The 114,234-nt window shown below is 73.2% G+C and carries 95 protein-coding genes, 3 tRNA genes and 1 pseudogene (1 of these 99 only partly in view); 48 read left to right on the top strand and 51 right to left on the bottom strand.

Going from position 1 to position 114,234, the window contains the following annotated elements; all coding sequences use genetic code 11:
• Window positions 1–1,043: the 3' portion of an alpha/beta hydrolase gene (locus tag G6R13_RS08440; protein ID WP_036383691.1), read on the top strand. The gene continues 46 nt to the left of window position 1, outside the view; only the last 1,043 of its 1,089 coding nucleotides appear in the window; its start codon lies beyond the left edge, outside the window; its stop codon occupies window positions 1,041–1,043.
• A gap of 66 nt (window positions 1,044–1,109) precedes the next feature.
• Here the strand turns inward: G6R13_RS08440 and G6R13_RS08435 are convergent.
• A tRNA-Ser gene (locus tag G6R13_RS08435) sits at window positions 1,110–1,200 on the bottom strand.
• A 74-nt stretch (window positions 1,201–1,274) separates the two neighbouring features.
• Window positions 1,275–1,781 (bottom strand): nucleoside deaminase, encoded by a 507-nt coding sequence (locus G6R13_RS08430; RefSeq protein WP_145032445.1) that lies wholly within the window; start codon window positions 1,779–1,781, stop codon window positions 1,275–1,277.
• An 83-nt stretch (window positions 1,782–1,864) separates the two neighbouring features.
• Between G6R13_RS08430 and upp the strand changes: the two genes are divergently transcribed.
• The 3 genes from upp (at window position 1,865) to G6R13_RS08415 (ending at window position 4,357) form a co-directional block, all read left to right on the top strand.
• Window positions 1,865–2,500, top strand: coding sequence for a uracil phosphoribosyltransferase (gene upp, locus G6R13_RS08425; protein WP_010079486.1), 636 nt, complete (start codon window positions 1,865–1,867; stop codon window positions 2,498–2,500).
• Between the two features lie 473 nt (window positions 2,501–2,973).
• Window positions 2,974–3,762 (top strand): winged helix-turn-helix domain-containing protein, encoded by a 789-nt coding sequence (locus G6R13_RS08420; protein WP_002854132.1) that lies wholly within the window; start codon window positions 2,974–2,976, stop codon window positions 3,760–3,762.
• A gap of 70 nt (window positions 3,763–3,832) precedes the next feature.
• Window positions 3,833–4,357, top strand: a complete 525-nt coding sequence (locus tag G6R13_RS08415) for a histidine phosphatase family protein (RefSeq protein ID WP_049160846.1) — start codon at window positions 3,833–3,835, stop codon at window positions 4,355–4,357.
• Window positions 4,358–4,438: 81 nt separating this feature from the next.
• Here G6R13_RS08415 and G6R13_RS08410 read toward each other — a convergent pair.
• Window positions 4,439–4,512: transfer RNA gene (locus G6R13_RS08410), tRNA-Arg, on the bottom strand.
• Window positions 4,513–4,746: 234 nt separating this feature from the next.
• Here G6R13_RS08410 and G6R13_RS08405 point away from each other — a divergent pair.
• A complete protein-coding gene (locus G6R13_RS08405) occupies window positions 4,747–6,591 on the top strand; it encodes a phosphoenolpyruvate carboxykinase (GTP) (RefSeq protein WP_163721410.1) in 1,845 nt (614 codons plus the stop codon).
• 68 nt (window positions 6,592–6,659) lie between these two features.
• Here the strand turns inward: G6R13_RS08405 and G6R13_RS08400 are convergent, their stop codons facing one another.
• Window positions 6,660–7,850 carry a globin domain-containing protein gene (locus G6R13_RS08400; RefSeq protein WP_163721408.1) on the bottom strand — a complete coding sequence of 397 codons (1,191 nt, stop codon included), beginning with the start codon at window positions 7,848–7,850 and terminating at the stop codon, window positions 6,660–6,662.
• 94 nt (window positions 7,851–7,944) lie between these two features.
• Window positions 7,945–8,403: an Rrf2 family transcriptional regulator gene (locus tag G6R13_RS08395; RefSeq protein WP_002858036.1), complete on the bottom strand. Its 459-nt coding sequence runs from the start codon at window positions 8,401–8,403 to the stop codon at window positions 7,945–7,947.
• Window positions 8,404–8,474: 71 nt separating this feature from the next.
• On the opposite strand from G6R13_RS08395, the gene G6R13_RS08390 reads away from it, so the two are divergent.
• A complete protein-coding gene (locus G6R13_RS08390; protein ID WP_163721406.1) occupies window positions 8,475–10,670 on the top strand; it encodes a RecQ family ATP-dependent DNA helicase in 2,196 nt (731 codons plus the stop codon).
• Window positions 10,671–10,680: 10 nt separating this feature from the next.
• Here the strand turns inward: G6R13_RS08390 and G6R13_RS08385 are convergent, their stop codons facing one another.
• Complete coding sequence (locus G6R13_RS08385; protein WP_163721405.1) at window positions 10,681–12,156, bottom strand: phosphomannomutase/phosphoglucomutase; 1,476 nt, start codon at window positions 12,154–12,156, stop codon at window positions 10,681–10,683.
• Window positions 12,157–12,297: 141 nt separating this feature from the next.
• On the opposite strand from G6R13_RS08385, the gene G6R13_RS08380 reads away from it, so the two are divergent.
• Entirely contained in the window at window positions 12,298–13,449 is a 1,152-nt protein-coding gene (locus G6R13_RS08380; RefSeq protein ID WP_275898400.1) for an MFS transporter, read from the top strand.
• Between the two features lie 45 nt (window positions 13,450–13,494).
• On the opposite strand, the gene G6R13_RS08375 is transcribed toward G6R13_RS08380, so the two are convergent.
• Window positions 13,495–14,850 (bottom strand): hypothetical protein, encoded by a 1,356-nt coding sequence (locus tag G6R13_RS08375; protein WP_163721402.1) that lies wholly within the window; start codon window positions 14,848–14,850, stop codon window positions 13,495–13,497.
• Between the two features lie 196 nt (window positions 14,851–15,046).
• On the opposite strand from G6R13_RS08375, the gene G6R13_RS08370 reads away from it, so the two are divergent.
• From G6R13_RS08370 to G6R13_RS12450, 3 genes are all read left to right on the top strand, one after another.
• Complete coding sequence (locus G6R13_RS08370; RefSeq protein ID WP_163721400.1) at window positions 15,047–15,898, top strand: hypothetical protein; 852 nt, start codon at window positions 15,047–15,049, stop codon at window positions 15,896–15,898.
• Window positions 15,899–16,011: 113 nt separating this feature from the next.
• The gene (locus G6R13_RS08365; protein WP_101967259.1) at window positions 16,012–17,019 is read left to right on the top strand and encodes an IS481 family transposase; all 1,008 of its coding nucleotides are present in this window, start codon (window positions 16,012–16,014) and stop codon (window positions 17,017–17,019) included.
• A gap of 228 nt (window positions 17,020–17,247) precedes the next feature.
• A complete protein-coding gene (locus tag G6R13_RS12450) occupies window positions 17,248–17,376 on the top strand; it encodes a hypothetical protein (RefSeq protein ID WP_275898399.1) in 129 nt (42 codons plus the stop codon).
• A 570-nt stretch (window positions 17,377–17,946) separates the two neighbouring features.
• Here the strand turns inward: G6R13_RS12450 and G6R13_RS08360 are convergent.
• The 4 genes from G6R13_RS08360 to G6R13_RS08340 all read right to left on the bottom strand — a co-directional run bounded on the left by G6R13_RS08360 (window position 17,947) and on the right by G6R13_RS08340 (window position 21,750).
• On the bottom strand, window positions 17,947–18,972 hold the full coding sequence (locus tag G6R13_RS08360) for a hypothetical protein (RefSeq protein ID WP_163721398.1): 1,026 nt from the start codon (window positions 18,970–18,972) through the stop codon (window positions 17,947–17,949).
• A gap of 738 nt (window positions 18,973–19,710) precedes the next feature.
• Window positions 19,711–20,022 (bottom strand): hypothetical protein, encoded by a 312-nt coding sequence (locus G6R13_RS08350; RefSeq protein WP_163721394.1) that lies wholly within the window; start codon window positions 20,020–20,022, stop codon window positions 19,711–19,713.
• A 59-nt stretch (window positions 20,023–20,081) separates the two neighbouring features.
• Window positions 20,082–20,492, bottom strand: a complete 411-nt coding sequence (locus G6R13_RS12230) for a hypothetical protein (RefSeq protein WP_205521348.1) — start codon at window positions 20,490–20,492, stop codon at window positions 20,082–20,084.
• A gap of 526 nt (window positions 20,493–21,018) precedes the next feature.
• Window positions 21,019–21,750 carry a hypothetical protein gene (locus tag G6R13_RS08340; protein ID WP_163721390.1) on the bottom strand — a complete coding sequence of 244 codons (732 nt, stop codon included), beginning with the start codon at window positions 21,748–21,750 and terminating at the stop codon, window positions 21,019–21,021.
• A 177-nt stretch (window positions 21,751–21,927) separates the two neighbouring features.
• On the opposite strand from G6R13_RS08340, the gene G6R13_RS08335 reads away from it, so the two are divergent.
• On the top strand, window positions 21,928–23,175 hold the full coding sequence (locus G6R13_RS08335) for an IS256 family transposase (RefSeq protein WP_020397262.1): 1,248 nt from the start codon (window positions 21,928–21,930) through the stop codon (window positions 23,173–23,175).
• A gap of 45 nt (window positions 23,176–23,220) precedes the next feature.
• A pseudogene (locus tag G6R13_RS08330) lies at window positions 23,221–23,985 on the top strand (IS481 family transposase); the annotation flags it as partial.
• Here G6R13_RS08330 and G6R13_RS08325 read toward each other — a convergent pair.
• The 3 genes from G6R13_RS08325 to ychF all read right to left on the bottom strand — a co-directional run bounded on the left by G6R13_RS08325 (window position 23,966) and on the right by ychF (window position 28,009).
• On the bottom strand, window positions 23,966–24,901 hold the full coding sequence (locus G6R13_RS08325; RefSeq protein WP_205521347.1) for a DEAD/DEAH box helicase family protein: 936 nt from the start codon (window positions 24,899–24,901) through the stop codon (window positions 23,966–23,968). The pseudogene G6R13_RS08330 and the gene G6R13_RS08325 overlap by 20 nt on opposite strands.
• Before the next feature lie 3 nt (window positions 24,902–24,904).
• Window positions 24,905–26,854 carry a site-specific DNA-methyltransferase gene (locus tag G6R13_RS08320; RefSeq protein WP_163721388.1) on the bottom strand — a complete coding sequence of 650 codons (1,950 nt, stop codon included), beginning with the start codon at window positions 26,852–26,854 and terminating at the stop codon, window positions 24,905–24,907.
• Window positions 26,855–26,923: 69 nt separating this feature from the next.
• Entirely contained in the window at window positions 26,924–28,009 is a 1,086-nt protein-coding gene (gene ychF, locus G6R13_RS08315; protein ID WP_205521346.1) for a redox-regulated ATPase YchF, read from the bottom strand.
• 429 nt (window positions 28,010–28,438) lie between these two features.
• Here ychF and betT point away from each other — a divergent pair, with 429 nt between their 5' ends.
• The 3 genes from betT to G6R13_RS08300 all read left to right on the top strand — a co-directional run bounded on the left by betT (window position 28,439) and on the right by G6R13_RS08300 (window position 33,716).
• Window positions 28,439–30,550: a choline BCCT transporter BetT gene (betT, locus tag G6R13_RS08310; RefSeq protein ID WP_163721386.1), complete on the top strand. Its 2,112-nt coding sequence runs from the start codon at window positions 28,439–28,441 to the stop codon at window positions 30,548–30,550.
• Between the two features lie 14 nt (window positions 30,551–30,564).
• Window positions 30,565–32,052 carry an aldehyde dehydrogenase family protein gene (locus tag G6R13_RS08305; RefSeq protein WP_163721384.1) on the top strand — a complete coding sequence of 496 codons (1,488 nt, stop codon included), beginning with the start codon at window positions 30,565–30,567 and terminating at the stop codon, window positions 32,050–32,052.
• A 68-nt stretch (window positions 32,053–32,120) separates the two neighbouring features.
• A complete protein-coding gene (locus G6R13_RS08300; RefSeq protein ID WP_163721382.1) occupies window positions 32,121–33,716 on the top strand; it encodes a GMC family oxidoreductase N-terminal domain-containing protein in 1,596 nt (531 codons plus the stop codon).
• A gap of 104 nt (window positions 33,717–33,820) precedes the next feature.
• On the opposite strand, the gene G6R13_RS08295 is transcribed toward G6R13_RS08300, so the two are convergent.
• Window positions 33,821–34,303: an Hsp20/alpha crystallin family protein gene (locus G6R13_RS08295; protein WP_049148004.1), complete on the bottom strand. Its 483-nt coding sequence runs from the start codon at window positions 34,301–34,303 to the stop codon at window positions 33,821–33,823.
• 227 nt (window positions 34,304–34,530) lie between these two features.
• On the opposite strand from G6R13_RS08295, the gene G6R13_RS08290 reads away from it, so the two are divergent.
• From G6R13_RS08290 to G6R13_RS08275, 4 genes are read left to right on the top strand one after another with little or no spacing between them, the layout of a single operon-like run.
• Window positions 34,531–35,502, top strand: a complete 972-nt coding sequence (locus G6R13_RS08290; RefSeq protein ID WP_163721380.1) for an ABC transporter ATP-binding protein — start codon at window positions 34,531–34,533, stop codon at window positions 35,500–35,502.
• Window positions 35,499–36,290, top strand: a complete 792-nt coding sequence (locus G6R13_RS08285; RefSeq protein WP_163721378.1) for an ABC transporter permease — start codon at window positions 35,499–35,501, stop codon at window positions 36,288–36,290. Before G6R13_RS08290 ends, G6R13_RS08285 begins: the two co-directional genes overlap by 4 nt.
• Window positions 36,287–37,513 carry a histidine kinase gene (locus tag G6R13_RS08280; RefSeq protein WP_163721376.1) on the top strand — a complete coding sequence of 409 codons (1,227 nt, stop codon included), beginning with the start codon at window positions 36,287–36,289 and terminating at the stop codon, window positions 37,511–37,513. The genes G6R13_RS08285 and G6R13_RS08280 overlap by 4 nt, the downstream gene beginning before the upstream one ends.
• A complete protein-coding gene (locus G6R13_RS08275; RefSeq protein WP_163721374.1) occupies window positions 37,510–38,184 on the top strand; it encodes a response regulator transcription factor in 675 nt (224 codons plus the stop codon). The genes G6R13_RS08280 and G6R13_RS08275 overlap by 4 nt, the downstream gene beginning before the upstream one ends.
• A 20-nt stretch (window positions 38,185–38,204) precedes the next feature.
• On the opposite strand, the gene G6R13_RS08270 is transcribed toward G6R13_RS08275, so the two are convergent.
• The gene (locus G6R13_RS08270; RefSeq protein ID WP_163721372.1) at window positions 38,205–38,732 is read right to left on the bottom strand and encodes an O-acetyl-ADP-ribose deacetylase; all 528 of its coding nucleotides are present in this window, start codon (window positions 38,730–38,732) and stop codon (window positions 38,205–38,207) included.
• Between the two features lie 56 nt (window positions 38,733–38,788).
• On the opposite strand from G6R13_RS08270, the gene G6R13_RS08265 reads away from it, so the two are divergent.
• The 3 genes from G6R13_RS08265 (at window position 38,789) to G6R13_RS08255 (ending at window position 42,391) form a co-directional block, all read left to right on the top strand.
• Window positions 38,789–39,226, top strand: a complete 438-nt coding sequence (locus G6R13_RS08265; RefSeq protein WP_063190131.1) for a hypothetical protein — start codon at window positions 38,789–38,791, stop codon at window positions 39,224–39,226.
• Between the two features lie 65 nt (window positions 39,227–39,291).
• Window positions 39,292–40,551 (top strand): DNA recombination protein RmuC, encoded by a 1,260-nt coding sequence (locus G6R13_RS08260; RefSeq protein WP_041104349.1) that lies wholly within the window; start codon window positions 39,292–39,294, stop codon window positions 40,549–40,551.
• Window positions 40,552–40,690: 139 nt separating this feature from the next.
• Entirely contained in the window at window positions 40,691–42,391 is a 1,701-nt protein-coding gene (locus tag G6R13_RS08255; RefSeq protein WP_163721370.1) for a DASS family sodium-coupled anion symporter, read from the top strand.
• A gap of 125 nt (window positions 42,392–42,516) precedes the next feature.
• On the opposite strand, the gene G6R13_RS08250 is transcribed toward G6R13_RS08255, so the two are convergent.
• Complete coding sequence (locus G6R13_RS08250; RefSeq protein ID WP_163721368.1) at window positions 42,517–43,623, bottom strand: 4-hydroxy-3-methylbut-2-enyl diphosphate reductase; 1,107 nt, start codon at window positions 43,621–43,623, stop codon at window positions 42,517–42,519.
• 53 nt (window positions 43,624–43,676) lie between these two features.
• Window positions 43,677–44,765 carry a hypothetical protein gene (locus tag G6R13_RS08245; RefSeq protein WP_163721366.1) on the bottom strand — a complete coding sequence of 363 codons (1,089 nt, stop codon included), beginning with the start codon at window positions 44,763–44,765 and terminating at the stop codon, window positions 43,677–43,679.
• 188 nt (window positions 44,766–44,953) lie between these two features.
• Between G6R13_RS08245 and xseA the strand changes: the two genes are divergently transcribed.
• Window positions 44,954–46,267 carry an exodeoxyribonuclease VII large subunit gene (gene xseA, locus G6R13_RS08240; RefSeq protein WP_163721364.1) on the top strand — a complete coding sequence of 438 codons (1,314 nt, stop codon included), beginning with the start codon at window positions 44,954–44,956 and terminating at the stop codon, window positions 46,265–46,267.
• Complete coding sequence (locus G6R13_RS08235; protein WP_036316619.1) at window positions 46,264–46,551, top strand: exodeoxyribonuclease VII small subunit; 288 nt, start codon at window positions 46,264–46,266, stop codon at window positions 46,549–46,551. The genes xseA and G6R13_RS08235 overlap by 4 nt, the downstream gene beginning before the upstream one ends.
• Window positions 46,552–46,696: 145 nt before the next feature.
• Here G6R13_RS08235 and G6R13_RS08230 read toward each other — a convergent pair whose 3' ends face one another.
• The 5 genes from G6R13_RS08230 to G6R13_RS08210 all read right to left on the bottom strand — a co-directional run bounded on the left by G6R13_RS08230 (window position 46,697) and on the right by G6R13_RS08210 (window position 51,260).
• Complete coding sequence (locus G6R13_RS08230) at window positions 46,697–47,281, bottom strand: type 1 glutamine amidotransferase domain-containing protein (RefSeq protein WP_036383850.1); 585 nt, start codon at window positions 47,279–47,281, stop codon at window positions 46,697–46,699.
• A 128-nt stretch (window positions 47,282–47,409) separates the two neighbouring features.
• Window positions 47,410–48,330 (bottom strand): phosphate--nucleotide phosphotransferase, encoded by a 921-nt coding sequence (locus tag G6R13_RS08225; RefSeq protein ID WP_049145656.1) that lies wholly within the window; start codon window positions 48,328–48,330, stop codon window positions 47,410–47,412.
• A complete protein-coding gene (locus G6R13_RS08220; protein WP_159833379.1) occupies window positions 48,323–49,561 on the bottom strand; it encodes a pyridoxal phosphate-dependent aminotransferase in 1,239 nt (412 codons plus the stop codon). The genes G6R13_RS08225 and G6R13_RS08220 overlap by 8 nt, the downstream gene beginning before the upstream one ends.
• An 83-nt stretch (window positions 49,562–49,644) precedes the next feature.
• Window positions 49,645–50,787: a glycine betaine ABC transporter substrate-binding protein gene (locus G6R13_RS08215; RefSeq protein WP_163721362.1), complete on the bottom strand. Its 1,143-nt coding sequence runs from the start codon at window positions 50,785–50,787 to the stop codon at window positions 49,645–49,647.
• On the bottom strand, window positions 50,784–51,260 hold the full coding sequence (locus tag G6R13_RS08210) for an NUDIX domain-containing protein (RefSeq protein ID WP_044658994.1): 477 nt from the start codon (window positions 51,258–51,260) through the stop codon (window positions 50,784–50,786). The genes G6R13_RS08215 and G6R13_RS08210 overlap by 4 nt, the downstream gene beginning before the upstream one ends.
• A 159-nt stretch (window positions 51,261–51,419) precedes the next feature.
• Here G6R13_RS08210 and G6R13_RS08205 point away from each other — a divergent pair, with 159 nt between their 5' ends.
• Window positions 51,420–53,255, top strand: coding sequence for a hypothetical protein (locus G6R13_RS08205; protein WP_095354157.1), 1,836 nt, complete (start codon window positions 51,420–51,422; stop codon window positions 53,253–53,255).
• A gap of 32 nt (window positions 53,256–53,287) precedes the next feature.
• Here G6R13_RS08205 and G6R13_RS08200 read toward each other — a convergent pair whose 3' ends face one another.
• The 3 genes from G6R13_RS08200 to G6R13_RS08190 form a co-directional block, all read right to left on the bottom strand.
• The gene (locus G6R13_RS08200; RefSeq protein WP_163721361.1) at window positions 53,288–54,523 is read right to left on the bottom strand and encodes a phosphotransferase; all 1,236 of its coding nucleotides are present in this window, start codon (window positions 54,521–54,523) and stop codon (window positions 53,288–53,290) included.
• A 22-nt stretch (window positions 54,524–54,545) separates the two neighbouring features.
• Window positions 54,546–55,457 (bottom strand): hypothetical protein, encoded by a 912-nt coding sequence (locus G6R13_RS08195; protein WP_095353598.1) that lies wholly within the window; start codon window positions 55,455–55,457, stop codon window positions 54,546–54,548.
• Window positions 55,458–55,534: 77 nt separating this feature from the next.
• Window positions 55,535–56,161, bottom strand: coding sequence for a GNAT family protein (locus tag G6R13_RS08190; RefSeq protein WP_041104377.1), 627 nt, complete (start codon window positions 56,159–56,161; stop codon window positions 55,535–55,537).
• A gap of 57 nt (window positions 56,162–56,218) precedes the next feature.
• Here G6R13_RS08190 and G6R13_RS08185 point away from each other — a divergent pair, with 57 nt between their 5' ends.
• Complete coding sequence (locus tag G6R13_RS08185; RefSeq protein WP_233569955.1) at window positions 56,219–56,884, top strand: 5-formyltetrahydrofolate cyclo-ligase; 666 nt, start codon at window positions 56,219–56,221, stop codon at window positions 56,882–56,884.
• An 88-nt stretch (window positions 56,885–56,972) separates the two neighbouring features.
• Window positions 56,973–57,251, top strand: coding sequence for an FmdB family zinc ribbon protein (locus G6R13_RS08180; RefSeq protein ID WP_049147734.1), 279 nt, complete (start codon window positions 56,973–56,975; stop codon window positions 57,249–57,251).
• Between the two features lie 20 nt (window positions 57,252–57,271).
• Here G6R13_RS08180 and G6R13_RS08175 read toward each other — a convergent pair whose 3' ends face one another.
• The 7 genes from G6R13_RS08175 to guaB all read right to left on the bottom strand — a co-directional run bounded on the left by G6R13_RS08175 (window position 57,272) and on the right by guaB (window position 67,332).
• Complete coding sequence (locus G6R13_RS08175; protein ID WP_141843782.1) at window positions 57,272–57,511, bottom strand: hypothetical protein; 240 nt, start codon at window positions 57,509–57,511, stop codon at window positions 57,272–57,274.
• The gene (locus G6R13_RS08170) at window positions 57,501–61,259 is read right to left on the bottom strand and encodes a DUF4011 domain-containing protein (RefSeq protein WP_163721359.1); all 3,759 of its coding nucleotides are present in this window, start codon (window positions 61,257–61,259) and stop codon (window positions 57,501–57,503) included. The genes G6R13_RS08175 and G6R13_RS08170 overlap by 11 nt, the downstream gene beginning before the upstream one ends.
• A gap of 98 nt (window positions 61,260–61,357) precedes the next feature.
• Window positions 61,358–62,977, bottom strand: a complete 1,620-nt coding sequence (guaA, locus tag G6R13_RS08165) for a glutamine-hydrolyzing GMP synthase (protein WP_153043222.1) — start codon at window positions 62,975–62,977, stop codon at window positions 61,358–61,360.
• Between the two features lie 22 nt (window positions 62,978–62,999).
• On the bottom strand, window positions 63,000–63,548 hold the full coding sequence (locus tag G6R13_RS08160; RefSeq protein WP_036340922.1) for a DUF3817 domain-containing protein: 549 nt from the start codon (window positions 63,546–63,548) through the stop codon (window positions 63,000–63,002).
• Window positions 63,545–64,510 (bottom strand): SURF1 family protein, encoded by a 966-nt coding sequence (locus G6R13_RS08155; RefSeq protein WP_163721357.1) that lies wholly within the window; start codon window positions 64,508–64,510, stop codon window positions 63,545–63,547. The genes G6R13_RS08160 and G6R13_RS08155 overlap by 4 nt, the downstream gene beginning before the upstream one ends.
• 47 nt (window positions 64,511–64,557) lie before the next feature.
• Window positions 64,558–65,694 (bottom strand): GuaB3 family IMP dehydrogenase-related protein, encoded by a 1,137-nt coding sequence (locus tag G6R13_RS08150; protein WP_036317609.1) that lies wholly within the window; start codon window positions 65,692–65,694, stop codon window positions 64,558–64,560.
• Between the two features lie 93 nt (window positions 65,695–65,787).
• The gene (gene guaB, locus G6R13_RS08145) at window positions 65,788–67,332 is read right to left on the bottom strand and encodes an IMP dehydrogenase (RefSeq protein ID WP_036384655.1); all 1,545 of its coding nucleotides are present in this window, start codon (window positions 67,330–67,332) and stop codon (window positions 65,788–65,790) included.
• Window positions 67,333–67,517: 185 nt separating this feature from the next.
• Between guaB and G6R13_RS08140 the strand changes: the two genes are divergently transcribed.
• Entirely contained in the window at window positions 67,518–68,951 is a 1,434-nt protein-coding gene (locus tag G6R13_RS08140; protein WP_163721354.1) for a dicarboxylate/amino acid:cation symporter, read from the top strand.
• Between the two features lies 1 nt (window position 68,952).
• Here the strand turns inward: G6R13_RS08140 and G6R13_RS08135 are convergent, their stop codons facing one another.
• The 4 genes from G6R13_RS08135 to G6R13_RS08120 form a co-directional block, all read right to left on the bottom strand.
• Complete coding sequence (locus G6R13_RS08135) at window positions 68,953–70,908, bottom strand: BCCT family transporter (protein WP_205521344.1); 1,956 nt, start codon at window positions 70,906–70,908, stop codon at window positions 68,953–68,955.
• A gap of 9 nt (window positions 70,909–70,917) precedes the next feature.
• Window positions 70,918–71,925: an IS481 family transposase gene (locus G6R13_RS08130; protein WP_163721111.1), complete on the bottom strand. Its 1,008-nt coding sequence runs from the start codon at window positions 71,923–71,925 to the stop codon at window positions 70,918–70,920.
• Window positions 71,926–72,094: 169 nt separating this feature from the next.
• Window positions 72,095–74,218: a PIG-L family deacetylase gene (locus tag G6R13_RS08125; RefSeq protein ID WP_061867220.1), complete on the bottom strand. Its 2,124-nt coding sequence runs from the start codon at window positions 74,216–74,218 to the stop codon at window positions 72,095–72,097.
• A complete protein-coding gene (locus G6R13_RS08120) occupies window positions 74,215–75,333 on the bottom strand; it encodes a hypothetical protein (RefSeq protein ID WP_061867218.1) in 1,119 nt (372 codons plus the stop codon). The genes G6R13_RS08125 and G6R13_RS08120 overlap by 4 nt, the downstream gene beginning before the upstream one ends.
• A gap of 161 nt (window positions 75,334–75,494) precedes the next feature.
• On the opposite strand from G6R13_RS08120, the gene G6R13_RS08115 reads away from it, so the two are divergent.
• From G6R13_RS08115 to G6R13_RS08105, 3 genes are all read left to right on the top strand, one after another.
• On the top strand, window positions 75,495–75,923 hold the full coding sequence (locus tag G6R13_RS08115; protein WP_061867217.1) for a Fur family transcriptional regulator: 429 nt from the start codon (window positions 75,495–75,497) through the stop codon (window positions 75,921–75,923).
• A 67-nt stretch (window positions 75,924–75,990) separates the two neighbouring features.
• Window positions 75,991–77,709, top strand: a complete 1,719-nt coding sequence (pgm, locus tag G6R13_RS08110) for a phosphoglucomutase (alpha-D-glucose-1,6-bisphosphate-dependent) (protein WP_061867216.1) — start codon at window positions 75,991–75,993, stop codon at window positions 77,707–77,709.
• A gap of 207 nt (window positions 77,710–77,916) precedes the next feature.
• The gene (locus G6R13_RS08105) at window positions 77,917–79,422 is read left to right on the top strand and encodes an aldehyde dehydrogenase family protein (protein ID WP_061867219.1); all 1,506 of its coding nucleotides are present in this window, start codon (window positions 77,917–77,919) and stop codon (window positions 79,420–79,422) included.
• 11 nt (window positions 79,423–79,433) lie between these two features.
• Here the strand turns inward: G6R13_RS08105 and G6R13_RS08100 are convergent, their stop codons facing one another.
• Complete coding sequence (locus G6R13_RS08100; protein ID WP_163721352.1) at window positions 79,434–80,273, bottom strand: glycerophosphodiester phosphodiesterase; 840 nt, start codon at window positions 80,271–80,273, stop codon at window positions 79,434–79,436.
• Between the two features lie 131 nt (window positions 80,274–80,404).
• On the bottom strand, window positions 80,405–80,863 hold the full coding sequence (locus tag G6R13_RS08095; RefSeq protein ID WP_036316550.1) for an Lrp/AsnC family transcriptional regulator: 459 nt from the start codon (window positions 80,861–80,863) through the stop codon (window positions 80,405–80,407).
• Window positions 80,864–80,986: 123 nt separating this feature from the next.
• On the opposite strand from G6R13_RS08095, the gene G6R13_RS08090 reads away from it, so the two are divergent.
• The 6 genes from G6R13_RS08090 to G6R13_RS08065 all read left to right on the top strand — a co-directional run bounded on the left by G6R13_RS08090 (window position 80,987) and on the right by G6R13_RS08065 (window position 87,472).
• On the top strand, window positions 80,987–82,417 hold the full coding sequence (locus G6R13_RS08090) for a DUF6421 family protein (protein WP_041103501.1): 1,431 nt from the start codon (window positions 80,987–80,989) through the stop codon (window positions 82,415–82,417).
• 3 nt (window positions 82,418–82,420) lie between these two features.
• On the top strand, window positions 82,421–83,098 hold the full coding sequence (locus G6R13_RS08085; protein ID WP_036316546.1) for an SDR family oxidoreductase: 678 nt from the start codon (window positions 82,421–82,423) through the stop codon (window positions 83,096–83,098).
• 1 nt (window position 83,099) lies between these two features.
• Complete coding sequence (locus G6R13_RS08080) at window positions 83,100–84,173, top strand: low specificity L-threonine aldolase (protein WP_041103500.1); 1,074 nt, start codon at window positions 83,100–83,102, stop codon at window positions 84,171–84,173.
• A 100-nt stretch (window positions 84,174–84,273) separates the two neighbouring features.
• Window positions 84,274–85,776, top strand: a complete 1,503-nt coding sequence (locus G6R13_RS08075; RefSeq protein WP_036316542.1) for an amino acid permease — start codon at window positions 84,274–84,276, stop codon at window positions 85,774–85,776.
• Between the two features lie 22 nt (window positions 85,777–85,798).
• A complete protein-coding gene (locus tag G6R13_RS08070) occupies window positions 85,799–86,890 on the top strand; it encodes a hypothetical protein (protein ID WP_041103499.1) in 1,092 nt (363 codons plus the stop codon).
• A gap of 33 nt (window positions 86,891–86,923) precedes the next feature.
• Window positions 86,924–87,472 carry an NYN domain-containing protein gene (locus tag G6R13_RS08065; RefSeq protein ID WP_036316538.1) on the top strand — a complete coding sequence of 183 codons (549 nt, stop codon included), beginning with the start codon at window positions 86,924–86,926 and terminating at the stop codon, window positions 87,470–87,472.
• A 22-nt stretch (window positions 87,473–87,494) separates the two neighbouring features.
• On the opposite strand, the gene G6R13_RS08060 is transcribed toward G6R13_RS08065, so the two are convergent.
• On the bottom strand, window positions 87,495–88,343 hold the full coding sequence (locus tag G6R13_RS08060) for an HAD family hydrolase (protein WP_041103498.1): 849 nt from the start codon (window positions 88,341–88,343) through the stop codon (window positions 87,495–87,497).
• Between the two features lie 73 nt (window positions 88,344–88,416).
• Between G6R13_RS08060 and G6R13_RS08055 the strand changes: the two genes are divergently transcribed.
• Window positions 88,417–89,493, top strand: coding sequence for a malate dehydrogenase (locus G6R13_RS08055; protein WP_041103497.1), 1,077 nt, complete (start codon window positions 88,417–88,419; stop codon window positions 89,491–89,493).
• Window positions 89,494–89,596: 103 nt separating this feature from the next.
• Here G6R13_RS08055 and G6R13_RS08050 read toward each other — a convergent pair whose 3' ends face one another.
• Window positions 89,597–90,517: a carbohydrate kinase gene (locus tag G6R13_RS08050; protein ID WP_010079702.1), complete on the bottom strand. Its 921-nt coding sequence runs from the start codon at window positions 90,515–90,517 to the stop codon at window positions 89,597–89,599.
• 126 nt (window positions 90,518–90,643) lie between these two features.
• On the opposite strand from G6R13_RS08050, the gene G6R13_RS08045 reads away from it, so the two are divergent.
• Entirely contained in the window at window positions 90,644–91,981 is a 1,338-nt protein-coding gene (locus G6R13_RS08045) for a solute carrier family 23 protein (protein WP_163721350.1), read from the top strand.
• 168 nt (window positions 91,982–92,149) lie between these two features.
• Here the strand turns inward: G6R13_RS08045 and G6R13_RS08040 are convergent, their stop codons facing one another.
• The 5 genes from G6R13_RS08040 to G6R13_RS08020 all read right to left on the bottom strand — a co-directional run bounded on the left by G6R13_RS08040 (window position 92,150) and on the right by G6R13_RS08020 (window position 97,511).
• Window positions 92,150–93,541, bottom strand: a complete 1,392-nt coding sequence (locus G6R13_RS08040) for an aspartate aminotransferase family protein (protein WP_163721348.1) — start codon at window positions 93,539–93,541, stop codon at window positions 92,150–92,152.
• A gap of 51 nt (window positions 93,542–93,592) precedes the next feature.
• On the bottom strand, window positions 93,593–94,498 hold the full coding sequence (locus G6R13_RS08035; RefSeq protein ID WP_061867204.1) for a hypothetical protein: 906 nt from the start codon (window positions 94,496–94,498) through the stop codon (window positions 93,593–93,595).
• Between the two features lie 86 nt (window positions 94,499–94,584).
• Window positions 94,585–95,310: a dienelactone hydrolase family protein gene (locus G6R13_RS08030; RefSeq protein ID WP_061867203.1), complete on the bottom strand. Its 726-nt coding sequence runs from the start codon at window positions 95,308–95,310 to the stop codon at window positions 94,585–94,587.
• A gap of 72 nt (window positions 95,311–95,382) precedes the next feature.
• On the bottom strand, window positions 95,383–95,934 hold the full coding sequence (locus G6R13_RS08025; protein ID WP_044659846.1) for a YceI family protein: 552 nt from the start codon (window positions 95,932–95,934) through the stop codon (window positions 95,383–95,385).
• 296 nt (window positions 95,935–96,230) lie between these two features.
• Complete coding sequence (locus G6R13_RS08020) at window positions 96,231–97,511, bottom strand: Glu/Leu/Phe/Val dehydrogenase (RefSeq protein ID WP_044659845.1); 1,281 nt, start codon at window positions 97,509–97,511, stop codon at window positions 96,231–96,233.
• A 344-nt stretch (window positions 97,512–97,855) separates the two neighbouring features.
• On the opposite strand from G6R13_RS08020, the gene G6R13_RS08015 reads away from it, so the two are divergent.
• Window positions 97,856–98,821, top strand: coding sequence for a CoA ester lyase (locus tag G6R13_RS08015; RefSeq protein ID WP_044659844.1), 966 nt, complete (start codon window positions 97,856–97,858; stop codon window positions 98,819–98,821).
• A 110-nt stretch (window positions 98,822–98,931) separates the two neighbouring features.
• On the opposite strand, the gene tctA is transcribed toward G6R13_RS08015, so the two are convergent.
• The 3 genes from tctA to G6R13_RS08000 are packed head-to-tail and all read right to left on the bottom strand — an operon-like array spanning window position 98,932 to window position 102,003.
• Window positions 98,932–100,437, bottom strand: coding sequence for a tripartite tricarboxylate transporter permease TctA (tctA, locus tag G6R13_RS08010; RefSeq protein WP_002858211.1), 1,506 nt, complete (start codon window positions 100,435–100,437; stop codon window positions 98,932–98,934).
• A gap of 1 nt (window position 100,438) precedes the next feature.
• Window positions 100,439–100,999, bottom strand: coding sequence for a tripartite tricarboxylate transporter TctB family protein (locus G6R13_RS08005; protein WP_010079710.1), 561 nt, complete (start codon window positions 100,997–100,999; stop codon window positions 100,439–100,441).
• Entirely contained in the window at window positions 100,996–102,003 is a 1,008-nt protein-coding gene (locus G6R13_RS08000; protein WP_136939876.1) for a tripartite tricarboxylate transporter substrate-binding protein, read from the bottom strand. Before G6R13_RS08000 ends, G6R13_RS08005 begins: the two co-directional genes overlap by 4 nt.
• A gap of 176 nt (window positions 102,004–102,179) precedes the next feature.
• Here G6R13_RS08000 and G6R13_RS07995 point away from each other — a divergent pair, with 176 nt between their 5' ends.
• Window positions 102,180–102,530: a universal stress protein gene (locus G6R13_RS07995; RefSeq protein ID WP_098093919.1), complete on the top strand. Its 351-nt coding sequence runs from the start codon at window positions 102,180–102,182 to the stop codon at window positions 102,528–102,530.
• Between the two features lie 92 nt (window positions 102,531–102,622).
• Here the strand turns inward: G6R13_RS07995 and G6R13_RS07990 are convergent.
• Window positions 102,623–102,706: transfer RNA gene (locus tag G6R13_RS07990), tRNA-Leu, on the bottom strand.
• A 249-nt stretch (window positions 102,707–102,955) separates the two neighbouring features.
• Here G6R13_RS07990 and G6R13_RS07985 point away from each other — a divergent pair.
• From G6R13_RS07985 to pknB, 7 genes are read left to right on the top strand one after another with little or no spacing between them, the layout of a single operon-like run.
• Window positions 102,956–103,873 carry a DUF3662 and FHA domain-containing protein gene (locus G6R13_RS07985; protein WP_061873127.1) on the top strand — a complete coding sequence of 306 codons (918 nt, stop codon included), beginning with the start codon at window positions 102,956–102,958 and terminating at the stop codon, window positions 103,871–103,873.
• Entirely contained in the window at window positions 103,870–104,430 is a 561-nt protein-coding gene (locus tag G6R13_RS07980) for an FHA domain-containing protein (RefSeq protein ID WP_044659734.1), read from the top strand. The genes G6R13_RS07985 and G6R13_RS07980 overlap by 4 nt, the downstream gene beginning before the upstream one ends.
• Before the next feature lie 3 nt (window positions 104,431–104,433).
• A complete protein-coding gene (locus G6R13_RS07975) occupies window positions 104,434–106,149 on the top strand; it encodes a PP2C family serine/threonine-protein phosphatase (RefSeq protein ID WP_136939875.1) in 1,716 nt (571 codons plus the stop codon).
• A complete protein-coding gene (locus G6R13_RS07970) occupies window positions 106,146–107,570 on the top strand; it encodes an FtsW/RodA/SpoVE family cell cycle protein (RefSeq protein ID WP_036314455.1) in 1,425 nt (474 codons plus the stop codon). The genes G6R13_RS07975 and G6R13_RS07970 overlap by 4 nt, the downstream gene beginning before the upstream one ends.
• On the top strand, window positions 107,567–109,012 hold the full coding sequence (locus tag G6R13_RS07965; RefSeq protein ID WP_036314452.1) for a penicillin-binding transpeptidase domain-containing protein: 1,446 nt from the start codon (window positions 107,567–107,569) through the stop codon (window positions 109,010–109,012). The genes G6R13_RS07970 and G6R13_RS07965 overlap by 4 nt, the downstream gene beginning before the upstream one ends.
• Window positions 109,009–111,075, top strand: coding sequence for a protein kinase (locus G6R13_RS07960; protein WP_036314450.1), 2,067 nt, complete (start codon window positions 109,009–109,011; stop codon window positions 111,073–111,075). The genes G6R13_RS07965 and G6R13_RS07960 overlap by 4 nt, the downstream gene beginning before the upstream one ends.
• A gap of 32 nt (window positions 111,076–111,107) precedes the next feature.
• A complete protein-coding gene (gene pknB / locus G6R13_RS07955; RefSeq protein WP_163721346.1) occupies window positions 111,108–113,384 on the top strand; it encodes a Stk1 family PASTA domain-containing Ser/Thr kinase in 2,277 nt (758 codons plus the stop codon).
• Between the two features lie 45 nt (window positions 113,385–113,429).
• On the opposite strand, the gene G6R13_RS07950 is transcribed toward pknB, so the two are convergent.
• A complete protein-coding gene (locus G6R13_RS07950; RefSeq protein ID WP_036314446.1) occupies window positions 113,430–114,083 on the bottom strand; it encodes an aminodeoxychorismate/anthranilate synthase component II in 654 nt (217 codons plus the stop codon).
• Window positions 114,084–114,234 lie beyond the last annotated feature (151 nt).

The following is a 114,234-nucleotide window of genomic DNA, read 5'->3' as shown; positions in this document are numbered from 1 at the left end:
TCGGCCTCGGGGTCGGCGCCCTCGCGGTGGGCGGGGTGGCCGTCGTCACCGACCTGGCCGGCGCGCCCGCCGGGCCGCTGGGCGCCAACGCGACGGCCCTGTACGGCATGCGCAGCTCCACCGGCCATACGTACGCGGCCCTGCCCGGGCGCGCCGGACGCATCGACGTGTACCGGCCGCCGGGCCAGGGCCCGTTCCCGGTCCTCGTGTGGAACGCGGGCTCCGGCTGGCGCAGCGATCGCGGCTACAGCGACGGTGTCGACGTCGCCCGCGGCCTGGTCCCGCACGGCTACGCCGTCGCCGCGTTCTCGGTGCGCAGCTCCAAGCAGGGCACGTTCCCCGCCCAGGTGGAGGACGCGACGGCGGCGGTCCGCTGGGTGCGGCGCAACGCCCCGGGCCTGCAGCTGGACGCGGGGCGGGTGGCCGTGGCCGGCTCGTCGTCGGGCGGTTGGAACGCCCTCATGGCCGGCCTCACGGGCGGACAGGACCTGGACCGGGAGCAGGTGACGCCGCCCGGCCGGGAGGTGCCCGACGGCGGCCACGCGATCCCGGAGGAGGACCGCGTCCAGGCGATCGTGGACTTCTTCGGCCCCACGGACTTCCTGACGATGAACCGCCAGATGCTCCCGGGCGCGTGCGCGGACTACAACCGCGCGAACCGGCTGAAGCACTGCCACCTCGACGACCGCAGCACCAAGTCGGACATGCTGGGGGTGCCGGTCCTGGCCTCGGGCGGCCTGACCCGGCTGGCCTCCCCGATCGCGCACCTGCGCCCGGACTCGCCGCCCCTGCTGGTCGTCCACGGGCGCAAGGACGTCACGGTGCCGTGGGGGCAGAGCCTCGAGCTGTACCGGGCCGCCGAGGCCGCCGGGCTGCGCACGGCGTTCTACTCGGTGGCCGAGGGCGGCCACGACCTGGGCATGATGACCGCGAAGACCCGCAGCGCGGAGGTGCTCCGCAGCGGTGTGCCGGCCAGCGCCGTGCACGCCACCATCTCGTGGTCCGCGGTGGCCTCGTTCCTGGACGCCGTCCTGCCGCGCTGAGGCGGCGGCCGGACCTGCCCCGGCATGGCGAAAGCCCGGGAGCACGAGGCTCCCGGGCTGCACATCTGGCGGTGACGGTGGGATTTGAACCCACGGTACGGGGTTACCGTACACAGCATTTCGAGTGCTGCACCTTCGGCCGCTCGGACACGTCACCAGACCAGGACACCCTACCCGAGCCGTGGCGGCGCGCCCAAACCGGTCGCCCGCCGTCGTCGGGCACGGGCGCGTTCAGTCGCGCTGTGCCGCGAAGAACCCCCGCAGCAGCGCCGCGCTCTCCTCGGCGCGGACGCCGGCGCGGACCTGCACCCGGTGGTTGAAGCGGGGGTCGCGGACCACATCCAGCACCGAGCCGCACGCGCCCGCCTTCGGGTCCCACGCCCCGAACACGACGCGCGGGATGCGGGCCAGCAGCAGCGCGCCGGCGCACATGGGGCAGGGTTCGAGGGTCACCACGAGGGTGCAGTCCGTCAGGCGCCAGCCGTCGCCTGCCCCGGAGGCGGCCCGCAGCTCCGCCCCGCGGCGCAGCGCGAGGACCTCGGCGTGGGCGGTGGGGTCGTGGTGCTGTTCGCGCTCGTTCCCGACGACGGCCAGGACGGTCCCGTCGCCGGCCACGAGCGCGGCGCCGATCGGCACGTCGCCGGCCGCTCCGGCCGCGCGGGCGGCCCGGAGTGCCAGGCCCATCCACGCGTGCTCCTGCTCGGCCGTGGGCGCGGGGGAGGGGACGGGGGCGGACACGCGGCCAGCCTAGCGGCGGTGTCGGCGCCCCCGCGGGCGCGGGGACGGGCGGAGGGGCGCGCGTGGGCGGTACCGTGGGCGCCATGCGCGTCCACATCGTCGACCACCCGCTCGTGGCCCACAAGCTCAGCGTCCTGCGGGACAAGAAGACCCCGTCCATGATCTTCCGGCAGCTCACGGAGGAGCTCGTGATGCTGCTCGCCTATGAGGCGACGCGCGACGTGGCCATGGAGGAGGTGCGGATCGAGACCCCGGTGACCGAGACCACCGGCTTCCGGCTGGCCCGCCCGCGTCCGTTGGTCGTGCCGATCCTGCGCGCGGGGCTCGGGATGCTGGAGGGGATGACCAAGATGGCGCCGTCCGCCGAGGTCGGGTTCCTCGGCATGGCCCGCAATGAGGAGACGCTGGACATCGTCACCTACGCGGAGCGGCTGCCGGCCGACCTGTCCGGGCGTCACGTGTTCGTCCTGGACCCCATGCTGGCCACGGGCGGCACGCTGATCGAGGCCATCCGCTTCCTCTACCAGCGCGGCGCGGCGCGGGTCACGTGCCTCTGCCTGCTCGGAGCGCCCGAGGGCATCGAGCGGTTGGAGGCGTCGCTGGGCGACGTCGAGGTGGACCTGTACCTGGCCGCCGTCGACGAGCGCCTGGACGAGCGGTCCTACATCGTCCCCGGCCTCGGCGACGCCGGCGACCGCCTCTACGGTCTGGCGGAATGACCTGAACGGACCTCCGCGTCCGCCACGAGACGGCCACGGCCCCCCCCCCACCCGGCGGGGGCCGTGGCCGTCTCGTGGGAGCGTCTCCGGCGGGGACGTCAAGCGGAGCCGCGAATGTGTCGTCCATCTAGTGGACGTCGAGGCCCGCTGTGACCCGTCATCACGGCGTCACATGGCAAACCTGGAAGTCGCCTGCATAAATATTCCGCATACGCACTGGTCCTGTGGCACACCCTGCCCTGTCGAACAATGAAAGAGTTATGCGGGCGAGCCGAGCGGCCGCGCAACGCTATTCCGATCCGCGAATAGTGATGTTGAGCACATTCAGGACTCGTTCTCTCAAATAGTGAGACAAAACCGCGAACGTTACTTGCCAGTCCCCTCGGTGACGTCACATTCTTGTCATGTGACGCCTCGTCCGCCGCACCGACCGAGCGGTGGAGGGGCCATGAGCCGAAAGAGGAGTGGTGGCCATGGGTCAGTCCGCCGGATACGTGCACATCTCCGTCCGCAATGCGCAGCGCCGGGCCGACGGCATGTCCCGCCGAGGCCAGGCCCGTGCAGGCCTGCGCCTGGCCGGTGGCACCGACGCCCCCGACTCCCAGACGGCGCCGACGCCGGTCCTGGCGCCGAACGGCATTCCGGGCCCCCAGGCGGTGGCCCGGGAGAACGAGGCGCGTGGGTTCGTCATCTACGTGGGCATGGACGAGCTGGCCGCCTCGGCCGCCGGCACCTCCCTCACGCGGCTGGCCAACGAGCTGCGCCACTACGTGGAGTCCCTCGTCCCCGGCGCGGAGTCGCACGCCGCCGTCGCCCTGGCCCCCGCCGGCGCGGAGGGCCGCGACCTCGAGGTCGTGCGCCAGGTGCTCGGCGATCCGACCGTGCAGGGCAGCACCCGTCCCGACCTGGCACAGGCGCCGGCCCCCGTGTCCACGCGCCAGCCCGGTGTGCTGATCGACCTCTCCCGGCGCGAGGTGCAGCTGGACGGCGAGTCGCTGAACCTCACCTTCAAGGAGTTCGAGCTCCTGAACTACCTCGTGGAGAACGGCGAGCGCACCGTCGGCCGCGAGGAGTTGCTCGACGCCCTGTGGCGCAACGCCGACGAGGTGCCCAACGAACGCACCATCGACGTGCACATCCGCCGACTGCGCGCCAAGCTCGGGCGTCTCGCGAACACCGTGCGCACCGTGCGCGGCCAGGGCTACCGCTTCTACCGCCACCCCGAGGTGGTCGTGTGGGCGGCACCGGAGTACAGCATCTGACCCGCGCCCGCCCGTGTCCGACGACGGCCCCCGCTCACCCGAGCGGGGGCCGTCGCCGTAGCCTGGCCGCATGAGCACCGCCGACGCGAAGACCCTGATCGTCCTCCGGCACGCCAAGGCCGGCTGGCCCGACGCGGCCGACGACCACGCCCGCCCGCTCGCCGAGCGGGGCCACGCCCAGGCGCCCGCCGCCGGCGACTGGCTCCGCGAGCACGACCTGGTCCCGGACGCCGTCGTGTGCTCCGATGCGCTGCGCACCCGTCAGACGTGCGTGTGGGTGTGCGAGCGCCTGGGCGAGCTGGCACCCACGCCCTACCTGGACCCGCGGCTGTACGGCGCCGACGCGGCGCGGGCCCTGGCCGTCGTCAACGAGACGGAGGAGGCCACGCGACGGCTGCTGGTGGTGGGCCACATGCCGTGGGTGCAGGAGCTGGGCATGCGGCTGATGAGCCTGGACTCGGACCAGGACGCGGCGCTGCGCATGAGCGAGCACTACCCGACGCTCGGGATGCAGGTGTTCCGGGTGGAGAAGCCGTGGGCCGAGCTCGACGGCCGCGACGCCGCCCTGACGCACTTCGTGGTGCCGGGGCGCTGACCTCCGCGGCAGGGCGCATGGCGGAGGAGCGCGCCGACATGACGAAGGCCCCGCTCCTGCAGGAGCGGGGCCTTCCGATCGTGCGCCCAAAGGGATTCGAACCCCTGACCTTCTGTTCCGTAGACAGACGCTCTATCCAGCTGAGCTATGGGCGCATCATCCGATCCGCCGGAGTGGCTCGAACTCGTAGAACACTACAGGACCTCGCTGACGAAGTGCAAATCGGCGGTCTGCGGCGGGGGTGTGGCGGAGGCGCGGTCATGATAGCCGCGCTCGGGTAGCATGGCAGGACCGTGCGGCCACAACGATGTGGTGCGCGCTTCGGCGGTGCACGCATCGGAGTGGACGGGACGGAACGGCCCCGGACCCCAATGGGAGGACTCTCGACCATGGCTGACAACGCCACCACCTCGTTCGCGGATCGCGCCCTGGCGGACGCGCCCACGGACTACGCCCAGCTGCGCGAGTGGGTCGCCCAGATCGCAGAGCTGACGCAGCCGGACTCCGTTCAGTGGGTCGACGGCTCCGAGGAGGAGCGCGACCGCCTCGCGGACGAGCTCGTGGCGGCGGGCACCCTGACCCGCCTGGCCGAGGACAAGTTCCCCCACTCCTTCGCCGCGTTCTCCGATCCCGCCGACGTCGCCCGCGTGGAGGACCGCACCTTCATCTGCTCCGAGAAGGAGGAGGACGCCGGCTTCACCAACAACTGGATGGACCCGGCGAAGATGCACGGCATCCTCGACGACGCGTTCACCGGCGCCATGCGCGGCCGCACCATGTACGTGATCCCGTTCGTGATGGGCCACCTCGACGCCGAGGACCCGAAGTACGGCGTGGAGATCACCGACTCCGCCTACGTGGTCCTGTCGATGCGCATCATGGCCCGCATCGGCCAGGACGTGCTGGACAAGATGTCCCGCGAGCAGGCCTTCTACGTGCCGGCCGTGCACTCCGTGGGCGCCCCGCTGGAGCCGGGCCAGGAGGACGTGCCGTGGCCGTGCAACGAGACCAAGTGGATCGTGCACTTCCCCGAGGAGCGCTCCATCTGGTCCTTCGGCTCCGGCTACGGCGGCAACGCCCTGCTCGGCAAGAAGTGCTACGCGCTGCGCATCGCCTCCGTGATGGCCCGGGACGAGGCCTGGCTCGCCGAGCACATGCTGATCCTCAAGCTGACCAACCCCGAGGGCCGGTCCTACCACATCACCGGCGCCTTCCCGTCGGCCTGCGGGAAGACCAACCTCGCCCTCATCGACCCCACGATCGAGGGCTGGAAGGCCGAGACCCTGGGCGACGACATCACCTGGATCCGCGCCGGCAAGGACGGCGAGTTCCGCGTGATCAACCCGGAGACCGGCTACTTCGGCGTCGCCCCCGGCACCGGGTGGTCCACCAACCCGAACGCCATGCGCGCGATCTCCAAGGGCAACTCCATCTTCACCAACGTCGCCCTCACCGACGACGGCGGCGTGTGGTGGGAGGGCATGACGGACGAGGTCCCCGAGCACCTCACCGACTGGCGCGGCAACGACTGGACGCCCGAGTCCGGCACCCCGGCCGCCCACCCGAACTCCCGGTTCTGCACGCCCATCGAGCAGACGGACATGCTGGCCGACGAGTACCGCGACCCGCGGGGCGTGAAGCTGGACGCCATCCTGTTCGGCGGCCGCCGCAAGACCACCGTTCCGCTGGTGACCGAGGCCTTCGACTGGGAGGACGGCATCCTCAAGGGCGCCACCCTCTCCTCGGAGACCACCGCGGCCGCCGCCGGTGCCGTGGGCGTCGTGCGTCGCGACCCGATGGCCATGCTGCCGTTCCTCGGCTACGACGCCGGCGACTACCTGGCCCACTGGGTCAGGGAGTCCGGCAAGGCCGATCCGGAGAAGCTGCCGCGCATCTACCTGGTCAACTGGTTCCGCCGCAACCGCGACGGCGGCTTCGCCTGGCCCGGCTTCGGCGAGAACTCGCGCGTCCTGAAGTGGGTCGTGGAGCGCCTCGAGGGCAAGGCCGAGGCCGAGGAGACCCCGATCGGTCTCGTGCCGGCCGCGGGCTCGCTCGACCTGTCCGGCATCGAGGTGTCGGCCGAGGACCTCGAGGACGCCCTCAAGGTCGACGCCGCGGAGTGGGCCGAGGAGAACGAGCTCATCGAGCAGTGGCTCGGCCGGTTCGGCGAGTCGCTGCCCGCCGTCGTGCGCGAGCGCTTCGAGGCGCAGAAGGCCCGGTTCGCCCAGGCCTGAGCCCCGCCGCACGCGGAACGGCCCGCACCCCGTGAGGGGTGCGGGCCGTTCCGCGTTCCGGGGCCGGATCAGGCGGCGAGCCAGAGGTCCGGGCCGAAGATCTCGTAGCGGATGGACGTCGCGGGCACGCCGGCGTCGATCAGCTTCGAGCGGGTGGACTGCATGAACGCGAGCGGGCCGCACAGGATGTAGTGCCCGTCGCGGGGCAGTTCGACGTCGTCGAAGTGCATCACACCCTCGACGGTCGTGACGCCCTCGGGGTCCTGTTCGGGCCGCACCCCGAGGAAGAGGCGGGCGTTACCGTGCGGCAGCGCCGCCAGGGACTCCGTCACCTGTTCGCGCAGGGCCACCGCCTCCCAGGACGCGTCGCCGTGGAAGAAGAGGACCTGGCGGTCCGAGCCCTGCTGGGCGAGGGTGTCCAGGATCGCCGCGGCCGGGGTGATGCCGATGCCGGCGGTCGCCAGGACCAGGGGAGCGGTGGAGTCCTCGTCCTCGAGGGTGATGTCGCCGTAGGGGTTGGACAGCTCGATGACGTCGCCGACCTCCACGCTCTGGATGAGCGTGGGCGAGACCTCGCCGCCCTCGTCCAGCTTCACGGTGATGACGCGCTCGGTGGCGGACCCGGCCTTCTCGGAGAGGGAGTACTGGCGGCACTGGCGCAGGCCGTCCTCGACCTTCAGTCGTACGGACACGTAGCCGCCGGCCTTGCCGCGGGTCTGCGGGGTGTCGTCGGCCGGCTCGAAGCGGAAGGTGACGGCCGCGTTGCCGGTGGGCTCCTTCGCGACGACCTTCCAGTCCGTCCACATCCTGTCGTTGGCCTGCTGGGCGTAGAGGCCCTTCTCGATCTTGATGAGGGCGTCGGCCATGAGCCAGTAGACCTCGGTCCAGGCGTCGGCCACCGCGGGGGTGACGGCGTCGCCGAGCACCTCGCCGATGGCCCAGAAGAGGTTCTCGTAGACGATCGGGTACTGCTCCTCGACGATGCCGAGGGCGGTGTGCTTGTGGGCGATGCGGGACAGGACGGCCTCGGGCAGGGTGCCCGGGTTCTCGAGCAGGTGCACCGCGAACTTCACGATGGATCCGGCGAGGGCCTGGGCTTGCTCGCCGTTGCGCTGGTTGGCGCGGGAGAAGACGCCGTCGAGGAGCTCGGGGTGGGCCTCGAACATGTGGGCGTAGAACAGGGGCGTGATCTCCGGCATGTGCTCGGCGACGACGGCGGCGGTGGCCTCGATGACGGGGCGGGACTTCTCGGACAGCACGGGGGTCTCCGTCTCCTCGGTGGGGAATCTTGCGCTGATTTTGCCAGATTACACCCGGCCGTCGCCGTCGGGAACTCGCCCCCGGCCCGTTCCGTCAGTGCGCCACGGGGATCTCCGGCAGGCCCAGCAGCACGGGCCCGCCGACAGGCCCAGCGCTCACCAGATCCCGGATCCGCACGGTGTCGAGCTCGGCGAGGAAGGCCTCGCGTGCGCGGTGCAGGGCGCCGCGCAGGCGGCAGTCGCCGGCGTAGGGGCACGCCACCCCGGAGTCGCGCCCGGCGCAGTCGATCACCTCGTCGCGGCTGCTCAGCGAGCGCACGAGCTCGCCCACACGCTGGTCCAGACCGGCCGCGGCGATCATGGCCCCGCCGTGCCGACCGCGCAGCACCTCGATGGTCCCGCGGCGGCGCAGCTCGGCGACCGCCTTGATCACGTGGTTGTAGGGCACCTGGATCCGGTCCGCGATCTGCTGGCTGGTGAGCCGTTCCCCCTCGGCGGCCGCGAGCGTCATCAGCACACGCAGGCAGACGTCGGTGTAGGCGCTCAGCTTCATTCCTCCATCATCCCACCGGTGCACGGCGCCGCCGCGCCTGCGGTGTCCGGGCCGGTTGGCATACTGACGCCATGGACGCCACCTCGCACCCCGACGCCGGCCCCCGCCTCCCCGAGACCTCCGCACCGGGGGGCGACGCCGCGCTGCACGAGGAGGCCCTGGCCGTCCTGCGTCGGCTCGTGGACCGGCCGGACGCGCGATTCAAGGACGGGCAGTTCGAGGCGATCGAGGCGCTCGTGGCCCACCGCCGCCGCGCCCTGGTGGTGGAGCGCACCGGCTGGGGCAAGTCCGCCGTGTACTTCGTGGCCTCCCTGCTGCTGCGCGCCCGCGGCGCGGGGCCCACGCTGATCGTCTCCCCGCTGCTCGCGCTCATGCGGGACCAGGTCGCGGCCGCGGCCCGGGCGGGCGTGCGCGCGGTGTCCGTGAGCTCGGCGAACGCCACGGAGTGGGACGAGGTCCGGGCCCGGCTCGCGGCGGACGAGGTGGACGTGCTGCTGATCTCGCCCGAGCGCCTCACGAACCCCCGGTTCCGGGACGAGCAGCTGCCGGACCTCGTGGCGCGCATGGGCCTGCTCGTGGTGGACGAGGCCCACTGCATCTCCGACTGGGGCCACGACTTCCGGCCGGACTACCGCCGCATCCGGGACCTGATCGGGCTGCTTCCCGCCGAGGGGCCGCGCGCGGTGCCCGTGCTGGCCACCACCGCCACGGCCAACGCCCGTGTGGTGGCGGATGTGGTGGAGCAGCTCGGCGTCGCCTCCGAGCAGGATGTGTTCGTGCTCCGCGGCCCCCTGGCCCGCGCCTCGCTGCGCCTGGGCGTGCTGCGCCTGCCCAGCCCGGCCGCGCGCCTGGCCTGGCTCCTCGACCACCTCGGGGACCTGCCGGGCTCCGGGATCGTCTACGCCCTCACCGTCTCCGCCGCCGAGGACACGGCGCGCGCCCTGCGCGAGGCGGGGCACGAGGTGGTCGCCTACACGGGCCGCACGGACCCGGAGCGGCGCGCCGAGATCGAGGAGGACCTCAAGGCCAACCGGGTGAAGGCCGTCGTGGCCACCTCGGCGCTCGGCATGGGCTTCGACAAGCCGGACCTGACGTTCGTGGTGCACTTCGGCGCGCCGGGCTCACCCGTGGCGTACTACCAGCAGGTCGGCCGCGCCGGCCGCGGGACGGACCACGCGGACGTGCTCCTGCTGCCCGGGCCCGAGGACCGTCGCATCTGGGAGTACTTCGCCACCGCCTCCATGCCGGACGAGGAGCAGGCGCGCGCCGTGCTGGGGGCGCTCGCGGACCACGGCGGGGCCCTCTCCGTGGCGGCGCTCGAGCCGGCCGTGCGGATCAAGCGCACCACCCTGGAGCTGCTGCTCAAGGTCCTCGCCGTGGACGGGGCGGTCGAGCGGGTGGGCGGCGGCTGGCGCGCCACCGGGCGGGAGTGGACGTACGACGCCGAGCGGTACGCCCGCGTGGCCGAGGCGCGCCGGGCCGAGGAGCGGCTCATGCTCGACTACCAGACCACGGACCGGTGCCGCATGGAGTTCCTGGCCCGCACCCTGGACGACCCCACCGCCGCGCCGTGCGGCCGCTGCGACGTCTGCGCCGGCCCCTGGTACCCGACGGGGTCGGACGGGGCGGCGCGGGAGCGCGCGGAGGCCGCCCTGCGCCGCACCGGTGTGCCGATCGAGCCCCGTCGCATGTGGCCCTCGGGCATGGACCGGTTGGGCGTGCCCGTCAAGGGGCGCATCGCGCCCGAGTCACAGGCCGAGGAGGGTCGCGCGCTCGCCCGCCTGACGGACCTCGGGTGGGGCACCGTCCTGCGGGACCTGCTGGACCGGGAGGACGCCCCGGTGCCGGAGGAGGTCCTGCGGGGCGCCGTCGACGTCCTGGCCGGCTGGGGGTGGCGGACGCGGCCGATCGCCGTCGTCGCGATGCCCTCGCGCACCCGCCCGCAGCTGGTGGGGTCGTTCGCCGAGGGGATCGCCCGGATCGGCCGGCTGCCGTTCCTCGGCTCGCTCGAGCACGCGCGCGGCGGCCCCACGGCCGGGCCGGGCGGCAACAGCGCCTACCGGCTCGGGTCCGTGTACGGCCGGTTCGCCGTCCCCGAGGCGATGGCGCAGATGCTGCGCACCGCCCCGGACGCCGGCCGCCACGGCCCCGTGCTGCTGGTCGACGACCTCGTCGACTCGCGGTGGTCGCTCGCCGAGGCTGCGCGGGTGCTGCGCGAGGCCGGCGCGCAGGGGGTGCTGCCGCTCGTCCTCGCCCAGACCGGATGAGCCGCCGAGGTCAGCGCTCCGCGCGGACGATCGCCAGCACGGCGTCGCGGAGCGCCTCCATGGTGGCGGCCGTGCGGGCCTCGCCGTTGTAGCGCAGGAACGGCTCCGTGTTGGACGGGCGGAGGTTGAACCACCACGTGCCGTCCTGGGCGGCGATCGTGGTGCCGTCCATGCGGGTCACCGTGGTGGCCACCCCGGCGAAGTCCTCGTGCACGGCCCGGCCCTCGCCGACGCCCTCGCCCACGGCGGGGGCGAACTGCGCCACCACCGCGGCCACGGCGGCGTCCTTGTCCTCGACCTGCGAGTTGATCTCGCCGGAGGCCACGTACGGCTCGTACTCCTCGGCCAGCTCGGACAGCGGCTGCTCCTGGCCGCCCAGGGCTGCCAGCACGTGCATGGCCGCGAGCATGCCGGTGTCCGCGTTGAAGAAGTCGCGGAAGTAGTAGTGCGCGGAGTGCTCGCCGCCGAACACGGCGGACTCGGCGGCCATGACCGCCTTGATGAAGGAGTGGCCCACACGGGTCTCCACGGCCCGGCCCCCGTCGGCCGCCACGAGCTCGGGGACGGCGCGGGAGGTGATCAGGTTGTGGATGACCACGGGGGTCTGCTCGCCGTCGGCCTGCGCACGGGCGATCTCGCGGCGGGCCACGAGGGCGGTGATCGCGGAGGGGGAGACCGGGGCGCCCTGCTCGTCGATCACGAAGCAGCGGTCGGCGTCGCCGTCGAAGGCCAGGCCGATGTCCGCGCCGTGCTCCACGACGGCGGCCTGCAGGTCCCGGAGGTTCTCCGGCTCCAGCGGATTGGCCGGGTGGTTCGGGAAGGTGCCGTCCAGCTCGAAGTAGAGCGGCTCGATCTCCAGCGGCAGGGCGGCCAGCTCGGCGTCGCCGAGGACGGCCGGGGTGGTCTTGCCCGCCATGCCGTTGCCCGCGTCCACCACGACCTTCAGGCGGCGCACCCCCGTCAGGTCCACGAGCGAGCGCAGGTACGCGGCGTAGCCGGGGAGGATGTCCTCCTCCGTCACGGTGCCGGTGGTCTCGGCCGCGGGGATCTCACCGGCGTCGAGGTACGCCTGGGCCGCGTCGCGGATCTCGAACAGCCCGGTGTCCGAGGAGACCGGCACGGCGCCGGCCTGGGCCATCTTCATGCCGTTGTACTCGGCCGGGTTGTGCGAGGCGGTGAACACCACGCCCGCGGCCTGCTTCACGCCCGCCGCGTAGTAGAGCATGTCCGTGGAGATCAGCCCCAGGGTGACGACGTCGGCGCCGCGGCGCGTGGCACCCTCGGCGAAGGCCGTCATGAACGCGGGCGAGGAGGGGCGCATGTCCCCGCCGACCAGCACGGTCTGACCGGCCAGGCCCAGCACGTCCACGAAGGCCGCGCCCACCGCGCGGACGCTCTCCGCCGTGATGGATTCGCCCACGATGCCGCGGACGTCGTACGCCTTGAAGGAGTCGTGCAGGTCGAGGGAGGGGGTCGAGGTAGTCACCCGACCGATCGTAGTGGACAGCCTGGATACAGTGAGGGCGTGCCCCCGACCACTCCGCCCCCGAGCGCGGGGCCCCCGGCCGTCCCGTCGTCGGGACCCGCGCCGGCCGCTCCCGGGGAGCCCGCGTACCGCAGGCTGCTGATCGGGCTGTTCCTGGCGGGGGTGGCCACGTTCGCCCAGCTCTACTCCCCGCAGGGCCTGCTGCCGCTCGTCAGCGACGACCTGGGCGTCCCCGCGGACCGTGCCGCCCTGCTCGTCTCCGCCAGCACACTCGGCCTCGCCGTGTCGGTGGTGCCGTGGTCCGTGGCCGGGGACCGGTGGGGCCGCCGACGCGCCATGGTGGTCTCGATGGTCTCCGCCAGTGTGTGCGCGCTCACGGGCGTCCTCGCACCCACGTTCGAGGCCATGCTGGGCCTGCGCCTGCTCGAGGGCATGGCGCATGGGGGCGTCGCGGGACTCGCCGTGGCGCTGCTGGCGGAGGAGGTGGTCCCGCACGCGGTCGCGGCTGCCGCCGGCACCTACATCGCCGGCACCACCCTCGGCGGGCTCTCCGGCCGGCTCCTCGCCCTGCCCGTCGCGGAGGCGTCCTCGTGGCGCGGCGGGATGCTGACCGTCACCGTGGTCGGGGTGCTGTGCACGGTCGGCTTCCTGGCGATCACGCCGCGCGCCCGGCGTTTCACGCCGTCGCCCACCTCCCCGGCGACGCTCGTGCGCATCGTGCGCGGTCACCTGCGCTCGCCGGAGCTCGTCGCCGTCTACCTGCAGGGGGCGCTGCTGATGGGCGGGTTCGTGGCGCTGTACAACTTCGTGGGGTACCGCCTGCTCGACCCGCCGTTCTCCTGGACGCCGACGGCGGCCGGCCTCGTCTTCCTCGCCTATCTCGCGGGCACGTGGTCGTCGCCGCGCGCGGGTCGGCTGGCCGCGCGGGTGGGACGGCTGCCCGTCCTGGCCGGCGCGACGGCGGCCATGGCGGCGGGCGTCGCCCTCACGTCGGTGCCGCATCCGGCGGTGCTGGTGCCCGCCCTCGTGCTCGTGACGGGCGCGTTCTTCGCCGCCCACGCCGTCGCCTCCGCGTGGTCCGGGACGGCCGCCCCCACGGGCCGCGCCCAGTCGACCTCCCTGTACAACTTCGCGTACTACGCCGGCTCGAGTCTCTTCGGCTGGCTGGGCGGCGTGTTCCACGAGTCCCACGGGTGGCCGGGGACGGTGCTGATGGTCCTGGCCCTGGTGCTGACCGCCCTGGCGAGCGCCGTCGTCGTGCTGCGCGGACGCGAGACGGCCCCGGCGCGCTGAGCCGGGGCCGTCATGGGGGCGGGTGTCAGCGGGCCGACCCGCGGGTCACCAGCCGAGGGCCTCGGCATCCGTGCCGGTGGCGGACCGGGCCTGGTCGCGCCAGGCGGCGAGGACCTCCGGGTCCTGCAGCTCGAGCCACGCGATCATCTGCTGGTAGGTCACGCAGTAGGTGTCCTCCTCGACGCAGACCTCGCGCATGACCTTCTCCACAGCCGGGTTGAACGCGTTGAGACCCCAGTCGTTGAAGTGGTTGCCGAAGACCAGCGGGGCGCGGTTGCCCGCGAACGCCGAGTCGTACATGTAGCGGTAGGTGCGGTACTGGAAGTCGGTGAGTCGGGCGACGTCCTCCGGGATGTCCTTGCCGCCGTTGCCGGAGATCCAGAAGTTGTAGTCCATCGCCATCACGAACGGGCTGGCCGCGTCCTTCTCGGCGAGCACGGGGGACCAGGTCATCGGCATCTCGAACTCCCAGATCCCGTCCTCCTGGTAGGGCCAGGCGACGCCGGAGGCGGCCGCGGCACGCGACGTGTCGTACTCGAGTCCGTTGTCCTTCCACATCGGGACGAGCTGGTCCCACTCCCCGTCGAGGCAGGGCAGACGTCCGCCCTTGACGTCGTCGGGGGTGACCTCCAGCGCCGGCAGGGAGCTGCCCGGGTTGTAGGCGCCGGGGTCGGAGAGGATGTCCGTGAACGAGCCGTACTCCTGCTTCCATTCGGCCGTGGACCACTGGTCTGCGCCGTACCTCGTGGGCGCGCACAGGTGACCCGCGTAGTGGGTGCCGATCTCGTGGCCGGCGGCGTGTGCCGTGTTGATGTTCTCGATGCGCTGCGCCACCTCGGCCTCGTCGCCGCCGAACTCCGTGCCCACGTAGCCGGGCTCGTTGCCGGGCGCCGTGTAGTTCTCCCGGTTGGCGGTCTCGATGAGGTTGATCGCGGACTGGAACACCGTGAACTTCGCGTCGGAGTCCGCGGCCGCGTCCAGGAAGGTCTTCCAGCGCGCATCCTGACGGCCGCCGTCGAAGGAGAAGAGGACGAACTGCGGCGGGCGCTCCTCCGCCGTGAAGGCCCGCATCGGCACGCCCTCATGGGAGCGGGCGGCCAGGGGGAGCGCGGGGTCCGCGGCGGCCGACGGTGAGCCCTCGCCGGACGACTCCGCAGCCGGCGAGGAGGCCGCATCCGAGGACCGTCCCTGCGACAACGAGGCGGTCGAGCCGTCCGCAGATGCGGGCGACGAGGCGGCAGCGTCCGTGGAGCCCGAGGACCCGGCCGCCGTCCCCTCGTCCCCCTGCGGGGCGGCGCGGCCGGCCAGCACGAGGGCGAGCGCCACCGACGTCCCCCACCAGCGGCGTCGCCGGGGCGAGGGGGTGTCGACGGTGCGGGCGGACGGGCGGGGGAAGGACATGCGGTCTCCTGGCTCGGTCGAGTGGCGGGCGGAGTGTCTCCTCCATGGCCGCCGTGGCCAGACACGGAGGACTCCACGTTCCACCGTAGGGGAGGCCCCTCGGTGGCTCTGGAGCCCTGGCAGAACTGTGACCAGGTTGTGATGTGGCGCCGCGGCTGCCGGCATGGCCCTTGTGGGCCACACCTAGACTGGTGGCATGGAATATCTCGTCCCTGTCCTCGCGGTGGTCGTCATCGGCGCCCTCGCGTTCGCCGCCGCCCGGTGGATGTCGGCCGGTCGAGCGCGTCAGGCGGCGGACCAGCGCACGTCGTCCGGTCGCGGGCTGGACATCGGACCGGAGCGGGCGCGTCTGGCGGCGGGGCTGCTGGACGAGGACGCCCATCGGCGCGTGTACGGGCACATCGCCCAGAGCCGCGTGATGGAGGCCGTGCGCGACTACCGCGCCCACACGGGACGCGGCCTGAAGGACGCCGTCATGGACGTGCAGTCCCTCGCCGTGCATCCGCAGGTCTACTCCGAGCCGGTGCAGGAACCGGACGCCACGTCCGCCGGAGTCGCGGGGCCCGTTCCCGGCGGCCATGGGGAGCCCCATCGGGACGACGCGGCCCCGGCCGACACCCCCGGGCCGAAGCGGCCCGGACAGGATTCGAGCGGGCGGGGGGAGCCGGACGCCCAGACGCCCGATCGCGAGACCTCTGACGCCGTGGCCGAGGACGACGCCCGGCAGGACAGCGACCACGCCTCGGCCGCGCCGCGTCCGACGGCGCCGTCCGCCGACGAGTTGACGACCCTGACCGTCCCGGCCGAGTGGACCGCCGCCCCCGCTGAGGAGGAGCTCCCCTTCGAGGTCGAGGTGATGCGGGGGACGGAGTCCGTCCGGCTCTCCTCGCGGGACCTGCCGCCGTGGCTGCGCGACCAGCTCGCCGCCATGGTGCGGGACGGCAACCTCGAGTCCGCCGCCGTCCAGCTGTCCAGCCACTCGGAGCTCTCCGTGCCGGAGGCGTACGAGCTGCTGCGCCGCATGCGCGAGCGTCGCGGGGAGGGCTAGTTGTTGCGGGTCATGAGGTTCTTGGCACGAGGGCCGGACTGAGATGAGACGAGTGGGCCTCTCCCGCAGGATGGAAGTTCCTACACCACCCATCCGCGCAAAGAGACCCACTCATGACTCACGCTAATGCACCCCTGACTCCCACCGGCCGTCTCAGGATGGTCCACCGCCACCTGCACGACGGCATCCCGCAAGCCCATGTCGCCGCCGAGTTCCGGGTGAGCCGGCCCACGGTGGCCACCTGGGTGGCCCGCTACCGCGCCCAGGGAGAAGCCGGCCTTCAGGACCTGCCCAGCCGGCCGCACCGTTCACCTGCCCAGCTCGATCCCGAGGTGGTGGCTCAGATCCAGACCCTGCGTCGCAGGGAGAAGTGGTCGGCCCGCCGGATCCATCACCACCTCGTCTCCGAGGGCCACCGGGTGTGTCTTCGTACCGTGGGACGGTGGCTGCACCGGGCCGGGCTCTCCCGGTTACGGGACCTGACCCCGGCCGGGGAAGACCTGCGCCAACGACCCCAGAAGATCACCGCGAGAGGGCCGGGGCACATGGTGCACCTGGATGTGAAGAAGATCGGGAAGATCCCAGACGGGGGCGGCTGGCGCACCCACGGACGTGAAAGTGAAGCAGGCCGTGCTTCCAAGCGTGGTGCCGGCCGGCGGGTCGGGTACACCTACCTGCACTCGGCGATCGACGGGTACACCCGCCTGGCGTACACCGAAGCGTTGGAGGATGAGAAGGCGGTGACCACGATCGGGTTCTTCTGCCGGGCGAGGGCGTTCTTCGCCGCCCACGGCATCACCGTGGACCGGGTGGTCACGGACAACGGGAACAACTACCGGGCCGTGGACTTCACCGCCAAGGTGGTCTCGCTCGGGGGCCGGCACCACCGGATCCGCCCCTACACCCCGCGCCATAACGGGAAGGTCGAACGGTACAACCGGCTGATGGTCGATGAGGTCCTCTACGCCCGCCCGTATACCTCAGAGACAGCTCGGCGTGAGGCGCTGGCCGTGTGGGTGAACCACTACAACTACCATCGGCCTCATACCTCCTGCGGGGACGCCCCTCCGGCCTCGTTGGCCCCGGCCCGAGTCAACAACGTCATGCCCTCTTACAACTAGTCACCAGCCGGTCGGTATGTCAGGTCCCCGCGTACAGACGCGAAGAGGGCCGGAATCGCGTGGATTCCGGCCCTCTCTGGCGGAGACGGGGGGAATATCCTCCGACCCGCATGATCTAGCGGATTTTGGAGGGGTCGGCGCACGGCCTGACTACTTGGTGACAGAAAGGCCCCGGCGCGGCTGCAACCGCCCGGGGCATGGACACCACGTAAGCAAGGACGTGACGCCGTGAACCAGCGTACCCGCACCCTCCCCCAGCTTCTCCAGCCCGTCGCCCGCGCCGCCACATCGGTGGCGCTCACGGTGGCGGGCTTTGTCGTGCTGTCTCTGCCGTCCCTCTGGACCGGCCCCATGTGATCCACCGGCCCCCGCACGCGGGGCCGCGTCCTGTCCACCATCCCCGCGACGGTGGGCGGCACGAGGTCACAGCGTGAACCTCCAGCGTCTACAGCCCTCTGTGCTGCCAATCATGAGGGCGCGGTGACACCCCTCCCGAATCGTCCGAACCGCCGGGCGAGGGACCGCCAGTCGACGGCGCATCCCAGGGCCATAGCAACAGACGCCCCGAAACACGGGGGGTCCAGTTGTCGTGGGCAAATGTCGCAGAGCTGGGGCGGAGGGCGGCGGGTCGACTGGAGTGAGGGACCGGGATACCTGGGCCCGCAGGGCTCCGCTTCTGCCTTGAAGGTGAGTGCGTACCCCGTCCAGCCCTGGAAGTAGACCACCACCCCCGGAAACACGAAAAGGCTCCGACCATCCCGCACGGGACGGCCGGAGCCATTGTTTCTGTTCACGCTGTGGACAACTCACGCCCACGCCGTCAGGCTGCGCTAGGTTGTCCTCAGCGCCGCCCGCCGCATTCCCCCTCCGCTGGCCCGGCGGCGTTAGGTGCCCCCGGCCAATCCCGTTTCAACGCCGGGGGCACCGTCACGCCCGGGCGGCGGCGCGGACGATCCGCTCCACATTCCCCGCCTCGGACAGCGGGAAAGTCACCTGATTGACGATGCCCCCCGAGTCCAGGCTGTATCGCTCGCGCAGCCGGGCCGCGATCCGTTCACCCGCCGGGGTCGCACTGGAGAATCGGACGAACGCACCACCCTCACGAATGGTCCGTGAATGATTCACATCGCCCGCCGGATTGTCCCGCAGCAACAAGTATGCATTCAGGTCCAGCTCCCGCAGGGCGGGGCCGAAATCCTCGCACGACTCCGACGTATTCACATCTGCCGCCGCGAACGCGGCCACCACCGGGGCTACACCGGCGTCAATGTCCACCGTGGTCCCGTCCTTCAACGTGACAGGTTTCGTCGCGTGGATCGTGTGATGGCGGGCGCAGAACTTGCAATCACACGCGGCCAGCTGGGGATTCATGATCTCAATCAGGTTGCGCATATTTACGCTCAGATCACGGCCGACACTCCATTCCCAGCCGTTCAGATCCACGAGGTCAGCAGGGTCGAGCACGTCGTCCACGTCCTCAGCAGGCCACCTGAACGGGACAGGGGCGCTCTCCGGGTCCAGCAGCAGGCGCAGGAACCGCCCCGCCTGGCGCTTCTGCAAGCCGGTCGGATTCTCGCGGATGTAGGCCGCGTGGTCCGGGTAGGTGAGCATCTTCTCCACCTCCCGCCGGACCATCGCCAGCTGCCCGGCGCACTGGCGATGCCCGTCGCCCTTGAACATGCGCGGCTCTTTCCATCCGCGCTCGTTCAGGGACTCGTCATGGTGGTAATAGCCCGGTGTGGTGATGTGACAACGACAGGTCGCGCCCTCAGTCGTCAGACGCTTCCAATGCTCTGTCAGGCTCTCGCGGCTGAACGTCGCATCGTCCCGGTTCGCGTCCAGCTTGTCCAGATTGGACGCCCGCCACGGGCATTCAGCGCACGCCTTCAAGGCCCCAGCGGCCAGGGGGACGGACTGGAGCGGGCGGGAGTAGTCGGGAGAATCGTAGGTCATCGTGTCTCATTTCGTGAATCAGTGGGAGTGATCTCTCAGGCGGAGTAGCCGAACGTGCTTCGAGTGGCGACCACATGCCCGCCCTGGGGGTAGACATGCCACGTCGCCCACGCGCACCGGCCACCGTGGGCAGTCGCACTCAACGCCGTGAGCGCATGAGGATCACCAGGGAACGTGACGGATAGCCCGTCATGTGCGGCGACGTGCCGGGCTATCGCGGCCACAGCAGCGGGCAAATCATCCGGTCGATAGACCGCAGACGTAAACGCATATCCGGGGCGCGCGGCATGTCGCGGTAGGTGCGGACTCAGCCCCGGCAGACATGCCAGCGTCTCAATGAGGCCCCCCACCTTCACTTGATGGGAGGCCCCCAGCACGCGCAGCTCCAGGGGGCCACACTGTTTGACCGCTAACGCCTCTTGAATCGGTGTGGCAGTGCTGAACGTCAGATCGGATGGGGACGTGTCCACGAATGGCACGTCGGCCTGTGAGTGCGTCATAGCCGTTCCGTTCGGTAGGGGGAAACAATCGCCCCCGCCCGGCGTCGTGCCAGGCGGGGGCGGTAGTGCCGTCAAGGCCAGCCAGGGTGGTGGCATGTCACTTCCTTTCGTGGAAGCGGCCCATTTCAGACGGCAGGCGCTGGGCGGTCTCAGCGGTCGGGGGACCGCTCGCACCCATCGGCCGGCACGGGACTGTCCCGCCCGCCGGTGACGTTGACGCCATATTCAGGGGCACCGCTTACGCGCCGCCGTAGTTCGTGGCCCAGCGGGACAGACCGCCCTTGCGTTGGGCATTCAGTGCCGGGGCGGTGCTCTCGTCGTCGGGAAGATTGAGTGCAGTCCACAGAGCCTTCTTGGTCGCCCTGTGCTGGCGAATCTCCGACACAAGCGGATTGATGACGGACTGTCCCTGTGATCCCGTCACGAGGTATGTGGAGCCTCTCAGCTCAGCCTCTAGGGCGTCGATCAGGTCCATCTCGCGGCACGCGTCTTCGAGTAGGTCTAGCTCATCGGCGCGCAGCTTATAGTCGGCGGTGATGGTCTTCCACATGCGCCGCGAACGCGGCTTTAGGCCCGTAGGAGTCTTTGTGTCCTCCATCGGTCCTCCATTCATAGATCAGGGTGCAGGGCGGTTGAGAGGTCGCCGTGCCGGTATGTGTTGCCCGTGACCGTCATGTAGCGGCCACGGGTATAGAACTCGAAAGTGAGGCCGTCAGCGGTTCGCTTCGGCCCCTTGCCTGGCGCGGACTGCGCAGTGCCCCAGATGTGCAGTCCGTCGCCGGACGGGGAGACCTCCACCCATGCGCCAGGAAACATATCTAGGACGCGCTGGGCGGCGGCGGTCGGCTTCCCCTCCGTGAGGCAGTGATCCAGGTCAATGCACGCCAGACCATCCCCGTTGAGGACGAAGCCCAGGCCGTCACCTGTGGAAGATGCTGCGGCGTCCGCGTACGTCGTCCAGGTGCACGGATCAGTCGAGCTGGCAGCCCGACCGGCCACGGTAAGGGGCATCTTTGCCACGCCAGATGCCCGCCTACGCGCCTCCCAGCGCACCCAACGGTCAAGGGCGCGGAGTTCGGCAGGGAGGGCCTCACAGAGGCTTCTACGGGCGGTCTCGGCCCGCTCAGCGGCCCTTTTGGCCGCTCTGTGGACGCGAACACGGCACTTTGTGGAGCACGTTCGGGCATCCGAGCGCGCCAGATTGAGCCGTTGTCCGCATCCCTCGCACTCTCGATTCGCCATGCCACCATCCTACCGCATGTAACGCATAATCCGCATGGTCTCACGTATCTCGCGGGGGTGCGATGGAGTGCAAAACGCACACCGGAAAATCGCCCGCGAACCGACCAAACGGCAGGAAAATGTTCGGCGAAACGGGCAGATCGCCGGACAAAAGCCAGAGTGCGACCTAGCACAACCGGAATTGCTATCCGGCGGTGCGGGCCGCCTGCGAGGGGGAGTCCCCCCCAGGGGTCTAGCCGTGCTCAACTCCGGGTGAGGGAGGAGCGGGACGGGTGATGCCGTCCCGCTCATCCTACTCACACGATCACTTCACTGCACGGAACGTCTCGTGCAGTCGGCGCTGTTCGTCCATGAGCATGTTCCGATGCTGGGGCAGGTTCATGTTCACGATGCCCGCGTCTGCCATGTGCTGCTCGGCCTCAGCCTGGGTGTAGATGCCCGGCTCGTGTCCACGTCGGGACAGGTAGGTCCAGGCGGTGAAGTTGCGCGGCAGGCTGCCCCGTTCGGTGGCATCCCCGGCGTACTCGTACAGGTCCTGACGCTCCATTGTGGACGGGATGATGCGCACCCTGCGCAGCTCCTGCGCCATGTCATAGATGCTCGTCAGGTTGTGCCATGCCTCAGCAACGTGCGGCTGTGCGGCCAACGGTGCCAGCTCCTGCATCTGCCCCTTGCGGTCGATGGCGAACTCTTCGATGTCTGCGGCGCGCAGGGTCTGCACGAGGGCCGTCACCACGGGGCGCATGGTCTCCGTGATCCAGGCTTCCCCGTGGCCACGCATCACGTCCCGGAGGTTGGAGTCGATCTGCCGGCGGGCGTCGTTGAATACCTTGTCCTGCATACGGACGACGGCGCTCATGTCCTTGGTGGTCATGGTCTGAACCATCAGGGCGCGCTCCACGTCCTTGACCGTGCCCTTCCCGGCGGCGAGCTTCTGGGAGATCTCGGCCACCACGCGGGTGTTGTCGTACAGGTCGGCTTCGGTGGAGTCGATGTGCTCGCGTGCCTGATGGGCGTGCTTCCACGCATCGGCCACAGCGGGGGGCAGGGTGCATCCGGCGTTGGTGAGGCGGTCGAGAATGCGGTTGAGAGTTGAGTCCCTGATAGTGGTGTAACCCTCCCCGGTCGCCAACACCGTCCCCTTCACGGACGCGGTCACCGTGGGAGCCTTCGAGCGAACCTTCCACAGCACTCTCGAAAGGACATCACCACGATGACCGCTCCACACATTGTCGACCCTGAACGCCTGCTGCGCGAAGCTCTCGGGGAGGCCTCCCCAGACCTGTTGCGCCACCTGCTGCAGACCGTGATCAACGCACTGCTCTCCGCCGACGCGGACGCGGTCTGCGGCGCCGAGTACGGCCAGGCCTCCCAGAGCCGTACCGCACAGCGCAACGGCTACCGGCACCGACCCCTGGACACCCGCGCCGGCACGATCGATGTGGCCATCCCCAAACTCCGGGCCGGCACGTACTTCCCCGAATGGCTCCTCGAGCGCCGCAAACGGGCCGAGTCCGCACTGATCACCGTGGTCGCGGACTGCTACCTGGCCGGGGTCTCGACCCGGCGCATGGACAAGCTCGTACGTCAGCTCGGCATCGACTCGCTCTCGAAGTCCCAGGTCAGCCGGATGGCACAGGAGTTGGACGAGCACATCGAGGCTTTCCGTCACCGGCCGCTGGGCGAGGCCGGCCCGTTCGTGTTCCTCGCCGCCGACGCCCTGACCATGAAGGTGCGTGAGGGCGGGCGTGTGGTCAACGCGGTGGCCATGGTCGCCACCGGGGTCAACGCGGACGGGCGCCGCGAGGTCCTCGGGCTGAGGGTGGCCACCACGGAGTCCGGGGCGGGGTGGAACGAGTTCTTCGCGGACCTGGTGGCCCGGGGGCTGGCCGGGGTGGCACTGGTGACCTCGGACTCCCATCGCGGCCTCGTGGAAGCAGTGGCGGCGAACCTGCCCGGGGCCGTGTGGCAACGCTGCCGCACCCATTACGCGGCGAATCTGATGGCCGTGACCCCGAAGAGCATGTGGCCGGCGGTGAAGGCCATGCTGCACAGCGTGTATGACCAGCCCGACGGGCCGGCCGTGCACGCCCAGTTCGAGCGCCTGTTGGACTACGTGCAGGACAGGTTGCCCGCGGTGGCCGCCCACTTAGACGCCGCTCGACAGGACATCCTCGCGTTCACCTCGTTCCCGAGGGACGTGTGGTGCCAGATCTGGTCGAACAACCCCGCCGAGCGGCTGAACCGGGAGATCCGGCGACGCACGGACGCGGTAGGGATCTTCCCGAACCGGGATGCCGTGGTGCGCCTGGTCGGGGCCGTGCTGGCCGAGCAGACAGATGAATGGGCCGAAGGCCGCCGGTATCTCGGCCTGGAACTGCTCGCCCGGTGCCGTGAGCCCCTGACCACGGAGCAAGAGACCGTGATGAGCACGGAGGTGATGCCGACCCTGCAGACCTGACAGGTACAAGCCCCCTACAACCTCGAAGACGGTTACACCACTTCCAGGGACTTGACCAAGTGGTCCGCACGGCGCATCCATCACCACCTCGTCTCCGAGGGCCACCGGGTGTGCCTCCGAACGGTGGGCAGGTGGCTGCACCGGCTGGGCATCTCCCGGTTGCCAGACCTCGCGCCCACGGGTGAGGACCTGCGCCAACGACCGCAGAAGATCACCGCCCGCGGCCCGGGGCACATGGTGCACCTGGACGTGAAGAAGATCGGGAAGATCCCAGACGGGGGCGGCTGGCGCACCCACGGACGTGAAAGTGAAGCAGGCCGTGCTTCCAAGCGCGGGCCTGGCCGGCGGGTCGGCTACACCTACCTGCACTCGGCGATCGACGGGTACACCCGCCTGGCCTACACCGAAGCGTTGGAGGACGAGCGGGCGGCCACGACCGTGAGCTTCTACTGCCGGGCGCGGGCGTTCTTCGCCGCCCACGGCATCACCGTGGACCGGGTGATCACGGACAACGGAAACAACTACCGGGCCGTGGACTTCACCGCGAAGGTGGTCTCGCTCGGGGGCCGGCACCACCGGATCCGCCCCTACACCCCGCGCCATAACGGGAAGGTGGAGAGGTACAACCGGCTGATGGTCGATGAGGTCCTCTACGCCCGCCCGTACTCCTCAGAGCAAGCTCGGCGTGAGGCCCTGCAGGTGTGGGTGAACCACTACAACTACCATCGGCCTCATACCTCCTGCGGGAACGCTCCTCCGGCCTCACTGGCACCGACCCGAGTCAACAACGTCATGCCCTCCTACAACTAGTGAGCTTCAGGCGCGTCGTATCACTGCTGCTGTCCTGCGGGTACTGGATCTGGACGCCCTTGACCAGCTGCTCGTTGAACGACTCGACGGCACCGAGGTTGAAGACCAGGTTGTTGTAGTCGGTCTTGCCGGTCTTCCCGAGATCAGGGAACGTCGCACCGAACCGGAAGACCGCCAGCGGCCGGATCTCATCGACGAGTGTCTGGTACGCCTTGTTATCCCGGCGGAAGCGATGCGGCTCATCCATGATCACGATGGGACGAGTCTCACGAAGCGCCTCGTATGGGACACTGGTCGTGCCGAGCACCGTCTGGTCGTAGTCGAACGCCATCGTCTTCTTCGACTGCAGCATTCCGTCGGTCATGAGAAGAGCGGACATGCGACCAGGCGACAGGCGGGAGCCATGCGCAAAGTTGACGACCGAGTTCGGCATCATCTTCCGCCCCTTCGACCGCTTCTGCGGGTCGAGGACGTCGAGGCGCAGCTCCAACTGCGGGCCGTACGCATCGGCGAAGTACTTGCGTGCGTAGTCCGACCGGATGAACGACTTCGCACCCTCCTTGATCGGTGTCGAGGGCACGAGAAGGATGAACTTCGTGAAGCCGTAGAGCCGGTTCAGTTCATACATGAGCTGCGTGTAGACCAGCGTCTTACCGGTGCCGGTCTCCATCTTGGCGTCGACCCCGAGAACACCATCGTCTACGTGTCCCCGCCACGGACGAGGAATCGCAGCGATCCCGTCCACGACACCGGACTGGATCGCGTTGATGTTCTCGCGAATCTGAGGATCAGCCGGGTCGAACGCGAGGTTCGCCTCGGGCGGCGTACTGGCGTCGAGCTTCACGTCCTTGAAGACGCGAGTCAATGCATTCAGCGCACGCTGTTGGTGCTCCAGTGTTTGAAGTCGGATCCGCATGGATCAATACCGCTCGATCACGGAGACCGACTGGCCCGAACGGAGCGACTTAAGGTTCTGCCTCAATTCATGCATGACCGAGAACTGCACCGAGTACCCGAAAACGACAAGACGCCTCAGATCGAGCTCACTAGCTTCGAGCTTCGTCACTAGAGACATCGCATCCGCACTAGTGAGGCCCGGGTTGATGACGTACCCAGTGTCCTCGCACACCTGGAGCTCATACTCGTCGAGCACCACCGCTGTGACCTCAGCGTTCAGACCGAAGCCATCTTCGATCAGCCAAGTCGCAAGAGCGACCTTGTCGCCGGAAGTGCCGTCGAACGCGAACTTCGACACGAAGTCGTCGAGGAGCAGGGTCTCATCGTTCGGATCGAACGACTGCATCTCGTCGAGAGTCTTAACACTGGGTTCCTTCAAACGGAAGAGCTTGAAGCCAGCGTCGACGGCAGCACCGGTCTTGTTCTTGACCTTGATCGCAGCCTGCGCAATTCTTGCTCGTCCGATTTCATCTATGGTGCGATAACCAGCGGCATAAGCCGCAGTATCACTGTCAATCATGTCAGGGATCTGTACCATGATGAACTTCCGCGAACCGCCATCGAAGGCGTTCGTGCGCATGACCGCCTCGGCGGTTGTACCTGACCCCGAAAAGAAGTCCATGACTATGTCCTGGGGCCCCGCCCCGAGCTGCACGACCTCTTCAAGAAGTGGCGTGGGCTTCGGATAGCTTGCAATATCGCCCGCAAGAAGTTCCTTGACCTCCTGGGTCCCTACCTGTTGATTGAAGCCCTTATCATCCCAAATAGTGAAAGACTTCTTTGTTCGCTCAACCAGGCCGTCCCGATTGAGGTAGTCCTTCACCGATATGTCATACTCGCCGCGTCGAGCAATGAACTTGGCGACGAGACGATCTGTCTCAGCGAAACATTTGGCCTTCCCCCACATCCAGCGACCATCCCGGCCATCGGACTTACGGGGTAGCACTTCATGCCACCCCGCCTGTTCGACCAACGAGATCTCCTCAGATTCAGGATTCACGTAAATCGGAAAAAACATGTCCGGACGATCCTCACGCAACGAAGCTACGCCGCGTTGGCGAAGACCTAGGAGACGATACTTCCCGTTCTCGTCCTCGAACTTGTACTCATCGCGTTGCGCCTGGGTGAGCCGCTTTCCCCCGATTCCTGCAGTTGCAGCAGCCTTTGAATAGACCAGGATATAGTCATGCACAGGAGCAATCGATGTATTTGACTGACGGCCACGCGGGTTATTCTTGACAGCCACTGTTGCAACGAACCCCTGCTCGCCGAAGATCTCGTCGCACAATGCCTTGAGGTTGGCCTGCTCATTGTCATCAATACTGACAAAGATGACTCCGTCGTCGGTGAGTAGTTCCTTCGCAAGTTCGAGTCGCGGGTACATGAAGGTAAGCCACGCCGAGTGCGACGACTTGCCCTGAAGTGCCATCACCCGCTCTGCCTCGTCCTCGTCAAGACCCACCTTTTCGACCAGGTCCTTCGCCGTGAAGCCGAAGTCGTCGACGTAGACGAACCCATCGGAACCCGTGTTGTACGGCGGATCGATGTAGATGCACTTGACCTGGCCCGCGTATGACCCCAGGAGGTGCTTGAGCGCATCGAGGTTGTCTCCGACGATGTACAGATTCTCCGAGTCAGCGTTCGTCGGCTCGCCGTTGTGCTCGAGATCGGGAACCACCACCGTCTCGGTCCGCGTCGACGTCAGGTACTTGGCATACGACTTCCCCAAAAACTTGAGCTCATAGCCTTCCCGCGTCATCGACACGTCCGCGGAACTCAGCGTCTCCTGAAGGCGATCGAGCATGAAGTCGCCATTCTTGCCGAAGTACTCTGGCAAGGCCGCCCGGAGGCGCGCCAGCTCGAAGTCGGCTGGTGTGGCTGTTGCGTTGGCCTCGCGGGCGTCTCTGATCATGATCGTCTTTCGTTCAGGCAGCGGGAATCGGGCAGGTCCTGCTGCTGGCCTATTACTTCCCTCTAGTGGTCACACATTGAACCGGAACTCCACCACGTCGCCGTCCTTCATCACGTAGTCCTTGCCCTCCATGCGCACCTTGCCGGCGGCCTTGGCGTCGGCCATGGAGCCGGCGGCCACGAGGTCCTCGAAGCTCACAATCTCGGCCTTGATGAAGCCGCGCTGGAAGTCGGTGTGGATCACGCCGGCGGCCTCGGGCGCCGTCGCGCCGACGGGGATGGTCCACGCGCGCGTCTCCTTCGGTCCCGCCGTCAGGTACGTCTGCAGGCCGAGGGTGGAGAAGCCCACGCGGGCCAGCTGGTCCAGCCCGGACTCATCCTGCCCGGCCATCTCCAGCATCTCGGCAGCCTCCTCCTCGGAGAGCTCCACGAGGTCGGACTCGAGCTTGGCGTCCAGGAACACGGCGTCGGCGGGGGCCACCAGATCGCGCAGCTCCTGCTGCCTGGCCTCGTCCCCCAGCACACCCTCGTCCGAGTTGAACACGTAGATGAACGGCTTGGCGGTGAGCAGGCTCAGCTCTCGCAGCCGGTCCATGTCCAGCTTGTCCTTGTCCTTCGCGGCGAAGATCGTCTCGCCCCGCTCCAGCACCGCGAGCGCGGCCTTGAGCGCCTCGAGGTCGGCGGGCTCCTTCTTCTTGCCCTTGACCTCCTTCTCGACGCGCGGGATCGCCTTCTCCACGGTCTGCATGTCCGCGATGATCAGCTCGGTGTTGATGGTCTCCATGTCCGAGGCCGGGTCCACCTTGCCGTCCACGTGGACGACGTCGCCGTCGTCGAACGCGCGCACCACCTGGGCGATCGCGTGGGCCTCACGGATGTTCGCCAGGAACTGATTGCCCAGGCCCTCCCCCTCGGAGGCGCCCTTGACGATGCCGGCGATGTCCACGAAGGACACCGTGGCCGGCAGGATGCGCTCGGAGCCGAAGATCTCGGCCAGCTGGGGCAGCCGCTCGTCCGGCAGGTTCACCACGCCCACGTTCGGCTCGATCGTCGCGAACGGGTAGTTCGCCGCGAGCACGGTCTGGCGCGTCAGCGCGTTGAACAGGGTCGACTTGCCCACGTTGGGCAGTCCCACGAATCCGATAGTCAAAGCCACAGTCCGGCAGTCTACCGGCGGGCCCACCGCGGCGGAGGCGTCCCGCACCGGCCCCGTTCCGTGGGCAGAACCGGCAGCCCCACCCGCTCCGTGGGCAGAAAGCGCGCTCTCCCCTGTTCCGGGGGCAGAACCGGCAGGGTTTTCGCTTCTGGGGGCAGAAACCTTCGCTCTTCTGCCCACGGAACCCAGAGACCCGGCGGCCACGGGGCCCGGCAGCCCCAGCCCCGCGTGCCCACGGAACCCAGAGACCCGCACCGCCCAGCACGCATCCCCGCCCAGATGACCGATCTGTAGGGTGGGCGGGCAGCCCTGACCCCGACGAGAGGACGCACACCTGTGTCTGCCGACCAGAGGACGACAGCCGAGACCGCAGGGCCACCGGGTCCCCCCGACGCCGGAGGAGCCCCCCACTCCCCCGCGAACTGGCCGGTGTTCGCCGGCACCGCGGGCATCGTCGTCGGCTTCGCCCTCTGGGCCATGCTCCTGCCCGCCCAGGCAGACTCCGTCATCTCGGCCACGGTGAGTTGGATCGCCGAGAGCTTCGGCTGGTACTACGTGCTCACGGCGGGCATCGTCGTCGTCTTCGTGATCGTCGTGGCGCTCAGCCGCCTGGGTCACGTGCGGCTCGGACCGGACCACGCCGTCCCGCAGTTCAACCTGTTCTCGTGGTCGGCCATGCTGTTCGCCGCGGGCATCGGGGTGGACCTGATGTTCTTCGCCACCTCCGGCCCGGCCACCAACCTGCTCACCCCACCGGACCTGCCGCCCATGTCCGACGAGGCCGCCCGCATGGCCCCGCTGTGGACGATCTTCCACTACGGCATCCCCGGGTGGGCCATGTACGCCCTGATGGGCATGGCCTTCGGGCTGTTCGCGTACCGCTACCACCTGCCCCTGAGCATCCGCTCGGCCATCGCCCCCATCTTCGGCCGCCGCGTGCACGGCCCGGTCGGCCACGCCGCGGAGATCGGCGCCACCGTCGGCACCATCTTCGGCATCGCTGTCTCCCTGGGCATCGGCGTCGTCTTCCTGAACGCCGGCCTCGCCCTGATCCTGGACGTGCCGGTGAGCACCGGCGTGCAGATCGCCCTCATGGCCCTCGCGGTGGGCATCACCATCGTCTCCACCGTCTCCGGCGTGGACAAGGGCATCCGCCGCCTCTCCGAGCTGAACGTCTACCTCGCCGTCGTCATCCTGGCCTGGGTGCTGTTCACCGGCCGCACCACGGACCTGCTCAACGCCCTGGTGCAGAACATCGGCGACTTCTTCGCCGGGTTCCCCGCGATGCTCCTGCGCACCTTCGCCTACACCGACGGCCCGGCGGCCTACCCGGCGGAGCAGTGGATGTCCGACTGGACGCTGTTCTTCTGGGCCTGGTGGATCGCCTGGGCGCCGTTCGTGTCCCTGTTCCTGGCGCGCATCTCCCGCGGCCGCACCCTGCGCGAGTTCGTCACGGGCGTGCTGCTGATCCCCTTCGCGTTCATCCTGCTGTGGGTGTCCGTCATGGGCAACGCCGCCATCGGCTTCTTCCGCGGCGGGGACCAGGCCCTGCTGGAGGAGGCCGTCACCGCGCCGGAGGCCGGCTTCTTCAGCCTCCTGGAGAAGTACCCCGGCTCCACGTTCCTGATCGGCCTGGCCGTGCTCACGGGCCTGTTCTTCTACGTGACCAGCGCCGACTCGGGCTCGCTCATCATGGCGAACATGACCTCCAAGGGCTCGGTCGAGGACTCCGACGGCGCCCCGTGGCTGCGCATCACGTGGGCGGTGATCACCGGCCTGCTGACGCTGTCCATGCTGTTCATCGACGGGGTCTACACCCTGCAGAAGGCCACCGTGATCGTGGGCCTGCCGCTCTCGGTGCTGCTGTACCTGGTGATGATCAGCCTGTGGCGGGTGCTGCACTCCGAGTCCCTGGCCATGGACTCGCGCACCGCCGCCCTGCCCGCCGTCCTCGCCGGCCAGGCCCGCGACTCCGGCAGCCGCGCCACCTGGCGCCAACGCCTGGCCCGGCGGATGAACTTCGCCACGGCCCGCCAGGCCGCCGCCTACATCGAGCGCGAGGTCGGCCCCGCCCTGGAGGAGGTGGCCGCCGAGCTGCGCGGCCACGACGCCGACGCCGCCGTCACCCACGGCGTCCACCCCGAGTCCGGGGTGCCCTGGGTGGACCTCACCGTCACCTTCGAGGGCCAGGAGGACTTCAAGTACCAGGTCTATCCCGTGGCCTACCCCGTGCCGAGCTTCGCGGGCAGCCTCAGCGTCGCCCAGGACACCCACTTCCAGCTCGAGGTGTTCTCCGCCAAGGGCTCGCGCGGCCGGGACGTGCTGGGCTACAGCCGCGAGCAGCTGTGCGCCGACGTCCTGGACGACTACGAGGCCCACCTGACCTTCCTCGCCATGACAGGCGAGGACTCCCATCTCGCCGAGCGCCTCGAGTCCGAGGTGCCGGATGAGTGGGGCGACGCCGACCGCTCGCCCGCCACAGGCGCCATGCCGGCCGTGGACGCCGCCCCCGCCTCCCAGACCGATCCCACCCACCCGTGAGGAGCACCATCCCCATGACCACCGATCCCACCGCCACCCAGTTCATCGACGGCGCCTGGGTGCCGTCCTCGGACGGCGGCACCCGCACCATCCACTGCCCCGCCGACGGCTCCGAGGTCGGCGTCGTCGCCGAGGGCACCCGCGAGGACACCCTCGCCGCGATCGCCGCCGCCCGCCGCGCGTTCGACAGCGGCGAGTGGCCCTCCACCCCCGCCGCCGAGCGCGGCGACCTGCTCATCCGCCTGGCCGACCACATCCTGGAGCACCGGGACGAGTTCGCCCGCGCCGAGGCCCTGGACACCGGCAAGCGCCTCGTGGAGGCCGAGGGCGACATGGCGGACATCGCCGCCTGCTTCCGCTACTTCGGCAAGATCGCGGACCAGAACCCCGGCCGGCTCGTGGACGCCGGTGATCCGACCGTCCTGTCCCGCGTGGTCACCGAGCCGGTGGGCGTGTGCGGCATGATCACCCCCTGGAACTTCCCGCTGCTGCAGGCCGCCTGGAAGATCGCCCCGGCCCTGGCCGCCGGCTGCACCTTCGTGCTCAAGCCCGCCGAGCAGACCCCCCACACCGCCATCCTCACGATGCGCGCCCTCGAGTCGCTGGGCCTGCCGGCCGGCGTCGCGAACCTGGTGCTGGGCCCCGGCGCCACCGTGGGCGAGCCGCTCTCCTCCCACCCGGACGTGGACCTGGTCTCCTTCACGGGCGGACTGGCCACGGGCAAGACCATCGCCCAGGCCGCCGCCGGCACCGTGAAGAAGGTCGCCCTCGAGCTGGGCGGGAAGAACCCCAACGTGATCTTCCCCGACGCCCACTACGAGGCGGCCCTGGACAACGCCCTCAACGCCGCGTTCACCGACTCAGGTCTGGTGTGCTCGGCCGGCACGCGCCTGATCGTCCACGAGTCGATCGCCGAGCGCTTCGTGGACGACCTCGTCGAGCGCGCCGGGCACATCGTGATGGGCGGCCCCTTCGACGAGCACGCCGAGACCGGCCCGCTGATCTCCGCGGCCCACCGGGACAAGGTGACGGACTACGTCCGCCGCGGCGTCGAGGCCGGCGCCCGCCTGCGCGTGGGCGGGCACTGGGGCGGCGAGGAGCACAAGGACGGCTTCTTCTACGCCCCCACCGTGCTGGACCGCTGCGACCGGGACAACCCCGCCGTCATCGAGGAGGGCTTCGGCCCGGTGATCACCGTGGAGACGTTCTCCACCGAGGCCGAGGCCATCGAGATCGCCAACCACACCGAGTACGGCCTCGCCGGGGCCGTGTGGAGCTCCGACGCCGGCACCTGCCAGCGCGTCTCCCGCGCCCTGCGCCACGGCACCGTGTGGATCAACGACTACCACCCCTACCTCCCCCAGGCCGAGTGGGGCGGCTTCAAGGCCTCCGGCATCGGCCGCGAGCTCGGCCCCACCGGGCTGGGCGAGTACGTGGAGCACAAGCACATCTACCAGAACACCGAGCCCGCGGTGACCGGCTGGTTCGCCGACCGCCGCTGAGCCCCCTCCCCGTGGGCGCGGGGTCAGCCCCCGCGCCCACCCGTGACCACCGAAAGGACCCCCGGATCGTGACCACCACCACCCCCGACGCCTCGACCCCGCAGCCCGACACGCCCGTCTACGACTACATCGTGGTCGGCGGCGGCTCCTCCGGCGCCGCCCTCGCGGCCCGCCTGTCCGAGGACCCCCAGATCACCGTCGCCCTGCTGGAGGCCGGCCCCACCGACGTGGACCTGGACGAGGTCCTCGAGCTGCGCCGGTGGCCCGAGCTGCTCGAGTCCGGCCTGGACTGGGACTACCCCATCGAGCCGCAGGAGAACGGCAACTCCTTCATGCGCCACTCCCGGGCCAAGGTGCTCGGCGGCTGCTCCTCCCACAACTCCTGCATCGCGTTCTGGCCTCCCCGCGAGGACCTGGACCAGTGGGAGGCGATGGGCGCCACCGGCTGGGGCGCCGAGCACACCCTGCCGCTGGTGAAGAAGCTCGAGAACAACCGGGCCGAGGGCGATCACCACGGCCACGACGGCCCCGTCGAGCTGATGGACGTGCCCGCCGAGGACCCGGCCGGCGTCGCCCTGCTCGAGGCCGCCGCCGAGGCCGGCATCCCGACGACGACGTTCAACACCGGCGAGACCGTCGTGAAGGGCGCCAACTGGTTCCAGATCAACCGCAAGCAGGACGGCACCCGCGCGTCGTCGTCGGTGTCCTATCTCCACCCGATCCTCGACCGCGAGAACCTGGACATCCTCACGGACCACTGGGTGAGCGAGGTGCTCGTCGACGAGGACCGCCGTGCCTACGGCGTCCGTCACGTCGCGGACCGGCACGGCCGGCAGGCCGAGATCCACGCCCGCGCCGAGGTTATCCTCTCCGCCGGGGCGATCGACACGCCCAAGCTGCTGATGCTCTCCGGGATCGGCCCCGCCGAGCACCTGGCCGAGCACGGTCTCGACGTGCGCGTGGACGCCCCCGGTGTCGGCTCCAACCTGCAGGACCACCCCGAGGCGGTCATCTCCTGGGAGTCCAAGCAGCCCATGTACCGCGACGCCACGCAGTACTGGGAGATCGGGATCTTCTCGCCCACCAAGGAGGGGCTGGACCGCCCCGACCTGATGATGCACTACGGCTCCGTGCCGTTCGACATGCACACCTACCGGCAGGGATACCCGACGGCGGACGAGACGTTCTGCCTGACCCCCAACGTCACCCACGCCAAGTCCCGCGGCACCGTGCGCCTGCGCTCCAACGACTACCGGGACAAGCCGGCCGTGGACCCGCGCTACTTCACCGACCCGGAGGGCCACGACATGGCCGTCGCGGTCGCCGGCATCCGGCTGGCCCGGGAGATCGTCTCCCAGCCGGCGATGGCGGAGTGGGCCGGCCGCGAGCTCGCCCCGGGCGTGGACGTGCAGACCGATGAGGAGATCGCCGACTACGTGCGCCGCACCCACAACACCGTGTACCACCCGGTGGGCTCGGTGCGCATGGGCGCCGACGACGACGCCATGAGCCCCCTGGACGCCCGCCTGCGCGTCAAGGGCGTGACGGGTCTGCGCGTGGCCGACGCCTCCGTGATGCCCGAGCACGTGACCGTGAACCCCAACATCACGTGCTTCATGATCGGCGAGAAGGCAGCGCAGCTGATCCTGGCCGACCGCGCCTGACCACCACGCAGATGCGGCGGGCCCCCGGTGGGGGCCCGCCGCATCTGCGTTCGGGGGACGGGCCGCGCGCCGGTCACGCCGGCCGCGGCTCCGTCAGAGGACGATCACTCGCCGGAGGCCTCGGCGGCGGAGCCCTCCACGGTCTCCGCGGCCACCGGGGCGGCGCCGCCGTGGGTGACGGAGATCTTGCGGGGCTTGGCCTGCTCCGCCACCGGGATGGTGAGGGTCAGGACGCCGTCGCTGTAGTCGGCCTGGATGCGGTCGAGGGCCAGGCCCTCGCCCAGGGTGAGCTGGCGGGCGAAGGTGCCGGCGGAACGCTCACGGGTGAGCCAGCGGCGGTCCTCGCGGGCCGGGGCCTCCTTGCGCTCGGCACGGACGGTGAGCGTGCGCTCCTCCACGTCCACGTCGATGGAGGCCGGGTCGACGCCGGGCAGCTCGACCTCGGCGACGAAGGCGTCGCCCTCGCGGTACAGGTTCATGGGCATGGACGCGGTGCCGGTCGCGCGGGTCGTCAGACCGTTCACCAGGCGCTCCATCTCACGGAAGGGACGCTCCATCTCACGGAACGGATCGATGGGACGGGCCATGTCGGTTCACTCTCCTCGGGAGTCGGGTGGGCGCCGCTGACACCGCGGCGTCTGATCACCACAACAGCACGCCCGGCGAACCTATTCCAGAAATCTTCGTGAACTCCGCTCAACTTTCTGAGGGACGGCCCGCCCGCGACGGCGCGGCCCCACCCATGACATTCGTCATGGCGCATTCCTGACGTCTGCCGCTCCCGCGGGGCGCGCCCCGCGACGAGGCTGGAGCCATGAGCAACGCACCCGCACTCGCAACCCGGGGACTCACCCGCCGTTTCGGACCGGTCCGGGCCGTGGACGGCGTGGACCTCACCGTCCCCGCCGGCGAAGTCCTCGCCCTCCTCGGGCCCAACGGCGCCGGCAAGACCACGCTGCTGGACATGGCCCTGGGCTTCAGCCCGCCCTCGGACGGCACGGTCAGCGTCCTCGGCTCCGACCCCGTCGCCGCCGTCCGCCAGGGCCGGGTGGGCGCGGTGCTGCAGACGGGCGGCCTGCTGGAGGACCTGAGCGTCCGCGAGACCGTGGCCATGGTGGCCGGCTGCCACCGCCGCCACATCGGCGTGCCCGCCGCCCTCGAGCGCGCCGGCCTCACCGGGCTGGCCGGCCGCCGGGTGAAGAAGTGCTCCGGAGGCGAGCGCCAGCGGCTGCGCTTCGCCCTGGCCCTGCTCACCGACCCCGAGCTGCTGATCCTGGACGAGCCCACCGCGGGCATGGACGTCCGCGCCCGCCACGACTTCTGGGACACCATGCACGCCGAGGCGGACCGGGGCCGCACCATCGTGTTCGCCACCCACTTCCTCCCCGAGGCCGAGGACTTCGCGGACCGGATCGTCCTGATGCGCGAGGGCCGGATCCACGCAGACGGCACGCCCGCCGAGCTCGCCACCGGCGGGTCCGTCACTCTCACGGGCCGCTGGACCGGCGGCGGAGGCGATCCGGACGCGCCCGCCCGCCTCGCCGCCGCCCTGGGCCTGCCGCAGGACGCCGTCCAGCTCGAACCACAGCACCTCTCCCCCGGCCGCCTGCGCGTGCGCGTCCCCGCCGGGGGCCGGGTCACCGGCGACGACGTCGCCCGCCACCTGCTGGACGAGCGCCTCGTCGAGGACCTGGCGATCACCCACGCCTCCCTCGACGACGTGTTCCTCTCCCTGACCGACGCCGGCCAGCCGGCACCCTCCGAGCCGCAGGAGTCCCTCGCATGAGCACGACCATCACCGCCCCCGGCCGCCTGTTCGGCTATGCACGCCGCGAGTTCGTCCGCAACGTGCGGATGATCGAGGGCTCGTTCTTCATCGTCGTCCTCCCCGTGGCGCTCTACCTCATGTTCGGCGCGCTCTCCGACTGGGGAGACCTCCCCGTCGGCCACGGGAACGTGTCCGCGTACACCATGACCGGCATGGCCGTGTACGGGGCGGTCATGGCCACCACCTCGATCGCCGGCTCGGCCGCCGTCGAGCGCCGGTCCGGCTGGGGCCGCCAGCTCTCCCTGACCGCGCTCACCCCGGGCGCCTACCTCGCCGGCAAGTGCCTCGTGGCCCTGGCCATGGCCGCCCTGCCCGTGCTCGCCGTGCTCGCCGCAGGCGCGCTCACGGGCGCGGAGCTCGACGGCCCGCTGCGCTGGCTCACGACGGGCGCCCTCGCCCTGGTGTCCTCGCTGCCGTTCGCGCTGTTCGGCCTGGCGGCCGCCCTGCTCTTCCGTTCGGAGGCCGCCGTGTCCGCGGCGTCGGGCATCCTGGTGATGTTCGGCTTCCTCGGGAACCTCTTCATCCCGCTCTCGGGGATCATGCTGGACATCGGGCGCTTCACTCCGGTGTACGGGGCCGGCGCCCTCGCCCGGTGGCCGCAGATGGAGGGAGAGAGGGCACCGATGGGAACGGAACCCGCCGCCGCGGATCCGCTGTGGCTGCCGCTCGTGAACCTGCTGGCCTGGACGGCCGTGTTCGCGGTGGTCTGCCTGCTCGCCTCCCGCTCCCGGACGGCCCGCGCATGAGCCCCGCCGGCGGATCCCCGGCGCCGGCCCGCCCGACGGTCGGCGCGGCGGAGCACGACCCCGCCGTCCTGCCGCTGCACCTGTGGCCGTCCACGCTGGGGTTCGCCGGGGTGTGGCTCATCAGCTTCGGCTTCGTCCTCGTCGAGCTCCTCCGCCGGGCGTTCACTCCCGGGGACGGGCGGGGCGAGGCGATCCTGGGGGTGGCGGCCATCGTGGTCTTCATGCTCGTCTACCTGGCAGCGTTCGTGGTGCCGCGCCCGGTGCGCGCGTGGCCGGCCTGGGCCAACGCGGTCCTCACCTGGCTCGTGCTCGCCGGGTGCCTGGCCGTGCTGACCCGGATCCTGGGCGTCCACGCCCTGCTCTACTCCCCCTTCCTCGTGGCCACGTGGCTCTTCCCCCACCGGCTGCGCGTGGGCCTGATCGGCGCCGGGGCCACGATGGCCGCGGCGCTGGCGACCGGGCTGCTGTTCTTCCCCGACGATCCGGCCCTGCCCGTCGTGCTGGGCAACCTCGCCGTCCTCCTGGTGGTGCTGGTGGGCATGCGCCTGGCGATTGCCCGGGACGACCGGGTCGTGGAGATGACGCATGAACTCGACCTCGCCGGCCAGCGGGAGCGGCTCGGTCGGGATCTGCACGACATCCTGGGCCACTCCCTGACCACCATCAACGTCAAGACCCAGCTCGTGCACCGGCTGATCGACACGGACCCCGCCCGGGCCAAGGAGGAGGCCGCCGAGGTGATCACCCTGTCCCGCACGGCCCTCGCCGAGGCGCGGGCCGCCGTCGCCGAGCTCGCCGCCCCGGAGCTGGGCGGGCAGCTCTCCCTCTCCGTGGGGGCGCTGCGGGACGCCGGGATGGCCGTCGAGGCCCCGCCGCCCGGCGCGGTCACCGAGGTGCCGGAGCGTCGCCGCGCCCTGGCCGCCTGGATCGTGCGCGAGGCCGTGACCAACGTGCTCCGCCACGCCGGGGCCCGCCGGGTGCGCATCAGCCTGGACACCCACCACGTGGCGGTGCTCGACGACGGCGACGGGCTGCCGGCCTCCATCGCGGCGGGCGTGGGCCCCCGCACCCTCGCCGAGCGGGCGGCCGCGGAGGGCGCACGCCTCGAGGTGGGGCCGGGGCTCGGCGGGGCCGGCACCGGCGTGGCCGTGCACTGGGGCAGGAGCACGTTGGAGGCCGCGCGCGGGGTGCTGCCCGCCGCCGAGGGCAGGATGGACGCATGAGTGAGTCAGCCGCCCCGGCCCCGTCCCCGGCGTCGCCGCCCTCGGCCGATCGCGGGCCCGGGGCTCCGCTGCGCCTGCTGCTGGCCGACGACCAGGCGCTCGTGCGCGGCGCCCTGGCCGCCCTCCTGGACACCGAGCCGGACCTGACCGTCGTCGCCCAGGCCGCCTCCGGGGACGAGGTGGCGGACGCGGTCGAGGCCCATGACGTGGACGTCGCGCTGCTGGACATCGAGATGCCCGGAGTGGACGGGCTCGAGGCCCTGCGCCGGATCCGGGACCGCGGCCTGGACTGCGCCGTGCTGATGGTGACGACCTTCGGCCGCCCCGGCTACCTGGAGCGGGCCCTGGCCGCCGGGGCCCGGGGATTCGTGGTCAAGGACACCCCGGCTGAGCAGCTCGCCGACGCCGTGCGTGCGGTGGCCCGCGGTGAGCGCGTGGTGGATCCCTCGCTCGCGGTGGACACCCTCGCGGCGGGGCCGAGCCCGCTGACCCCGCGGGAGGTCGATGTGCTGCGCGAAGCGCTCACGGGGGCCTCCGTCCGGGCGATCGCCGGGCGCCTGCATCTCTCGGCGGGCACGGTGCGCAACCATCTGAGCGCGGCGATCGGCAAGACGGCCACCAGCACGCGCGGCGAGGCCGCGACGGTCGCGCGCGACCGCGGATGGCTGTAGGGGCGGCTCAGCGGAGGCGCTCAGGTGAGATGCGCGAGCGCCGCACGGAACGCGGCCTCCGCCGTGTCGCCGTACGGCACGAACAGCACCTCGTCCACGGTGCCGCCCACCTCGTCCGCCATCGCGTGGCAGGTCTCGACGGCGATCCGCGCCGCGTCCTCCATGGGCCAGCCGTAGATCCCCGCGGAGATCGCAGGGAACGCGACCGTCCGGGCGCCGAGCCCGGCCGCCACCTTCAGGGACTCGCGGTAGCACGAGGCGAGGGTGTCGGACTTGTCGATCGTCTTGGCCCACACCGGGCCCACGGTGTGGATGACCCAGCGCGCGGGCAGGCGCCCCGCCGTCGTCGCCACGGCCTGCCCGGCGGGCAGCCCCTCCGGCAGGTCGGTCTCGCGCAGGCGGCGGCACTCGGCCAGGATCTCGGGACCGCCGCGCCGATGGATCGCGCCGTCCACGCCTCCGCCGCCGAGCAGGGTGGCGTTGGCGGCGTTGACGACGGCGTCCGCGTGGGTGGCCGTGATGTCCCCGGGGGCGATGGTGAGCTGCATGGGTTCACGCTAGGCGCGGGTGGGCGCCGTCGGACAGGGCCGGTAGCCTCGGCCCCATGAGCACCCCGACGCCCACCGGACCGACCCCCACGCCTCCCGGCGGCGAGCTGCTGCCGCTGATCAGCCTCGCGGTGGAGCACGTGTTCGACACGCTCGGCCGGCAGTCCGTGTTCGCCCCCACGATCCTCGCGGTCACCGCCGACGGCCAGCGCGGCATGTGGGAGCACCCGGACCTCGAACCCGAGCAGGCGGCCGCCACGGTCGCGAAGATCAGCCCGCGCCCCACGCGGGCGGTGGCCGTGTTCGACGGCGAGATCGAGACGGCGGACGGACCCCGCCCGGCCGTCGCGGTGGAGGCCTTCGACGCCGCCGCCCTGGCCTCGACCCGCATGGTCTTCCCCTATCTGCCCGGCGTTGCCGCGGCGGGCATCGCCGCCCGCGTCGACGGCGACCCGCAGGTGGTGGCCAACGGCCCCAACCCGCTCTTCGGCTGAGCCGCCCGCCACGACGACGGCGCGCCGCCGCCTCACCTGTCCCTGCGGCCTGCGAAGGTGGGGGCATGGAGATCCTCAGCCTGCTGCTCGCCCTCATCCTCGGACTCGTGCTGGGCGCCCTGGTGGGCGCGTGGCTCATGTGGCGCCGGGCGGCCGGCGGCGGTGAAGAGGCCCGCCGGGCCCAGGCCGAGCTGGCCGCGCTGCGCACCGAGCACCAGGGGGCGCGAGAGGAGCTCGCGGCCGCCCGGGCGGAGCAGCGCGCGCTCACGGCCGCGCGCGCCGAGGACGCCGAACGCCAACGCGCGGAGTCCCAGGTGATGTCCACGCTCGCCCCGCTGGGCCAGCGGCTGGCGGCGCTCCAGGAGCAGGTGAGCGTGCTGGAACGGGATCGGGCGTCCCAGTTCGGCCGGCTCGGGGAGCAGCTCCGCGCCGCCGCGGCCACCGACCGTGACCTGCTGAACCAGACCACGTCGCTCATGGCCACCCTCAAGTCCACCTCCGCGCGGGGCCACTGGGGCGAGGCGCAGCTGCGGCGGGTCGTGGAGGCGGCGGGCATGCTCCACCACGTGGACTTCACGGAGCAGGCCACGCTGTCCGGCAAGGACGGCGAGCGCCTCCGCCCGGACCTCGTGGTGTCCTTGCCCGGCGGCAAGGCCATGGCCGTGGACGCCAAGGCCCCCATCGGGGACGCGCTGGCCGCCGAGGCCCTCGCGGACGAGCCCGGCGAGGAGGCGTACGAGCGGCGCCAGGCGCTGGCCGCCCAGCACGCCGCGGCCGTGCGCCGCCACGTGGACCAGCTCTCGGCGAAGTCCTACTGGGCCGGCCTCGAGCACTCCCCCGAGCTGGTCCTGTGCTTCCTGCCCGCCGAGTCGCTCCTGGCCGCGGCCCTGGACGCGGACCCCGGACTGCTGGACCACGCGTTCTCCCGGAACGTCGCGCTCGTCGCCCCCGTCTCCCTCCTGACCGCCCTGAAGTCCGTGGCCTACGCCTGGCGGCAGGACACCCTGGCCGAGAACGCCCACACCGTGGTGGCCAGCGCGAAGGACCTCTACGAACGCCTCGGCACGCTCGGCACCCACCTGGACCGCATGGGCGGCTCCCTCAAGACCGCCGTGGACCGCTACAACCAGCTCGTCGGCAACGTCGAGTCGCGCGTGCTCCCCGCCGCCCGGCGCCTCCGCGACGCCGACCCGGGCCTGGCCCCCACGCCGGACATCCGCACGCTCGAGTCCGCGCCCCGACCCCTGGCCGCCCCGGAACTGGTCGCGGGCGTGGAGGAGGACGAGCTGCGCCGTCGTCGGGCGGAGTCGGCGCGGGAGGCGTGAACGGGGCCGCACGGGGGGCCGGGCGGGTGGGCCGTCGCGGCCCCGACGTCGTCTTTCCGTGTCTCAGGTCACTTGCTATCGTGAAATTCACAGAGAATTGCCAGGCCGCGCCGAGGGCCTGACCTGATGAGGAGGCCCCATGCAGTCCCGTCCGCTCCCCCCGCCGAGCAACGTCAACGAGCACGTCTCCCGCTTCGACCCCCGAGCGGCCGCCCAGGAGTTCGAGCACGAGCTCTCCCCGGGCATGCGTGACGAGCCGCTGCCCGGCGGCGAGAACGTCAAGCGCATCATCGGCCTCGTGGCCGGCCCCCTGCTCGCCGTCGCCCTGTTCCTGCTGATGCCGGGCGACCTCGGCGTCTGGCCCCGCCTCGTCGCCGCCACCGCCGTGCTCATGGCCGTGTGGTGGATGACCGAGGCCCTGCCCATCCCCGCCACCGCCCTGCTGCCGCTCGTCATCTTCCCGCTCGGCGTGCCCGCCGAGGAGTCCGACGGCGGCATCACCTTCGACGCCGTCGGCGCGAGCTACGGCAACAACATCATCTTCCTGTTCATGGGCGGCTTCATGCTCGCCCTGGCCATGCAGCGGTGGAACCTGCACCGGCGCATCGCGCTCGGCGTCCTGAAGTTCATGGGCGCCAGGACCGTGAACCTCGTCCTGGGCTTCATGATCGCCACCGGGTTCATCTCCATGTGGGTGTCCAACACCGCCACCGCCGTGATGATGCTCCCCATCGGCGTGTCCATCCTCGTGCTCGTCCAGCGCTACGGCACGGACGGCGCCCTGACTGCGGACGAGGGAGCGGACCAGGTCGACCGCCCCGCCGCGCCCGCATCCGCGGCCGGCGAGGCCCCCACGCAGGCCGAGATCCGCTCCCTCACGAAGTCGAACTTCGGCACCGCGCTCATGCTCGGCATCGCGTACGCCGCGTCCATCGGCTCGCTCGGCACCATCATCGGCACCCCGCCCAACACCCTGCTCGCGGGCCACATGGCCGCCGAGCACGGCGTGCAGATCGGCTTCGGCCAGTGGATGCTGGTCGGCGTGCCGATCGCCGTCGTGCTGCTCTTCGCGTGCTGGTTCCTGCTCACCCGCGTGCTGTTCCGCCCGGAGATCGACGAGGTCCCCGGCGGCCGCGACCTGATCGCCACCGAGCTGGCCCGCCTCGGCCGCATGAGCGCCCCCGAGGCCAAGGTCCTCGCCGTCTTCGTCCTCGCCGCGCTGGCCTGGATCACCGTGCCGCTGATCTCCGAGTACGTCCTGGGCCTGGAGTCCCCGCTGCTCTCGGACGCGGCCATCGCCATGGTCGTCGGACTCATCCTGTTCCTCCTGCCGGCCGGCGGCGGGGCCGGGCGCGGCGTGCGCCTGCTCGACTGGGAGGCCGCGAAGGAGCTGCCGTGGGGCGTGCTCCTGCTGTTCGGCGGCGGCCTGGCCCTGTCCGGTCAGTTCTCTAAGTCGGGCCTGTCCACGTGGCTCGGTGAGCAGGTCAAGGGCCTCGGCGACATCCCCGTGTGGGTGCTCGTGGTGATCGCCGCCGTCGGCATCCTGCTGCTGACGGAGATGACCTCGAACACGGCCACCGCGGCCACGTTCCTGCCCGTCGCCTCCGGCGTGGCCCTGGGCACCGGCGTCCCCCCGCTCATGCTGGCCGCGCCCGTCGCCCTCGCCGCGACCTGCGCGTTCATGCTGCCCGTGGCCACCCCGCCGAACGCCATCGCGTACGGCTCCGGCTACGTGACCATCGGCCAGATGGTGAAGGGCGGCGTGTGGCTGAACATCATCGCCGTCGTGCTGATCTCCATCGCGTCGATGACCCTGCTCGTCTGGGTCTTCGGGCTCTGAGTCCCTGACCACCCGCCGGCCCGGAACGCCGAGGCCCGGCACGCCGAGGCCCGCAGACTCGCCGCTACGCCGGCGTCGCGACGGCGAGTCTGCGGGCCTCAGCGAGGTGACGAGGGGCGCCCGGCTCAGGCCTCGGCGGCGCGGCGGCGTCCGCCGAGGGCGCGCCCGTCGTCGCCCACGCGCTTCATCTCGGCGCGCAGCTCCTTGGGCAGGGAGAAGATGATGTCTTCCTCGGCGGTCACCACCTCGTCCACCTGCCCGTAGCCGTACTCGGCCAGCAGCGCGAGCACCTCCTGGACCAGCACCTCGGGCACGGACGCGCCCGAGGACAGGCCCACGGTGGCCACGCCCTCGAACCAGGACTCGTCCACCTGGTTGGCGAAGTCCACGCGCTCGGCGCGGGAGGCCCCGTACTCCGCGGCGACCTCCTTGAGGCGCACCGAGTTCGAGGAGTTCGCCGAGCCCACGATGATCACCAGGTCGCACTCCGGCGAGATCGACTTGATGGCCGCCTGCCGGTTGGAGGTGGCGTAGCAGATGTCGTCCGAGGGCGGGTCCTGCAGGTGAGGGAACCGCTCGCGCAGCACGGAGACGATCTCGAGGGTCTCGTCCACGGAGAGCGTGGTCTGGGAGAGCCAGATCAGGTTGTCCGGGTCCTCCACCTGGACGGTGCGGGCCTCGGCCACGTCGTTGATCACCGTGGTGTGCTCGGGCGCCTCGCCGAACGTGCCCTCGACCTCCTCGTGACCGTCGTGGCCGATCAACAGGATCCGCTTGTCCTGCTTGGCGAAGCGCACGGCCTCGCGGTGCACCTTGGTCACGAGCGGGCACGTGGCGTCGATGGTGCGCAGGTTGCGCTGGGCGGCCTCCTCGACGACGGCCGGGGACACGCCGTGCGCGGAGAACACGGTCAGGGCGCCCTCGGGCACCTCGTCCAGCTCGTCGACGAACACCACACCGCGCTCGGTCAGGGTGTCCACGACGTGCCGGTTGTGGACGATCTCCTTGCGCACGTACACGGGGGCGCCGTGGTGCTCGAGGGCCTTCTCGACGGCGACGACGGCGCGGTCCACGCCGGCGCAGTAGCCACGGGGGGCGGCCAGCAGCACGCGCTTCTCACCGGACACGGGCGCGGCCGCCTCGACCTCCTCACGGGGACGACGAACGCGCGGGACCTGCGGCATCCCGAGGCCGACGGCGGACGGACGGGCGGAGACGGAGGGAGCGGACATGCCCTCCATGCTATCGGCCGGGGCGCAGACCGGGCCCGGGCTTCGCCGCGGGCTCAGCGCGACGTGACGTCGGCCGCGGTGTGGGAGCGGCCCACCACGGGGGAACCGTCCGCCGGGGCGGCACGGACCCGGCCACGCCGAGCGACCCACAGCTCCGCCAGGGCCAGCAGCAGGCCCGCGGCCAGCACGATCCAGCCCAGGGTGGTCAGGGTCTGGGGGTAGGGGGCGACGGCGGCTGCGAACGCCGGGCCCGCGGCCTCCTCCATCTGCTGGACGAACGCGACCACCCCCGGGGAGGCCCCCTCGGGCGCCGTGAGGTGGACCGCGTCCGGACCCAGACGGGCGCCGCCGATCAGCCCGCCGGCCAGGGCGACCACACCCGCCACGGCCACGGCGAGGCCCCGCCGCCGTCGGGGGGCGAGCAGCAGGGCCCCCACGAGCGCCAGCACGGAGGCGGCGGCGGCCCAGCGCCAGTGCGCGGAGGCGTCCACCCAGCGGTGCACAGTGGCCCGGTCCGTGCCGGCCAGGGCGTCGATGCGCGCGTTCATGCGCAGCGCGGTGCTGTCCCGCAGGTCCGCGGCGCGGTCGTACAGGGGCGCCAGCAGCGTGTCCGCGGCCCAGTCGCCGACGTCCGCGCCCACGATCCTCTCCAGCAGCCCCTGCGCGGGCAGGTCGAACCGGTCCTCGCGCAGGTCACGTTCGATGTCGCCCAGGGCGGCGGTGATCCCGGACTGCGCGACGGGACCGAACGGGATGGTCACGTCCGCGCCCGAGCCGGGCTCGTCCGCGCCCTGCGGGTCCTCGAGCTGGGCGAGCCAGGCGCGCCGGGCCTCGTCGGCGGTGTCGGACCAGCCCTGCACCACCTGCGGGTCGTCCGCCACGCGCTGGGCCAGCGGGCGCAGCAGGTCCTCGGCCGTCTGGGCCAGCGGGCCCGGCACCTGCTCGGGGATGGCGTCGTGCACGACGTCGTCGATCACGCCCGGCACGGCGGCGCGGACCTCGGGGTCCACGGCGACCTGCTCCGTCACCCCGCGCAGCAGCTCCGGGCGGTGCGTCGCCTCGTCGACGAGGGCGCCGGCCGTCGCGAGCACCGCCAGCAGGCCCGCCAGGGCCGCGACGAGGAGGCTGAGGGTGGTGCGCATGGGGTCCTTTCCGTTCCGTTCCGACCCCGTCGAGCGTACCGATCCTGGCCGGAGGTTCCCCGGTCTGAGCGCCCCGACCGGGTCGGCGGCGGGTCCGGGGGACGCCCGGGCGCCGTCTTGCGCGTCCGGCGAGGGCGGTACGGTGGGCCCGTGCCCGGGCGGACCGGGCACGGACAGGAGGGACCCGGATGGACCAGCCCGTGACCGAGGGCGCCTCGGCGGCGCCGGACGTGCCCGTCTCGGCACCCGCCCGCGCGGGCGAGACCTCCGCTGAGCGGCCGTGGCCCCTGCGCCGGCTCTCCGAGAACCTCAAGGCCCACATCGAGCGCGCCCCCGCCACGTGGATCGAGGGCCAGCTGATCGAGTTCAAGAACAACCGCGGCAACGTCTACATGACCATGCGGGACCTCGAGGAAGAGGTCTCCCTGCCGCTCACCGCCTGGCGGAACGTCGCCATGACCCTGGACGGGACCGTCCAGCAGGGCTCCCGCGTGGTGGCGCGCGTGAAGCCGAACTTCTGGCTCAAGGCCGGGCGGCTGTCCATGAACGTGCAGGAGATGCGCCCGGTCGGCCTCGGCGATCTGCTGGCCCGCGTGGAGCTGCTGCGCCGGGCCCTCGCCGAGGAGGGGCTGACCTCCCCCGCGCGCAAACGGCCGCTGCCCCTGCTCCCCCACCGGATCGGGCTCATCACCGGCCGTGACTCGGACGCGAAGAAGGACGTGCTGCGCAACACCCTGCTGCGCTGGCCCGCCGCCGAGTTCGAGATCCGTGAGGTCGCCGTGCAGGGCGCCGAGGCCCCGCGGCAGGTGGCCGCCGCGCTCGCCGAGCTCGACGCCGACCCGGCCGTGGACGTCATCGTCATCGCCCGCGGCGGCGGCGCGCTCGAGGAGGTCGTGCTCCCCTTCTCGGACGAGGCACTGGTGCGCGCCGTGGCGGCGGCGCGCACGCCCGTCGTGTCGGCGATCGGCCACGAGGCGGACCGCCCGGTCCTCGACGACGTCGCCGACCTGCGCGCCTCCACGCCCACGGACGCGGCCAAGCGGATCGTCCCGGACGCGGCCCAGGAGGCCGCGGGACTCGCCGACGCGCGCCTGCGGCTGGCCGCGGCCGTCGAGCGCCGCGTGCGCGCCGAGGCCGAGGGGCTCGCGGCCCTGCGCTCCCGACCCGTGCTGGCCCGCCCGCACGTGATGGTGGACACCCGGCAGGAGGAGACGGACCGGTGGCGCGAGCGCGGCCGGTCCGCCCTCGGCCACCGGCTCGTCCGCGAGGAGGACGCCCTCACGCAGCTGCGCGCCCGTGTCCGCGCCCTGTCCCCGCAGCGCACCCTGGACCGCGGCTACGCCGTGGTCCAACACGCCGGGCAGGTCGTGCGCGACGCGGGCCAGGTCGCCACGGACGACCGACTCGACATCCTCGTGGCGGCCGGGCGGATCGCCGCGGACGTCGTCGCGACGCATCGGACCACCCCGACCCCATCCCACGAGAGGACACGACCGGCATGAGTGAACAGGGCATGGAGCAGACGCAGGACGCGGGCCGCCCCAGCGGCGTGGAGGGCTTCACCTCCGCGGACGTCTCGGACGTGGCCCGGATGAGCTACGAGCAGGCGCGTGCCGAGCTGGTGGAGACCGTGGGGAGGCTGGAGGCCGGTGGCGCCGGCCTCGAGGAGTCCCTGGCCCTGTGGGAGCGCGGGGAGGCGCTGGCCGACCGCTGCCAGGCCTGGCTCGACGGCGCCCGCGCCCGCCTCGACCAGGTGCGCGGCGAGGCCGCCCCCGACGCCGACTGACCCCGCCCCCGCTTTCGTTCGGAAAACGGCGGCCTCCGCGGCGCTTTCGGTCGAGAAACGGCGGCCTCCGCGGCGCTTTCGTTCGAGAAACGGCGGGGGCGGGGGCCAACGGCCCCCGCCCCACGCGGCTTGCTCCCGACGTCGGTCAGGCGGTCTGATCCTCGTGCTTGCCCTCGCCCAGCTCCTCCACGAGCTTGGCGTTGAAGGCGTCGAGGTCGTCCGGGGTGCGCGAGGTGGTCAGCCCGCTGTCCACGACGACCTCCTCGTCCACCCACTGGGCGCCCGCGTTCTTCAGGTCAGACTCCAGGGACGCGTAGCTGGTCAGACGGCGGCCGTCCACGACGCCGGCCTCGATCAGGGTCCACGGGGCGTGGCAGATGGCCGCCACCGGCTTGTGCTGCTCGAAGAAGGCACGCACGAATGCCTGGGCGTCCGTGTCGATGCGCAGGGCGTCCGCGTTCAGGGTGCCGCCCGGCATCACGAGGCCGTGGAAGTCCTCGGCCTTGGCGTCCTTCACCGTGGTGTTCACCTCGAAGGACTCGCCGTGCTCCCAGTCGGACTTCATCGCGGTGATGGTGCCGGACTTCGGGGAGACGAGCACGGGGGTCGCACCCGCGGCGATCACGGCCTCCCACGGGGAGGTCAGCTCGACCTGCTCGACACCGTCGGTCGCGAGGAACGCGACGGTCTTGCCGGACAGCGGGGCGTTCTGGACAGCGTTCTCAGTCATGAGTGCACCTTTCGGATCGGGTCCGGCGCGCCTCTGCGGCGCCCGGTGTTCCTCCATCCACTCACCGCGGCCCCGGGCTTGGCAAGGTCCGACCACCACTGCCCCGCCCACCGCGACGACGGCGGCGCTCAGCCCGCCAGCAGGCGACGGCGGGCCGCCGCGACGTCGAAGTCGGCCTCCGGCCAGTCCAGCCCCATCCCCTGCAGGGTCTCGATGATCAGCTGCTGCACCGCCAGCCGCGCGAACCACTTGCGGTCCGCCGGCACGATGAACCACGGCGCGTCCTCGGTGTCCGTCCGCTCGATCGCGATCCGGTACGCGTCCGTGTACTGGTCCCAGTACGCGCGGTCGTCGAGGTCGCCCTCGCTGAACTTCCAGTGCTTCGTGGGGTCGTCCAGGCGGGCCAGCAGGCGCTCGGCCTGCTCCTCCGGCGAGATCCGCAGCATCACCTTGACGATCCGCGTCCCCGCGGCGCGCACGGCCGCCTCGAACTCGCGGATCGCCCCGTAGCGCTCCTCCACCTCGGCCAGCGGGGAGAGCCCGCGCACGCGGTGCACGAGCACGTCCTCGTAGTGCGAGCGGTCGAACACGGAGACCAGGCCGGGCCGCGGCAGATGCGGTCGGATGCGCCACAGGAAGTCGTGGGCGCGCTCCTCCGGGGTCGGCACCTTGAACGCGTGCAGGTGGACGCCCTGCGGGTCCATCGCCCCGATCACGTGGCGCATGATCCCGCCCTTGCCGGCGGTGTCCATGCCCTGCAGGATCACCAGCAGGGACGGCACCTCTCCCACGGGCGCGTCGCGCACCGACTGGGCGAACAGCAGCTCCTGCAGGTCGGCGAGCGCCCGGCCGCGCGCGGCCAGGTCCTTCTTGCCCTTCGCCTTGTCCCCGCCGTAGCCGGGCGTCGCGGCGGCGTCGACGTCGGCCGGGCCCCGGACCTCGTCCCCGCGGCGGGCGGCGAACAGCTCCCGCGCGGGGGCGTCGAAGACGCCGTCGTCGTCGGTGGCGCGGGCGGGCCGGCCCGCCGCGGTGGCCGGGGTGTCAGCCATGGCGCTCCCTCCAGTCCTCGAGGAAGTCCTCGAGGCGGTCCAGGGCCACGCTCAGGTCCTTCACGCTGGGCAGCGTGACGAGCCGGAAGTGGTCGCTGTGCGGGTAGTTGAACGCCCCGCCGTGCGAGACGAGGATCTTCTTCGCCCGCAGCAGCTCGATGACGAACGCCTCGTCGTCGTCGATCGCGTAGACCTCCGGGTCCAGCCGCGGGAACAGGTAGAGGGCGCCGTGAGCCGGCTGCACGGACACGCCGGGGATGGCGTTCAGGCGGTCCTGGGCGAGGTTGCGCTGCTCGAGCAGTCGACCGCCGGGCAGGACGAGGTCGTTGATGGACTGGTAGCCGCCCAGTGCCACCTGGATGGCGTGCTGCGCCGGCACGTTGGCGCACATCCGCATGTTGGCCAGCAGGGTCAGGCCCTCGAGGAAGTCGGCGGCCCGGTGCTTCGGCCCGGACACGGCCACCCAGCCGGAGCGGTAGCCCGCCACCCGGTACGCCTTGGACAGGCCGGAGAACGTCAGGGTGAGCACGTCGTCGGACAGGCCGGCGGCGTTGATGTGGCGGGCGCCGTCGTAGGTGATCTTCTCGTAGATCTCATCCGCCATGAGGACGAGGTTGTGGCGGCGGGCCACGTCCACGATGCCCTGCAGCACGGCGCGGGAGTAGACCGCGCCGGTGGGGTTGTTCGGGTTGATCAGGACGATGCCCTTGGTGCGCTCCGTGATGAGGGACTCGATGTGCTCGAGATCGGGCTCCCAGCCCTCCTCCTCGACGCAGCGGTAGTGCACCGCCCGGCCCCCGGCCAGGGTGGTGGCGCCGGTCCACAGCGGGTAGTCGGGCGAGGGGACGAGGATCTCGTCGCCGTCGTCGACCAGGGCCTGCAGGACCATCGTGATCATCTCGGACACGCCGTTGCCGATGAACACGTCGTCCACGCCGATGTCCCGGATGCCCCGGGACTCGTAGTACTGCGAGACGGCGGTGCGCGCCGAGTAGATGCCCTTGGAGTCCGAGTAGCCCTGCGCGTGCGGTAGGTGCTGGTGCATCGCCGCCAGGACGGCGTCCGGCGCCTCGAAGCCGAACGGGGCCGGATTGCCGATGTTCAGCCTCATGATCCGGTGGCCCGCGGCCTCCATCCGCTGCGCCTCCTCCAGAATGGGGCCGCGCACGTCGTAGCGGACGTTCAGCAGCTTGGCGGACTGGCGGATCTGGCGGGGATGCGGGGTCGGCATGCCCCCATCATGGCACCCCCCGGGCGGTGTGCATCACAGTCGCGGTCGTGCGACGCGGGCCGGCACCCCTCCCCCGTGCGGGCTCAGAACCAGGAGCCGCGGGGCACGAACCAGTCCTCGGGCGCGTCCTCCAGGCCGTGGTCCACCAGCCAGTACTGCGCGGCCTCGGCGACCGGAAGCGGGTCGTCGCCCGTGGTGAGCCGTTCGAGCTCGCGCAGGCCGTCGCCGTCGAGGGCGGACATCACCTCGGCGATGCGCCGTTCGGCGTCGTCGTCCAGCGTCGCGGCGGAGCCGACGGCGGTCAGCCGCCCCTCCGGGAGCACGCGGCCGTCGTCCTCGAGCGGGACGAGCGTGCTCGCGTCGATCTCCGGATCCGTGCCGGTCAGCAGCGCGACCTGGGCCTCGTCCGCGACGACGGCGGCGGTCGGGTCCTCGGTGTCGGCCAGCCAGGTCTCGGGGCGGCAGCCGGCGAGCCGGTCCAGGCGGGTGCGCAGGGCCGCGTCCGCGTCCGCCGCGGCGGTCAGGGCCGGGGGTGCGACGGCGGTGAGCGACTCGCACCGGCCGTTGAGGTCCGTGATCGACTCGAGCTCGAGCCGGGCCGCGGTGGTCTGGGTGACGGCCGCGGTCAGGCGCAGCACGCCCGCCGACGAGGACAGCGCCGTCGGGGCCTCGGCCTGCGGCGTCCCCGCCGCGGCCGTCTCCTCGGCGAGCAGCGTCTCCAGGACGCGCCCGGCCGCCGGGGCGTCGGCCGCGGGGTCGCCGACGGGCAGCGGGGTGGGGCTCGGGGCGGCGGTCGAGGCGGTGGCCGAGGGGGTGGGCACGGCGTCCGCGGACGTGTCGGCCTCCGTCTCGGCCGGCGTCGACGACGGGGTCGACGTCGGCGTCGGCGGGGACGGCAGCGCCGCTGCGGGGTCGGCCGCGGCGGCCAGGGCCAGGGTGTCCACGACGGCGACCGTGTCCCCGCCGGCGGCGGACCACGCGGGCTGCTCCACGGCGACGCCGTCCTCGTCCGCCACAGCGTGGCCGTGCAGGCGCAGGTGACGGGCCAGGACCGCCGCGACGGCGGCCTCCAGGCCCTCGCTGTCGTACACGACCGTGATCGGGGTGCCTGACGCCGAGGGCGTCGGCGGGGCGTCCGCCTGCGGCGCGCACGCCCCCAGGGCCAGCGACAGCGCGAGGGCGGAGGCGGCGAGGGCCGTCGGGCGTCGGTGGGCGGGGCGGCTCACGTGGCCACCCCGGCACGGGCGAGCGCCTCGGTGACCCAGGAGGCGGTGCGCAGCCCGCTGAGCTCCGCGAGGTCGAACCAGCGTGCGTCCGTCGAGGATCCGCCGACCTCAGGGCGCAGGACGCCGCCCGTGATGCGGGCGGTGTAGAGGACCTGCACGGTGAGCAGGGGCAGCGGCTCGCCCCGCAGGCGCTTCTCCGCCGGGATCGTCCCGGTCGTGACGCCCAGCAGGCCCGTGAGCTCGGCGGTGTGGCCGGTCTCCTCCCAGACCTCGCGCAGGCACGCCTCCTCCGGGCTCTCGCCGAGCTCGATGCCGCCGCCGGGCAGCGTCCACTGCAGGAACTCGGGCCCCTGCCACGAGCTGAGCAGGACGCGGCCGCCGTCCACGATCAGGGCGTAGGCGCCGGCGCGCGTCTGGAACGGGCCGGCGGGGTGTGCTCCGGCGGCGTCTGGGGCGGCGGGGGTGGTGCTCATGGCTGCGGGCTCCTGGCGGCAGTGGGACGGCCCGCGGCGGGCGACGCTGCGGGCCCGGCCAGTCTACGAGCACCGCCCACCGCGAACAGCGGCACGGTCCACCGACCCGCGCCCTAGGCTGGAGGACCACCCGTCCCACCCCCGGAAGGAGCAGCGCCCGTGGACACCCCGCAGGACCCGCCCCGCCGGGACGGCCCCTCCGGCGGCCCCGTGGAGCCGGCCGTCGACGCCGCCCTGGACCGGGTGCGCGCCCTGCTCCGGCAGGCCCGCGGCACCGCGGCGCCCGACGCCCCGACCGCCCTGGACGCCCGAGGCTGGTGGGAGCTCTCCCTCGAGGCCGCGCTGCGCGACGAGCCCCGGGAGTCCGCCCGCCTCGCCGACTCCGGTCTCGCCGCGCTCGGGCCCGGCCAGGACGACGTCCGCCTCGCCCTGCTGCGGGCGCTCGCCGTCGCCGCGGGCCAGGTCGGGGACGAGGCCGCCCTGACCCGCTGGGTGGAGGCCCGGGCGGCGCTGCTGCGCCACCTCGGCCGGCCCCGGCAGGCCGAGCTCGAGTCCCAGCTCGGCGCCGCCCTCGTGCGCGACCCGGACACGGTCGAGGCGGCGGTGCTGGCCGGCGTCGTGGAGGACGAGCCGGGCGCTCCCGGCGAGGACCCCGGGGACACCGTCCTGCCCGAGGCCGCCCTGGCCCTGGCCGTGCACCGCGTGCACACCGGGGACCTGGACGCCGCGCTCGAGCTGGCCCGCCGCGTCATCGGCGTCCTGGGCGGGCTGCGCGCGACCGGTGCCCTGCTGCCCACCGGCTCGTGGTCCAGCGCGCATCTGCTGCTCGCCCGCCTGCACCTGTGGCGGGGCGAGCACGCCGAGGCGGACGCGGCGGCCGCCGTCGTCACCGCGCTGCCCGCCGCCCGGGCCGTCCTCGCCTCCGCCACCACGGTGCGGGCGATCGCCGCCCACGAGCTGGACCGTCCGACGGCGGCCCTCGACCTGGCGCTCGAGGCGGCGGAGCGGATGGCCTCGGTCGGGCTGCGGCGCGGCGCCGCCTCCGCGGCGGCTCTGGCCGGGCGCGTGGCCGGCGACCTCGGCGGGTACGAGGAGGTCGCCGTGGCCGCGTGGGAGCTGGCCTCCGTGCACGCGGAGAAGGCCGAGGCGCCGGAGGCCTCGAGCCTGAGCTACTGGTGGGCGCACCAGCTCGTGCTCGCCGGCCGCGCCGACGAGGCCGAGCCCCTGCTCGCCCGGCTGGTGCGCCGCGAGGCCACCCACGGCCGGGACGTCGAGCAGGCCCGTGCCCTCGTGGACCTCGGCCACGCCCACCACGACCAGGACCGCGCCGAGAACGCGCTGCCCCTGTGGCGGGAGGCGGCCGGCCTGTTCGAGGCCCACGGCCAGTGGGAGGACGCCGCGCGCACGCTCCTGGCCGCCGGCGCCCTCGTGAACCGCGAGCGCGACGAACGCACCCGGCCCTCCGCCCTCGACCTGTTCGAGCGGGCGGTCGCGGCCGCGCGCCAGGCGGTGGACGAGGACCCGGCGGTGCTGCCGGCCGCGCTGCACGCGCACGGGTACCTGCTGTGCGAGTCCGGCCAGGCGGAGGGCCTCGACCTCCTCGAGGAGGCGCTCGTCCTCGTGCGGGACGCCGGCGCCGACTGGCAGGTGGCCGACTACACGGACACCCGCGCCCGGGCCCTGTGGTCGCTCGAGCGGGGGCCGGAGGCGATCGCCACCGCACTGCAGGCCGCCGACCTGTTCACCGCCGCCGGGGACCGCGAGGGCGCCGCGCAGGCCGAGCTCTTCGCCGCCTACGTGGTGGCCGAGGACGGCAGCCCCGAGCAGGCCGCGACGCTCTTCCGCCTGGTGTGCGACTCCACCGACTCCACGCTCGTGCGCCTCGGCGCGCTCACGGGCCTGCACCAGTGCCTGTCCGCCCTCGGGGACCACGACGGCGCCGCGCGCGTCCGGGACGAGCTCGACGCGCTCCGCGAGGGGCTCGGCGCGGACTGACCGCCGCTCGAGGGGGTGGCCGCCGTCGCGGGTCAGAGGCCGACGCGGGCCAGGGCGGCGTCGGCGGCGGCCCGGCGGGCGGACCGCACGGCGCGGGGCGCGGTCGGCTGCGCCGCGAGGGCGGCGAGGACGGTCGCGACGCGGGCGGCCAGCGCCGTCTCGTCGACCTCGCTGCGGGCGTGGCGCCCGAACCGCTCGGCCACGGCGCGCAGCGCGGCGCCGCCGGCGCCGAGGTCGACGGCGCCCGCCTCGAGATGGGCGATCAGGACGGCCCAGTCGTCCACGCGGTGCCCCATGCCCAGGTCGTCGGCGTCCAGCACGCCGGTGATCCGCTCCCCCGCGGCGTCCACGTGCAGGTTCCCCGGGTGCAGGTCGCCGTGCACGGGCACGCGCGGGCCGGGGTCCCCGGCCGCGAGCGCCGCGCGGAGCCGGTCCGCCCGGGCGGCGGCCTCGTCCTGGGCCTCGGGGTCCAGCACGACGGCGGCCCACGTGGCGTGCTCGAGCAGGACGGCGGGTCCGCCGTCGTCCGCGTCGTCGCCCCCGGCCGCCCCGGCCGTGGGGCCCGCCGGGCCGGGGGGCTCCTCGGGCACCGGCGGCAGCCGGTCCAGCAGCGCGGCGACCCGCGCGGGGTCGAGCGCGGCGGCCTCGGGCCCGGCCAGCAGCGCCCGCCAGGGCAGGCCCGGCACGCTCGCGAGCGGGAGCACCCCGCGCTCCGGCGCCGCGAGGACGGCGGGCACCGGCACCCCGGCCGCCCCCGCCGCGGCCATGCGCCGGGCGACCCGTGGGGCGCGCGCGGGCGGGAGCACCTTCAGGAACGTGCGGGCCACGACGTCGCCGTCGCCGGTCGCCTCGACGGCCAGGACCGCCCGGTTCCGCGGCCGGTAGCCGCGCCACGTGAGGCGGGCCCGGCCCGGCGCCGTGCCGATCAGGGCCGCGAGCGCGTCCGGGTCGGCGGTCAGCGTGAGGCCCGGCAGGACGGGGTCGGCGGGGGCCCACCACCACAGGGTGCCGTCCTCCAGGATCCCGCGCTCGCCCGGGACGGGCGGGCACGTCGCGCCGGGGGCGGCGGGGTGCCGGGGGTCGCGGGCGAGGACGAGGGTGCGGGAGCGGACGCGGGCGTCGCCCGCGCGTCCGGTCATCACGTCCAGGTCCAGGACGCGCGCGAGCCGACGTCCCCGCTGCAGGTGCAGGGCGTCGGCTCGGGTGCGCAGCCAGCGCTCGCCCGACGCGCGGACGGCCTGGCGCGCGGCGGCTCGGTCGATGCTCACGGGCGCGGCCGCCCGGCGGGGCTCAGCAGGCCCGGCGCCGCGCCAGGACGTTGTCCAGGTCCAGGGCGGCGATGTCCTGCTCGGCGGCGGCGCTGATCTGATCGTCCGCCGTGCGCGCGGCGTCCTGGAGCCGGGTGTCCGCGCCGGTGGGGGCGGGGGTCTCGAGCGGCGCCGGCAGGGGGCGGGCCATCTCCGGGGCGTCCAGGTAGGTGGGGCGCGGCACCGCGGGGATGGTCACCGCACGGTCCGCTGCGGGGGCGGCGGCGGAGGCGGTCACCACCACGGGCTCGACCCGGGGTGCGGCGGGCGCGGCGGCCGGGCGCGGCGCCTCGGTCTCGAAGGCCAGCACGGTCTCCAGCACGCGGCGGTCCCGCTCAGGGTCCGCGGCCGGGGCCTGCCGCTCCTCGGCGGCCGGGGCGGCGGGGCGCTCCGGGACGACGACGGCGGCGGGCCGGGCGCGACGGGTGCGGTCGCGGACCGCGAGGGCCCGCAGGCCGGCCAGCCCGGCCACGGCGAACAGGAGCGACCAGCCGGCCAGGGCGAGCGTGCCCGCGCCGAACGCCGCGGCGAGACCGGCCACGAGGAACACGAGCAGGGCCACGAGGGCGGCGAGGAACAGCGCCGTGCGCCCCCACCGGATGTGCAGGCCGGTCCGGCCGCGGGCGGCGCGCGCCGCGTCGGCGGCGGCGCTCAGGCGGCCCGAGAACCGGGCGCTCAGGGCACGGACGGCGGGCGAGCTCTGCAGACGGTGCATGAAGGACCTCGGCATCGACGGGCGGGCGGGGGCGGACGCGAGACGATGGCGGCGCAGCACGAGCCGCCAGGCCAGGAAGGCCACGAGGGCCACGATGACCAGCGACGCGCTCACCCGGGCGTCGGCCAGCGCGTCGAGCGCGGCCCGCACGGCCCTCGTCGGCGCGGTGGTCTCGTCCATGCGGTCAGCCTAGCGCCGGGGGCGGACCGGCCCGGCCATCGCGGCGTGTCCGCACGCGGCGTGTCCCGCCGGGCCGCTCAGGGGCGCGGCCGGGTGGCCAGCCACCCGGCCAGCAGGCCGTCGGGGACCTCCTCGGCGGTCACCGCGAACGTCCGGTGGTCCCGCCAGGCGCCGTCCACGTGCAGGTACGCCCTGCGCAGGCCCTCGTCGCGCAGGCCGAGCTTCGCCACGACCCGCAGGCTGGCCGCGTTCTCCGGGCGGATGTTGACCTCGACCCGGTGCAGGCCGGCGCTGCGGAACGCCCAGTCCGTCGCCATGGCCACGGCCGTCGGCGTCAGCCCCCGGCCGGCCTCGCGACGGTCGATCCAGTAGCCGATCGAGCCGGAGAGCACCGAGCCGTACTGGATCCCGCCCAGGGACAGCAGCCCCACCAGGCGGTCCCGGTCCGGGCGGTCGTCGTCGAGGACCATGCCCCACGTGTAGGCGCTGCCGTCCCGGCCCTGGCGGCCGTGCCAGCGGACCATCTGCCCGAACGACGCCGGACCCGCGCCCGGCACGGGGCTCGTCGCATCCCACGGCGTCAGCCACTCGCGGTTGTGCGCCCGCTGCTCCTCCCACGCCTCCCGGTCCCGCCTCCGCAGCGGCCGCAGGGCGAGGGTGCCGTGCCGCAGGGTCACGGGCCAGGGGGAACGCTGCCAGGACATGGCGTCGATCCTATGCGCGGCCGGGCGCGGCACCGGTGCGGCGGGCATCATGGGGACATGCGCACTCCCCCTCCCGTGCCCGAGCCCGCCGCCACGGGCCCCGTCGCCGGCGTCGACGACGTCGTGGACGCCAAGGCCGCCCTGCGTGCGCGCCTGCGCACCGCCCGCCGCGACCGCTCCCCTGCGCGCCGCGCCGCCGAGTCCGCGGCCGCCGTCGAGCACCTGTGGGCGTGGCTGGGTCCGCGCGTGGCCGCGGCGACCGCGGACGGGACCGCCCCGGTGGTGGCCACCGTGCTGCCGATGGCCACCGAGCCGGACACCGGTGGGCTGCGCGCCCGCCTGCTGGCCGCGGGGGCGCGGGTGCTCGTCCCCGTGATCGAGCCGGAACGACGCCTGAGCTGGGCCTCCTGGCACCCGGGCGTCGCGACGGCGCGCGCCGCGAACGCCCCCGTGGACGAGCCCGTGGGCGAACGGCTCGGGACCGACGCGCTGGCGGCGGCGACCGCGGTGGTCATGCCGGCGCTCGCGGTGGCCGAGGACGGGATGCGCCTGGGCCAGGGCGGGGGCTACTACGACCGCTTCCTCGCCGAGCTGCCGCGGAGCGTGCCGACCGTGGCCCTCGTGTTCGAGGACGAGCTGCTGCCGGCAGGCGCCATCCCTGCCGAGCCCACGGACCGGCCCGTGGACGGCGTCGTCACCGCGGCCGGGATGCGCTGGGTCTGAGCCCGGCCCGCGGCGCGGAGTAGCATCGGGGGTCGGATCCCCCCAGAACCGCGCGCCCCGGCGCGCCCCGAGCGAGCTGGAGCTGAGCATGCCCACCTACGCCTACCGCTGCAAGGACTGCGGCCACGCCTTCGACGTCGTCCAGGCCTTCACCGACGACGCCCTCACCGAGTGCCCCGCGTGCGGCGGCGTCCTGCGCAAGCAGTACGGCTCGGTCGGCGTGAGCTTCAAGGGCTCCGGGTTCTACCGGACCGACTCGCGCTCCGGCACCGGGGGCACCGGCTCGGCCGGCGGATCGACCTCGGACTCGGCCGCCGGGTCCTCGACGTCGTCGACGTCGTCCTCGTCCTCCGCCGCCGCGGACTGACCCGGCCGCACCGGGCCGGCTCAGCCCCAGTGGGGCGGGCGCTGCTCGCGCAGCCAGCGGTCACGCTCGGCCTCGGCCGCACCGGTCTCGACCCCGGCCCTGTCCCCGGTCGGTGCGGTCGCCGGCGACGTCCCGGCCTGCCCGCTCAGCCGGGGCATCTCGGGCAGGCGCGGCTCGCGGCCGTCGGCGGCTGCCGGGCCGGTGCCCGGGGCGTCCGCCCGGCGCGGGCCGCGGCGGCGCGGCGCGCCGTCAGCGGACATCGTCGTCGGTCTCGTCCGTCTCGTCCGCCGGCTCCACGCCCAGCCGGTCGGCCAGCTCGCGGGCCACGGACTCCGGGTCCGCGAACACGTCGATCGCCCACAGGGTCCGGGGCTCCCAGCCGCGGGCCTCGAGCCCCTCGGGCAGGGTCCGCGAGCGCTGCCGCACCGTGAGGGCGCGGTACACCTCGCCGCCGTCGCCGGCCAGGGCCAGCGGACGGGGCGCCTCGTCCGCGCGCGGATCGAGCACGGCCAGGTCCATGACGCCGGCGTAGCGGGGCAGGACGCGGGCGCCGTGCTCCTCGAGCCGGTCGCGCAGATCGGCCAGCAGCGGATCGCCCACCGTGCCCACCGGGTCCGCGGCGTCGTCGCCCAGGTAGGCCTCGAGCAGCCGCAGGAACCAGAGGGCGCCGCCGTCGAGCCGGTCCTCGTCCAGGTCCGCGGCGCGCAGCGCGGAGACGAGGTGCAGGCGCCGGCGGGCGCGGGTGAGCGCGACCGTGACCATGCGCTCGCCGTCCGGGTCGGAGAAGGCGCCGAAGTGGTGCACCACGCGCCCGTGCGGGGTGCGGCCGTAGCCGGGGGTGAGGATCACGGCGTCGCGCACCACGGAGGCGGCGCGCACGACCGGCACGATCACGAACGGCTCGGCCTCGGCGGCGTCCTCGCCGCGGCCGCGGGCGAGGAACTCGTGGGCCCACGGCGCCTGCGCGGCCGTGGCCTGCACGGCGGCGGCCACGCGGCGGGCGTGCTGCTCGGACACCGTGACCACGGCCAGGGACTGCTCGGGCCGGTCGCGGATGTGCTCGAACACGCGCTCCACGGTGCGGGCGACCTCGGCGTTCGTGGACTCGACCACGTCGCCGCCGGTCATCGGGATGCCGGTGCCCTCGGGCAGGTACTCGGCCGTGACGGCACGATCCCGGCCGGTGGCCTCGCCCGCGGTGGGCAGCGCGTCCAGGGCGCCGTCATAGGCGAGCGCGGAGAGCAGGCGCACCAGGCGCCGCTCGAGGGGACGGTGCACGGTGCGCAGCGGCAGGGTGGGCAGCACCTCGTCCAGCGCGTCGTGGGCCGAGCGCAGCGGGCGCAGGGGCCCGGCGGTCGCCGTCGGGTCCACGGAGACCTGGAACGACTGCGGGCGCCCGATCACCGGGTCGCCGAGGGCCACCACCTGGGGCGCGCGGGTGAGCGCGCCCATCGCGGTGGCCAGGGCGGTCGCGTCGGCCTCCAGCAGCACGACGACGTCGGCGCGCCACTCCGGGGGGAACTCGGACAGGGCCATGGGCGAGGTGGTGACCACCGGCACGAGCGGCTGCAGGAGCTCGGGGGTGATCGTGGCCAGGGACTCGACCGTGGGGCTGCCCTGCTTGAGCAGGGTGCGCAGCACGGCCGCGTCCGCGCGATAGGTGCGCAGCGCCTCCCGCCAGCGCGCGGCCAACGCGGCGGAGAGCCGGGCGCCGCCGCGCTCGAGATGGGCGCGGTCCAGGTCGCGGAACCCGCGCTCGACCTCGGTCAGGTCCGCCCCGCTCATCATGGCGAGGAAGTCGTCCCCGGAGATCATCGCCTCGAGGGCGGACTGCCACCACGCGAGCTCGAGCTCGGCGGTCAGGGCCTCGGTGGGCACTTCCCGCTCGCGCAGGTCCTCGAGCAGCTCCGCCAGGCCGTGGTCGCGCAGGCTGTCCAGCACGAGGGTGCGCTCGGGCAGCGTGGCCAGGGTGTCGCGGTCCGCCACGAGCCCGTCGACGGCGGCCACGAGGTCGTCCACGTCGCGCTCGTCCAGCGGCCCCTCGGCCACGGCCTCGGGGGCGAGGACGCCCTCGAGCCGGCGCAGGTGCTCGCGCACCTGGCCGACGTGGCCCATCACGTGCTCGCCCTGGTCCGGCACCTGCGGGGGCGTGCCCGGCTCGGCGGCGTGGCGGTTCCAGTCCTCCAGGACGGCGGCGGCGTCCACGAGGGCGCCGTGCAGGTCCGTGGGCTGCACGCCCGGGCGGACCGCGTCCTTGGCCGCGCGGCGCAGGCGGGACCGGGCCACCGAGGACATCTCGACCAGGTGGAGGCGCCGCCACGAGCTGGTGGCGGTCGCCGCGACCAGCTGGGGCACGTCGAGGGAGAACACCTCGGGGGTGAACTCGGTGAGGGTGCGGGCCACGCGGCGGTAGAGGTCCGCCTGCTCCGCCCAGCCGGCCACCGTGCGCTCGGGGCGCAGGCCGGCCTGGGCGGCGGCGGTGTCCACGGCGCGTCGGGTGGTGTGCAGGGCCGCCGCCAGCTCGTCGGCCAGCTCCGAGGCGGCCTCGGTCTCCTGCACGTTGCGCACGCGGGCGCCGAACCAGCGGCTCTCGGTGGCGGCGGCCGAGAACGCGCCGAGCTCCCCGGCGCGCACGAGCTGCTCACCCACGGCCTGCCGGTTCACGGTGGAGTCCAGCACGGAGCGCTTGAGGCGCACGGTGGTGGCCGGCGGCGTCTCGAGCCCGGTCAGGGCGGCCAGGGCCTGCATCGCCTGGAACGGCGAGCAGCCCCAGCGGGGGCGGACGTGGTGCAGCGAGCCGACGTGCTCCTGCAGCCGGCGCCGCCGTTCGGTCAGCGCGGCCTCGTCCCGGGCGGTGTCGGGGTCCACGGCCCGCTCGGAGCGCAGGACGGCCTGCACGAGCTGGCGGCGGAGCAGCTCGGGGTCCGCGTTGGCGGGCACATCCAGCGCGATCGAGCGCAGGTCCGCCTCCTCGAGGCGGTCGAGCACGTCGGCCAGGGCGGCGGAGCGCTCGGCCACGACCAGCACGCGCCGGCCCTCCCAGGCCAGGCGCGCGGCCAGGGCGGCGGCGGTCTGGGTCTGCCCGGTGCCGGGGGCGGCCGCCACCACGAGGGAGTCCCCCGCCGCGGCGTGCTCGAGCACGCGCGCCTGGGCGGCGTCGACGTCGACGACGAGGCGCTCGTCGGCCGGGGCGACGTCGTCCTCCGCGGGCGCGCCCGTGGGCTGCAGCGCCGGCGGGCGCGGCACCATGCCGGTGCCGGCGTCGTACAGGGCCTGCACGACCGGCAGATCCTCGAGGGAGGCGGGCAGCGAGGCGGTCTCGCCGAGGTCCGCGAACGTGGAGACGAGCAGGCAGTCCTCGATGTGCAGGTCCGCGATCGCGGCGGTCTCCTCGCGCAGGCGGGCGAACGCGGGGGCGGGCTCGAGGCGCGCCGTGGCGTAGGCGGCCTGCTGGTACGCCTCGGGGTCCAGGGCGATGCCGTGGTGCCGGCGCAGATTCCGCACGAGCGCCGGGTTCAGGCGGGCCGGCTCGGTGATCTGGACCTCCAGCTCGTCCCGGCCCCGGGCGCCGCGGCGCACCGTCAGGGCCACGCGGGCCAGCAGCACGGGGGCGGAGCGGCGCTCCCGCCGGCCGTCCTCCTCAGCCGTCCACGTGGCCACGCCCACGGCGAGCGCCCCGACGTCGATGCCGCGTTCCTCCGCCAGCTCGCGGACCTTGGCGCGCAGGCCGAGGGAGACCTCGTGCGCCGCGTCCAGCACCGGGCCGGCCGGCAGCAGGGTGGACAGGCGGGTGCGCCGCCCCAGCAGCAGCTGCGAGACGCCGGAGGAGTTCGCCTCCGTGAGGTCGATGCTGTTGGCCGCCGAGGGCGCGAACCGCAGCATCGTGTCGTTCTCGGCACCCGAGCCCAGGGAGGACACCCAGGCGGCCGGGTCGGGGCGGGTCTGCCCCTCGTCGGGGCGTGCGGCGGCGCGGGCGCGGGCCAGGCGCGGGAACTCCTGCTCGGTCACGTGCGTGCGGTCCTTCCTCCGTCGCCTGGGTCCAGGCGGTCTTCGTGCGGACGGCCGCCCCGGTCAGGGGCGGCCGGATGCGGCGCCGGACGCGCCGCTCACTCCCACTCGATGGTGCCCGGCGGCTTGCTGGTCACGTCGAGCACGACCCGGTTGACGCCGTCGACCTCGTTGGTGATGCGGTTCGAGATGCGGGACAGGACGTCGTCCGGGATCCGTGCCCAGTCCGCCGTCATGGCGTCCTCGCTGGTGACGGGGCGCAGGACGACCGGGTGGCCGTAGGTCCGGCCGTCACCCTGCACGCCCACGGAGCGCACGTCCGCGAGCAGCACCACCGGGCACTGCCAGATCTGGCGGTCCAGCCCGGCCGCGGTGAGCTCGGCGCGCACGATCGCGTCCGCGCGGCGCAGCAGGTCCAGGCGCTCCTGGGTGACCTCGCCGATGATGCGGATGCCCAGACCCGGGCCCGGGAACGGCTGGCGGTGCACGATGCCCTCAGGCAGGCCGAGCTCGGCGCCCACGGCGCGGACCTCGTCCTTGAACAGCTCGCGCAGCGGCTCGCACAGCTCGAACTCGATGTCGTCCGGCAGGCCGCCCACGTTGTGGTGGGACTTGATGTTGGCCGCCCCGTCCCCGCCGCCGGACTCGACGACGTCCGGGTAGAGCGTGCCCTGCACGAGGAAGCGGACCTCGGTGGCGTCCGGGTCGTGCTCGGACTCGAGGACGATGTCCGCCTGCGCCTTCTCGAAGGTGCGGATGAACCGCTCGCCGATGATCTTGCGCTTGGTCTCGGGGTCGGTGACGCCGGCCAGCGCGGACAGGAAGTCCTCGCGCGCGTCCACCATCACGAGGCGGGCGCCGCCGTGGGCCTCGCCGAAGGCCTGCTCGATCTCGGCGGACTCGCCCTCGCGCATGAGGCCGTGGTCCACGTAGACGCAGGTGAGGCGGTCGCCGATGGCGCGCTGCACGAGGGCCGCGGCCACGGCGGAGTCCACGCCGCCGGACAGGCCGCAGATGGCCCGCTTGTCCCCGATCTGCTCGCGGATGCGCTCGACCTGCTCCTCGATCACCCCGCTGGCCGTCCAGTCCGAGCCCAGGCCCGCACCCACGTGCAGGAACTGCTCGAGCACCCGCTGGCCGCGGGAGGAGTGGCCCACCTCGGGATGCCACTGCACGCCGAAGATGCGGCGCTCGCGGTCCTCGAACGCGGCGACGGGGGCGCCCGCGGTGGAGGCCGTCACGGCGAAGCCCTCGGGCGCCTGCGTCACGGCGTCCCCGTGGGACATCCACACGACCTGCTCGAGGTCCTGGCCCGCGAACAGCACGGAGTCGGCGTCCACCGAGTCCAGGCGGGTGGAGCCGTACTCCCGGGTGCCGGTCTTGGCCACGGTGCCGCCGAGGGCGTGCGCAATCGACTGGAAGCCGTAGCACAGGCCCAGCACGGGCACCCCGGCCTCGAGCAGCGCCGGATCCAGCTGCGGGGCGCCGGGCTCGTACACCGACGACGGCCCGCCCGAGAGGATCAGCGCCGCGGGCTTGCGCTCCAGGATCTGCGCCGCCGGGGTGGAGGCGGGCACGACCTCGGAGTAGACGTTGGCCTCGCGCACACGACGCGCGATGAGCTGTGCGTACTGGGCGCCGAAGTCCAGCACCAGCACCGTGGGCATCACGTCGCTGAGCGGGGCGGGGGTGTCGGGGTGGGGGGCATTCTGCGTCACCCGTCCAGGATAGTCGAGGCGCTCAGTAGCGCCGCGCGGCGTCCGGGAAGCGGTGCAGCTCGTCCCGGACCACGCGGGTCATGCGCTTCTCCACCACGAAGGACAGGAACGGCACGACGCCGCCGCCGGCCATCGCCAGCAGGCGCAGCGGCTCCCAGCGCATCAGGGACCACAGGCGGAACGAGGCGAGCAGGTACACCACGTACATCCAGCCGTGGGCGATGAGGATGAACAGGGACAGGTTCACTCCCCCGGTCACGCTGTCCGTGGGGTGCAGCCCCAGGCCGTTGGCCTCTCCGTCCAGGGTGGTGCCGCCCGCGTAGAGCTCCACGTGCATGCCGTACTTCAGCACCATCTCCGCCACGAGCAGCAGGAGCATGATGCCGGTGATCCACGCGCACACCACGTAGAGGCGGGTGGCGGAGCGGATCTGCTGCTGGGTGCCGGCGAAACGGCGATGCTCCCGGCCTGGCCGCGGGGGCGGCTCGGGCAGGTCGGCCTCCGTGATGTCCTCGGGATCCGGCAGGCTCGCCGGGTCCACCGGCTGGGGGCCGGGGTGCTGGGTGCTCATCGGCTCTGCTCCTCTCGGGGCCCACGGGGGCCCGGGTCGCGGGGGTCGGGGCGCGCGGCCCCGTCGTCGTCGTGGTCCTGGCGTGGGTGCGCCGCGGACTGTGCCGCGACGGCCCGCTCCTTGGCCTCGCGCGCGGCCGCCCGGCGCCGCTCGAGCTCCTCGGCGCGCCACTGCGCGGCCCACTCCTCGTCGAGCCGGCGCTCGTGCTCGTCCCGGACGTGGTCGTCGCGGACGAACCGCCACCACAGGAACAGGGCGAAGCCGGCGAAGAGCATCCATTCCACGGCGTAGAAGACGTTGAGCCAGATGATCTGGGTCTCCTCCGGCTGCGGGGCCACCCACACCGGCTCGAGCCCGCCGGGGCCGGCCGCGCCCGTCTCGGCGCCCGCGGCGTCGACCATCTCGAACGCCGCGACGTACGCCGCGTAGGACGGCTCGTCCCACACGTTCACCAGCTGGGCCGGGGCCAGGCTGCGGTACAGGAGCCGGTCGGCGGTGTCCTCGGCCGCGGCCTCACGCGGCAGCGGCCCGTCCGGGGGCAGCAGGCGCCCGGTGACGGTGACCTGCCCGGCGGGCGCGGGGTCCACGACGTCGGCGCCGGCCGACCAGCCGCGGACCACCGGGACGACCTCGCCGTCCGGGGCGCCGGCCACCCGCAGGGCCGTGACCGTCCAGTAGCCGTCGCGGCCGTTCAGCAGGCGCGGGCCGACCAGGACGTCCGTGCCGGGCACGAACTCCCCCTCGACCGTGACCACCTGGTCGGCCTGCGAGCCCAGCAGGGCCTCGTAGGGGCGCACGTGCTCCAGGAACGGCACGGCGTTCTCGGTCTGGGTGCGCGGCGGCGGCGCATTCGTCTCCGCGGACTCGAACTGCCACTTGGACAGCGCCACGAAGACCGCGGCCGCCACGAGGGCCAGCACCAGGGTGGCCAGCCAGACGGGCTTGAGGGCGGTGCGCAGCACGCCGTATCAACTCTTCCGGTCGGGGTGCCGCCACGCGGCGGCGGGGATCAGACGGTCTGGGTGGGGGTCACGAGGACCTCCACCTTCTGGAAGTCCTTGAGCTCGGTGTAGCCGCAGGTGGCCATGGCACGCTTCAGACCGCCCATCAGGTTGGACGTGCCGTCCGCGTGGCGGCCGGGCCCCCACAGGACCTCCTCGAGCGGAGCCACCTGGCCCACGTGGGTGCGGTGCCCGCGCGGCAGCTCCGGGTGGACGGCCTCGAGGCCCCAGTGCCAGCCGCCGCCGGGGGCGTCGGTGGCGCGGGCCAGGGCGGCGCCCAGGACGACCGCGTCCGCGCCCATGGCGATCGCCTTGACGATCTCCCCCGAGGTGGAGACGCCGCCGTCGGCGATCACGTGCACGTAGCGGCCGCCGGACTCGTCCATGTAGTCGCGGCGCGCCTCGGCGATGTCCGAGATCGCCGTGGCCATCGGCACGCGGATGCCCATGGCGCGGCGCGTGGTGGTGGACGCGCCGCCGCCGAAGCCGACGAGCACGCCGGCCGCGCCGGTGCGCATCAGGTGCAGGGCCGGCGTGTAGCCGGCCGCCCCGCCCACGATCACGGGCACGTCCAGCTCGTAGATGAACTGCTTGAGGTCCAGCGGCTCCTGGGTGGAGGAGACGTGCTCGGCCGAGACGGTGGTGCCGCGGATGACGAACAGGTCCACGCCCGCCGCCACGACGGTGCGGTAGAACTCCTGCGTGTTCTGCGGGGTCAGCGAGCCCGCGACGACGACGCCGGCCTCGCGGATCTGTGCGAGGCGCTCGGTGATCAGATCGGGGCGGATGGGGGCCGCGTAGGCCTCCTGCAGCATGCGGGTGGCCTCGGTCCCGGCCGGGCCGGCCTCGAGGGCGGCGATCTCCTCGAGCAGCGGGCGCGGGTCCTCGTGGCGGGTCCACAGGCCCTCGAGGTTGAGGACGCCGAGACCGCCCAGCCGCCCCATCGCGATGGCGGTCTCCGGGCTCATCACGGAGTCCATGGGCGCACCGATCACGGGCATGTCGAACGTGTAGGCGTCGATGCGCCACGTGAGGCTGACGTCCTGGGGATCCCGGGTGCGCCGCGCGGGCACCACGGACACGTCGTCGAGGGAGAAGGCCCGGCGACCGCGCTTGCCGCGGCCGATCTCAATCTGGTTCGTCACCGGGCCAGCCTAGCCCAGGCGCCACGGGGGCGGCGCCGACCGTGTCGTCGGCGCCGCCCCGTCCGGGGGCTCCCCCCGGACCCGACGTGCGGGTCAGCGCGAACGGTAGTTCGGGGCCTCGACGGTCATCATGATGTCGTGCGGGTGGGACTCCTTCAGGCCCGCCGCGGTGATGCGCACGAAGCGGCCGTTCTCCTTGAGATCGGCCACCGTGGACGCGCCCGTGTAGAACATCGTCTGGCGCAGGCCGCCCACGAGCTGGTGGACCACCGAGGCGACCGGGCCCCGGAAGGGCACCTGGCCCTCGATGCCCTCGGGGATCAGCTTGTCCTCGTCCGGTACGTCCGCCTGGAAGTAGCGGTCCTTGGAGAAGGAGCGCGTGCCGTTGCGGGTCTGCATGGCGCCCAGGGAGCCCATGCCGCGGTAGGTCTTGAACTGCTTGCCCTGGTAGAACACGAGGTCGCCCGGGGACTCGGCCGTGCCGGCCAGCAGGGAGCCGAGCATCACCGAGTCGGCGCCGGCCACGAGGGCCTTGCCGATGTCACCGGAGTGCTGCAGGCCGCCGTCGGCGATCAGCGGGACGCCCGCGGGGCGTGTGGCCTTGGCCGCCTCGTAGATGGCGGTGATCTGCGGGACGCCGACGCCGGCCACCACACGGGTCGTGCAGATCGAGCCCGGGCCCACGCCCACCTTCACGGCGTCCGCGCCGGCGTCGACGATCGCCTTGGCGCCCGCGTAGGTCGCGGCCTGACCGCCGATGACGTCGACGTGCGCGGCCGCCTTCTCCTTCTTCAGGCGCGCGATCATGTCCAGCACGCCGTGCGTGTGGCCGTTCGCGGTGTCCACCACGAGGGCGTCCACGCCCGCCTCGACGAGCGCCATGGCGCGCTCCCAGCCGTCGCCGAAGAAGCCGACGGCGCCGCCGACGCGCAGCCGACCCTCGTCGTCCTTCGCGGCGTCCGGGTACTGCTCCGCCTTGTCGAAGTCCTTGATGGTGATCAGGCCGGTCAGGCGGCCCGCATCGTCCACGAGCGGCAGCTTCTCCACGCGATTCTGGGAGAACAGGCGGATCGTCTCGGCGCGCGAGACGCCCTCCTGCGCGGTGACCAGCGGCATGCGGGTCATGGCGGTGTCCACCGTGCGGGTGGCCCACTCCTCGCGCGGGATGAAGCGGGTGTCGCGGTTGGTGATGATGCCCAGCAGCGTCATGTCCTCGGCCACCACCGGCAGGCCCGAGACGCGGTACTGGGCGCACAGCTCGTCCAGGTCGGCGAGCGTGGCGTCGGGGCCGATGGTCACGGGGTCCTTGATCATCCCCGACTCGGAGCGCTTCACGGTGTCCACGTGGCGGGCCTGGTCCTCGATGGACAGGTTGCGGTGGATGATGCCCATGCCGCCCTGGCGGGCCATGGCGATGGCCAGGGGAGCCTCGGTCACGGTGTCCATCGCCGCGGAGACGATGGGGATGTTCAAGCGGATGTTGCGGGTCAGCCGGGTGCCCGGGTCCGCGTCCGCGGGGATCACGTCGGTGGCGTTGGGCAGCAGCAGGACGTCGTCATAGGTGAGGCCGAAGAAGCCGAAGGGATCCGAGGAGGAGTGGACGGGCTCGGGGCTGGGACCGGTGCTGGTGGTGGTCACGAAGACGCCTTTCGGGACGGGTGTTTCCGCGATTCTATGCCCGGGGGTCAAACCGGCGACCCGGGTGCGGGCCACGTCACAGGGCCTTCGCACTGGGCCACGCGGGGACGAGACGGACGTCACCACGACGTCACATGGCGCAATCCGTTTCGGCGTCATGGTATTGGACTGCCTAACCTCCCCGGATGAGCACCGCACAATCCTCCCCCGCACCGGCGCCCCGACGCCGGCTCCCCGCCTGGACGTCGAACTTCGGCTGGCAGATCGCCGCCGCCCTCGTCCTCGGCCTCGTCCTGGGCCTGATCGCCCGCGCGACGGGGCACACCGCCGAGCACCCGACCTGGCTCGGTGAGACGCTGGCCACCGTCGGCAGCATCTACATCAGCCTGCTGAAGGCCGCGGTCGTCCCGCTGGTCTTCTTCGCCGTCGTCGCCTCCATCGCCAACCTGGCCCAGGTGACCAACGCGGCCCGCCTGGCCGCCAAGACCCTGCTCTGGTTCGCCATCACGAGCCTGATCGCGGTGCTCATCGGCCTCGCCGTCGGCGTCGTGCTGCAACCGGGCGTGGGCACCGGCCAGACCGCGCCGGCGTCGTACCAGGCCAAGGACGTCGGCTGGCTCGACTTCCTGACCTCCCTGGTGCCGGCGAACTTCCTCGGCCTGACCGTCAAGACCACGGCGGGCGAGGACGGCGCGCTGGCCTCCTCCCCCACGTTCAACGTGCTGCAGATCCTCGTGATCGCGATCGTCGTGGGCGTGGCCGCGCTCAAGGTCGGCGAGAAGGCCGCCCCGTTCCTCACGTTCTCCCGCTCGGTGCTCGCGATCATCCAGAAGCTGCTGTGGTGGATCATCCGCCTGGCACCGATCGGCACCATCGGCCTGCTGGGCAACGCCGTGGCCTCGTACGGCTGGTCCACGATGGGCACGCTGGCCAAGTTCGTGATGGCGGTCTACGTGGGCCTGGCCCTCGTGATGCTCGTGGTGTACCCGCTGCTGGCGCGCCTGCACGGGCTCTCCGTCAAGCAGTTCTTCACCGGCGTGTGGCCGGCGTTCCAGCTCGGCTTCGTCTCCCGCTCCTCCCTCGGCACGCTGCCCGTCACCCAGCGGGTGGCCGAGCGCAACTTCGGCGTGCCCACCGGCTACGCCTCCTTCGCCGTTCCGCTGGGCGCCACCACCAAGATGGACGGCTGCGCCGCGATCTACCCGGCCGTGGCCGCCGTGTTCATCGCCCAGTTCTACGGGATCGAGATGAGCCTGAGCCAGTACGCCCTCGTGGCGCTCGTGTCCGTGCTGGGCTCGGCCGCGACCGCCGGCACCACCGGCGCCACCGTGATGCTCACGCTCACGCTGTCCACCGCCGGGCTGCCCCTCGAGGGCATGGCCCTGCTCCTGGCTGTCGACCCGATCGTGGACATGGGCCGCACCGCCCTCAACGTGTCCGGCCAGGCCCTCATCCCCGCGCTCGTGGCCTCCCAGGAGGGCATCCTCGACCGGGACCGCTACGACGCCCCGCGCGGTGACATCTTCGGCGAGGACGAGGAGGAGATCGTCGAGGCCCGCGCCCACGCGACCGCCGACTCCCGCGCCGAGCTCGTCGGCACCCCGGAGCCGCGCGCCTGAGTCAGCGACCGGACGGGCCCGCTCCGGCGGGCCCGTCCGCGTCGTCCCCGTCCCCCTCGTCCAGGTACTCGCCCAGCACGTAGTCGTAGTCCACCGGGTTCCCGTCCTCGTCCGTGCGGCGGTACCAGTCGGTGATCTCCGCGGCGGTGGAGTCGAACCCCTCGCCGGCCGCGTACCAGCTGCCCGGCGGGGTGCGCTCCACCGTGAACGCGAAGTCGTCCCCGTACTCCACCAGGCCCCGCACCGTCGCCTTCTCGACGGCGGCCCGCTGGTACCGGTCACGGATCGCGAAGGGGTCGTTGGCCAGTTCGCGCTGGAGCGCGACCGCCATGAGGACGAGCACCACGGTGAACGGCAGCGCCGTGATGGTGATGAGGTTCTGCAGGCCGGTGAGCGCGGTGTCGCCGCCGGTCAGCAGCATCACGACGGCGATGCCCGCCATGCACAGTGCCCAGAACACCGTGATCATGCGGCGTGGGGCCGGGTCGCCGCGCTGCGAGAGCTGCGAGTTCACGATCGAGGCGGAGTCCGCCGTCGTGATGAAGAAGACCGCCAGCATGATGATCACGACCGGGGCCACCAGCCCGCCGCCGGGCAGCTGGTCCAGGACCACCCAGAAGATCTCCGCCGGCGCGGGCAGCGAGGCGGCCGTGCCGTCCGGCGCCACGGAGCCCCGGGTCCGCTGCAGCCAGATGGTGGTGCCGCCGATGATCGTGAACGCGCCCACGATCACCGCGGCCGGGATGAACAGGGCGCCGAGGACGTACTGGCGGATGGTCCGGCCCTTCGAGATCTTCGCCATGAACACGCCCACGAACGGGGCCCAGCTGACCCACCACGCCCAGTAGAAGATCGTCCAGTTGGAGAGGAACTCCTGCATGTCCTCCCCCTCGGCCATCGAGGCGCCGAGGGCGTCCGGGGCGGAGGAGACGTAGTCCATCAGGACGCCGGGCACGATGTTCAGCAGGAACGCCGTCGGGCCGACGACGAAGAAGAACAGCGCCAGGCCGAGGGCGAGCAGCATGTTGATGTTGGACAGCCACCGGATGCCGCGGGCCACACCAGACACCGCCGAGACGATGGTGCCGATCGTGAGCACCACGATGATCCCCAGCGCCACCGTGTTCCCCGGCGCCGACCACCCCGAGACGATCTCCACGCCGCGGCCGATCTGCAGGGCGCCGATGCCCAGCGAGGCCGCCGTGCCGAACAATGTGGCGATGATCGCGAGCCCGTCGATCAGGCGCGCGCCGACCGAGTCGCTGCGCGGGGAGTCGCCGAACAGCGGCGCGATGATCGAGCTCATCAGCGGCACCCGGCCCCGGCGGTAGGACACGTAGCCGACCGACAGGCCGACGATCGCGTAGATCGCCCACGCGTTCACGCCCCAGTGCAGCGCGGCCTGGGCCAGCGCGCCCGTCACCGCCTCCTCGCTCCCCGCCTCGTACGCCCCCGGGCGCGGAGCCAGGTAGTAGGTCAGCGGCTCGTACGGGCCGAAGAAGATGATGCCGATGCCGATGCCGGCCGCGAAGAGCATGGCCGACCAGCTCGCCGTGGAGTACTCGGGCTTCTCCCCGTCCAGGCCCAGCGGGATCTCGCCGTACCGGGAGAACGCCAGGACCAGCAGGAACACCACCATCCCGATGGCCAGCAGGACGAACAGCCAGCCGGCGTGGACCATCACCCAGTCGAGGGCCGCGCTCGAGACGGCCAGCACGGCGTCCGGCTGCAGCACACCCCACACCACGAAGCCGACCACCAGCAGGCCGACGACGGCGAGGATCACCCGGTCCACGCCGTAGCGCACCCGGCGGTCCTCCACGGACACGCCCGGCACGAGGGCCGGGTGGATGCCGTGCGGATAGGAGAACTCGCGGACGAAGCGGCGCAGCCGTGGCCGGGCCGGGGTCCGGGTCGTGTGGGACCCGGTGGGACGGGGCGGCGTGGGTGTGTCCATGGGCACACCCTAGATGTAGGAGGGCATGACGTTGTTGACTCGGGTCGGGGCCAGTGAGGCCGGCGGGGCGTCTCCGCAGGAGGTATGAGGCCGATGGTAGTTGTAGTGGTTCACCCACACCGCCAGGGCCTCACGCCGAGCTTGCTCTGAGGAGTACGGGCGGGCGTAGAGGACCTCATCGACCATCAGCCGGTTGTAGCGTTCGACCTTCCCGTTATGGCGCGGGGTGTAGGGTCGGATCCGGTGATGCCGGCCCCCGAGCGAGACCACCTTCGCGGTGAAGTCCGCAGCCCGATAGTTGTTCCCGTTGTCCGTGATCACCCGGTCCACGGTGATGCCGTGGGCGGCGAAGAACGCCCGCGCCCGGCAGTAGAAGCTCACGGTCGTGGCCGCCCGCTCGTCCTCCAACGCYTCGGTGTAGGCCAGGCGGGTGTACCCGTCGATCGCCGAGTGCAGGTAGGTGTAGCCGACCCGCCGGCCAGGCCCGCGCTTGGAAGCACGGCCTGCTTCACTTTCACGTCCGTGGGTGCGCCAGCCGCCCCCGTCTGGGATCTTCCCGATCTTCTTCACATCCAGGTGCACCATGTGCCCCGGCCCTCTCGCGGTGATCTTCTGGGGTCGTTGGCGCAGGTCTTCTCCGGCCGGGGTCAGGTCCCGTAGGCGGGAGATCCCGAGTCGGTGCAGCCACCGTCCCACGGTACGAAGACACACCCGGTGGCCCTCGGAGACGAGGTGGTGATGGATGCGCCGTGCGGACCACTTGCGCTCCCGCCGCAGGGCGTGGATCTGGGCGACCAGGACCGGATCGAGCTGGGCAGGTGAACGGTGCGGCCGGCTGGGCAGGTCCTGAAGGCCGGCTTCTCCCTGGGCGCGGTAGCGGGCGACCCARGTGGCCACCGTGGGCCGGCTCACCCGGAACTCGGCKGCCACGTGYGCCTGCGGGATCCCGTCGTGCAGGTGGCGGTGGACCATCCTGAGACGGCCGGTCGGGGTCAGGGGTGCGTTAGCGTGAGTCATGAGTGGGTCTTCTCGGGCAGGTCGGTGGTGTAGGAACTTCCATCCTGCGGGAGAGGCCCACTCGTCTCATCTCAGCCCGGTACCCATGTCAAGAACCTCATGACCCACAACATCTAGGCGGTGCCCCCGGACCCGGCCCGGACCCGCACCCCCTGTTCCACGGCCGGCCTCACCCGGGCCGGCCCACGGCCTTGAGGTGCCCGGAGAACCCGCCGGGGGTCCGCCCCTCCAGGCGGGACGAGGTGAGCACGCGGGTGGTGTCGGTGGCGATCACGCGCACCCGGCGGCCGTCACCGCCGTCGCGCTCCCCCGCCAGGGCCCGCACCGCCGCGGCCAGGCCGACGTCCTCGTGCTCGGCCACCGGCGGGAACCCGCCCACGGCCTCGTACAGCGACCACGGCAGCCCCAGGTTCGCCCCGTGCACGTGCGCGTGCCCCTCCTCGTGCCGGTAGCCGCGGAGCCAGGCCTGCCGCAGCGGCCCCTGGCGCACGTCCACCGTGCCCAGCACGAGCGCCTCGTCGCGGCCGGCGGCCACGGTCTGCGCCAGCAGCCAGTCGGCGGGGACGCGGCTGTCCGCGTCGGTGGAGGCGAGCCAGAGGCGCTCGGCGGGCACGTCGGGGAACAGCGCGCGGGCCCGGCGCGCACCCTCCGCGCGGGCCCGCCCGACGCCGGCCTGCCCGGCGGTCGGCTCCCCCAGTTCGAGGACGTGGATGCGCGGGTCGGCGGCGCGGGCCTCGAGGGCGGCGGCCACCGTGGCGTCGTCGCAGCGGTCCGCGGCGACCACGACCGCGGCCGTGCCCTGCGCGTGGTGCTCCTCCCAGCGGTCCAGGGCGGCGGTGAGGGCCGCGAGCGCGGCCGGCAGCCGCTCCTGCTCGTCCTTGGCGGGCACCACGACGACGGCGTGGGTCGCGGCGGCGGCCCGCACGTGGAGGCTGAGCCGGAAGTCGTCCTCCACGAGCTCGGTGCGCAGCCGCCAGCGCGGGTCGGCGGCGACGCGCGCGTGCACGGCGTCCCCGTCCAGCGGCCAGCCCTCGATGGGGTGGCGCCAGTGGCACAGCAGCAGCTCGCCGCCGGGGGCGAGCGCGGCGTCGGCGTCGTCGATCAGCGCGTCGAGCTCCTCGGGCTGCAGGAAGTAGCCAATCTCGGAGGCGATCACGAGGTCCGCGCCGGCGACGTCGGCCGGCCAGTCCGCGGGCAGCACGGCTCGGCGCACCTCGGCGTGCGGCGCGCCGGCCAGCCGGGCGGCGGCGCGCTCGACGGCGGTGGAGGACGCCTCGAGGCCGACCACGCGGTCCGCGCGCGCGGCCACGTCCGCGGTGAGCACGCCGATGGACGCGCCCGCCTCGACCACGGTCCCGTAGCGGGGCCGGGGCAGGGCGGCGAGGGTGAGCGCCCGCTTGCGGGCCTCGTAGGACGAGCTGAGGTAGCGCCACGGGTCCTCCTGGGCCCGGTAGAGCCGATCGAAGACGGCGGCGGCCCGGTGGGCGTCGGCGTCGTCGGGGCCGGAGACGCGGTGGGCCTCGAACGGGCGCTCGTGGTGGGCGAGCACGGCGGGGCCCAGGATCGCCTCGTCGCCGGGCGCGGCGGAGAGGGGCCGGACCTGGGAGGCGTGCGCGTCGAGGGCGGCACGGCGGGCGGCACGGTCGTCGTCGGTGAGCGGCAGCCGTCGGTAGCGGCGGGCGGGCAGGTCGGCCGGGTCGGCCCAGTGCCAGAACCAGATGGGGAAGGCGTAGAGCGGCAGGTCGCACTCGCCCGCGACCGCGCCGACGGCCCGGCCCACGGCCTCGTGGTCCGCGTGGCCGTCGCCCGGGTCGTGGGAGGCGAGCACGGCGGGGCCGGGGTGGGCGTCGAGGGCCGCGGCGACGGCGTCGCGCACGGCGTCCTCGTGCTCGGCCACGCCGGAGTCGGGCAGGGCCAGGGACGCCCACGTCAGCCGGTCCCGCGCCGGAGAGCCGGGGCCTGCGGAGGCGGGCAGGCCGGCGGCGAGGGCGTCGAGGGCGTGCTCCATCTCGTCCCGGCGCAGCCGGACCAGGTCCTCGGGCGTGTGCGTGGGCGAGTGCGGGTGGGAGGCCTCGCCGGCGGTGGCGACCAGCACGTGCACGCGTGCCCCGTCGCGCAGGGCGGAGCGGATCAGGCCGGTGGCGGCGAGGGTCTCGTCGTCCGGGTGCGCCACGGCCACGAGCAGCAGCGTCTGCGCGTCCCAGACGGGCAGGCGCAGCTCCGGCAGCTCACCGACGCCGCCCTCGGCCCAGGCCGCCTCGGACGTGCCGTCGTCGGTGTGGGAGAAGCTCACCACGTCCAGCCGCCGTCGGTCTCGCCGGTCAGGAGCGCGGCGCCCAGCCGGGCGTCGTCGCGGTGTCCATGGTGCTGGCGCAGGTAGACCTGCAGGTCGGCCACGGCGCGGGCGTGCGCGGCGCTGCCGGTGAGCGGGCCGGGGCCGGTGGCCTGCCCGACGACGTCCATCACCTCGGTGCACAGCTGCGCCACGGTGCCGCGGATCCGGTCGGCCTCGACCATGCCGCGGCCGTGGTCCAGGCGGCCGGCGTCCACGTCGTCGGCGGCACGGGCGAGCAGGGCGGCCATCGCATGGAGCAGCCGGTCGACGCGGCCGAGCGCGGCCTGGCCGATCTGGTCCGGGCCCGGTCCGCGGCCCTCGGCCTCGGCGGCCGCGCGGGCGGCGGTGGCGTTCCGCAGGGTGCGGGCGATGCCGACGGCGCCGCCGAACCACACCGCCGCCACGCCGATGCCGCCCCACGCGAAGCCGGGCCGGCGCAGGTACCACTCGGCGCCGCCGACGGCGTTGCCGGGGACGGCGTCGAAGGCCAGGCCCACCGTGCGGATCGGGGCGAGGCCGAGCGCGGGCCAGGCCGAGTCGGTCTCGGCCACGCCGGGGTGGGACAGGTCCACGAGCACGGCACGGCGGGTGCCGTCCGCCTCCCGGCCGGTGACGACGGCGGCCGCGCACCGGTCTGCGAGCGAGCACCACGGCTTCTCGCCGTCGAGCAGCCAGGCGGTGTCGGGGCCGTCCGGGACGGGGCGCAGGGCGGGGGTGCGGCCGCCGGACTCGGAGGCGTAGACGCCGAGCAACCCGGCCGGGGCGGGGACGCCGGCCTGGGACAGGATTGAGAGCGCGTCCAGATGGGGCTCGAGCACGCGGGCGGCCGAGAGGTCCTGCGCGGCGACGGAGGCGAGCAGCTCCCACTGCTCCCGGGTGCGCCCCGCGCCGGTCAGCGGCAGGTCGAGCGGGGCGGCGTCGTCGTCGGACGCGGCGCCGGACGCCGCACGGAGCAGCTCGACCATCGCGTCGACGTCGCCGCCGCAGGCCGCGGCGGCCGCGAGGAGGGCCTGCTCGGCCGGGCGGTCCACGGCTCCACCCGGGACGAGACGGACGGGCTCGGGCTGGGCCATGGGTGGGGACCTCCTCGTCGACGGCGCCCGGGCCGGTGCGCCCCGGGGTCGAGGATTCACCGTAGTCAGCACGGGGACGGCGGGGAATGGCCGGTGCGCCGGGGGCGAAGCGGCCCGCTCTTTCTTGACATGTTCCAGAGAACCGGATGGGATCGACTGGCATGGAGACCACGACGCGGGACGAGGACGAGCGCACGCTGCTGCGCGGCGTCGGCCTGCGCGTGACCCGGCCCCGCCTCGCGGTGCTGACCGCCCTCGCCGACCACCCCCACGCGGACGCGTCCACCGTGCTGGCCGCCGTGCGTCGGGCCCTGCCCGGCACCTCGCACCAGGCCGTCTACGACTGCCTCCACGCGCTCACCGAGGCCGGGCTCGTGCGCTCCCTGCAGCCCGCCGGCTCCCCGGCCCGCTACGAGATCTGCACGGGCGACAACCACCACCACCTCGTGTGCCGCGGCTGCGGCACGGTCGTGGACGTGCCGTGCCGCACCGGCTCCGCCCCGTGCCTCGACGCCCCCGAGGACCACGGCTTCGCGGTCGACGAGGCCGAGGTCTACTACTGGGGGCTGTGCGCCGGCTGCCGAGGGTGACCGCCGGCGTCGTCCCGCTGGGCCGCGCGTCTTCCCCCGTCCGCCCGCCCGTGCCAAGGTGTGGCACATGACCGAGAACACCGCCGCCCTGCCCCCCTCCGAGCGTCCCGGCACCCCCGCCCTGCCGCAGGACCTGATCGACGTCGACGCCCTCCTGGAGGCGTACCGCACCGGTCACCCGGACGTGACGGACCCGGCGCAGAAGGTCGTGTTCGGCACCTCCGGCCACCGCGGCTCCGCGTTCACGACCTCGTTCAACGACGACCACATCGCCGCCATCACGCAGGCCGTGGTCGAGTATCGCGCGCACCACGGGATCACGGGGCCGGTCCTCGTCGGCAAGGACACGCACGCCCTGTCCGGGCCCGCGCAGGAGACCGCCGTCGAGGTGCTGCTCGGCAACGACGTCGAGGTGCTCGTCGACTCCCGCGGCGGCTACACGCCCACCCCCGCCGTGTCCCACGCGATCCTGCACCTGAACGCCGGGCGCGAGCTGTCGCCGTCGGGCTTTGCGGTGGACGGGGACAACGCCGGCCTCGTGGACGGCCTCGTGATCACCCCCTCGCACAACCCGCCCGCGGACGGCGGCTTCAAGTACAACCCGCCCCACGGCGGCCCCGCGGACACCGAGGCGACCACGTGGATCGCCGACCGCGCCAACGAGCTGCTCGCCGCCGGGCTGGCGGGCGTGCACCGGGTAGCGAGCGCCGACGTCGCCGGCCACGCGAAGCTGGGCGGCTTCGACTTCCTGGACCGGTACGTGTCCGATCTGCCGCAGGTGATCGACGTGGAGGCGATCCGAGAGGCGGGCGTGCGCATCGGCGCCGACCCCATGGGAGGGGCGTCCGTGGCCTACTGGGGCGAGATCGCCGACCGCCACGGGCTGGATCTGACCGTGGTGAACCCGGAGGTGGACCCGCGGTTCGGGTTCATGACCCTGGACTGGGACGGCAAGATCCGCATGGACTGCTCGTCGCCGAACGCGATGGCCTCGCTGATCGAGCGGATGACCCCGGACGCGGACGGGCAGGCGCCCTTCGACGTCGCCACCGGCAACGACGCCGACGCGGACCGGCACGGGATCGTCACCCCCGACGGCGGGCTGATGAACCCGAACCACTACCTCGCGGTGGCCATCGACTACCTGTACCGCCACCGCGAGCAGTGGCCCCAGAGCGCGGGCGTGGGCAAGACCCTGGTGAGCTCCTCGATGATCGACCGCGTGGCCGGGGACCTGGGCCGCGAGCTCGTGGAGGTGCCGGTGGGCTTCAAGTGGTTCGTGCCGGGCCTGCTGACGGGCACCGGCGTGTTCGGCGGCGAGGAGTCCGCGGGCGCGTCCTTCGTGCAGTTCGACGGCAGCCCGTGGTCCACGGACAAGGACGGGCTGCTGCTGTGCCTTCTGGCCGCGGAGATCATCGCCGCGACGGGCCAGTCCCCGTCCGAGCGGTACCGCGACCTCGTGGCCCTGCACGGCGACCCGGCGTACGCGCGCATCGACGCCCCCGCGACCGCCGAGCAGAAGGCGAAGCTGAAGACCCTCTCCCCCGACGACGTCCCCGTGACCGAGCTGGCCGGCGAGACCATCCTCGCGACGCTGACCAACGCCCCGGGCAACGACGCCCCGATCGGCGGGCTCAAGGTGGTGACGCAGCACGCGTGGTTCGCGGCGCGGCCCTCCGGCACCGAGGACGTCTACAAGATCTACGCGGAGTCCTTCCGCGGCCCCGAGCACCTGACGCAGGTGCAGGCGGAGGCGCAGCGGCTGGTGGACGCGGTCATCGGCTGACCCCCGCCCCATCTCCCCTCCCCCCGTCCGCTTTCGTTCGGGAAACGGCGGCGTGTCGCACCGCTTTCGTTCGGGAAACAGCGGGGCGCGTGCGCCGTTTCCCGAACGAAAACGCCGTGGCGCCCGTCGGGGCGGCACCAGCGGCCGGAGGACGACGACGGCGCCCCGCCCTGCCGCCGCACAGGGCCGCTCGGTAGCGTGGCCGGCATGAGCACGCAGCCCCCCGGCCTGACCACCGACTCCCCCGACTCCCCCGCCGACGATCCGGTCCGCGAGCCGTTGCCCACCGAGGCCCTGCCGATCGCGCCGGCCGGGCCCCGACCCGAGGAGCCGCGGGCCGCCGTCGAGCGGCTGCGCGCCGCCGCCCGCTCCCGCGCCGCCCACCCGCGCGCGGTGCGGGTGCGCCAGCTCAAGGGCCTGAAGCGGATGCTGACCGAGCACGCGGACCGGTTCGTCGCGGCGCTCGGCACGGACCTGGGCAAGCCGGCCACCGAGGCGCTGATCACGGAGATCGTCTCGGTGCGCTCCGAGGTGGACCACGCGCTGCTGCACCTGACCGACTGGATGGAGCCGCGGCCCGTGAAGCTGCCGCTGGCCCTGCGGCCCGCGAGCGCGGAGGTCAGGCCGCGGCCCAAGGGTCTCGTGCTGGTCATCGGCGCGTGGAACTACCCGGTGCAGCTCGCGCTCGCCCCGGTCGTGGGTGCGCTGGCGGCCGGCAACACGGTGGTGCTCAGCCCGTCGGAGAAGGCCCCGGCCACGGCGGCGGCGCTGCGGGAGCTGGTGCCGCAGTACCTGGACTCCGCGCTGGTCTCCGTGGTGGCGGGCGGCAAGGAGTGCAACACCGCGCTGCTGGCGGAGCCGTGGGACCACATCCTCTACACCGGCGGGGAGCGCGTGGGCCGGATCGTCTACGAGGCGGCGGCGAAGACCCTCTCCCCCGTGACGCTCGAGCTGGGCGGCAAGTCGCCGGCGGTGGTGACGCCGTCGCGGAACACGGGAGCGATGGCCCGCCGCATCGCGTGGGCGAAGTTCACCAACGCGGGCCAGACGTGCGTGGCCCCGGACTACGTGCTGGCCGTCGGCGAGGCCGCGCTGCGCCAGGTGACCGCCGAGCTCCCCGCAACCCTGCGCGAGTTCTACGGCGACGACCCCCGCGCGTCGAAGGACTACGGCCGGCTCATCTCCGCCGAGCACGCGGAGCGGCTGCGGGAGATGCTCCAGACGGACCTCGACGCCGGCGCCGAGCTGCTCGTCGGCGGCGACGTGGATGTGGCAGGACGGTACATGGCGCCGACCGTGGTGACGGGCGTGCGGCCCGACGGCGCGCTCATGCAGGAGGAGCTGTTCGGCCCGATCCTGCCCGTGCTGACCGTGGACACCTTCCAGGACGCCCTGGACTTCATCGCGGAGCGCCCGCACCCGCTGGCCGCCTACCTCTTCACGGACCGGCCGAGCTACCACCGCGCGTTCGACGACCAGGTGCAGGCCGGCGGCCTCGGCTACGACGTCGGCCTGCTGCACGCCGGCATCGCGACGCTGCCGTTCGGCGGGATCGGCGCGTCCGGGATGGGCGCGTACCACGGCATCCACGGGTTCGAGACGTTCTCCCACCTGCGCCCGTCCATCACGAAGTCGGACCAGGTGGACACGCTCAAGACCGCGTACCCGCCGTACGGGCGGATGAAGCGGGCGCTGCTGCCGAAGATGCTCTGAGGGGGCGGGGATCAGCGCTGCGGCCAGAAGCCGCGTCGGGCGTAGACCTCAGCGAGGACGTCGGCGCGGTCGGTCATGACGCCGTCGACGCCGAGGTCGAGCAGGCGCTCGATCTCCGCGGGCTCGTCCACGACCCACACGTGCACCGGCAGGCCCGCCGCGTGGCACCGCCGCACGAAGTCGGCGGTGGCCACGGGCACGCGGCCGTGCCGGACGGGCACCTGCACGCAGTCGACGTCGAGGGCGCACCGGCGCAGCCAGCGGGTCAGTCCCAGCGGGCCCAGCGTCACGAGCGCCGCGATGGCGGCCGCCCCGCCCGACGTCGCCACCCGCTCCGGCCCGTACGCCCGCTCGGGGTGGCCGAGGCGGGCGAGGGCGCGCCGGAAGAGGCGGCGCCGCGAGTCGTGGAACGAGGCGACGAGCACGCGGTCCCACGCGCCGTGCTCGGCGAGGATGCGGGCCAGGGCCGGGGCCGACGCGCGGTCCTTGAGGTCCACGTTGAGGCGCGCCTCGGGGAGCGCCGTGAGCAGTTCGGTGAAGCGCAGCAGCGGCTCCCCGCCGACCGTGACGTCCGCCAGCCGCTCCCACGTGTGGTCGCGCAGCCGGCCGCGGCCCGTGCTGACGCGGTCCAGGGTCTCGTCGTGGAACACGATGAGCTCGCCGTCCGCGGTGGTGCGCACGTCCAGTTCGAGGTAGGTGAACCCGGCGGCGTGGGCGTCCATGAACGCGGCCAGGGAGTTCTCCCGGTCGACGGCGGCGCCCCGGTGCGCGAACCCCAGCGGGTGGCCGCGACGGGCGGGGACGGAGTCGGTGAGGTAGGCGGGGGCGGGACGGGGCGAGGTCGGACGCACGGGATCACCGTAGCGGGGACGGACGGCCGAGTGCCCGCTGCCGCAGCCGGGAACGCGAGAGGTCGGAATGAGCGTCAGACCCGCCCTCATTCCGACCACTCACGTGACAGGTGGGGCCGACGCGCCCGCCCTCAGTCCTCCGCCGGCAACTCCAGCATGGGGCGGTGCTCGTAGAAGGTCTGCAGCACCACGGTGGTCCGGGTGGACACCGACGCCGTCTGGCGGATCTCCGTCACGAGGGCCTCGAGCTCGCGTGGCGAGCCCACGCGCACGAAGAGCATGTACGCGGCGTCGCCGGCCACGGAGTGGCACGCCTCGATCGCCGCGATGGACTCGAGGAGCTCGGGGGCGTCGTCGGGCTGGCGCGGGTCCAGCGGGCTGATCTCGATGAACGCGGAGAGCGGCCTGCCCACGGCCTCGGGGTCGAGCAGCGCACGGTAGCCCGTGATGACGCCCGTGCTCTCGAGCCGGCGCAGGCGCGCCTGCACGGCGGAGGTCGAGAGGCCGACCCGCTCGGAGAGCTGGGCGAGCGTGGCGCGCGGGTCATGGGAGACGGCGGCCGCAAGCCGCGCGTCGACAGGGTCGTCCATGCGCCGCACGCTATCAGCCGGCCCCGGCCGCCGGGTTGACAGCCCCATGCCCTCATGGAAACCTTCCGGCAAGTGATCCGCATCACCGGATATTTTCCGGCGATTCGACCTCAGGAGGGTTCCATGTCCACCACTCTGCAGCCCGCCCGGACCGACGTCGTCGTTCCGGAGACCCCGGCCGACGCGCGCACCGTCGAGACCCACCCGGCCTGGCTCCGCCTCAAGGCCGCCGCCACCGCCCTGCAGCCCCTGCAGGTCAAGGACGGCTCCATCCCGGACCCCGCGGACCACGCCGCCGCGCGCGAGCACGTGGAGACCATCGTCGCCGCCGTCGAGGAGCTCGCCCCGCTCTTCCCACACGACGCCGCCTACCTCGCCGCCCTGCCCCGCGACTTCGCCCGCTGGGCCGACGGCGGCTTCGGCGTCCCGGACTTCCTGGACTCCCTCGTCGCCTTCCAGCCGCAGGAGCACCGCGTCGACGGCGTCCGGCACCTCGTGGTCTTCCCGATGTACACGCAGAACGGCTCCCCCGACCGGCACGTGGAGGCCCTCGTCGTCGAGACCATCTGGCCCGAGTTCATCGCCGAGCTCGAGGCCGGCGACTACGGCAACCGCCTCTTCGTCTCCCTGCGCCTGATCGACTTCACCCCCGGCTACGACACGAACTCGGCCGTCCTCTTCCCCGAGACCGTGGCCATGCGCGAGATCCCCACCTTCACGTGGGGCGCCATCTTCCAGGACCGCGAGGCCGCCCGCTTCCGCCGGGTCGTCACCGCCGCCGCCGAGATCACCCAGCTCGAGCTCCCGGCCGAGCTCGCCGAACTGCTCTCCTGCCAGGAGCTCGCCGAGGGCACCTTCGTGATGTGGGACCTCATCCACGACCGCACGCACATGCGCGGCGATCTGCCCTTCGACCCGTTCATGATCAAGCAGCGCATGCCCTTCTTCCTCTACACGCTCGAGGAGATGCGCTGCGACATGACCGCCTTCCGCGAGTGCGTGGCGATCGAGCGCCGCCTCACGGCGCGCGCCGCCGCCGGTGAGCAGCTCACCGCGCTCGAGGAGCAGACCCGCCGCCACGCCGGGCTCGTGCAGCACGCCGTCCTCTTCGACCGCGTCTTCCGCTTCGCCCTCACCGGCTCCCGCGTCCGCAACTACGACGGCCTCGGCGGCCAGCTGCTCTTCGCCTGGCTGCACCGCAAGGACGTGATCCAGTGGCGCGACGTCGAGCTCAGCGTGGACTGGGACCGGCTCGCCAACGCCGTCGTCGAGCTGGGCGACGCCATCGACACGCTCTACTGGGAGTCCATCGACCGCCCCAAGACCGTGCACTGGCTCCAGGCCTACGAGCTCGTCGCCTCCGTGGTCACCCCGCACCCGGCCTCCGTGTGGGCGCAGGGCCTGCCGCGCGAGGTGCTCGCCGGCCCGCCCAAGGGCTACACCGACCTCGTGCTCGACGACGAGTTCCCGCTGTCCATGTTCTTCGAGGCCCTCGAGAAGAAGATGTGCGGCGTCATCGAGTCCACCGCCGGGATCCGCGGCACGGACGCCTGACCCGTGGCCGCCCTGACCGACCGCGCCGTCCTGATCGCGGGCGCCACGAGCGCCTCGGGCCGGGCCGCCGCCCGCACCCTCCTCGACGCCGGCGCGCACGTCGTCGCGACCGGGCGCGACGCCGCGAAGCTCGCCCCCCTCGCCGAACTCGGCGCCGAGACCGCGGCCCTGGACCTCACGGACGAGACCGCCGTCCGCGGCCTCGTCGAGGACCTGCACGCCCGCGGCACCCGGATCGACGGCCTGCTCCACCTGGTGGGCGGCTGGCGCGGCGGCGGGGGCCTCGCCGGCCAGACCGAGGAGGACTACCGCGCCCTCGAGGCCTCGTTCACGGCGCTGCGGCACGTGAGCCGGGCCCTCGACGACGACCTGCGGGCCTCGTCCGCCGGTCGCCTCGCGATCGTCTCGTCCACGGCGGTGACCCGGCCGCTCGCCGGCGGCGCGAACTACGCCGCGGTGAAGGCGGCGAGCGAGGCATGGACCCGCGCGGTCGCGCAGGGCTGGGCCAAGGCCGCCCGGGACGCGGAGGCGCCGCTGCGCTCGGCGGCCGTCGTGTTCCGCGTGAAGTCCCTCGCCGGGCTCGAGGAACGGCTGGCCGAGGAGTACGCGCGACTGTGGAAGGCTGAGGCGGGCGCGCTGAACGACGCCGTCCTCACGCTCCAGGAGAAGGGAACGGACTGACATGCAGAGGATCCACGATCCGCAGGAGCGGGGCTTCGCCTCGGACAACTACTCCGGCGTCCACCCGGAGGTGCTCGCGGCGATCGCCGAGGCCAACGGGGGCCACCAGGTCGCCTACGGCGAGGACGTGTACACGGCCCGCCTCCAGGAGGTCGTGGCCCAGCACTTCGGCAAGGACGCCACCGCGTGGCCGATGTTCAACGGGACCGGGGCGAACGTCGTCGGGCTCCAGGCCATGCTGCCCCGCTGGGGCGCGGTGATCTGCGCGGACACCGCGCACATCCACGTGGACGAGGGCGGCGCGCCCGAGAAGTCCGCCGGCATCAAGCTGCTGCCCGTGGCCACCGACGACGGCAAGCTCACCCCCGAGCTGATCGCCGCCGAGGCCTGGGGCTGGGGTGACGAGCACCGCGCCCAGCCCCTGGTCGTCTACCTCACCCAGTCCACCGAGCTCGGCACGGTCTACACCCCGGACGAGGTCAAGGCCATCACGGACTACGCCCACGAGCACGGGATGCGCGTCTACATGGACGGCGCCCGCATCGCCAATGCCGCGGCCTCCCTGGGCCTGCCGCTGCGCGCCTTCACCACCGACGTCGGCGTGGACGTGCTCTCCCTCGGCGGCACCAAGAACGGGGCGCTGCTGGCCGAGGCCGTCGTCGTGCTCGACCCGGACGCCGCGGACGGCCTCGTGTACCTGCGCAAGAACCAGATGCAGCTGGCCTCGAAGATGCGCTTCGTCTCGGCGCAGCTGCTCGCCCTGTTCGACGGCGACCTGTACCTGCGCTCCGCCCGCCACGCCAACGCCATGGCCGCCCGGCTGCGCGCCGTCATCGAGGCGGGGGTCGCCGACGGCTCGCTGGCCGGCGTCGAGTTCACGCAGGCCACGGACGCCAACGCCGTGTTCGCCGTCCTGCCCGAGGGCGTGGCCGACCGGCTGCGCGCCCGCTTCCGGTTCTACGACTGGGACGCGGCGCGCCGCGAGGTGCGCTGGGTGTGCGGCTTCGACACGACCGAGGAGGACGTGGACGCGTTCACGGCGGCGCTGCGCGCCGAACTCGTCCCCGCCGTCTGACGGACGCGCCCGGCCGGGATACCCTTCTACCACCGTGCAGCAGGGTGGGACGCCGCGGCCTTCGACGCGCGTCCGACCGCTCCTCCACCGAAAGGCCACCGTGGACACCAGCGCACCCCGGACGTCCCCGTCGACGCCGGCCGCCTCCGCCGCCCACGCCACCCATGAGGGCGGCTCCCTGCAACGCACCCTCAAGTCCCGGCACCTGACGATGATCGCGATGGGCGGCGCCATCGGCACGGGCCTGTTCGTGGCCTCGGGCAACACCATCGCGACCGCCGGCCCCGGTGGCGCCCTCGTGGCCTATGTGGCCATCGGCTTCATGGTGTTCCTGCTGATGCAGTCGCTCGGCGAGATGTCCACGTACCTGCCGGTCTCCGGCGCGTTCGAGGAGTACTCGACCCGCTTCGTGAGCCCCTCGTTCGGCTTCGCCATCGGCTGGAACTACTGGTACAACTGGGCGATCACGGTGGCCGCCGAGCTCGTCGCGGCGGCCCTGATCATGCGGTACTGGCTCCCGGACGTGCCCTCGTGGATCTGGTCCGCGATCTTCCTCGCGCTGCTCTTCGGCCTCAACGCCCTCTCCACGCGCGCCTACGGCGAGAGCGAGTTCTGGTTCTCGCTCATCAAGGTCGCCACGGTGGTGATCTTCCTGGTGCTCGGCGTCCTGATGATCGTCGGCATCCTCGGCGGCTCCTCCCCCGGCTTCCACAACTGGACGGACGGCGAGGCCCCCTTCGTGGGCGGCGGCGCCGGCATCCTGGCGATCTTCATGGTGGCCGGCTTCTCCTTCCAGGGCACCGAGCTGGTCGGCGTGGCCGCGGGCGAGGCCGAGGACCCGGAGAAGAACGTGCCCAAGGCGATCCGCACCGTGTTCGTGCGCATCCTGCTCTTCTACGTCGGCGCAATCACCGTCGTCGGCTTCCTCATCCCCTACACCAGCCCCCACCTGCTGGGCAGCGACGTCGAGGACATCTCGATCTCCCCGTTCACGCTCGTCTTCGAGAACGCGGGCGTGCTCGCCGCCGCCTCCGTGATGAACGCCGTGATCCTCACGGCCATCCTCTCCGCGGGCAACTCGGGCCTGTACGCCTCCACCCGCATGCTCTGGGCCCTGGCCGACTCCGGCAAGGCCCCGCGCTTCCTGGCGAAGGTGAACCGGCGCGGCGTGCCCATGAACGCCCTCTACGCCACCACCGCGGTGGGCGCGGCGTGCTTCCTGACCACGTTCATCGGGGACGGCGCCGCCTACGTGTGGCTCGTCTCCGCCTCGGGCCTGGCCGGGTTCATCGTGTGGATGGGCATCGCCTGGAGCCACTACCGGTTCCGGCGGGCCTACGTCGCGCAGGGCCACGACCCGAAGGACCTGCCCTACCGCGCCTTCCTGTTCCCCCTGGGCCCGATCGTCGCGCTGGTCATGTGCGCCGTCGTGATCCTCGGCCAGAACTACCAGGCGTTCATGGGCGACGTGGACCTCGTGGCCGTGGCCAGCGCGTACATCGGCCTGCCCCTGTTCCTCGCGCTGTGGCTCGGCCACAAGCTCGTCACCGGCTCGAAGCCGGTCCGCTACGAGGACGCCGACCTCACCCGCGTCCTGGACTGAGTCCCCCACCTCGGAGGTCGCCGTGCCCGCCCCCTCCTCCCACGCTCCCGCCGCCACCCACACCGCCCGGGGCCGCCTGGTCTGGGTGGACGTCGCGCGCGGCCTGGCCCTGGTCGCGATGATGGTCGCCCACACGGCGCCCGCCGGCGGCCCGGGTGGGGTGCTCCACCTCTCCGAGCACCTCACCGCGCCCCTGTTCGCGGCGCTCGTGGGCGTGGGCGCGCGCCTCGAGGTGGAGTGGCTGGGCCGTGGCCGGGCCGTGCCCCGCGCGCTTGTGCGGGCGGCCGCCCTGTTCGGGGCGGCGTGGCTGACCGGGCTCTTCGGGGCGGCCGTCGTGAACGTGCTGGCGCACCTGGCTGTGCTCACGGTGCTCATGGCACTGCTGGCCGCCCTCCCCCTCGCCGCGCACCTCGTGCTCGCCGTCCTGGCCGGCGGAGGCGGCCTCCTGCTCGCCGCCACACCGACGGCCGACGTCGTCGACCGGCTCCTCCCCGCCGCGCAGGCGCTCGGGCTGAGCCGCGCGACGCTGACCCCGTGGGTCTCCGCGTTCCTCACGGACGGCCCGTACCGTCTCCCCCTGTTCCTCGCGTGGGCGCTGCTGGGGGCGGTGCTGGTCGCCACCGTCCACGGAACGACGACGGCGGCCCCGGCCCGGCGCGCACGGCTCACGGGGCTCGCCTGGGCGGCCGGGGGGATCGCGCTGGCCGGCGTCGTGCTCGCCCTGTCCCGGACGCAGACCGGCGCCGCCCCCGTGCCCTACACGGCGACCCCCGCGGAGGCCCTGCTGGACACGGGCCTCGTGCTGACCGTGCTCGGCGGGTGCGCGGCCCTGGCGCCGCGGTGGGCCGGGCTGCTGGCCGTGCCCGGCGCGATGACGCTGTCCGTGTACGTGGCGCACCTGTGGTACCTCGGCTGGGTGCGGGGGCTCGGACCCGGGCCGTGGCGCAGCGCCACGGGCACGGACGACACGTGGTTCAACCTGGCCGTGCTGGTGGCCGGCGCGCTGCTGCTGCCGCTGCTGTGGCGGGCCGTCGTGCGTATCGGCCCGTTCCGCGCGGGGCCGCTGGAGGGCGTCGTCCGCCTGCTGACGGCCCCGTTCGACCGCGCGCGCTGACCGACGTCCACCCCAGCGGGTAGCCTCGAGAGCGTGAGCGAGCGAACCACCTACCTGCTGATCGACGGCGAGAACATCGACGCCACCCTCGGCACGTCCATCCTGCAGCGGCGCCCCCAGCCCGACGAGCGGCCACGCTGGAAGCGCCTGCTCGGCTACCTCGAGGACCGCTGGGACCAGCCGGTCAAGGGCCTGTTCTTCCTCGCCATCGACGGTGAGATCCCCATCCCGTTCGTCCAGGCGCTCACCGCCCTCGGCTTCCAGCCGATCATGCTGCGGGGCGAGGGCAAGGTCGTGGACATCGGCATCCAGCGCACCGCGGAGGCGCTGCTGGGCCGGGAGGACGACGTCGTCCTCGTCAGCCACGACGCCGACTTCGCCCCCCAGCTCACCGACCTCGCGGCCACGCCGGGCCGACGCACCGGGATCATGGGCTTCGAGGAGTTCCTCTCCCACGAGCTGCGCCGCATCCCCGGGGTCGAGTTCTTCGACCTGGAGCACGCGGTGGGCGCGTTCGACTCGTCCCTGCCGCGCCTGCGCGTGATCGACGTCGAGGCGTTCGACCCGAACGAGTTCCTCTGACCCGCCGGGGGCGGCCCGCGGCTCAGTCCGTGGGCAGCTCCAGCAGGCGTTCGACGGTGGCGGCCACCCCGTCGTCGTCGCACGCCCCGACCACGCCGTCCGCCGCGGCCAGCAGCGACGGGTGGCCCGAGGCCACGGCCAGGCCGAGACCGGCCCACTGGAGCATCTCCAGGTCGTTGGGCATGTCCCCGAACGCGACGACGTCGGCCGGCGCGACCCCCCGGCTCGCGGCGAACTCGGCGAGGGTCGCCGCCTTGTGCACGCCGGGCGCGGACATCTCCACGAGCGCGATGCCGGGCGCGGAGTGCGTGGCGCTCACGAGCTCGTCCAGCTCGGCGCGGGCCGCGGCGAGGAAGGCGTCCGGGGACAGGGTGTCCGAGCGGGCCAGCAGCTTCACGACGCCCAGCCGACCCGGCAGCGCGGCCTCGAGCGTGGCCGCCGCGTGGACCTCGGCCCGGAACTCCGCGCGCTCGGAGAACGCGTGCTCCCAGAAGAAGCCCTCGAGGGTCTCGGCACCGAAGGACACGGTGCGGTCCAGCGCGCGCAGCCGGTCCGTGGCGGTCCACACGGCCTCGACGGGCATGGGGTGGGCGATCAGGACGTCGTCCGTGGCGGTGTCCACGACGACGGCGCCGTTGGAGCAGATCACCGGGCCGACGGGACCCAGCTGCGCGCTCAGCGGGCCGAGCCAGCGGAGGGGACGGCCGGTCACGAACACCACCTCGACGCCGGCGTCGTGGGCCTCGCGCAGCGCCGCGATGGTGCGCGGGCTCAGGCGCCCCGACCGCGTGTGCCGGTACCCGATGATGGTGCCGTCCAGGTCCGTCGCGATCATCCGCGGACGGCGCGAGGGCAGGGGCAGGGCGGGCATGCGCCCAGTCTAGGCCGGGGCCGTGCGGCGGGCCGGGGTGTCCTCCGCGGGCGAGCGGGGGCACGATGGGGGCGTGGACACCGCACAGCAGACCACCGCACAGGACACCGCCCCGGACCCCGCGTCGACGACGCCCCGCACGGTCACCGTCACCGGCGCCGCCGGCAACATCGGCTACGCGCTGCTCTTCCGCATCGCCGCCGGCGGGATGCTCGGCCCGGACACCCCGGTCCGGCTGCGCCTGCTCGAGATCCCGGCCGCCCTGGGCGCCGCGGAGGGCACCGCCATGGAGCTCGCCGACGCGGCCTTCCCGCTGCTGGCCGACGTGGAGGTCACGGAGGACCCGGCCCGCGCCTTCGACGGGGTGCAGCACGCGCTGCTCGTCGGCGCACGGCCGCGCACGAAGGGCATGGAGCGCGGCGACCTGCTCGAGGCGAACGGCGGGATCTTCGGGCCGCAGGGCCGGGCGATCAACGACCACGCGGCGCAGGACGTGCGGGTCGTCGTCGTCGGGAACCCGGCCAACACCAACGCGCTGATCGCCGCCGCGCACGCCCCGGACGTGCCGGCCGAGCGCTTCACGGCGCTGACCCGGCTGGACCACAACCGGGCCGTGGCGCAGCTGGCGGCGCGGGCCGGCGTCGCGGTGACGGACGTGTCCGGCGTGACGATCTGGGGCAACCACTCCGCCACCCAGTTCCCGGACCTCACCCACGCCCGCGTGCGGGTGGACGGGACGTGGCGGCCGGCGCTCGAGGTGGTGGACCCGGTGTGGGCGAGCGAGGAGTTCGTGCCGCGCGTGGCGAGGCGGGGCGCGGAGATCATCGAGGTGCGCGGGGCGAGCTCGGCGGCGTCGGCGGCGTCCGCGGCGATCGATCACATGCGCGACTGGACCCTCGGCACCGGTGTGGACGCGGACGGTGCGCCGCGCCGGACGTCGGCCGCGGTGGTCTCGGACGGCTCCTACGGGGTGCCGGAGGGGCTGATCAGCTCGTTCCCCGTGACCTCCGACGGCGGCACCGCGTGGCGGATCGTGCCGGGGCTGGAGCCGGACGAGTCCGTGCTGCCGGGTGAGGGCGGGCGGCTGGCCGCGACCGTCGCCGAGCTGGAGGCCGAGCGCGACGCCGTGCGAGGGCTGGGCCTGCTCTGAGGCGGCCGGGATCGTCTGCGTCTCTGACCCTTCTGGGGGCGTCCCCGCCCGCCGGAAGGGTCGGATGCGCAACAGATTCGTGCGGGGACGGGAGGGCGTGGGGTCAGTCCGCCAGCTCGGCCCGCGTGGGCGGGTCCGCCCCCGGGCGGGAGGCCGTGATCGCCGACGCGCGGGAGGCGTAGATCAGCACCGACTCGACGTCGGCCGGGTCCATCGCGTGCAGGCGGCCGCGGTTCGCGGCGCCGAGCAGGGAGCGGTCGTCGAGGGCGGCGAGCAGGGCGGCGGTGAACGAGTCGCCGGCGCCCACGGTGTCCGCGACGTCCACGGGCACGATCGGGCGCTCCACCACGCCGTGCGCGGTGACGGCCACGATGTCCTCGGCGCCGCGGGTCATCACCACGAACGCCGGGCCCATCTGCTGCCACGCCTGCAGCGACTCGCGCAGCGGGCGGTCCGGGTACAGCCACGCGATGTCCTCGTCCGAGGCGTGCACCACGTCCGCCAGCCGCACGGACTCCTCCGCGCGGGCGCGGGCGAACGCCCGGTCCGGCACGATCGTGGGCCGCACGTTGGGGTCGTAGCTGATGGTCGTGACCGCGGAGATCCGCTCGAGCAGGGCCATCACCTCGGCGTCGCCGGGGGCGAGCATGGTGGCGATGGAGCCGGCATGCATGTGGTGCAGCGGGCCGCCGGCGGCGTCGTCGAAGTCCCGGGCGAGCGCGGCGGCGGGCGGCAGCGTCCAGTCCAGCTCGAACTCATAGCTGGCGGCGCCCGTGGGGTCCAGGCGGGCGGTGGCCACGGAGGTGGCGGCGGCATCCGGCTCGAGCAGGCAGCGCACGCCGTTCTCCCGCAGATGCGAGGCGATCATGTCCCCGTGCGCATCGCGGCCGAGGCGGCCGGCGAACAGGACGGGCCGCTCCAGCCGACTCAGGCCCACGGCCACGTTCAGGGGGCTGCCCCCGACGTGCACGCGGGGGGTCGCGGTGTCCGAGACCACGACGTCGACGAGCGCCTCTCCGATCACACCACAGTACTGAGCCACGCGCCCCACGGTACCCTAATCACCGGCGCGGAACCGGGGCTGTGCTCAGGCTTCCAGGCCCCCGAGAAACGCCCGACACCCCCATCCCCGACCCCTCGGCAGGCGGCCATGTCCCCCACCCCCACCCGGCCCTCGCGCGGCCCCGGCTGGCGCCTCCACGGCGACGGCCGCACCATCACCCCGGGCACCGTCGTCGCCCCGGACGAGCGGCTGAGCTGGCCCCGGACCGTGGGCATCGGCGTGCAGCACGTGATGGCCATGTTCGGCGCCACCGTGCTCGTGCCCGCCCTGACCGGCATGCCCGCGACGACGGCGCTGCTCTTCTCCGGCCTGGGCACCCTGCTCTTCCTGGTCATCACGGGCAACCGCCTGCCCTCGTACCTGGGCAGCTCGTTCGCGTTCATCGCACCCCTGACGGCCGCCGCCACGATCGGCGGCACGGGGGCCGCGCTCGGCGGCATCCTCGTGACGGGCCTGCTGCTCACGGTGATCGGCGCGATCGTGCACCGCGCCGGCACCGGGTGGATCCACGCGCTCATGCCGCCGGCGGTGATGGGCACGATCGTGGCCCTGATCGGCCTCAACCTCGCCGGCGCCACGACGACGGCCATGCAGGAGGTGCCCGTCACCACGTTCGGCACGGCCCTGGCGGTGGTGCTCACGGCCGTGACGTTCCGGGGGCTCCTGGGCCGCCTGTCCATCCTCGTGGGCATCGTGGTGGGCTACGTGCTGGCCCTCGCGCAGGGCCAGGTGGACTTCGCCGCCGTCCGGGAGGCCGCCTGGATCGGGCTGCCGCCCTTCCATGGCCCGGAGCTGCGCTGGGACCTGCTGCCCCTGTTCCTGCCCGTCGTGCTCGTGCTGGTCGCGGAGAACATCGGCCATGTCAGGACCGTCGGGCTGATGACCAAGCGCGACCTGGACCCGCTCACCGGCCGTGCCCTGATCGCGGACGGCCTGTCCACCGTGCTCTCCGGCGCGGGCGGCGGCGTCGGCACCACCACGTATGCGGAGAACATCGGCGTGATGGCCAGCTCGCGCGTCTACTCGACGGCGGCGTACTGGGTGGCCGGCCTCACCGCGATCGCCCTCGCGTTCCTGCCGAAGTTCGGGGCCGCCGTCGCCACCATCCCGGCCGGGGTGGCCGGCGGCGCGGGCATCATCCTCTACGGGATGATCGGCATGATGGGCGTGCGCATCTGGGTGCAGAACCGCGTGGACTTCTCCAACACCGTGAACCTCATGACGGCGGGTGCGGGCCTGATCATCGCGATCGCCGACCCCCAGCTCGTGGTCGGCGGGCTCGTGTTCGGCGGCATCACGCTCGGCACGGTCGCCGCCCTGGTGGTGTACCACCTCATGACGGCGATCGCCCGCGCCCGCGGCACCGAGCCGGTGCCCGAGGACGAGGAGCAGTTCGAGGCCTCGGAGGCCGGCCGGCTCGGCTGACCCCGGCCCCGGGCGCCCCGCCTCGCGCATCCCCGCGCCACGCGCACTTTCGGTCGTGAGATAGGGCCAATCTCACGACCGAAAGCGCTGAGAACCCCCATTTCACGTTCGAAAACGCGGGGTGGGCGGACTGGGGCGGGGCCGGGCGGGGCTGGGGGGCGGGTCCCGTCAGCCGGCCGCGACCTCCTCGTCGGCGAGGGCGAGGACCTGGTCGAGCACGTCGAGGCCGAAGCGCAGGTCCTCGTCCGAGATGTTCAGCGGCGGGCACAGGTGGAACCGGTTCTCGGCCATGAACAGCAGCAGCCCGCGGTCCTTGGCCTCGGCCATCATCCGCCCCATCACGGGCGCGACCTGACCGAGCGGGGCCAGCCGCTCCCGGGTCTGCCGGTCCTTCACCAGCTCGACGGCCCAGAACGCGCCGGCGCCGCGCACGTCGCCCACGCTCGGATGGGCCGCGGCGATCTCGGCCAGGCGCGGCCCGATGACCTCCTCGCCGATGCGCTTCGCGTGGGCGACCATGCCCTCCTCCTCCATCGCGGTGATCGCGGCGACGGCGGCCGCGCACGCGAGGGGGTGGCCCGAGTAGGTCAGGCCGCCGGGGTAGGGCGTGGTCGCGAAGCTCTCGTAGACGTCGTCGCTCATGGCGACGCCGCCCAACGGCACATACCCGGAGTTGACCCCCTTGGCGAACGTGACGATGTCCGGGGTGACGCCCGTCAGCTGGTGGCCGAACCACTCGCCCACGCGGCCGAAGCCGACCATGACCTCGTCGATGATCAGCAGGATCCCGTGCTCACGGCACAGCTCCTTGACGCCGGCCATGTAGCCGGGCGGCGGCAGGAAGATGCCCGCGGTGCCGGGGACGGCCTCGAGGATCACGGCGGCCACGGTGGAGGGGCCCTCGAGCTCGATCACGTCGCGCAGGTGGGCCAGCGCGCTCTCGGCCTCCTGCTCGTCGCTCTCCGAGCCGAACGCGGAGCGGTACGTGTACGCGGGCTGGAAGTGCACGACGCCGTCGGACGCCGAGTCCGAGCCCACGCGCCGCAGGGAGCCGGTCAGGTTCGCCGTCAGGCGCGTGGCGCCGTGGTACGAGAGGTACGCGGAGAGCACCTTGTGCCGGCCCGTGTGCAGGCGTGCCATCCGCACCGCGTGCTCGTTGGCCTCCGCGCCCGCGTTCGTGAAGAACACGTGGTTGATGGACTCCGGCAGCCGCTCCGTGATCAGCCGGGCCGCCTCGGACCGGGCGTCGTTGACGTGCTGCGGGGCCACGGTGGCGAGCGTCTCGGCCTGTTCGCGGATCGCGGCCACGATCTTCGGGTGGCGGTGGCCGACGTTCGTGAAGACGAGCTGCCCGCTGAAGTCGACCATGGGCCGACCCTCGCCGTCCCACACCCACGACCCCTCGGCGTCGAGGATGGTCATCGGATTCAGATCGCGCTGCGCGCTCCACGAGTGGAACACGTGCGCGCGGTCGAGCTCGTGGGCGCGGCGGCCCCGCTCGATGGCCTCGTCGCTGATCCGGGGGTCCCGGCGACCGACGTGCTGCTGATGCTCGGACATGCGCCCTCCTTGGTGTGATGCGGGTCATTCCGAGCATAGGCGCGCCCGCCCTCAGCGCGAGCTGGCGCCCCGCCGCCCGCGCGCCACCCCCACGAACGCCTGCACGAGCTCCGAGTCGGCCGCCTTGAGCCAGGCCAGGGCGACGTCCCAGCCGGGGTGGCGGGCGTCGTCGTCGCCGTGGCCCGCGGGATCCGCCCCGTCGACGACGGCGGCGCCCGCCTCCGCCTCGGCCCGCGCCTGCTCGTCCGCGAGCGCGGACCGCGTGGCGGCGGCCTCGCGGTCGGCGCGGGACAGGCCCACGGTGTCGTCGAGGGTGGAGGCCAGCGGCAGCACGATCACGTCCTTGCGGCCGAACATGCGGGCCACGGACATCGGCAGCACGACGTGGCCGGCGCCGGACGCGGCGATCTCCAGGGCCATCCGCTCGCCCGCGCCGGGCAGCTCGGCGGCGTCCATCGGCTCCGGGCTGGGGGCCGGGGCGAAGCGGGCGGGATCCAGCTCCTCGTCCGGGTCGAGCTCGGCGGGCGGCACCGGGCCGTCCGCGTCCACGTCCCACGCGGCGAGCAGGTGGTCCCTGCCCACGCACACCACCGGCAGCTCGGAGTAGACGCCCACGAGGTGCACGTGCCGCGGGTCGACGCCGCCGGCGCGCAGGAACTCCTCGACGGGCACGTCGCGTCGGCGCCGCACGTAGCCCAGCTGCGGCAGGAAGTGGCGGGGCTGACCGGCGGCGTCGTGGGCGAGGTGGGCCAGCTGGGCCGCGTCGTCGTGGTTGACGAGCTGCACCGTGCGCTGACGCGTGGTGAACCGCTCCACCCACGTGGACGGCGTGGCCCCGGGGATGGTGGCCAGGAAGAGGGTCTCGGGCGGGACGGGCAGGTCGGCCGGTGGCGCGGGCGCGGGACGACGCCGGCCCTCGCCCCCGGCGCGGCCCGCAGGCTTCACGCCCTTGGCCACGCCGCGCCCGCCGCCGGAGCGGGTGGACCGGGCGGGGCCGCCCCTGCTCGCGCGGGACTTCCCGCCCCGGCCGCCACGGGAGCCGCTCAGCGGACCTTCTCCTTCAGGAAGGAGACGGCGCGGTCCCAGGCGAGGGCCGCGGCCTCGGGCCGGTAGTTGCCCTGGGGGTTCTCGTCGTTGTGGAAGGCGTGCGGGGCGTCGTAGTAGAAGTACTCGACGTCGGCCCCGGACTCCTCACGGATCTGCTGCTCCTGCTCCCGCGCGTCCTCGACGGGGAAGGAGTCGTCCTGCTCGGCGTAGTGGCCCTGGACGGCGGCGGTGACGCCGGAGAAGTCGCCGGGCACGCCCTGGCCCACGCCGTAGAAGGGCACGGCGGCGGAGACCTTGTCGCCCTGCTGGGCCGCGAGGGCGAGCACGAAGCCGCCGCCCATGCAGAAGCCGATCGCGCCCACGGTCTGCGAGGTCACCTCGTCCCGGGCGAGCAGCCAGTCGACGGCGCCGGCCAGCTGGCGGGCCCCCTCCTCGGCGGGCAGGTTCTGCATCATCTCGCCGGCCTCGTCGCCGTCGTGGGCGATCCAGCCTCCGTAGAGGTCGGGGGCGAGCGCGACGAAGCCGAGGTCGGCGAGGCGGTCGCACACATCCTTGATGTGGTCCACCAGGCCCCACCACTCCTGGATCACGATCACGCCGGGGCCCTTCCCGGAGGCGGGCAGCGCGAGGTAGCCGTGGCCCGTCCGGTCGCCGTCCTGGCCGGCGTCCTTGGTGGGCAGGTCGAACGTGACGTTCTGGTGCGGGGTCTTCGAAGCCATCATGGGCCCCACCCTATGAGGAGACCGGGCCCCTCATCGAGGGACCCGGTCTCGACGCGCGAGGTCGACTCAGGCTCAGGCCTGGGCGTCGGCCTCGGACAGCACGAAGGCGGCGCCGATCTCGAGCTTCACCTTGTCCGAGACCAGGACGCCGCCGGCCTCGGTGGCGGCGTTCCAGGTCAGACCGAAGTCCTTGCGGGAGATCTCGCCGGTGGCCTCGAAGCCCACGCGGGTCGCGCCGAAGGGATCCTTGTCCTGGCCGCCGAACTCGGCCTCAAGCTCCACGGTCCGGGTGACGCCGTGCAGCGTCAGCTCCCCGACCAGGGTGAACTCCTCGGGCTCGCCGCGGACCTCGGTGGAGCGGAAGGTCATGGTGGGGAACTGCTCCACGTCGAAGAAATCGGCGGAGCGCAGGTGGCCGTCGCGGCCCTCGTTCTTGGTGCTGATGGAGGCGACGTCGACGGTCACGTCCACGGAGGACTGGGCGAACTGCTCGGCGATGACGAGCTGGCCCTCCACGGCGTGGAAGGTGCCGCGCACCTTGGAGATGCCCGCGTGGCGGACGACGAAGTCGACGTCCGAGTGGGCGGCGTCGAGATTCCAGGTTCCGGTGGTGATGGCGTTCATGGGGTGCTCCTTCTGAAGCGGGTCTGTCTGGTGTGTCCGGGGTGGGCCGCCGCGGCGGCGATGGCTCCTGGGCCTCCGAACTTGTTTCAAATTCAAACATCATCCGGGCAGGCCGTCCACGCTTGATCGTCAAAATTCGAAATAGAGACGGAGGTCACGGTCCGGGGGCACATCAGGCCGCGTCCGCCCACGACGACGGCCCGGAACCTCCGGGGTTCCGGGCCGTCGGCCCGCGGTCGGGCAGCGGGGCCGCGCTCGGGCGGCCGGACGGGGTCAGGCGGCGGGGCCGCCCCCCGTCACGGGTAGAGGCCGCGGGTGCGGTGGGCCTCGGCCACGCGCTGGACAGCGGTCAGGGTGGCGGCCTCGCGCAGGCTCACGCGGCGGCTCTCGGAGGTGGCCAGCACCGCCTTCCATGCGGCGACCATGCGCCGCTTCAGGCGCTCGTCCACCTCCTCGCGGCTCCACCAGTAGGCCTGGTTCGCCTGGACCCACTCGAAGTAGGAGACGATCACGCCGCCGGCGTTGGCCAGGATGTCCGGGACGACCAGGACGCCCTTCTCCTCGAGGATGCGGTCGGCCTCGCCCGTGGTGGGGCCGTTGGCGCCCTCCACGACCAGCCGGGCGCGCACGCGCGGGGCGTTCTCCTCGGTCAGCACGGACTGCACGGCGGCCGGGACCACGAGGTCCACGTCCATCTCGAGCAGCTCGTCCGCGTCCATGGGCGCGGTGCCGGGGGTGTCCTTCACGGAGCCGGTGTCCCAGAGCTGCCTCTGCAGGGCGTCGTAGTGCAGGCCCTCGTCGTCGCGCACGGCGCCGTACTGGTCCGACACGGCCACGACCTTCACTCCGGCCGCCTCGAGCAGCTCGACCGTGCCGGCGCCGACCTTGCCGAAGCCCTGGACCGCGGCCGTCGCCCGCGACGGCTCGATGCCGAGGTGCTCGAGCGCGGCGAGCGCCACGTAGACCACGCCCGCCGAGGTGGCGGAGGCGCGGCCCAGCGAGCCGCCGAGCGAGACGGGCTTGCCGGTGACCACGCCGAGCGTGGTGTGGCCGACGTTCACCGAGTAGGTGTCCATCATCCAGGCCATGGTCTGCTCGTCCGTGCCCACGTCCGGGGCGGGGATGTCCACCTCGGGGCCGATGATCGGCTGGATCTCGGAGGTGTAGCGACGGGTGACGCGCTCGAGCTCGGCCTTCGAGTACTGGCGCGGGTCGATGGTCACCCCGCCCTTGGCGCCGCCGTAGGGCACGTCCAGCAGGGCGCACTTCCAGGTCATCCACATGGCCAGTGCGCGGACCTCGTCCAGGTCCACGTCCAGGCTGAAGCGCACGCCGCCCTTGGCCGGGCCGCGGGAGAAGTTGTGCTGCACGCGGTAGCCGCGGAGCACCTCGGTGGAGCCGTCGTCGCGGCGCAGGGGGATGGAGACGGCCATCTCGCGGCGGGGGGCGGCGAGCATCTGGTGCAGGCCCTCGTCGTAGCCGAGCGTCTTCACGGCGGCGGAGAGCTGGGCCAGGGCGTTGTCGAGCGGGGAGGACGGGGCCGTCACGGCCTCGTCCTCGGCGGGGATCCTCGTCATTGAGCGTCCTCGTGGTCCGGTGGGCAGGGATGTGTCGCGGCCCGACCGACGCGCGGAGGGCCGCGCCCCATTGCGCGGCCGACGTCGTCCGGACCCCGATGAACGCTACGCGCTCCCCCCGCACCCGTCACCCCTTCTGAGCCGAGATCCACGCCCACCCGGGTGACGTCGGACACGGTGGCGTGTACTGTGCTGTGGACGCGCCGCACACCCGCGGCGCCCTTCGGCGTCGAACCAACGCCGCTCGCTCAGGGCCCACCTGGTCCGTCCCCCGGCCGTCCGCCGCGCGAGGCACCCCGCCCGCGACCTCGGCCCGACGCCCCAGCCCCGTGAAGGAGCCCCTCATGACCGTGACCCTGCCCGCCGCGATCACCCCCTCCCCCGCGTTCCAGCCCGTGCCCGGCCAGCGCATCGATCCGGAGCTCGCCCGCTCCTGGCTGCTGGTCAACGCCGCCCAGCCCGAACGGTTCCAGCCCGCCGAGGACTCGGCCGCGGACATCGTCATCCTCGACATCGAGGACGCCGTGGCCCCCAAGGACAAGGACCAGGCCCGCGCGGACGCCGTCGCCTGGCTGACCTCCGGGCACACCGGCTGGGTGCGGCTCAACGGCTACGGCTCGCGGTGGTGGGAGCAGGACGTCGAGGCGCTCGCCGCGGCCCTGCCCGCGCACCTGGGCGGGCCGGTCGCCGAGGGCGGCCTGGCCGGCGTCGTGCTGGCGATGGTGGAGTCCACGGACCACGTGAACGAGACCGCCCGACGGCTGCCCGGCGTGCCCGTCGTGGCGCTCGTGGAGACGGCGCGCGGGCTGCAGCGGATCGACTCGATCGCCGCCGCGAAGGGCACGTTCCGGCTGGCCTTCGGGATCGGCGACTTCCGCCGCGACACCGGCCTGGGCGAGTCGCCGATGGCGCTGGCGTACACGCGGTCCCAGTTCACGATCGCGGCGCGGGCCACGGGGCTGCCGGGCGCGATCGACGGGCCGACCGTGGGCTCCACCGGCGTGAAGCTCGCCGAGGCGACGGCGGTGACCGCGGAGTTCGGCATGACCGGCAAGCTGTGCCTCGCGCCGGAGCAGTGCGCGGCCGTGAACGAGGGGCTCAGCCCGTCCCAGGAGGAGCTGGCGTGGGCCCACGAGTTCCTCGCGGACTTCGAGGCCGACGGCGGCGAGATCCGCAACGGCTCCGACCTGCCCCGCAAGGCGCGCGCGGAGAAGATCCTCGGGCTGGCCACCGCGTTCGGGGTGCACTCCACGCGGTACCCGGACCAGGACAACGCGATCACGGCGCCGTCGGACACGTACCACTACTGAGCGGGCCGCCGCCCACCAGAAACGCGGGTTGAGTTGTCACGGGTGCGGAGGCCGCACACCGGTGACAACTCAACCCGCGTTGTCTCGGGGGGCGCGGATCCCGCCTCCGCTCACACGTCCTGACGCGTCCGGCGCACGACGGCGGCCCGCACCGAGAACGCCAGCACGATCGCCAGGATCCCGTAGATCACCCACGTGATGGGGGTGGAGACGAGCACGGCCGGGTCGCCCACCGAGCTGAGCAGGGCGTCGCGCAGGCTGGTCTCCGCCAGCGGGCCGAGCACCATGCCGATCATCAGCGGCGCCAGCGGGTAGCCGTACCGCCTCATCAGGAAGCCCAGCACGCCGATCCCCAGCAGCATCAGCAGGTCGAACACCGCGCCCGTGGTGGCGTAGATGCCCAGCCCGCAGAACAGCGTGATCCCCGCGTAGAGGTAGTGCTTCGGGATGAGCAGGAGCTTGGCCCACAGCTGCGCGAACGGCAGGTTGATCGCCAGCAGCACGATCATCGCGATGAAGAAGCTCGCCAGCAGCGCCCACACGAGGTCCGGGCTGCGGTCGAACAGCAGGGGGCCGGGCTGCAGCCCGTACTGGCGGAACGCCGCCAGCATGATGGCCGCCGTCGCGGAGACGGGCAGGCCGAGCGTGAGCAGCGCGCCCATCGCCATGCCGGTGGTCGAGTTGCCCGCGGCCTCCGGGGCCGCCAGCCCGCGGATCGCGCCGCGGCCGAACTGCGGATGCGCCCGGCGCCGGTCCAGGCGCCGCTCGGCCGAGTACGCCAGGAACGTCGGCACCTCGGAGCCGCCCACCGGCACGATGCCGAACGGCAGGCCGATCGCCGTGCCGCGCAGCCACGCCGGGGCGGCCTCACGGAACTCGGCGCCCGACAGCCACGGCCGGCCGGTGCGACGGATGCGCAGGTCCTCGTGCTCGCGGCGCACCCGGGAGGCTACGTGGAACACCTCGCCGAGCGCGAGGATCGCCACCGTGACGGTCACGAGCGGAATGCCGTCGAACAGCTGCGGGGAGCCCATCGTGAAGCGCTCGGTGCCGGTCACCGCATCGATCCCAACGACGGCGATGCCCAGTCCCAGCACCAGGGAGGCCAGGCCGCGCAGCACCGAGTCGGCGACCACCGAGGAGGTGGCCACGAACGCGAAGAGCGCGAGCGCGAAGTACTCCGCGGGCCCGAAGCTCGTGGAGAACTCCGCCAGGACGGGGGCGAGGAACACGACGCACACCGAGGCCACCATGCCGCCGATGAAGGCGCCGAGCGCCGCCGTCGCCAGGGCCTGGGCCGCCCGGCCGTCCTGGGCCATGCGGTGCCCCTCGAACGTGGAGGCGATGGCCGAGGCCTGGCCGGGGGTGTTCATGAGGATGGCCATCGTGGAGTCGCCGAAGAGGCCGCCGAAGTACACGCCGGAGAACATGATGAACGCGGCGGTGGGCTCGAGGGCGAAGGTCATGGGCAGCAGCAGGGCCACGGCCATCGAGGAGCCGAGTCCGGGCATCACGCCGACCGCGGTGCCGAGCAGACAGCCCAGCACCACCCAGAGCAGGTTCATCGGGGTGAGGGCTCCGGCGAAGCCCTCCATGAGGAGTCCGAGGGTCTCCATGTCAGAAGCCACCTCCCAGGATGCCCGAGGGCAGGGTCAGGCCCAGGGCCACCGCGAAGCCGAGGTAGGCCAGCGAGGAGACGAACAGGGCGACGAGGATGTCGAACACGGGGTGCGGGGCGCCGAACGCGCGCGTGACGCACCAGAACAGCAGCGCCCCGGCGAGGATCCACCCCAGCCAGGGCAGCAGGACGGCGAACGCGAGGAAGCCGAGGAAGCACCAGGCCAGCGCGCCGAAGTCCGAGTGGAACAGGGTCAGCGGACCGGCCGCCTGCCCGACCTCGCCGTCCGCGTCGGCCTGACCCTCGGGGGACTGGCGCACGCGCACGACCTCCACCGCGAGCGCGGCGGCGATCACGAGGCCCGCGACCGCGAGGATCAGCGGGAAGAAGTCCGGGCCGGGGAAGTCGGCGCCCTCGGTGTCCATGGCCAGGGATCCCAGCAGCAGGTAGAGGCTGAACGCGGCCAGCACGGCCGGCATGACGAGCGCGGAGAGCCCGGCGGCGCGCCCCCAGCGGGAGGGGGCGTCGGCGGCGGGGGGGACGGTGGATGCGTGGCTCACTTGATCTCCTCCGTCAGCGTGCCGATGCGCTCCTTCTCGGCGGCGATGAACTCCTCGAGTTCGGCGCCGGAGAGGGGCACGGGGTTCCAGTAGTTGCGCTGCACCGCTTCCTTCCACTCGGGGGTGTCGACCGCCTCGGCGATGAGGGTCTCGAGCTCCGTGCGCTCCTCCGCGGAGACGCCCGGCGGCACGAACAGGGCGCGCCAGTTGGTGAGCGTGACGTCGTAGCCCTGGGAGCGCAGGGTCGGGATCTCCTCGACGCCGGCCAGCGGCTCGGCCGCCACCACGCCGAGGGCGCGCAGACGGCCGGCCTCGACCTGCGGGTAGATGTCGGCGAAGCCGCCGGCGGAGGCCTGGGCGGTGCCGTTGAGCAGGGCCTGGATGGCCTCGCCGCCGCCGTCGGACGGGATGTAGGTGGTGTCCGCGACCGGCACGTCGGCCGTTCGGGCGATGTCCGCCATGACGAGCTGGTCGAAGGAGCCGCCGCCGGTCCACGCCACGTGGGCGGGATCGGCGCGCCAGGCGGTCACCAGGTCGTCCATGCTCTGGTACGGCGAGTCCGCCGGGACCACCACGAGGCTGTACTCCTCGACGACGCGGCTGACCGCGGTGACCTGGGAGAGCTCGGGGCCGGTGCCACGGGCCGCGTGGGCGGCGATCTGGCCGGTGCCGCCCACCATGAGGTTGTTCGCGTCCTCGAGCGTGGTCAGCTGACCGAGGGCGATGTTGCCGCCGGCGCCGGGGATGTTGACCACCTGGACGTTGTTCACGAGCCCGTTGACGCGCATGGTCTGCTGCAGCTCGCGCTGGAACGAGTCCCAGCCGCCGCCGGCGGCCGCGGGGGCGATGAGGGTCAGGTTGGTGCGGATGTCGTTGCCTCCCGAAGCCGAGCGGATGGAGAAGGCGGAGGCCGCGAGCACGGTGAGCACCGCGATCACGCTGAAGACGATCCGGCCGACCCCCGTGCGTCGGCGCGGGGGGCCGTCGGGGGAGGTGGAGGGCATGGCGGTTCCTAACAGAGACACCCCGCCGCCAGGGAGTGGCGCCGGGGACAGGTGCGAGTGGTGGAGGTCACGGTAACAGCGCGGCGGGGCGGCGTGCACTCTGCGTCCGCAGAGTGACCGACGACAACCGGTCCGGGTGGTGACGGGGGCCGCGTCCATGACGCACAGTGGTCCCCATGACGATCATCAGCACCGGAACCAGCACCCCCGAGAGCGCCGCGGCCTGGCGGGCCGCCCTGGCCGAGGCGGCCCTGCGCGGGGAGGACGTGGTCTGGTTCTCCCTCGACGGGACCGAGCCGGACGAGGCGGAGGCACGCGAAGCCGGCGTCGACGTGTCCGTGGCACACGCCCAGGAGCGCGGCCGGGACGCCGTCGGCGACCTGCTCGAGCACGCCGAGCGTGTGGGCGCGAGCCGGATCGTGGTGGGCGTGAAGCACCGCTCCCCCGTGGGCAAGCTGCTGCTGGGATCGGCCGCGCAGCAGATCATCCTCGAGGCGCGCGTCCCGGTGGTGTGCGTCAAGCCGTGAGGGCCGGCGTCGGGCGGGCGGCCCCGCGCCCGGCCCACCCCGGGAACGCCGAAGGCCCCGGAACCACACGGTTCCGGGGCCTTCGTCCTCGGTGCGCGAGGGGGGACTTGAACCCCCACGTCCTTGCGAACACTGGCACCTGAAGCCAGCGCGTCTACCAATTCCGCCACTCGCGCGAGCGGCTTCCTGCTCTCGGCTCCGGGCATCCGGCGACCGTCACAGGCAGCGAGGAATACTCTAACCCCCGCCCGCCCGGGCGTGCAAATCGGCCCCGACGCCCACCCCCGCGTCCCCGCCACGCCGGCAGCTCGCCCCTCCGGCACCTCTCCCACCCGCGCTCCACCCCGCAGAATCCCGCTGTTCTCGGCGGTCTCCCAGCCCGGCCCGTAGTATCGGGACGGACAACTGTGGAAAGGGGCCCCGTCGTGGGACTTCTGGACAACCTCGAACGCGGCCTGGAGCGGGCCGTGCGCTCGGCCTTCTCGGCCGGCGGTCCGCGGGCGGTCAAGCCGGTGGAGATCGCCTCGGCCCTGCGACAGGCGATGGACGACGAGTCGTTCGCGCTGTCCGAGGGCCACACGGTCGCGCCCAACAGCTACGTGGTCCACTTCTCCCCCGCCGACTTCGAGCGCGCCCGCTCGTGGGGGTCCACCCTCGCCAGCGAGCTGTGCGACGAGGTCATCCGCCACGCCGACTCCCAGGGCTATGCGCTGCCCGGCACGGTCCGGGTCGCCTTCCACCCGGACGCGGACGTGCGCGCCGGGGACCTGCGCGTCGTCACCCGCCTGGACGACGGCTCGCTCACCGCCCCGGCCCCCCACGACGACGGCGCCTCGCCCGCCACCGCCCACGGCCCGGGAGCCTCGGCCGCGGCGCCGGACCGACTGGTCGAGGACCTGCCGGCGGCCGCGCCCCGCAAGCCCTCCCCCGCCCCGCGCGTCGGGCCCCGTCCGGCGCCCCGCCGGGCCGCCGCCTCGACCGCGCCCGCCGCCCCCGCCCACGCCGACCAGCCGACCGTCGTGATGGGCCGCCCCGTGACCGGGCCCGCCGGCCCGGCCCTCGAGCTGGACGGCCGCATGCTCCCCCTGGACGGGGACGACCTCATCCTCGGCCGCTCGGCCGAGCGTGCCGACCTCGTGATCCCGGACTCCTCGGTGTCCCGCGAACACCTGCGCCTGCTCACCGTCGGCTCCACGGTCACGCTCCTGGACCTGGGCAGTCGCAACGGCGTGCTCGTCAACGGCCGCCGCGTGGACGGCTCCGTCACCCTGCGCGACGGGGACGTGGTGACCGTCGGCCAGACCGAGCTGCTGTTCTTCGGCGGGACGGGGGGCCGCGCATGAGCGAGCTCGCCGTCGCCGTGCTCCGCATGGGCCTGCTGCTGGCCCTGTGGGTGCTGATCATCTCCATCGTCATGGCGCAGGGCCGCGACCTCGTGGTCGGCCGACGCAACAAGACACGCCTCCAGCAGGCCCAGCGCGACGCCGGCCTGGTCACCGCGGTGCCCGCGGCCGGGGCCGCCGGGGCGGGCTCGTCCGCGGTCGACCGCCCCGCGCCCGCGTCGACGCCGGCCCCCGCCGCGTCCGCGCCGACGACGCCGGCCCCGCGGCTGTCCCGGACCCTGCGGGTGGTCGAGGGCCCGAAGGCCGGGCAGACCATCGCCCTGGAGGGCCGTCCCCTGCTGATGGGCCGCGCCCAGGACGCCGACCTGGTGCTCGTGGACGACTACGCCTCCGGCCGCCACGCCCGGCTGTTCCCGCAGGGCACCCGCTGGTTCCTCGAGGACCTCGGCTCCACGAACGGCACCTACGTGAACGGCGCCCCCGTCACCCGCGCGCTGCCCGTGGGCCCCGGCACGGCCATCCGCATCGGCAAGACCGTCATGGAGCTCGAGGCCTGACCCATGACCCTCGTCCTCCGCTACGCCGCCCGCTCCGACGTCGGCCGCGTCCGTGCCAAGAACGACGACTCCGCCTACGTGGGCCGTCATCTGGCCGTGCTCGCGGACGGCATGGGCGGGCACGTGGGCGGCGACGTGGCAAGCGCGTCCACGGTGCTGGACCTGGCCCCGCTGGATGCGGTGGGCTACGAGGACCCGGCCACGGTGCTGCCGGACGAGATCCAGAACGCCAACCTGATCCTCAACGAGCTGGTGCACGCCAACCCCAAGCTCGCCGGCATGGGCACCACGTGCACCGCCGGCCTGCTCGCGGGGACCACGCTGCACATCGCGCACATCGGCGACTCCCGTGCCTACCGGCTCGCGGACGGCGAGTTCTCCCAGGTCACCACGGACCACACGTTCGTGCAGAAGCTCGTCGACGAGGGGCGCCTCGAGGCCGGGGAGGCCCCGTTCCACCCGAACAAGAACGTGCTCATGCGCGTGCTCGGCGACGTGGACGCCTCCCCCGAGCTGGACGTGTTCGAGGTGCCCGTCGCCCCCGGAGAACGGTGGCTGTTCTGCTCGGACGGCCTCACGGACGTGGTCCCCCCCGAGAAGATCCACGAGGTGCTGCGGGACTCGGAGGCTCTCAACCAGGCCGTCGACACCCTCGTGGACCTCACCCTCAAGGGCGGCGCCCCGGACAACGTCACCGTGGTGGCGTTCGAGATCGCGGAGGGCACGGCGGAGGAGCTGGCCCCCGTCCCGGACGTCCACCTGTCCGAGCAGGCCCTCGCCGCCGCCCACCCGCCCGAGGTCGGCCCGGTCTCCGGCCTGCTGCTGCGCGAGGACCTGGACGCACGGCCTCACCTGCTCGTCGGCGCGGCCTCCAACGCCGTGAAGACCGATCGCATCCCCGTGGTCACCCGCAGCTCCACGCGCCGCCGTGCCGCCGCCCTGCTCGGCGAGACGCCCGTGCCGGAGAACCGTCCCCGGCGCACCGCGGCCGTCCTCACGGACGGGCCGGATCCCGCCGCCGCCCCGCGCCCGGACGCCTCCGTCCCGCCCGCCGCGCCGAGCGGCACCGCTGCCGCCGCCGGCTCCTCCTCCGCCGCCACACCGGCCGCCACCGCTGCCGACCACCCGTCCGACGAGGCCGCCGAGCCGATGACCACGGCCCCCACCCCGGCCCCGGCGACCGCCGGGCCCGCCGGCGGCCCCGAGGACGGGGCCGCGCGTCGGCGGCGTGGAAAGGACGACCGCCCGGTGCAGTACCGCCGCGGCTGGTTCATCCCCGTGTTCACCACGCTGCTCGCCCTCACCCTCGCGGCCGTGGCCGTGTGGGGCTACCTGTGGACCCAGACGCAGTACTACGTGGGGGCCAACGACGGCCGGATCGCCGTGTTCAAGGGCGTCTCCCAGCGGCTGGGCCCGCTCGAGCTGTCCCACGTGGACCGCCAGACCGACCTCCCGGTGGACGCGCTGCCCGCGTACGCACGCGACCGCGTGAACGCCGGCATGCCCGCCCGGGACGTGGACCACGCGGAGCAGATCGTCGCCGAGCTGCGCGACTCGCTGCACCCGAACGCCCCCGCCCCCGCCGGTGAGCCCTCCGAGCGGGCCCGGCCGAGCACGACGCCGTCGTCGTCCTCCGCCCGCCCCTCGGACGCGTCCGGCTCCACCGCGCCGACGAGCCCGGCGTCGTCCCCGAGCGCGACGGGAGGTGAGGCCCCGTGACCGAGGTGATCTCCCCCGCACGCCCGCGCCGGAACATCGAACTGGTCCTGCTGCTGGCCGCCCTGGCCATCGCCCTGGGGGCGGACCTGCTGGGCATGATCGGCACGGACGCCCCGCTGGACTCCACCGCCTGGGTGCCGCTGGGCGTCTTCGGCGCCGCCACCCTCGTGCTGCACGTGGTCCTGCGGCTGCGGGCCCCCTACGCGGACCCGTTCATGCTGCCGATCACCGCCCTGCTCAACGGGCTGGGCCTGGCCATGATCCACCGGCTGAGCCAGGACGCCGCGATGGCCAACCCCACCTCGCAGCTCGTGTGGTCCGTCCTGGCCGTCCTGGTGGCCTCCGCCCTGGTGTTCCTGGTGCGCGACCACCGGGTGCTGCGGCGCTGGCCCTACCTGTTCCTCGCCGCGTCCGGCGTGCTGCTGCTCCTGCCGCTCGTGCCCGGGCTGGGCCTGAGCATGTACGGGGCGCGGATCTGGATCGACGTCGGATTCGGCACCTTCCAGCCCGGCGAGATCGCCAAGATCACGCTGGCCATCTTCTTCGCCGGCTACCTCTCCGCGAACCGCGACCTGATCCTGCTGGCCGGCCGCCGTGTGGGCCCGGTGACCTTCCCCCGAGCCCGGGACCTCGGCCCGTTGCTGGCCGGCTGGCTCCTGGCGCTCGGCGTGCTCGTGTTCCAGCGCGACCTGGGCTCGGCCCTGCTGTTCTTCGGCATGTTCATGGCGATGCTCTACATCGCCACGTCCCGCGCCTCCTGGATCCTCCTCGGCCTGGGCCTGATCGCCTTCGGCGCGGCGCTGGCGTTCCTGTTCATGCCGCACGTGACCGCCAGGTTCGAGATCTGGCTGAGGGCCTTCGACCCCGAGATCTACCATCGCGACTTCGGCGGCTCCTACCAGGTGGTCCAGGGCCTGTTCGCGATGGCCTCGGGCGGGCTGATGGGCACCGGCCTGGGCGCGGGCAACCCCACCCAGGTGCCGCTGTCCTTCTCGGACATGATCCTCACGGCCATCGGCGAGGAGCTCGGCTTCGTGGGCCTGGCCGCCGTGCTCGTCCTGTACCTCCTGCTCGTCACCCGCATGATGCGCGCCGCCCTCGGCGTGCGCGACGCGTTCGGCAAGGTGCTCGCCTCCGGCCTGGCCTTCACCATGGCGTGGCAGGTGTTCGTGGTGATGGGCGGCGTGACCCTCGTGCTGCCGCTCACCGGCCTCACGACGCCGTTCCTCGCCGCCGGCGGCTCCTCGCTGCTGGCCAACTGGATCATCGTGGGGCTCGTGCTGCGCATCTCGAACGCCGCCCGCCGGCCCGTGGTCGTGGACGGGATGGTCAACGCGTCCGGGCCCGGCGCCGGCCACCTCGACCCCGGCACGGCGCTCCCGGCGGCCGCCGTGCCCCCGGGAGGAGGTGAGGAGCGGTGAACGAGGCGATCCGACGCACGTGGACCGTCATGGCGGCCATGCTCCTCGTGCTCGCGCTGGCTGCGTCCGTCATCCAGGTGCTGGCCGCTGACCAGCTCAAGACGCACGCCCTGAACTCTCGGCAGATGTTCCTGGAGTTCGGCGCCCCGCGCGGGCCGATCCTCGTGGACGGCGAGCCGATCGCCGAGTCCGTCCCCTCCGGCGACGCGTACCACTACCAGCGCGTCTACCACGAGACCGAGCTGTACGCCCCGCTCACGGGCTTCTATTCGCTCACCTACGGCACCGACGGGCTGGAGGCGGCCATGAACGAGCAGCTCTCCGGCACCCCCACGTCCCAGTTCGTGGACCGCGCCATGGAGATCATCACGGGTGCCACGCCCGAGGGCGACCAGGTGGAGCTGACGATCGACCCCGAGCTGCAGCGTCTGGCGTACGACGCGCTCCCGGACGGCGTGCGCGCCTCCGCCGTGGTCACGGACCCGACGACGGGCGAGATCCTGGCCATGGCGTCGAAGCCGGGCTTCGACTCCAACGCGCTCTCCTCACACAGCCCGGCCGAGGCGCAGTCGGCCATGGCCGCGATCGACCAGATCCCCGGCGCCAGCGCATACCGCAACCGCGCCGCGGAGCAGCTCGTGTCCCCCGGCTCCACGTTCAAGCTGATCGACGCGGTGGCCATGCTCGAGTCCGGTGACTACACCCCGGGCGGGACGGTGGACATCCCCGCCGCGTGGACGCTGCCCGGCACGACCACGGAGCTGCCCAACTACGACGGCTCACCGTGCAACACCGTGGGGCGTCAGACCCTCACGTGGGCGCTGGCGCAGTCCTGCAACACGCCGTTCGCCATGGCCGCCGTCGAGCTGGGCCAAGACCGGATCCGGGAGGTCGCCGAGCGGTTCGGCTTCAACGACTCCTTCGACTACCCGTTGCCCGTGACCGGCTCCGTGTTCCCCTCCGACCTGGACGACGCCACGCTGGCGCAGTCCTCGATCGGCCAGCGGGACGTGCAGGCCACCGCGCTGCAGATGGCCATGGTGGCCGCCGGCATCGCGAACGACGGCGTGGTCATGGAGCCGCAGCTGATCAAGGCGGTCCGCCGTTCGGACCTCACCACGGTGCAGGAGTTCAGCCCCCGTGAGCGCGGCCGGGCCACGACCCCCGAGGTGGCCGGGCAGGTCTCGGACATGATGGTCTCGGCGGTGGAGGACGGCATCCTGGGATCCGTGCAGTCGGACACGGTGCGGATCGCGGCGAAGTCGGGCACGGCCGAGGTCGGGGACACGGGCAACGTGCACTCCTGGATCACCGGCTTCGACGCGAGCGAGAACCCCCGGGCGGCCGTGACGATCGTGGTGGAGGACGAGCCGCCGGGGGTTGGACATCAGACAGTCGTCAGTGGCATGAAGGCAATCATGGAAGCGGTGGTCACGGAATGAGGCCGACATCGGGCATCACCCTCGGCGGCAGGTACCAGTTGACCGATCGCATCGCGATCGGCGGCATGGGCGAGGTGTGGAAGGCGCGGGACAAGGTCCTGGGCCGGATCACCGCCGTGAAGATCCTCAAGGAGGAGTACACGGGTGACCCCAACTTCCTGCGCCGCTTCCGGGCGGAGGCCCAGCACACCGCGCTGCTGAACCACCCCGGCGTCGCCAACGTCTACGACTACGGCGAGGAGAAGGGCTCCGCCTACCTCGTCATGGAGCTCGTGCCGGGCCAGCCGCTGTCCTCCATCCTCGAGAAGGAGAAGGTGCTCTCCCCCGAGCGGACCCTGCGGATCATCGCGCAGACGGCGGCCGCGCTCTCGGCGGCCCACGCCCAGGGGCTCGTGCACCGCGACGTCAAGCCCGGCAACCTCATGATCACGCCCACCGGCCGGGTGAAGGTGACGGACTTCGGCATCGCGCGCCTGGCGGACCAGGTCCCCCTCACGGCCACCGGCCAGGTGATGGGCACCGCCCAGTACCTCGCGCCCGAGCAGGCCACGGGGCAGCAGGCCACCGGCTCCTCCGATCTCTACTCGCTGGGCATCATCGGCTACGAGGCCCTCGCCGGGCATCGCCCGTTCACGGGCGAGTCCCAGATCGCGATCGCCCTCGCCCAGGTCAACGACACGCCGCCGCCCCTGCCGGACACCGTCCCGGCCCCGGTGCGCGCCCTGATCATGTGCATGCTCTCGAAGGACCCCCGGGAGCGGCCCTCGGACGCGGCCGCGCTCTCGGACGCCGCCGACGCGCTGCGGCGCAAGGACACCCGCGGCGCCGTGGAGGCCGTGCCCGCCCTGGCCGTCTTCCTCGAGGAGCAGGGCGTGACCGACCCCTCGGGCGCCGAGACCGCTCCCCTGGACTACGACGGCATGCGCACCACCCATCCGCGCGCCGAGGGCACCCGGGCGGACGGCTCCCCCGCCACCGCGGCGCTGCCGGTGACCACGGCCCAGCCCCGCACCGACGACGCCGCCCGCGGCACCGGCGCCGCCGGTGCGGCGGCCGTGGGCGCGGCCGGTGCGTTCGGCGCCGCCGCGAGCGCTCGCACGCGCGACCACGAGATCGCCGCCGTGCGCGACCAGCAGACCCGCCCGGGCGACGTCGTGGACCCGGGCCCGCCCGCCGGGGGAGGATCCGCGCCCGCCCGCCGGCGACGCGCCAACCGCTGGCCGCTGTGGGCGCTGCTCGGGCTCGTGGTGTTCGCCCTGCTGGGGGCGCTGCTGTGGCCGCTGCTCACGGGTGACCGCGGCGTCGGCGGCTCAGCGCCGGCGACCTCGCAGGAGGAGTCGTCCGTGCACGTGGACCCGGAGGCGTACAAGGGTCGCCCCGTGAGCGAGGTGCGCACCGAGCTCGAGGGCCTCGGCCTGGCGGTGCGCGAGGAGGACCGCGACGCGCAGAGCCCGCAGGGCACCGTCGAGGAGATCAACCCGGTGGGGGCGCTGCGGCGCGGTGAGACCGTCACGCTGGCCGTCTCCACCGGGGAGGGCGTCATCCCGGAGGGCCTCGTGGGCCAACCCGTGGAGAGCGCGATCCAGACGCTGCGCGACCGCGGCTTCACCGTGGACCGGGTGGACGACCCGTCCGCCGACGGCGCCGACGGCGAGGTGGTGCGCGTGGTGCCCGGCGAGGGCGAGCGTCACCGCTACGACACGCACGTGCAGCTGATCGTGGCCACCGGCGGGTCCGACGCCGCGCCGACCCGCGAGGCGTCCCAGCCCGCCTCGGAGCCGGAGCCCAGCGCGTCGGAGGAGCCGAGCACCGAGCCGAGCAGCGAGCCGAGCCCGTCGGCCTCGGACGAGCCCCGCCCGTCCCCCACCGCCGAATCCCCGACGGCCACCGCCGACCCGGAGCCCATGCCGGAGCCGTCCGAGGAGCCGACGACGCCCACGGGGGATCCGACGACGGAGTCCTCCGGGGAGTCCACGGCACCGACGGGCGAGCCCACCACCGACCCGTCCGCTGACGCGCGTGGTGCGGAGGCCTCGTCCGCCGACGCCACGCCCTCCGCTTGAGCGGCGGGCGGGACGGGCACGCGGACGTGTCTGTGGATGAGCAGAGGATCCTGAACGGGCGGTACCGGATCGGTGAGCTGATCGGGCGCGGCGGCATGGCGGACGTCTTCCGCGGCGAGGACCTGCGGCTACACCGCCCGGTGGCGGTCAAGCTGATGCGCCGGGACCTGGCGCGCGATCCGCACTTCCAGGCACGCTTCCGCAAGGAGGCACGCTCGGCGGCCTCCCTGAACCACCCCTCGATCGTCTCCGTGTACGACACGGGCGAGGTCTCTCTCGAGGACGGCCTCCATCCGGTGGACTGCCCGTTCCTGGTGATGGAGCTCGTCTCCGGCCGGACGCTGCGGGAGATCCTGCACGCCGAGGGCGCCGTGGGCACGGACCGTGCCGTGGCCTGGACCCGGGGCGTGCTGGAAGCGCTCGAGCACGCGCATGAGGAGGGCATCGTCCACCGCGACGTGAAGCCCGCGAACGTCATGGTCACGGAGACGGGCGCCGTCAAGGTGATGGACTTCGGGATCGCCCATGCGCTGGCCGACACCTCCGCCACCACGTCGCAGACCCAGGCCGTGGTGGGCACGGCCCTCTACCTGGCCCCGGAGCAGGCGACGGGCCGCATCGTGGACGGCCGCGCCGACCTCTACGCGGCCGGCTGCCTGCTGTTCGAGCTGCTCACGGGCCGACCCCCCTTCACGGGTGACACGCCGCTGGCCGTGGCCTATCAACACGTGCGCGAGGAGCCGCCGGCGCCCTCCGACGTCGACCCCGACCTGCCGCCCGCGTTCGACCCCGTGGTGCTGCGCGCCCTGCGCAAGGATCCGGAGGACCGGTTCCCCACGGGCGCCGCGTTCCTCGCGGCCCTCGAGGAGGCCGCCGCGGATCCGCACGCCGGCCCCGGCCGTCACACCCCGCCGCTCGATGCCGTCACTCCCGCCCTCGTCGGCGCGGTGCTGGGCTCTGCGGCCGCGGAGCACGGGGCCGACGACGCCGACGTGCCGACGGCCGCGGTCCCGCTGACCCGGCCGACGCCCTCCATCCCGGCCGAGCCGGACGCCGCACACCCCCAGGCGGCGAACCATGCCGTCGCGGGTGCGGGACTGCCCGGCGCCGCCTCCGCCGCGCAGCTGGCCGCCGCCGCCGCCATGGACGGCCCCCGCCCGGTGACGGCCGGCCAGCCGGTGACGCCCGGTGCGGTCGCGACGCCCCGGCCCGAACCGCCCGGGGACACGCCGGCGTCGGCGACGGCCACACCCCGTCGCGTGCGCCGGCGCCTCCGCCGGCGCACGCTCCTGGCGGCCGGCGCGGTCCTGGTGGCGCTGGTCCTGGTCCTGGCGCCGTGGCTCGCGGCGGCCCTGCGCACCACCGTGGAGGTGCCCACGGTGGTGGGGCTGCAGCAGGATGAGGCGGTCGCGGCGCTCGAGGACGCAGGCCTGGTGGCCGTCGTCTCGTCCGCGTACATGGCCGACGCCCCGGACGGGACCGTCACCCAGAGCGACCCGCCGACGGGCACGGAGGTGCCCCGCGGGGCCGAGGTGCGGATCCGGGTGTCCCGCGGCGAGGAGGGCATCGCGCTGCCCGACTCCCTGCACGGGCTGTCCGAGGACGCGGCCCGCCGCGAGCTGGAACGGTTGGGCCTGCGCGTCTCCTCCGTGCAGTACCAGGACGACGGCCGACTCGAGCGCGGGCTGCTCGCCCGCACCGACCCCGCGATGGGCACCCACGTGCCGCCCGGCTCCTCCGTGGTGCTGCACCTGTCCAGCGGCATGGTCGCCGTGCCGGACGTGGTGGGGATGAGCGCTCCGGACGCGCGGCGTCAGCTGGCGCTGAGCGCCCCCGAGCTGCGCGTGCGGATCCAGGACGAGGACGGCGCGACCACCGACACCGGCACGGTCGTGGCCCAGGATCCGCCCGCCGGCGTCCGCGTGGACAACCGTTCCTCCCTGACCCTGACCGCTTCCTCGTGGATCGCGCCCACGGCCGAGCCCTCCGAGCCGGCCCCGCCATCCAGCGAGGCGCCCGAGCCCACGCCGTCGGCGTCCGCGCCACCGAGCCCCCCGCCGACGGAGAGCCCCGAGCCCTCCGAGAGCGCGGAGCCGTCACCCTCGCCGTCCGCCTCGGCCACGCCCAGCCCCGAGCCGACGACGACCGAGACGCCGTGGCCGACGCAGAGCCCGTCACCGACGTCGGCGGCCCCGTCGGAGCCGACCGGGCAGCCGCCGAGCACGTCGCCCACCGCGACGCCGGTGGACCCGCTGCCGACGCTGACGCCGGACCCCGAGCCCTCGATCGACCCGCCGCCGTCCACCTGAGCGGCCGGGGCGCCGTCCGACCCGCGAACCGGGCCCCGGGACCGGTCAGTCCTGGCGGACGAGGGGCGAGAGCCGGCCACCGCGCTCGGCGGCCCCGGAGAGCCCCACGGACTCGAGCCAGTTGCCGAGCATCCGGTAGCCGCCCTCGGTGAGCACGGACTCGGGGTGGAACTGCACGCCCCACAGGGGCGCGGTGCGGTGGGCCAGTCCCATCACGACGCCGTCCTCGGTCTCGGCGGTGATCTCCAGGACCGCCTCGTCCACGGTGGCCCGCACGGCGGCCAGCGAGTGATAGCGGGTGGCGGTGAACGGCGAGGGGACGCCCTCGAACATGGGGTGCTCGCCGTGGCGGACCAGGGACGTCTTGCCGTGCATGAGGGACTCCGCGTGCGTCACGGTGGCGCCGAACGCCTCCGCGATGGCCTGGTGCCCCAGGCACACCCCGAAGAGCGGGCGGCCGCCGTCGGCGGCGGAGCGGATGAGGTCGAGGGAGACACCGGCGTCGGCGGGCGCGCCCGGCCCGGGCGAGATGAGCACCGCCGTGTGCTCGGCCGCGAGCTCGAGGGCGCGGGCGGGGGTGACCTCGTCGTTGCGGATCACGGTGGTGCGGGCCCCGAGCTGCTCGAGGTAGCCCACCAGGGTGTAGACGAAGCTGTCGTAGTTGTCGACGACGAGGACGGAGACCTCGGGGCTCTGCACGGGGGCACTCTTTCCTCCCCGCCGCGTGGGAGCGGGGTGCATAGACTGGCCGGGCACGTCGCTGACCCCGGTCCTGGGCAGGTCAGCAGGATACCGTCCCCGCCCCGGTCCCCGCCGGTGGGGGCGCCCACCACCCCCCCCCCCCCMCCCS

It is taken from the genome of Micrococcus sp. Alg238-R198 (assembly GCF_900537135.1).
In the GTDB taxonomy this organism is placed as follows: Bacteria; Actinomycetota; Actinomycetes; order Actinomycetales; family Micrococcaceae; genus Micrococcus; species Micrococcus luteus.
Note: the sequence above shows the minus strand (reverse complement) of the source record. Positions and strands in the feature narration are given on the sequence as shown.

What these genes read in the sequence shown, in the direction of transcription:
- upp (WP_010079486.1), top strand. Translation starts at nt 1,865, where the DNA reads ATGCGCGTCCACATCGTCGACCACCCGCTCGTGGCCCACAAGCTCAGC.
- G6R13_RS08420 (WP_002854132.1), top strand. Translation starts at nt 2,974, where the DNA reads ATGGGTCAGTCCGCCGGATACGTGCACATCTCCGTCCGCAATGCGCAG.
- G6R13_RS08415 (WP_049160846.1), top strand. Translation starts at nt 3,833, where the DNA reads ATGAGCACCGCCGACGCGAAGACCCTGATCGTCCTCCGGCACGCCAAG.
- G6R13_RS08405 (WP_163721410.1), top strand. Translation starts at nt 4,747, where the DNA reads ATGGCTGACAACGCCACCACCTCGTTCGCGGATCGCGCCCTGGCGGAC.
- G6R13_RS08395 (WP_002858036.1), bottom strand. Translation starts at nt 8,403, where the DNA reads ATGAAGCTGAGCGCCTACACCGACGTCTGCCTGCGTGTGCTGATGACG.
- G6R13_RS08390 (WP_163721406.1), top strand. Translation starts at nt 8,475, where the DNA reads ATGGACGCCACCTCGCACCCCGACGCCGGCCCCCGCCTCCCCGAGACC.
- G6R13_RS08375 (WP_163721402.1), bottom strand. Translation starts at nt 14,850, where the DNA reads ATGTCCTTCCCCCGCCCGTCCGCCCGCACCGTCGACACCCCCTCGCCC.
- G6R13_RS08370 (WP_163721400.1), top strand. Translation starts at nt 15,047, where the DNA reads ATGGAATATCTCGTCCCTGTCCTCGCGGTGGTCGTCATCGGCGCCCTC.
- G6R13_RS08365 (WP_101967259.1), top strand. Translation starts at nt 16,012, where the DNA reads ATGACTCACGCTAATGCACCCCTGACTCCCACCGGCCGTCTCAGGATG.
- G6R13_RS08360 (WP_163721398.1), bottom strand. Translation starts at nt 18,972, where the DNA reads ATGACCTACGATTCTCCCGACTACTCCCGCCCGCTCCAGTCCGTCCCC.
- G6R13_RS08350 (WP_163721394.1), bottom strand. Translation starts at nt 20,022, where the DNA reads ATGTGGAAGACCATCACCGCCGACTATAAGCTGCGCGCCGATGAGCTA.
- G6R13_RS08335 (WP_020397262.1), top strand. Translation starts at nt 21,928, where the DNA reads ATGACCGCTCCACACATTGTCGACCCTGAACGCCTGCTGCGCGAAGCT.
- G6R13_RS08325 (WP_205521347.1), bottom strand. Translation starts at nt 24,901, where the DNA reads ATGCGGATCCGACTTCAAACACTGGAGCACCAACAGCGTGCGCTGAAT.
- G6R13_RS08320 (WP_163721388.1), bottom strand. Translation starts at nt 26,854, where the DNA reads ATGATCAGAGACGCCCGCGAGGCCAACGCAACAGCCACACCAGCCGAC.
- G6R13_RS08305 (WP_163721384.1), top strand. Translation starts at nt 30,565, where the DNA reads ATGACCACCGATCCCACCGCCACCCAGTTCATCGACGGCGCCTGGGTG.
- G6R13_RS08295 (WP_049148004.1), bottom strand. Translation starts at nt 34,303, where the DNA reads ATGGCCCGTCCCATCGATCCGTTCCGTGAGATGGAGCGTCCCTTCCGT.
- G6R13_RS08290 (WP_163721380.1), top strand. Translation starts at nt 34,531, where the DNA reads ATGAGCAACGCACCCGCACTCGCAACCCGGGGACTCACCCGCCGTTTC.
- G6R13_RS08285 (WP_163721378.1), top strand. Translation starts at nt 35,499, where the DNA reads ATGAGCACGACCATCACCGCCCCCGGCCGCCTGTTCGGCTATGCACGC.
- G6R13_RS08280 (WP_163721376.1), top strand. Translation starts at nt 36,287, where the DNA reads ATGAGCCCCGCCGGCGGATCCCCGGCGCCGGCCCGCCCGACGGTCGGC.
- G6R13_RS08275 (WP_163721374.1), top strand. Translation starts at nt 37,510, where the DNA reads ATGAGTGAGTCAGCCGCCCCGGCCCCGTCCCCGGCGTCGCCGCCCTCG.
- G6R13_RS08270 (WP_163721372.1), bottom strand. Translation starts at nt 38,732, where the DNA reads ATGCAGCTCACCATCGCCCCCGGGGACATCACGGCCACCCACGCGGAC.
- G6R13_RS08265 (WP_063190131.1), top strand. Translation starts at nt 38,789, where the DNA reads ATGAGCACCCCGACGCCCACCGGACCGACCCCCACGCCTCCCGGCGGC.
- G6R13_RS08260 (WP_041104349.1), top strand. Translation starts at nt 39,292, where the DNA reads ATGGAGATCCTCAGCCTGCTGCTCGCCCTCATCCTCGGACTCGTGCTG.
- G6R13_RS08255 (WP_163721370.1), top strand. Translation starts at nt 40,691, where the DNA reads ATGCAGTCCCGTCCGCTCCCCCCGCCGAGCAACGTCAACGAGCACGTC.
- G6R13_RS08250 (WP_163721368.1), bottom strand. Translation starts at nt 43,623, where the DNA reads ATGTCCGCTCCCTCCGTCTCCGCCCGTCCGTCCGCCGTCGGCCTCGGG.
- G6R13_RS08245 (WP_163721366.1), bottom strand. Translation starts at nt 44,765, where the DNA reads ATGCGCACCACCCTCAGCCTCCTCGTCGCGGCCCTGGCGGGCCTGCTG.
- xseA (WP_163721364.1), top strand. Translation starts at nt 44,954, where the DNA reads ATGGACCAGCCCGTGACCGAGGGCGCCTCGGCGGCGCCGGACGTGCCC.
- G6R13_RS08235 (WP_036316619.1), top strand. Translation starts at nt 46,264, where the DNA reads ATGAGTGAACAGGGCATGGAGCAGACGCAGGACGCGGGCCGCCCCAGC.
- G6R13_RS08230 (WP_036383850.1), bottom strand. Translation starts at nt 47,281, where the DNA reads ATGACTGAGAACGCTGTCCAGAACGCCCCGCTGTCCGGCAAGACCGTC.
- G6R13_RS08225 (WP_049145656.1), bottom strand. Translation starts at nt 48,330, where the DNA reads ATGGCTGACACCCCGGCCACCGCGGCGGGCCGGCCCGCCCGCGCCACC.
- G6R13_RS08220 (WP_159833379.1), bottom strand. Translation starts at nt 49,561, where the DNA reads ATGCCGACCCCGCATCCCCGCCAGATCCGCCAGTCCGCCAAGCTGCTG.
- G6R13_RS08210 (WP_044658994.1), bottom strand. Translation starts at nt 51,260, where the DNA reads ATGAGCACCACCCCCGCCGCCCCAGACGCCGCCGGAGCACACCCCGCC.
- G6R13_RS08195 (WP_095353598.1), bottom strand. Translation starts at nt 55,457, where the DNA reads ATGGACGAGACCACCGCGCCGACGAGGGCCGTGCGGGCCGCGCTCGAC.
- G6R13_RS08190 (WP_041104377.1), bottom strand. Translation starts at nt 56,161, where the DNA reads ATGTCCTGGCAGCGTTCCCCCTGGCCCGTGACCCTGCGGCACGGCACC.
- G6R13_RS08185 (WP_233569955.1), top strand. Translation starts at nt 56,219, where the DNA reads ATGCGCACTCCCCCTCCCGTGCCCGAGCCCGCCGCCACGGGCCCCGTC.
- G6R13_RS08180 (WP_049147734.1), top strand. Translation starts at nt 56,973, where the DNA reads ATGCCCACCTACGCCTACCGCTGCAAGGACTGCGGCCACGCCTTCGAC.
- G6R13_RS08175 (WP_141843782.1), bottom strand. Translation starts at nt 57,511, where the DNA reads ATGTCCGCTGACGGCGCGCCGCGCCGCCGCGGCCCGCGCCGGGCGGAC.
- G6R13_RS08160 (WP_036340922.1), bottom strand. Translation starts at nt 63,548, where the DNA reads ATGAGCACCCAGCACCCCGGCCCCCAGCCGGTGGACCCGGCGAGCCTG.
- G6R13_RS08140 (WP_163721354.1), top strand. Translation starts at nt 67,518, where the DNA reads ATGAGCACCGCACAATCCTCCCCCGCACCGGCGCCCCGACGCCGGCTC.
- G6R13_RS08135 (WP_205521344.1), bottom strand. Translation starts at nt 70,908, where the DNA reads ATGGACACACCCACGCCGCCCCGTCCCACCGGGTCCCACACGACCCGG.
- G6R13_RS08120 (WP_061867218.1), bottom strand. Translation starts at nt 75,333, where the DNA reads ATGGCCCAGCCCGAGCCCGTCCGTCTCGTCCCGGGTGGAGCCGTGGAC.
- G6R13_RS08115 (WP_061867217.1), top strand. Translation starts at nt 75,495, where the DNA reads ATGGAGACCACGACGCGGGACGAGGACGAGCGCACGCTGCTGCGCGGC.
- pgm (WP_061867216.1), top strand. Translation starts at nt 75,991, where the DNA reads ATGACCGAGAACACCGCCGCCCTGCCCCCCTCCGAGCGTCCCGGCACC.
- G6R13_RS08105 (WP_061867219.1), top strand. Translation starts at nt 77,917, where the DNA reads ATGAGCACGCAGCCCCCCGGCCTGACCACCGACTCCCCCGACTCCCCC.
- G6R13_RS08095 (WP_036316550.1), bottom strand. Translation starts at nt 80,863, where the DNA reads ATGGACGACCCTGTCGACGCGCGGCTTGCGGCCGCCGTCTCCCATGAC.
- G6R13_RS08090 (WP_041103501.1), top strand. Translation starts at nt 80,987, where the DNA reads ATGTCCACCACTCTGCAGCCCGCCCGGACCGACGTCGTCGTTCCGGAG.
- G6R13_RS08080 (WP_041103500.1), top strand. Translation starts at nt 83,100, where the DNA reads ATGCAGAGGATCCACGATCCGCAGGAGCGGGGCTTCGCCTCGGACAAC.
- G6R13_RS08060 (WP_041103498.1), bottom strand. Translation starts at nt 88,343, where the DNA reads ATGCCCGCCCTGCCCCTGCCCTCGCGCCGTCCGCGGATGATCGCGACG.
- G6R13_RS08045 (WP_163721350.1), top strand. Translation starts at nt 90,644, where the DNA reads ATGTCCCCCACCCCCACCCGGCCCTCGCGCGGCCCCGGCTGGCGCCTC.
- G6R13_RS08040 (WP_163721348.1), bottom strand. Translation starts at nt 93,541, where the DNA reads ATGTCCGAGCATCAGCAGCACGTCGGTCGCCGGGACCCCCGGATCAGC.
- G6R13_RS08030 (WP_061867203.1), bottom strand. Translation starts at nt 95,310, where the DNA reads ATGATGGCTTCGAAGACCCCGCACCAGAACGTCACGTTCGACCTGCCC.
- G6R13_RS08025 (WP_044659846.1), bottom strand. Translation starts at nt 95,934, where the DNA reads ATGAACGCCATCACCACCGGAACCTGGAATCTCGACGCCGCCCACTCG.
- G6R13_RS08020 (WP_044659845.1), bottom strand. Translation starts at nt 97,511, where the DNA reads ATGACGAGGATCCCCGCCGAGGACGAGGCCGTGACGGCCCCGTCCTCC.
- G6R13_RS08015 (WP_044659844.1), top strand. Translation starts at nt 97,856, where the DNA reads ATGACCGTGACCCTGCCCGCCGCGATCACCCCCTCCCCCGCGTTCCAG.
- tctA (WP_002858211.1), bottom strand. Translation starts at nt 100,437, where the DNA reads ATGGAGACCCTCGGACTCCTCATGGAGGGCTTCGCCGGAGCCCTCACC.
- G6R13_RS08000 (WP_136939876.1), bottom strand. Translation starts at nt 102,003, where the DNA reads ATGCCCTCCACCTCCCCCGACGGCCCCCCGCGCCGACGCACGGGGGTC.
- G6R13_RS07995 (WP_098093919.1), top strand. Translation starts at nt 102,180, where the DNA reads ATGACGATCATCAGCACCGGAACCAGCACCCCCGAGAGCGCCGCGGCC.
- G6R13_RS07980 (WP_044659734.1), top strand. Translation starts at nt 103,870, where the DNA reads ATGAGCGAGCTCGCCGTCGCCGTGCTCCGCATGGGCCTGCTGCTGGCC.
- G6R13_RS07975 (WP_136939875.1), top strand. Translation starts at nt 104,434, where the DNA reads ATGACCCTCGTCCTCCGCTACGCCGCCCGCTCCGACGTCGGCCGCGTC.
- G6R13_RS07960 (WP_036314450.1), top strand. Translation starts at nt 109,009, where the DNA reads ATGAGGCCGACATCGGGCATCACCCTCGGCGGCAGGTACCAGTTGACC.